Consider the following 109,452-nt stretch of genomic DNA (forward strand, 5'->3'; position numbering starts at 1 on the left):
AACTAAAATCCTCGTTTTTACTAAAATTGCAACGTTTTTTAAGCAGTGTTTCAGCGGTTTTACTGAATTCATGGCAACTGCCGTGAGGAATTCAACGTTTTTTTTACAAACCAATTAGCGAGATTGTGAGAACTGACTACTTGAACAAAGTGATCATTTCTCATAATTATGCCATGTGCAGCTACCATTAACTAGTAATCTAGAGTATGGTAACTTAATGATTCTTAACTTATCACATTACTCAGAGTTTGCGCTGGATACAGCCAAAGAAATTAAATATTTACGATCTCCAATACTATAAATATCAGAATTTTAACAATTTGACATAAGATTTCTCAGAAATCTTTTACCGGTGACATCAGACAGAATTAAGTAGGAGCGCAGGATCTGCACCCAAAAGCATAGCTGCCGTTACACTATGCTATCAAAAGGAAGAATTTTCTTCCTCATCTCCTGGATAGCTTGCAATGAAGACTGCTTCAGTGGCAGACTTGAGAAAGATAGTCCAAGGTAGTTTAATGACGGTATCAACAACGATTAACAAAGGCGATAACCTCCTCTATCAAAAGGTTCTCGGTTCACGTCGGTTTAGTAACTACTGGTGGGCAACTATTGTTACTATGGGAGCCAGTGGTTTTTTCTTAGCTGGTATCTCCAGCTATCTCAAAGTCAATTTACTCATTGTTACTGATCCAACACAACTGATATTTGTCCCTCAAGGATTGGTCATGGGATTGTACGGTACTGCTGGGTTGCTATTAGCCTCATATCTGTGGCTGGTGATTCTCTGGGACTTAGGCGGTGGCTATAATGAGTTTAATCAGGAAACTGGGAAATTAAAAATCTTTCGTTGGGGTTTTCCAGGCAAAAACCGTCGCATCGAAATTGACGGACGCATTCAAGATGTACAATCAGTAAGGATTGTAATTAAAGAAGGTCTTAATCCTCAACGTGCTTTGTATCTGCGGGTTAAAGGGAGACGGGATATTCCCCTCACCAGAGTAGGTCAACCTTTATCTTTGGCAGATTTAGAAAATCAGGGTGCGGAATTAGCTCGTTTTTTGGGAGTACCTTTAGAAGGACTCTAGGAATTTTGGATTTTAGATTTGTCATGTAGTGAACAAGAAGATCCCCGATTTCTTAGAGAAGTCGGGGATCTAAAGGTGAGTAGTTTTCACAAATCATATTAGTTATGAGCATTTTAAAATCCAAAATGCAACAACTGGCGAGATTGAAAGATAAAATATTCTGTTTGATGCAGTCACGAACAATGCGGTTAAAATTTCCCCAATTTTTTGTAGTTCTGTTGATGATTGGTGCTTTGACCTTGGGAGGATGTACGCAAAATACAGCATCTTCTGATACAGCCCCAACTGCAACAGCTACCTCTGAAACAACTACTAATAGTACAAAGACGGTATCAGAAACTATTAGTGAGAGTATTCCAGGAACGAAAGATTTACCACGCCTCGAAGGTAAAGCTACAGTGGTGATGACAGTTAATGGTTCACCAATTACGATTGAAGTAGATGGTACAAATGCGCCAATTACTGCGGGTAATTTTGTGGATTTGGTACAAAAGGGCGTTTATGACGGTTTAGTATTTCATCGTGTTGTCCGCGACCCTCAACCGTTTGTGGTTCAAGGTGGTGATCCTAAGAGTAAAGACCCCAAAACACCAGAACAATTATTAGGTACAGGTGGTTATATTGATGCTAAAACTGGGTCTGAACGCCGTATACCCTTAGAAATTAAGCCAAAAGGGGCGAATCAGCCTATTTATAGTAAGACAATTACTGAGAAGCCGGAGTTACAGCATAAGCAAGGAGCAGTAGCTATGGCGCGATCGCAAGCACCTGATTCTGCTTCTTCTCAATTTTACTTTGCTTTAGCAGATTTATCATTCTTGGATGGTAACTATGCTGTGTTTGGTAATGTTACTAAGGGTTTTGATGTAGTTAACAAAATTCAGCAAGGCGATCGCATTGAGTCTGCTAAAGTCACTCAAGGTGCAGAAAATCTGAAAATTGGTCAGTAGTTGTCTTAGGGGCGAAGCATTCGGGCGACCAATACTCAACGTTTGTCCAAGGCTATTTTCCGAATGCTTCGCCCGTACAGTTGTCAGTTGTCACAATGATTGATAATTTTCCGCTGATAACTGCCAAAATCTATAATCTAAATTCCAAAATTGGTTAGAGTTGTTGTTACTGGTATTGGTCTAGTTTCGGCTATAGGTCAAAACTTAGATGATAGTTGGCAAAATTTACTACATGGTAAAACTGGGATTAAATTACATCAACCATTTCCAGAATTGGGAGTGATTCCTCTAAGTTTAATTACGGAAAAACCATCTACATTAAGTAGCTTAACGGAAATAGTTGTTAACGCTGCTTTGCAAGATTCCCGATTAGTACCACCCTTGTCAGATTGTGCGGTGGTAGTGGGTTCTAGTCGTAGTTATCAAGCCTCTTGGGAGATGATGACCCGAAAAATATATGAGCAAAAATCCGGATTAAATATAGATAATTGGTTAAATAGTTTACCCCACATGAATGCGATCGCCGTAGCGCGACAAATTGGGGCAACAGGGGCTGTTTTAGCGCCAATGGCAGCTTGTGCAACGGGGATTTGGGCGATCGCTCAAGCGGTGATGTTAATTAAATCTGGACAGTACCAACGAGTAATTACAGGTGCAATAGAAGCGCCTATTACTCCCCTGACAATTGCCGGATTTAGGCAAATGGGGGCTTTAGCAAAAACTGGGGCTTATCCCTTTGATTTGCAGCGGGAAGGCTTGGTATTAGGTGAAGGGGGTGCTGTATTTATTCTCGAATCTGCGGAATTAGCAAGCCAACGACAAGCCAAAATTTATGGAGAAATCTTAGGTTTTAGCTTGACAGCAGACGCATATCATGGTAATACTCCAGAACCAGAAGGAAAAAGTGCGATCGCTGCAATTAAGCAATGTTTAGAACGTAGTCAAATAACACCTACAGAGATAGACTACATTCATACACATGGTACAGCCACCCAATTAAATGACCGAATTGAAAGCAAAATTATCCAACGCTTATTTCCCGCAAAATTAGCCATTATTTCCACTAAAGGTAGCACAGGTCACACATTAGGCGCATCGGGAGCTTTGGCTGTAGCATTCTCACTTATGGCTTTACAGCATCAAATTTTACCTCCCTGTGTAGGACTTCAGCAACCAGAGTTTGATTTAAACTTCATCACCTCAGCACAGAAAAGCAAAATTCAACGAATGCTTTGTTTTAGTTTTGGTTTTGGTGGACAAAATGCTGTGATAGCTTTGGGAAAAAGTGATCCACCGACTCAATTTTGAATTTTAACTTTCCTGACTATTTTGATGGTAAAGAAAAGTAAAAAGTTGCACCTTTATTCACTTCTCCTTTAGCCCAAACTTTGCCACCATGACGTTGAATTACCCTCCGTACTGTAGCTAAACCAATCCCATTTCCTTCAAAACATTCTTCAGAATGAAGACGTTGAAAAGGTTGAAACAGTTTTTGGGAATTAGCTGTTTCAAACCCTACCCCATTATCCCGAACAAAAAAAATAGCATCATTGGCTTGATATTCCATATTGATAGATAATGATAAATCTTGTATTTCTTGTTGAGTTAATTGCCCAAACTCAATAATTGTCTCTTGAGATATTTGAGTATATTTCCAAGCATTTTCTAATAAATTATCTAAAGCAATCCGGATTAATCTTTTATCACCACAAACTTGAATATTGGGATTTATTAATATTTTACTGGGGCGATTAATATGCACCAATTGAATTTGTTTAATTACATCTTCTGCCAAATTACTTAAATTAAAAACTTGCTTATTTAGCTTTGTATAACTAACTCGTGAAAGTTGCAGTAGGCTTTCAATTAATCCCTTTGTCTCTTGACTAATTTGATCTATTTGTTGTAACCATTCCTGGGATTGAGAACTAAGTTGTTGACAATCCTTATCTAGTAACTTCTGACTTAATAAACCAATTCGTCGCAGATAATTCCAAAGATCGTGGGAAAGAGAATAAGAGAAAATTTCTAACTCTTCAATTGTTTCCTCTAATTCAAGCGTTCTTTTCTGTAACGAATTGACTAAGTTTTTATGATTAGTAATATCTCGTAAAGAAATTAAAAAAGCTGGTTCATTTTCCCATTCAATTTTGACAATTTGCATTTCTGCAATTAGATTGTTACCATTAATTGATATTATACTGATCTCAGTTTTATCAGCGATCGCTACGGGGAAACCAAATGAATTTCCCATTAATTCTGACTGAGAACGGTTAAACATGGATTCTGCCGCAGGATTGACAAACCTAACTATACCAGCAATATCCACCACCATGATACCATCAGCATTTTGAGAAATTAGCATTTTAAATTGATCATCATCGTAAAGTTGAAAAGCAGAAGACATAACTCATTTTTGCTCAAACATACAAGATTATTTTCTGCGATATGAGAATATAAAAAATACTATTGATACTGAAAAATTCTCTGCAAAAAATAATATAATTACAGCAGAAATCACGCCTATATACTCCATTTAATTCCCGATGATTGCCAGTAATCCGGATATTTGAAAATTTCCAGCCAACTAGCAATATTTAAACATTTGTCAGCTACAAAAGTTTAGGGTGCGTCACAGCCTTACTGAAATTTTTGCAAAATTAAAATACCATTGTTATATAGAAATCAAGTATATCATGTTGATTATTGATACAATCTTACTTAATTGCGATCGCGTTTTAAGTTAAAAATCACTTTTTCTAAATACCAATTTTTGGATTTACCTGGATGTTTATTTTGTTCATATTTGAGTAGTCTTTCCGCAGTTACACTATCTGATTGTAATAAAGTTAATAGTTCTTTCCAAAGTCTTCTATCACCATTCCCAAAAGACATAGTAGTTTTAGATGATTTCCGGTGGGTATACTTTCTAGTCTTAGATATCCGTCGTTTTTGGCTACGAATTACAGACATTGCTAAAAACAATACTGCTATCATCAGGATTAGCCAAATAGATAAAACTAAGGTGTGCATATTTAAGTACGTTAGTATAATTATTAATTACACAATGCGGTAACTGCCAACTATACACAACAGTAAATATTCTGATTTAGTTTTTAATAAAGTTACATAATCAGCCATAAAGTTCCCCATTGCTGGAAATTAAGGATAAATCATGAAAGAACTAAAACTACTTCAAAATTTATATTCTCAAGACTTAGAAACTAGAAAAAATTGGTATTCTCACGTCGCCGAAGCTTATAATAGGTTAAGACCTGGTTATTCACCAGAAATTATTGATGGTGCTGTAAAAATAGCTCAACTTCCACCAAAAGCAACTATCCTAGAATTAGGATGTGGTCCAGGAAACGCAACTTTAGCCTTTGCTAAATTAGGTTTTTCTATGAAATGTCTAGAACCGAGTTTAGCAGCTTGTAATTTAGCAAAACAAAATTGTAAAATGTATCCATTGGTAGAAATTCAGCCAACTACCTTTGAAGAATGGGAATTAGAACCTGAAAAATTTGATGCTGTTTTAGCCGCAACTTCTTTTCATTGGATTAATCCTGAATTTGGTAATTTCAAAATTTCTCAAGCTTTACGGAATAATGGGTGTTTAATTCTACTTTGGAATATGACACCACAACCAGAATATGAAGTATATCTAAGTTTTCAGGAAGTTTATCAAAAGTATGCTCCATTTTTAGATAGATATGAGGATATCCAAACCCAAAAAGATATAGTTCAATCTTTAGGACAAAAAGCCATTGATTCAGGTAAATTTCAAGATTTAGTTTCACAACAAATTGTATGCAAAGTCAATTATTCTGTTGATGACTTTTTACTACTTTTAAGCACTTATACACCATACTTAAAATTAGAGATAAAAACTAGGAATAATTTATTTGCCGGGTTACGAGAAAAAATAGAAAATAACTATGGAGGAAATATTCAAATCACTTATGTCTCAGCTTTTCAAGTTGCTAGAAAATATGAAGCATAAATATTAATTATCTGTAGATAATCATTTCTAAATTTCATCTTTGTAATAAATATTTTTGAGGATAATTATGAAAAATCATGTTTTAATTCTTGGAGGTAGAGGAAGAATAGGTAGTAGTGTGGCTGAGGATATATTTAAAAATACCCAAGCAAAAATTACTATTACTGGACGTTCTCCACAAATCAAAAATTCTCCATTAGGAGAAAGAGTACATTTTTTATTATTAGATTTAGCTGATACTGATAATCTCAAAAAAGCCATATCTGAATCAGATTTAGTTATTCATTGTGCAGGACCATTTCATTATCGAGATACTCAAGTTTTAGAAATTTGTATTGATGAAGGTGTAAACTATCTTGATGTCAGTGATCATCGTTCCTATACACAAAAAGCATTAAATTTTCATAGAGAAGCTGTGAATTCTGGGGTGACAGCAATTATTAATACAGGGGTTTTTCCAGGTATTTCTAATAGCTTAGTTCGTCAGGGAATCGAAAAATTTGATGTACCAGAAAAAATCCATTTGAGTTATTTAGTTTCTGGTTCTGGTGGTGCAGGAATTACAGTCATGCGAACCACTTTTTTAGGTTTACAGCATTCTTTTGAAGCTTGGATAAATAATAAATGGCAAACAATTACTCCTTATACGGAACGTGAAAATATTGATTTTCCATATCCATATAGTAATAGTGGTGTTTATTGGTTTGATATGCCAGAATCTATCACATTACCAAAATCTTTTCCCAAAGTAAAAACTGTAATTACTAAGTTTGGTTCTTTTCCTGATTTTTATAATCATTTAACTTGGATAGCAGCCCATATTTTTCCTAAATCATTAATGCAAAAATATGAGATGATTGAATTTCTTGCCCATGTCAGTCACAAAATGACAGATATTACTAATATTTTTACTGGTATTGGTGTAGCTGTAAGGGCAGAAATCACTGGCAAGATTAATGATCAATCAGCAATTTATTGTGTAAATTTACTTCATGAAAATACAGCAATTGCGGCTGGTTTAGGTACTGGTAGTATTGCTGAATTATTACTCAATGGTAAACTTAGCAAACCGGGAGTTTCACCTGTAGAAACAGCATTATCCACAGATTTATTTACACAAATGATGACGAAGAGGAATGTGAATATTGAATCATCTTGGATGCAATAAAGAATACCACTTTCTCGGAATTAAACATTAATAATCTTCCTTCTTCCTTCGCGTTCTTTGCGTCCTACCCTTCGGGAACTGCTGAGTGCTATGCACCGCTACGCGAACGCAGAACGTGGTTCGTTTCTTCTTTATTCGTCAAAATGTATTTGACAGACTAGTAGGTATTCCCCACTCATTGATTCTGACTCCTGAATTCGGGCTTTGCTGTGTTAAGTCACGTCAAGTCTTAGTGTAACTTAGTATATTGTAATATATTTATTTGGTATTTCATTGACTTTATGCTTTAAATGTGTATCGTTTTAAAGAAATAAAGTTGAGATTTTTTTTCAAAATTAATGACAATATTTTGCAGCTAGTGTATTCTAAGAAAAGAAGCTAAACTCCCGGCGACTTGCAAATTTAACTTGTAAGTTGATGGTTTTACTGCAACTTTATGGCATTTTGAGGGCTATTCGCTTGAAATCTTCTAGCTCAGAAACAAACAGAAAGCACGTTATTGATATAAATTGGGCAGACCGTTGGCAGGTTTATCAACGCCTACGAGAGTTAGATATTCCCTGTCTCTGTAGCATGAACCAGCCTTTAACGGTAGAAATAACCAATCCCACAGCAGCTATACAACTTTGGAGTGTGATTCAACAATTGACTGCTTCCCGTCAAAACTTGATTAAGAATCTGGAAGGTTGTTGGCGCACTCGTTACCAAAAATTTTAGTCAGACAATAGGTTAAAAAAATGAGTATATCTACTAATTCAGAAGTAACAGAATTTTGTTTTGAAGGCAGATTCCTGGATTTTGTAATTAAAGATGGATATAAGTTGAAAGGCTTGTTATTAGGAACTGCTGACGGTGAATTTTATGTAAAATTGGCCAAGCATTTACGTAGTGTTTTTGATTTACGTTTACCTCAAGGTACTTGGCTGCAAGTTGTGGGGACAAAACAATATAACGCCAAAAAAGATCAAGTAACACTAATAGCGGAACGAATAATGGCCGCACGTTCTGATTTAGGGAAGGTTGAAGCGAAAAAACCAGCTAAAACACAAGTAATTCTCGTTTGTCAGAAGTCTGATTGCATGAAACGCGGTGGTAAGGCTTTATGTCAAACTTTGGAGTCGGAGTTAAAAAATAGTGGTTTAGAAGATAATGTAATTATTAAAGGTACTGGCTGTATGAAAAATTGTAAAGCTGGACCCAACTTAGTTATGCCAGATAAAACCCGTTATAGTAAAATTAAATCTGTTCAAGTTCCAACTTTAGTAAATAAGCATTTTTCTGGGGAAATTCAGAAAACATCAGTGGATATAGTAACCCAAGTTCCTAGTTATCTAGTTAAGGCTGGTAATGGGTAATTGGTAATAAGATATTAGCGATAAACGGCGTTGCTGATTGAATGTATGAATTAGCCTCACGCAAAGGCGCAAAGGCGCAAAGAATTAAGAGTTAAAGAAATCTAATTTTTAAATTTCATACTCTGATTCAGCAACGCCCGATAAACAATAGATATAGGATTGAAAATTAAATATGCGTTTTCCCTAACCTTTGTAGAGACGTTCCATGGAACATCTCTACATTATTTTTAAGCAAATATACTTGAGAAGGTCATAACTTGGGTTTTTACATCCATATATCCCCTTTAAGCAAAAGCTCAAATTGTGACCGTGCAAAGTATAACAACTTTTCGTAGTGATTAAGCATTTGTGAATTTTCCTATTTATTTACTTCTAATAACTGGGAATTCTCTAATCTTGACATCCATTTTTCTAAATAAACTTGATTGGCTGTTTTCTCAGATGAATTTTGAGTATCTAAGGGATAGGGTAAAAGTCCTAGAATTGCGGCTGTAGTTACACAAAACATTGACTTTTGGAAACTCATACAAATTTGTATTCGCAAATCATCTTCACCGCGACGACTGCGACGATAGATATCATGTAAATATTCTGGCAAATAATGGCGCATATCTTGCATTAACAATGTGGGAGGAATACCTGCACCACCAATGGGTAAAGGATCTGCGTATAATGCACCATATTGGAATCGAGATAAATCTGGGGGAACTTGATATGCTTGTGCATTTAAGGAAACTGTTCCTAAAAAGGGTGTACCTCTAAAAAATACAGCTTCTACATAAGGAACTGCGGTATCGGCGAGGAAGGTTAAACCAACTGATTTAGGAATAAGATCATAGACTTTATCGCCGATTTTAACACTGTATGTAATTGGTTTAACTGCGTTTGCTACTAAAGCCAGTTTAATATGTTCTACAACTTGAGGAATGGATTTAATTTCGCCTTTGTCATAGCGATCTGATAGATTCAGAAACATATCAGCCATAACTCGCCAAAATTGACCTAATCCAGTGTAATAAGCAGAGACTCGTAACTGTTCTATTAAGAATTCCGGAAAAAGTTCATTTATTCCCAACATGAGGGGATTATTTTTGAATTTAGCAGTAATAATAGCTTGCGCTCTTTCATGAAATTCTTTAGTATCTAAATATGCGTCTAAACCGCCACCACCATGCCACATCATGGTTTTCATGCAATATTCAGCATATTCAAAATTAATCCGATCATGCCATAAGTGACGGAGTAATTTAGCAAAAGAAATATCGCCATTAAAGTATTTAAAGAAGGGAAAAAATACTAAAAATTGATGTTCAGCGATGTAAATTAGATTGTGAGAATAGGCATCTAAAACTACACCATAGCTTTTAAGGATACCAACAACTTCTAAGACATTTTCTGGACTATCTTTCAGTAATGCTTCACCAGTTTGTAAGCGATGAACATACTCAGATAAGGGTTTATTCGCAGTTCTTTTTTCGGTAGTTGCCATTGCTAAGTCTCCTGCAATTCAATTAAAAATTAAAAATCAAAAAAATTAGTTAGGGGTTAATTTTTAATTTCTAATTCGTTATATTTTGTTGCCACTAGGTTATGAGATTTTACCATTGTGGTAATTGTGGCTTCAGTATAGTGAACTAACCAATTAGGTTGAATGCCTAAAATAACGATCATTGCGGCTAAAATAATAGCAGGTATGCGATCGCTCCAATAAACACGAGGTAAGTTACTAACTTCCGCTGATAACCGCCCAAAGAAGGCACGATTAAGAAGAATTAAGAAGTAAACCGCAGTTAAACCATTTCCTAACATTGCCAACAATGTTTGCACGGGGAAAACTTCAAAACTACCTCGAAAAACGATAAATTCGGAAATAAATCCTACCATTCCCGGTATACCTGCACTGGCCATGACTGCAACAATCATTAAGCTACCAATCACAGGTAAACCTCGTTCTGGGTTTAGCAGTCCCCGAATTACGTTTAAATCCCGACTACCAGCTTTCTTGTAGACTACCCCTACTAATAGGAATAACATAGCGGATATCAATCCGTGACTAATCATTTGCATAACTGCACCCAAGACGCTGAGGGGTGTGGATGCGGCTGCTGCTAATAAGACATAGCCCATGTGGCCGATAGAACTATAGGCTACCATTTTTTTCATATCTGTTTGAGCGATCGCACAAGATGCCCCAAACAAGACGCTAACTACTGCCCATGTCGCTAACCAAGGTGCTAAATAAGCCCAAGCATCTGGTAACAAATCCATGCCAAATCGCAGTAAGCCATAAGTTCCTAATTTCAATAATACCCCAGCCAATAAAACAGATATAGGTGTGGAGGCTTCGACGTGGGCATCTGGTAGCCACGTATGGAAGGGAACTAGGGGAATTTTGACACCAAAACCTACCAAAATTCCTGCTAATAGTAAAATTTGCGTTGCTAAGGGTAGAGATTGAGCATTTAATGTTGCTAGGCTAAAGTTGGGAGAACCACTCAACCAAACCATACCCAGGAAACTGGCTAAAATAACGATGCCGGAAAAAGCTGTATAAATCAGAAATTTCGTAGCTGCATAACCCCGTTTTGCACCTCCCCAAATCGCAATTAGCAGATATAGGGGGATTAATTCCAACTCATAAAACAGGAAGAATAATAATAAATCCTGTGCCAAAAATGCTCCTGTCACCCCAGCACTTAATAGCAGAATTAAGGAGTAGTAAAATCTCGGACGTTGTTGGGATTCATCACTACTATAAATAGCAATACAAGTTAACAGTCCATTGAGAATTAGCAACGGTAAGGATAAACCATCTACACCGAGATTGTAGTTTAAACCAATGGCATCTACCCAGGGTAGAGATTCAGCAAATTGTTGACCAATTTCTCCTGGATTAAATTGAATTGCTACGACAATACTCCATAAGAAAATAATAACGCTAAATACTAAGGACAAAATTCGGGCTAGTTTAGCAGAGATGCTAAAAGGATAGAAACCAAGGAAAGCCGCACCAATTAACGGCAGTAAAATCAATGTACTGAGCATAGAAGTTAGGGAGCAGGGGGGCAGGGGAGCAGGGGAGCAGGGGAGCAGAGGGGGCAGGGGAGGTAGGGGAAGAATATTGCCTATTACCAATCACCAATTACCTATTACCCATTACCAATCACCTATTACCTAAAAAGGCAATTTATCGAATAAACCTAATGACAAACTAATGAAGAAACCAAGGATGCTAATGACGACGAGGATTGTGAGCATATAGCCTTGGGATTGACCAGAAATACTGTATTTTAAACTTTGTCCACTAAAAATCGCAGCAAAGCCGATTAAGTTGACTAGACCATCTACCAAAAAGCGATCGCTCCACGCGGATATCCTCGATAACAGCGCCACAGCATTCACAATCGTTAACCGATAAATGCGGTCTATGTAAAAATCATAACCTAATAAGTCTTGTAAAAATCTCCAGATCAAAATCCTGGATCTTGACCAAGCTTTGTGAAGATAAATTGTACTGCCAATAGTTACACCAGCAATGGTGGAAGCTAATAAAGATGCAACTATATACCAATCTAGGCTTTCCCAGCTAGGTAATAAATACCATTGCTGTAGCATCAGGGGTAACAATAGTGTCAATATAGTTAAAGTCACCATTGGTAATGCCATTGGCCAGGCAACTTCTGGAGCGCGGCGGGTTTTTGGTTGGGGTTGTCCCCAGAAGACTAACCGGAATACCCTAGTTAAATTTAAAGCTGTTAGGCCATTAACTAAGATTAAAACTACAATTACCCACGGGCTAACTTTGACTAAGCCATCAGCCCATGCTAACATTGCCCAGAAACTGCCCAATGGTAGTAGTGTTACCATACCGGCTGAACCGACGATAAAAGCTGTAGTGGTGGCTGGCATTCTTGACCACAACCCCCCCATTTCTGTCAAGTCTTGAGTTTGGGTGGTGTAGATAACTGAACCAGAACTCATGAATAATAAGGCTTTGGCAATAGCATGACTCAGAAGTAACATTAATGCTACTCCACCTTGTTCTAGTCCTACTGCTAAAAACACCAATCCCATATAAGCACTGGTAGAATGGGAGAGCGATCGCTTAATATCAATTTGGGCTAAGGATACTAATGTAGCCCCAATCGCTGTCATTATCCCCACTACAACCAAAGTATTTAAGGCAATGGGGGACAAATATAATATTGGTTGAATTTTGTACAGTACATAAGCACCACCTCCTACTACCAGAGAGTTTCGCATCACTGAAGCTGGGTTCGGACCTTCCATAGCTTCATCTAACCATAGGTGTAGAGGAAACTGAGCGCATTTACCCGCAGGTCCGGCAATTAAACCTAGACAGAGTAAAGTTGATGTAACCGGGTTTAAATCAGCAGTTTGCGCCCATTCATACAAATCAGAAAAATTTAAGCTGCCGGCTAAAGTGGAAAGAGTGACTACAGCCATTAACAGCAATAAATCTCCTACTCGCTTGGTTAAAAAGGCATCTCTGGCTGCGGTAACTACCAACGGTTGAGCATACCAAAATCCTACAAGTAAATAAGTAGAAAGGGTAAGAACTTCCAGTAACGCATAGCTGAGAAATAAGGAATCACTAATCGCTAGACCACTGAGGGCTGCTTCAAAAAATCCCACCAGACCAAAAAAGCGGGCTAACGACCAATCTTTTTCCATGTAGCCTAGTGCATAAATTTGTGCCAATAAACTTAATCCAGTAATTAAAACTGTAGCGCCAATACTAACTACGGAAATTTCTAAAGCAAAAGATAATTGGAAATCGGCCGCTTGAAACCAAGTAATTACTAAATTCTCTTGCTCTCGGTTCCAGATATCTTTAAACACTAATAGACTATGAACAAAACCTAAAATAGTAGTCAATAAGTTAAAGTAGACAGCAGGTCTTGGACCCGTCCGTTGGATTATTCCTATGCCCCACGGCAAAGTTAAAATTGCGCCTAGTAAACTATAAAGAGGCACGAAGCAACTTGTTAAAAATAGAAACTCATTCATTTAATATTTCCCTTGACAACTCAGTCTCGATTCTCTTAAACAGCCTTTAAATAATCATTTGCTAAAAAAAAGAATTATTTGAGAAAATCTATTTTTTCTTAACTTTTTTAGCGAAATATGCTTAGGCACATTTACCTCAGATTAGCTTATTGTTGAGCAATTAAATATAATCTTACATTTTAGATATTCTATGAATTGTTGAACAACATTTTTTATTTTTCTGCTTTTTTAAAATTGCTTTTTTAAGTACATTAGTAAAATTTGCAGATTTTCACATAGTAGTTATGGAAATAGCAAACTGTAAGCAAGATATAACCCATAGTCCATCTATTCCATATATAGTGCCTACCGATCCTTCTTATCAAAGAATTAGCTTAGGCTACGAACTATAGTGATTCTAAATGTGATAAAGAAATTATAAAGCATAAGTTGTCACTCTAGGGATCAGTGAATTTTAATCCCTCAAAAGACCGTATGAACTTTTGTTAAGTTTTTTTAAACTGTTTTATTACAAACTATTATAGTAATTTATGTTGCCAGGGATGCCAAGGTTTCCTATGCTTAAATGTGGCAGTATTTTTAGCTCAAGATAAGTATCCCCGTCCAAAATTTCCACCCATAGTTCTGATTCGATTAATTTTTGAGGAGTTCTGCGATGCCAATTGCAGTTGGAATGATTGAAACAAAGGGCTTTCCCGCAGTAGTAGAAGCTGCTGACGCAATGGTGAAAGCAGCCCGTGTGACTTTAGTAGGATATGAAAAAATTGGTAGCGCTCGCGTTACAGTGATTGTGAGGGGAGATGTTTCTGAAGTGCAAGCTTCAGTAGCTGCTGGCATTGAAGCCGCCAGAAGAGTAAACGGTGGTGAAGTGGTATCTACTCACATCATTGCTCGTCCCCACGAAAACTTAGAATACGTTCTACCAATTAGGTATACAGAAGCAGTAGAACAGTTCCGTACTTAAACACTTAACTGTTTAAACAAAAATCATTAACGGGGCTGCTTGAGTTTAAATCTGGCAAAAGTAAAAATTTAATTTAAGGACAAGAACAAATGTCAATTGCTGTAGGAATGGTAGAAACTCTAGGCTTTCCAGCCGTAGTAGAAGCTGCTGATGCGATGGTAAAAGCTGCTCGTGTTACTTTGGTAGGCTATGAGAAAATTGGTAGTGGTCGGGTAACAGTAATCGTTCGTGGTGATGTTTCCGAAGTCCAAGCCTCAGTAGGTGCTGGCGTAGAGTCAGTGAAGCGCGTTAATGGTGGACAAGTGCTATCCACTCACATCATTGCCCGTCCTCACGAAAACTTGGAATACGTCCTCCCTATTCGTTATACCGAAGATGTAGAACAATTCCGGGAAGGTGTAAACGCAATTCGTCCTTTTGGTAGAAGACCATAATTAATAATGCAAATTGCCAGAGTTCGTGGCACAGTAACTAGCACCCAAAAAGATCCTAGTCTGCGGGGTGTCAAGCTACTAATGTTGCAATTAATAGATGAAAATGGCAACCTCCTGCCAATATACGAGGTAGCAGCCGATAACAGTGTGGGGGCAGGAGTGGATGAGTGGGTGCTTGTCAGTCGTGGCAGTGCTGCTCGTCAAATACTTGGTAATGAACAACGACCCTTAGACGCAGCAGTAGTGGCAATCATAGATACCATTCACGTTGAAGATCGTGTAATTTACAGCAAAAAAGACCAATATAGATAGTCAGGGAAAAGGTGACAGGTGACAGGTGACAGGTAACAGAGAAGAGGCAGGGAGCAGGGAGCAGGGAGCAGGGGAAAGAATTTCCTCATCACAACTGACAACTGACAACTGACTACTGACAACTGACCACTGACCACTGACCACTGACCACTGACAAAAAGCTTATTTCAGGAGGAATCTCGCAATGGTAGTCCGCAGCACGGCGGCACCCCCAACCCCGTGGTCAAGGAGTTTAGCAGAACCAAAAATTCATGCAACTGCATTTGTACACTCTTCTTGTAACCTCATTGGTGATGTCAATATAGGTGCAAATGTAATTGTTGCTCCGGGGACTGCGATTAGAGCAGATGAAGGTACACCTTTTTGTGTTGGTGAAAATACCAATATTCAAGATGGTGTGGTTATTCATGGGTTGGAGCAAGGCCGAGTCATTGGTGACGATGGCAAAGAATACTCGGTATGGATTGGCAAAAGTGCTTCCATTACCCACATGGCACTGATTCATGGACCTGCTTACGTTGGTGATAGTTGTTTTATTGGCTTTCGGTCTACGGTATTTAATGCCAAGGTGGGTGCAGGCTGCATTGTGATGATGCACGCCTTAATTCAGGATGTAGAAATTCCCCCTGGTAAATATGTAGCTTCTGGATCAATAATTACTACCCAGCAGCAAGCAGATAGATTGCCAGATGTCCAAGTGCAGGATCAAGAATTTGCTCACCATGTAGTAGGGATTAATCAGGCTTTGCGGGCTGGTTATCACTGTGCTGCGGATAGCAAGTGTATTGCACCCATTCGGGATGAACTTAATCTTGCTGGGGCTAAATCTTATACAAGTATTGAAATTGAAGAGTTAGAAAGGAGCAGTGAAGTGGCGAGCAATAACTTGGGTGCAGAAACAGTAGATCAATTACGTTATCTACTAGAACAAGGATTTAAAATTGGTACAGAACACGTAGACCAAAGACGTTTTCGTACAGGTTCTTGGCAAAGTTGTCAAGCAATTGCAACTCGGTCTTTAGGTGAAGCTGTTTCTGCTGTAGAATCTTGTTTGAGAGATCACAGCGGCGAATATGTGCGGTTATTTGGGATTGATAACGGCAGAAGAAGAGTATTGGAAACAATCATTCAACGCCCTGATGGTGTAGTGGCTGGTACATCTAACTTTAAAGCACCTGCGACTACATCGGCTGGTAGCTACAACGGTAATGGTAATGGCAACGGTAATGGTGTTGGTAGTGCCAAACTGAGTGCGGAAACTGTAGATCAAATCCGTCAACTTTTGGCTGGTGGTTACAAAATTGGTACAGAACACGTAGATGAACGTCGCTTCCGGACTGGTTCTTGGAACAGTTGTCAACCAATTGAATCTAATTCGGCTCAGGCAGTTGTGTCTGCTTTGGAAGAGTGTATAGAATCCCATCAAGGCGAGTATGTGCGTTTGATTGGTATTGATGCTAAAGCTAAACGCCGTGTATTGGAAGCAATTATCCAAAGACCAAACGGACAAGTCGCGTCTTCTGGTAGCACAAAATCATTTACTAGTACAAGTTCTGCAACGGCAACGGCTACAGTTAGTAGCACCCGGTTAAGTACGGAAATAGTAGATCAACTGCGCCAACTATTGTCCAGTGGCATGAAAATTGCGGTGGAACACGTAGATCAACGCCGTTTCCGCACAGGAACTTGGGCAGTTGCGGGTCAAATTCAGGCTATATCTGAAAGAGAAGCGATCGCTGCCTTAGAAGGATATATCTCTGAATATCCAGGCGAATATGTGCGTTTAGTTGGTACTGATCCCAAAGCCAAGCGCCGCGTATTAGAAGCAATTATTCAACGTCCATAGGTAAGAGGCAGGGGAAGCAGGGCGCAGGGCGCAGAGGAGAAAATTCTTTCTGACCACTAAACCACTAAACCACTGACCACTGACCACTAACCACTGACAATTTCTGGCTTCCGAGGTAATAAATTCCATGTCTGTGTCGCTACTACGCCTGGGCGATAGATTTGATTCTCATATTCATGGCGACGTGATTATTCATCCCAGTGCGGTACTAGCTCCGGGGATAATCCTCCAAGCATCTACCAACAGCAAAATTGTGATTGGTGCTGGGGTATGTCTTGGCATGGGGTCAATTCTCCAAATAAGTGAAGGTACTCTAGAAATAGAAACAGGAGCAAACCTGGGAGCCGGTTTCTTGATGGTTGGTGAAGGTAAAATTGGGGCTAATGCTTGTATTGGTTCAGCTACAACGGTTTTTAACTGTTCCGTAGCACCAGGACAAGTCGTTCCCTCTGGTTCAATTTTGGGAGATAGTAGTCGGCAAATTGTGGAAGCGTCAGCCAAACAACCAGAATCTACTCCTCCTCAAATAGAGGAACAAGAGAAACAACAGGAAGAAGAAAAAGTTATTTCCTCAACTCAAGTCTCCTGTGGGGCAGTTGAAGATTTAAAAGACCAATCTACGCCTATATCTCAACCTTCACCTACACCAAAAAGCCAGTCTCCTCCTGTTGAAGAAAAGGCCGTGGTTGGTAATTCTCCTTCTTCTGAAGAAACTACACTTCCAGAGTCTACAGAAACTAGCACTCAAGATTTAGAACCTAGTGAGTCTGATATTGAAACTCACAGTATTTTTGGCACGCAAATTTATGGACAAGGTAGCATAAATAGGCTTTTGACTACATTGTTTCCTCATCGACAATCTTTGAGTAACCAAGATTCCGACAATTCTTCAGGGTAAGTGTTAAGTATTAAGTATGAAGCATAGTTTGGCGTAAGCCATAGTGTGAACTTATAGCAGAAGTCAGAAATCAAGAGTCAGGAGTAAAATCTGCTGAATACTTGGTTGGCAATGAAAATTTTGTGATTCATTTACCTGCAATCTACTGACTGTAAGTCCATATTTAAATGCTATTTTTCATTGCTGTTTGATTGCAAATGGTACACGCACCTTATCCTGGAAAATGTAGATGGAAACATATAATCAAAGTGCTTTGAGTAATATTCATGCACCACGTTACCGTGATAGCCTCAAAGATACGGCTTTGGGTTTAGTCTCAACCCTGAGTTTCCCAGCTATAGTTGGCACGGCTGACATGATGTTAAAGTCGGCTGGAGTCCACTTAGTTGGCTATGAAAAAATAGGTAGTGGCCACTGTACGGCAATTGTCCGAGGTGGAATTGCTGATGTACGTTTGGCTGTAGAAGCTGGTGTACAAACCGCTGAACAATTTGGACAGTTGGTTTCTAGTTTGGTAATTCCCCGTCCTTATCCTAATTTAGATATAGTTCTCCCTATTAACCGTCTGACTAAATTTATGCAAGACGGTAGATATAGTCGTTTGAGTAATCAAGCAATTGGCTTGGTAGAAACTCGCGGATTTCCGGCCATGGTTGGCGCTTGTGATGCCATGCTTAAAGCTGCTGATGTTCAATTAGCATCTTATGAAAAGATTGGTGCTGGTTTGTGTACGGCGATTATTCGCGGTTCGGTTGCTAATGTGGCTGTAGCAGTAGAAGCGGGAATGTTTGAAGCTGAACGCATTGGTGAATTGAATGCAGTAATGGTGATTCCTCGGCCTTTAGATGAGTTGGAGGAAACTTTACCTGTAGCTAGTTGCTGGATGGAAGAACGTCAACCAATCAATATACCTATAAATATTAGAGATAAAATAACAGATGTAGAGGCAGTAGAGTTGCCTGATTTGGCGAAACTACCTGTGAGAGTTAAGGAAGAAATTTGGAATGATGAATAATATTGGTCATTCTACAAAACCAATGAAGCAATATTATGAAGGTCAGATTGCATCCCCATGCACAAGCACGATTAATTGAACGCGGTGCTACAGAAGAAGAAGTTATTGCTACAGTTGAAGGTGGTGCAAATTTTACAGCCCAATTTGATAGAACTGGATTTAAGCGTAATTTCTCTTTCAATGCTGAATGGAATGGCAAATTTTATGCTATGAAGAAAGTAGAAGTAATTGCTGTCTCAGAAGGGGAAGATTGGTTAGTTATTACTGTTATCGTTAAATATTTTTAAAGGTAAAATAGCCATGAAAATTTCCTACGATCCGAGATACAACATAGCTTATATCTATCTACAAGAAAAAACTGGACAGGTACAAACAATTCAAGTCAGTGAACAAATGAATGTAGATATTGCACAAGATGGCACAATCTACGGTATTGAACTCTTAAATGCTAATCAACAATTAGGAACTTATGAACAGGGTAAGTTGATTTTAGTTAATGAAGCATTAGGAGAATCTACAGAAGTTAAGTTGTTGATTTAATTTCAATAAAGATGACTTAACCGCACAATTTATTGCAAAAAATCAAAATCACAATTGAGTTTAAACGGCAAAAATATAATCAAATACAGTCAAATATTTCCATAGTATTTCAGGAGAAAACTTATGTCTTTGACAGTGAAAGAACTAGAAGAAATACAGATAGCATATCCTGACTATCGCATGGAATTAGTAGATGGGAGTATCATTATTATGAGTCCGTCAGGTTATGAATCGGAAGAAGTAGGAACTGAGTTTGCGCGAATTTTGGGTAACTGGGTAAGACCTCGTAAACTAGGGCGTGTAGTTGGTTCTAGTGCGGGGTTTAGATTGCCAAATTCTGATTTACGTGCGCCTGATGTGTCTTTTGTTTGTGCTGATAGACTCAAAAAATCAACGGAAGATTATGCAGAATTAGTTCCTGATTTAGTAGTTGAAGTGAAATCTAAAACTGATTCTATAGATAAACTCAGAAGAAAGATTCAAGATTTTATGAATTTAGGTTCACAGGTTGGCATTTTAATTAATCCTAAAACGAGAACTGTAGAGGTTTCTTGTAATGGAGAAACTGTGATTTTTAAAGATGGTGATATTTTAACTCTTCCTGATTTATTACCTGGTTGGGAAGTGGCAATTTCTGAAATTTGGTCGCCTGTTTTTGAGTAGTTTGGATGATAATTAAACTTCACAGATTATGTTTCTCCTTTAAATATTCCCATTTAGCTTGATCTGGATCAAAATCCGGTGGGGCTGGTTGGGTTTTTTCAAACCAGTTTTGCAAAGCTTTGATTTTAGTTCGTCTTCTAGGTGTTTCTGGGGCTGGTTCACTGGTTGGGGATGTTGTGTTATCAAGGGTATCTGTAGCTGTCCAGACTATTATTTCCACATTTACGGGGGGTAAATTCACTGGTTCGGTAATCAGCAAGTTACCAGATGGATCAATTTTTCCTTTGAGTTTGTATGCTTGCATGATGTTTTTTATAAGAGGATGTTTATATATTATCTCGCCTTAAGCAAAATTCAATCTCTAAACTTGGGTTTAAATTATGATAACTACACTCATTGAAAGAGAAGCAGAACCCATTTTAATTAGTGAACTAACCTGAAGATAATTTAATTTTCTGAAAATAAACTGTAAATAAAATTAAAATCTTATAGTCAACTCATCATACACTATATTAACAATTCTTTCTAAGAGAATTACAGACGGAGACAAAATTGCTTCTTGGATAGCATTAATTTCTTTTTTTCCATGAAATAGATTGCATCGAATATGATAAATAAACTCTAAAATACCTTCAACATAAATATCTGGTTCATCTTTTTGAGAAAATTTGTATTTTAAGTTGTTATCTCCCCTTTTTTCATATTTACCACTTGCATGGTAACAAATTCGTAAATCTCCGTATCTGTTTTTTCCAGTTATTATACCTTCTTCCATAATTTCTTCAATCCTTGTCATGCTTATACGAGCATCAGCATCTTCACTAATTTTTGAAAACAACTTTTCACCACGTTCTAAAAAAAACGAAATAACATTTTTAACCGCTTTTTTTTCCTCTAAAGATCCATTAGATCCATTATCTGTTGGAATTCCTGGGTCACGATCACGCTTACGTTCTTGAATTGCATTAACTTCATTATATAAAGCATTATAAACAACATATAACGTGAAAAATTTATCTATTAATGCTTCACATCTTTTTTTACAATCTGATGAAGTCTGAATGACTTCGTTATATTGTTCAGCTTTTTCTATCCAACGTTTACAAAGCTGTTGATACTGTTGATTAATTCCCATGTAATTAGTGTTTTTTATTGTTATTATCAGTTAGTAAAAAAATCCACCTTCTTAACGGGTGGATATTTATAGATTTTAAATGATAACTTATTATTCCGATATCCATTTCCAGAGTTTGTAAGCACCAAACCCAACTGCGGCCGCTGCTGCTGCTGGTGCGGCCACTGTAATAGCAACACCGGCAGCCATTCCACCTCCAACTGTTGCTCCAACTGCGGCTAGACCAGAAGTAATTCCAGCAGCACTCAAACCTGCAACACTTCCGGCGGCTGCAATTGTACCAACTGCTCCAGCAGTACCAGCTACTGCGCCTACAGTTGTCATAGTTCTACCAACAGCACGAGCTTCACGCTCATCATCAGGAAGACTCTCATCATCCTTTAAAACCTGATCCATAGCTACTTTTGTAATAGCAGCAGGAGCAGCACCAAGTGCGCCAATACCCGCAATTGCACCACCTCCAACAACTCCACCAACTGTAGCTAAACCTGACATAATACCAGCACCACTTAACCCAGCTGCCGCACCAGTAGCACTGACAACACCAAGACTACCCGCAACTGCGGCTCCACTTCCAGATGCTCCCGCTCCCACTGCTCCTGCATTTTTTACTTGTTCGCTGGCGTGTACACCTGTTTTACACCAAGTAGCAAAGTGTTCACAATTATTATCAAATAAGTGATAAGCATCTTCTCCTAATCTGCTTTCAGCACGCCAAACTACAATATCTGGTGTATCACACTGGCCGTACTTTCTTACAAAAACAGTGTTTCCAGATGCAAAGGAAGCCCAAGAAATACGAGAAATCTTTCCGTAGTTCTTTTTATAATGAATAACTGTACCATCACCGCAGTCTATACCATGATGGGTATAAACACCACAACTATAATAAACGTGATTTCCTTTCATATTCTTGTTACCTTTGATATGGAAATTTAATTTGTAGCAATCGGGTTAGAATCTGCATAATAACTTTATAATACTATTTCATGATAGATATCTACCGTATTTACACTGTCCGCACTACTAGATGGTAAAATTGGATTACCATAAATAGTGGAAAATTATTACAATGGAAATTACTAAACTATCAACTCAAGGTCAAATTACTATTCCCCAAGTTTTAAGAGATCAGTATCATTGGCAAGATGGTCAAGAATTAATAATAATTAATTTGGGTGATGGAATTTTATTAAAACCTAAAAAAACTTTTCCAGAAACAAAATTAGATGATGCTGCTGGTTGTTTGAATTATCAAGGAAAAGCCAAAACAATTGAAGAGATGGAACAAGCAGTAGCACAGGGAATAGAAGAATTAGGTCATCAATGATTGCTCTTGATACTAACATTATTATTAGAAATGAAAAATTTATTAAAAACTCTCAAAATTTTACTCTTCCGAACAACTTTTTAAAATGAAAACAGACAGCATATTTTACCGATTATTTCAAGAAATACCTAGCATATTTTTTGAACTGATTGGTAACTCTCCCCAACTAGCCGAACTTTATCAATTTTCATCAGTTGAAGTCAAACAAACAGCCTTGAGAATAGATGGAGTTTTCTTACCTAACCAAAATACGGATAACCCCATCTACTTTTTAGAAGTACAATTTCAATCAGACAAGGATCTCTACCATAGACTTTTTAGCGAAATATTTCTTTACATCCGCCAAAACAACCCCAAAAATCACTGGAGTGCTGTAGTTATCTATCCAACCCGCAGCATAGATACACAAGATATTCAGCATTATCAAGAATTTTTCACCAGTCAACGAGTGAGAGTTATTTATCTCGACGAATTAGCAGAAACAACATCTTTACCCATTGGGATTGCTACAATAAAACTAATCATCGCTAACCCAGATAATTCCATTACCCAAGCCAGAGAATTAATCACCAGAACTAAACAAGAGATAGATTCTCAACTGCAACAGCAACAAGTATTACAAATCATCGAGACAATTTTAATTTACAAGTTTCCAAGAATGAATAGGGAGGAAATAGAAGCTATGTTTGGATTAAGTGAGTTAAAACAAACCCGATTTTATCAAGAAGCAAAAGAAGAGGGAAAGGAAGAAGGAATAGAAGAAGGTGAACGCAAAGCTAAATTAGACGCAGTTCCTGGTTTGATAGCATTGGGTTTAACTAGAGAACAAATCGCACAAGTTTTAAATTTAAGTTTGGAAGAAATTAGCGAGATTATCCAACAACAAAATATCAACACAACGGACAAATAATAATGATTTAATCAGTTCCAGAAAATACTACTGTTGCAGAAAATGAGATTACTTAATCAGTAGAATTAAACAATAGATAAATTCTCAACTTCAACAGATTTTGTAGGTTGCATTATCAACGCACCGTTATAGATTAATTAAAATGGTGCGTTACGCTGTCGCTAATGCACCCTACAGGTTTTTTCTGTCAACTCTGAAGATACATTTTTATATATACTAAGGTTTAGAACTTTGTATGTATAACACTAAAAAATTTCTTAGTGTTAAGTGATACTATACTATATCTACAAATTGTTATCCGAGGAGAATCACCTTGAACCAAGCGACGTTGCACCAGTTGAAGGTGTTCGAGGCTGCGGCACGGCATGGTAGCTTTACCCGTGCGGCAGAAGAGTTGTTTCTGACCCAACCTACCATATCCATGCAAATCAAGCAGCTAACAAAATCGGTAGGGTTGCCTTTATTTGAGCAGGTCGGGAAGCGTTTATATTTGACACAGGCAGGTAGAGAATTATTTACTACTTGTCGGCAAATTTTTGAGACTATCAGCCAGTTTGAAATTACTGTTGCGGATTTAAAGGGATTAAAACAAGGGCAATTACGGCTGGCAGTAATTACGACAGCTAAGTATATTATTCCCAGATTGTTAGGTCCTTTTTGTCAGCTTTATCCTGGTATTGATATTTCTCTCCAAGTCACAAATCATGAACTGATTTTAGATCGGATGATGGGGAATTTGGATGACTTGTATATTATGAGTCAAATCCCTGATAACTTTGATGTCAATTTCGAGCCATTTTTAGAAAACCCCTTGGTAGTTTTTGCGCCGGCTAATCATCCTTTAGCTAAGGAAAAAAATATTCCTATTGAACGTTTGGCTGATGAACCGTTTATTATGCGAGAACCGGGTTCGGGGACTCGCAGTGCTGTGCAAGGCTTATTTGAAGAACATGGGGTAAAGGTGAAGGTGAAGTTGGAGTTGGGGAGTAATGAAGCGATTAAACAAGCGATCGCTGGAGGATTAGGTATTTCCGTATTATCCCATCATACTTTGTTAACCGACGCTGCGGAATTTAGCATTTTAGATGTTCAACACTTTCCCATTAAACGCACTTGGTATCTGGTTTATCCTGCTGGTAAGCAGTTATCTATTATTGCTCATACCTACTATCAGTATATTCTAGATGCAGCGAAAAAGATTACGGAACAAGGCGGTTTAATTCTCGATCATAGTTCAGTTAAAACCAATCTTTAGATCAAACAGTAGTTATCTGATTTGAGATTGGGAAATTTAGTTAATTATGTATCTAAAAGTTACCAATAGCTTGACGTAAATACAGGGAACAATTGAAAATTAATCAACAGAATCATTAAGTATGGGAGTAAACTGGCAGTGGTAAACCCAGAAACACCTTTTTGGCGGAAAACTGTAGAAAGCCAAATTGTAGCTGTGACAATTTATACTGATCAAGCTTTGGTGACAAGGCGAGCAGTGGTATCCTTGTCAGGAGAAGAACGGGAGTTAGTAGTTACCCCATTGCCAGTAACTCTAGAAGCTGATTCTATTAGGGTGAGTGGTGTTGGTACAGCAGAGGTAAAGTTACTGGGAGTGAGTAGCGATCGCATTCAAACCACTGAAGCCATCGGGGAAAAAGTCGCCCAGTTAACAAGACAAATTCAACAAATCGAAACCCAAAAAAGGCATTTGCAAGCTCAAATAGATGCCTTATCTCTCCAGTCTAATTTTATTGCTGGATTACGGGAAAACACGGAAGAACCATTTTCCCAAAGTTTAGCGAGAAAAAATCTTAGCTTGAGTGAAACACTCGATTTTCTCAACTTTCTGGGTAGTCAATATTGCGAATATGCGATCGCTGCTGGGGAATGCAAAGCGCAACTTCCAGAATTAGAGAAGCAACTACAAACTCTCCGTACTGCTTTACAGAAAATCCAAACACCCCAACCAAAAGAACATCTCAATGTAATTGTGGCTGTAGAAGTTACGCAACCAGGAGAATTCGAGCTAGAAATAGCTTATATGACTCCTAATGCCAATTGGCAGCCCCTTTATGATCTACGGGTTAATAGTGCCAATGATGGACTCAATTTAACCTATCTGGCAGAAATTACCCAAAGCACAGGGGAAGATTGGTTAGGAGTGGAACTAACATTATCTACGGCTAAACCAGGTCATAATACATTACCACCACAATTAAAACCCTGGTATCTTGATGTACCAGTGGCACACATAGCAGAGATAGCACAGCGATCTATGCCTTATCCACCAGCAATGGCCTTACCGATGCCTGTATTTAGGAGTCCATCAAAGCTAATTAAGCCAGAAATTGAAGCAGAAATTGTTAGTGAAACGGTACTAACTCACCATCCTCATCTGGGAAGTGTCGTGACATTAAAGTTTCCTGGTGAAGGTAAAATTCCTAGTGATGGTACACCTCATAAAATCACGATTTATCAACAAGATTATCCTTGTCGCTTTGAATATGTAGCTATACCTAGCGTAGTCAGTTTTGCTTATTTACAAGTTCATGTCAAAAATAGCTTGGATAGTGTAACTTTATTACCAGGAACAGCTAATATTTTCCGCAATCATATTTTTATAGGAACAACCCAATTAGAAAATATCTTACCTGGAGAAGAATTTAAACTTAACTTAGGTATTGATGAAGGTTTGAAAATTGAACGGGATTTAGTAGAACTTGAGGTAGATAAAAAATTAATTAATAACCAACGTCGAGTTACTTATGCTTATCGGTTAATAATTACTAACTTGTTGAATCAATGTGCAAATTTACAATTAACTGAACAATTGCCAGTTAGTCGTAGTGAACATATTCAAGTATATTTAATGGAGAGTAATCCAGAAATTCAACAGAGTAAAACAGGGATTTTATCTTGGTTGTTAACTATTCTCCCCCAGGAACAACAGGAGATATATTATCAGTTTACTGTGGAACATCCGTCAGAATTAACTGTGGTAGGTTTGGATATTTGAAATAGGGATTTGTGAGCCAGTTTTTACTACTTATTGTGCAGATAAATTAACAAAACATTTGCAAAAACTTCTTCAAATCATTCAATGTAGGATGTTCAAAGTCCCAAATCCAAGCTTTTTCAATCATCGCAGACTCAAAACTACATTTACGCTCGGCTTGCTTTTTTTCTTTTTTCGAGCAAGTGTCAAATCGTAGATATAGAGAAACCCAAAATTTATTAAATTCCTTAACAGTTATAGATTTATCATGATTGTTCACGCAATCTTTCCAAGTCTCTAAACAATCAGCATAATCAGAATTTTGGCTCTTAATCATTTTTAAGACTGTTTCCAGTTCTCCTTGTCCATTAAAATTCGTAAAGTAACAAGCTAGTTCGATATTGCAACCATCAAAACTTATATCTATGAATTCCTTAACTTTTTCGAGTAATTGTGATTCGGAAAAAACTTCTTGAATACATTGATTAACAAAATTAATTCTCTCTATTTCTAGCTGATCATCAATATCAATAACAATTCCTACCCTTTCAATCTCGCCCTTTTGTATATCCGCTTTTAAATCCTTGAGAGCATCCTTTAGCTTTGTTGGATTTAATCCATTCATCGCCCTATAATCATCCTCTGAAATAATAATCGGAGGTGCAACTTCTATATTGAAATTAAGGTAACGAATAATTGCTTGTAGAAAATATTTATCATTTTTACTTTCTACAATTAAAATATTACTACTCACCTCTCACCTCCTTATCATGACTTATCCCATATTCTAAAGTATCTAAATCTCGCTTAATGGCGATTATTTTTCCTGTTTTTAGATGTTTTGTTAGCTCAAAATGAGCAGCCATGTTTTCATGATCCGCACCAGCTTTTATGAAAGCTTTAATCATTTCTAAGCTGTGGGTTGTCGCAAATATTTGGACATTTAACTCCTTAGCTAATCTATAAATAATACCCCAAAAAGCAGCGTGGTTAGAGTGGTGAATACCATTTTCTATTTCATCAATTAGCAAAATACTGTTTTCGTTATTGACAATTCTTAAAATAATATCAGCAATACGATTAATGCCATCACCAAACAAGGACAAAGGCAACCTTTTTTTTCCTTCTCTTTTAACCCAAAGATTCCCTTCACCGATACTCAAGCTTTCTACACCAATAATGGAAGAATCAATAACTTGAAAGGCTCTTAGAAGCTCATTGTCTTTCTCTTTTAAACGAGCTTTGTCAAACTCTTCTGCCAATTCTCTACTAGCAACTCTTAAAAATGAGGGGATGAAGAAAGCGTTTTTTATGTCAGGAACTTTGATATCTCTAGCTATGATACCCTTAGCACTAGAAATGATTAATGTTTCAAAAGTCTCTCCATCATTAATTTTTGTTTTTAGGTGCATTACAGATTTTACAGATTCGCTTCCTGAAAAAAGACTCATGAGTTTTTCATTATCATCATCACCATTATCCTGTTCATAGGTATCTTCTAAATTCTGCACAGATTCATCAACAAATACTTCAATTTTTTTGGAAGAAGCATTTTCAAGAGTAGCGTCAATCTTTAGCGCACTATTCTTGTCTTCCTCAAAAAAGAAGTAAGTCCATGTGTTTTCAGGTAAAGCTTTTCTAAACTTTGACGATTCCCTTCTTATTTGCCGCAACAAAAAAATAGTATCTGGTCTGGGGACAGTATTTAGAAATAATGCCTCCAATAATGCAGTTTTACCAACATTATTTTTTCCACTAATTAAATTAATTTTCTCAAAACTGGACACTTTTAAATGCTCGAAACATCTAAAATTTTGAACTTCAATGTTCTTGATCACGCTAACCTCCAGATAAAAATATGCTCATCTGCATTACCGAATAAAAACTTATTTATACCTCTTCCTTCAAAACATTCTGCAACCTTGAAAAGTTAGCAAGAAGGTATATAATTGAATATTACAGCTAGAACCGAATTTTTGCAAAAAATAGAAAAGTAATATTCTCATTAAGGTAAAAATTAATTATGAAAATTCCAGGAATCGCTATCTCTTTAGTTTTGGGTCTTGCTTTACCCATAGTTGCAGATATTTCTGTTCAGAATCAAGCTGTAGCTAATCTCGCTTTTCCAGAGGGAGAATTTTTTGATGTAGAGGGACAACCGCGTATTTGGAACTTAACTCTTTGGCAAAATAAAGGTCAGTATTACTACAAAAACTTAAACCTCAAAACAGGTAAAAAACTTTGTTTAATTGGTGCTAAAGCATCTGGAACTAAAGCCCGTCCTGTTTTTACTTGGACTAATGCTAAATATAAATATCGAGTTTCTTGGCAAATTGTCCAAACTGACTTGGTAAGATTAGAGGTAATAAATCCTTCAGGTAAGGTGATTTTAAATCAATTGCTTGTTCGTCAACCGGGGGAATTTGAAGATCCAAACGCCACTAAATGTTAAAATAATCTTTTTTAACTGCGATCAAATTTACTACCATGATGATTTTCTACAGATTCTATCCGCGTTTTGAGTAAATCTATTTGCAAATAAACATAATCTCTGAGAACTGGTATTTTCTCAATATGAGATTCTAATTTTTTCTGATTTTCCTCAGCATAGGATAACTGTAATTTTAAATCATCCAATTCTTTAGACATTTCTACTATGTAAAACTCTGAATTTTTTCGGAGTTCATGAGAACGATTTAACTCTAATCTTAAATCATCTAATTGCTGATAAATGTTCTGAATTTCTACATGAGTATCTTCTTTGGGTTCTTGAAAATCAGGAAGTTCAAATTTAATCTGAGAAAAAGGATCACTAAATTCTAGACTACCTTTTTCTTCTAGTTTCCATTCTTTTCCATTCGGTAAACTGGATACTCTTGCAGGTTTAGTTAATATAAAATGGGTATCTAATAAAGAAGTATCACCATGAAAATCAAATAATTTTTCTATAGTTCTTATTTTATGGATATGTAATTTAATATTAATGCTAGGTACAAGCCAAATATTATCTTGATTACATACAATAATCCAATATTTACCATTTTCGTCATTTTCTAAAAATACTGGTTCAGTTGGTTTATTTTCTCGATAACTTTTAGTTGTTAATTCCGCAATAATCGAATTTCTCAATAAAACCTTGGGAACATCATTATAAACTTGTACTAATTCAGATTCAGATATATTCAGAGATGTGATTTGTTCTGTTTGTAAATTACCAGTGACAATGACTGAACCATCTTGAATTCTATCAGTTAGCGTGGATAAATAATTTTCTATATTAGTTATTCTCGGTGCAAAATGTTGATAGCACAGTTGTTTTAATTCTTCAACTTTACGAAAAAGATTATCAAAGTTAGTCATTTCCTATTCCAATCCTTAGCTAGAATTTTTATCAATAATTTTATATGACTCTATTCAAATTCAATAATTCCCCGTTCAGTTAGTTGCCAAGTTTGTGAATTACCTATCATAACTACCTTAGCAGGTTTGAGTAATTTAAACTTACTTGTTGCTTTACTTCCTTTACATTCAAATAAAATTCTAATACTTTCTACCGTTGCACGATTTATATTTAGATGTTTTCTAGGCATAACATATAATTGTTCCCTACCAATTAACCAGTAGTAACCTTGTGCTTGCTTTTCTAAAACTATAGCTTCAATATTACCTTGAATACGCTTTTCAATGCTGGTATTTGTTTCTGCAACTTGCTTTGCTTGTTGGGAAATAATAACAGGATTAGAATTATAAGCTTCTACAATTCGCAATTCTTGAGCATTTAAATTTACACTACTGGATGTATTTATTAACTTTTCTTGTTGAGACGTTGTTTTTTCGGGAAGAGTAGCTATCTGATGATTGGGAAAATTATTTTCTAATTTAGTTTCTAAACTACCATAATTTTCATTAATTCTTTCTATTTCTCCTTGCAATCTTTGTTGAATTTCTATTAATTGTTGAACTTGAGATTTTAATTGAATAATCTCTTTTTGAGATTCAAGTATATACTCATTAAATTCTTCTCGTGACACCTGTGTAATTAAATTTTGCTGTTCATTGTTTTGATTCACTTTTAATGTAGGTATGTTTTCTGAACTTTTATTATTAGCATTTATAATTTCTAAAAAAGATGAATTATTAAAATCAATAATTCCCTGTTTATCTAAAATCCACCCTTCTCCACTGCTAGAAGGAGATACTTGAGCAGGTTTTTTGAGAATAACTTCACGGGAATCCGAATTTTCGTAATTATAAAATTCAAAAAGTTTGTTTAAGACCTCTTTTTTAGGAGTATTAATTCTACTTTTTAATTTAGTATTGGGAAATAACCAATAAATATTATTATCACTGGCAATTATCCAATAGTCTCCTTTGGGATTTTCTGTAAGTGATATTTCTTGATTACCACTGGTATAATAGTGGGCAGATATGTTTACTAATATTGCATATTTTTCAATTAATCTGGGAATATAGTTATATAAAATTAAGCATTCCCATTCTGAATAATCTACTTTGTTACTACTATCATTTTGCATTTTATTTAATTTTCAACTTAAAATTGCAGTTGACCAATTTCTATTAATTGCCACTTTTCTCCAATTGAAGCTACTTTTGCTGGTTTAACTAGAGTAAAATTATTTTGTGAATTTTGACTATATCCTAAGCATTCAAAAAAGGTAGAAATTGTCCGATAGTTATGTTCATTGATTTTTATACTACCTTTAGGAACAATATACTCTTGATTACCTTCTTTAATAATCCAATAATTACCTCGATTATTAGATTCTAGAATAGGTGCAACATCACGTCCAAGATGACGTTGTTCTGCTGTATACTCACTTTCAGAAACAGTTATTGCTTGATGAGATAGGGAACGAGAATTGATATTATATGTTGATACTAATTGATTATTTGAATTGGATATATTAACTGATGAAGATGCAGGAATAATTACTGATTTTGGTGAATAAACTACATCTTTGTTAGGTTGTATGTTCGGGATATGATGAGGTGGAGATGAATAATTTTGTAAGTTATGATTTTGATTACTTTTTTCTAGTTGCTTTAACCTTTCATCAAAAAGCTTCAAGTTTTTATAAATTTCATTCATTTCTATTTGAAAATTATCAATATCAACATTTTTTTTATTATTTTTAGCCAAAGCAATAATTTTACGTTGCTCTTCAACAAGAGTGATAATTCTGTAAATACAAAATATTAATGCAATCAATAAAATAAATCCCCCAATAGTAGTAGTTAGACTTAATCTATTTAGGTGATTTTTAAGTTCTCTAATTTCTAATTCTGAGTTGGAATTATTTACTTGATTACTATTGACAATTTGAGAAGTTTTCTCAATGAAAGGTTGCTGATTAATAAGTTGCTGAAGAGATAAAATTTGTTTGTCTAATTCTTGAATTTTCTTAGTAGTAAATAGTTCTATTTCTTCCTGCGTTGTTACTCCCAAATTACCATAAAATGTATCAGCTATTTTTCTTCTGCTAAAAAATCCTAAATCTTTTTGTACTTGACTTACTCCATTTTCTGTTAATCCTTTTTCTAGGGGGGTAATGATTTCATTAATCTCAGTGATTATTAAAACTATATTTTCAACTGTAGTAACTATTTGATTATTGTTCGATATTGATAAATCTTGAATTAATAAATTCAGTTCTTTTTGGAGGGAAGTTATTTTTTCTTGAATATTTTTAGAAGTAACTTCGTTACGGTTTTTACTCGTCTTGACGACTAATTTTACTTCGTTATTAAAAGACGTAATTGACTCTTTTAATTCTTTGACTAATTGACTAATCTTGGGATATTTATTAATTGATTTCTGATTGTTGTTTTTTTGAAAATTACTATTTTGGGCAATATTATTACTACCTACAGCAGAATATCCCAGGAGTAAGTTAAACGACAATATAAAAACTGGAATCAAGCGGTAAATTTTATTTTTCATATTTTTAAACCTCTAATAATCATGAAAACTCTATAATTCCTTTTGCTTCTAACCGCCATTTTTCTTCGCTATTGATTACAGATACTTTAGCAGGTTTGATTAATGTAATATTGTCTGTTGAGTTTTTATCATAGTTTCGACAGTCAAATAATGTTACTAAAGTAGTTTTATAACTATTTTCATTGATTTTGTGTTTAGGTTTAGGTACTAAATATTTATTATCAATAATCCAATATTCTCCTCTACCTCTAGCATTGCGCTCGAAAACTGCTGGTGCTTGACTACCCGTCCAACGCTGTGATTTACTGACTTCTGTTTCTGAAACTTCGATTTTGTCTGTATAATCTAATTGGTTTTGTTTATAATTTTCTAACAAATCAGTAAATTCTTGATTATCATTTATACTGCTAATTTCTTCATCTGTTACGATATTATTTATTGGATTAACTGCATCTTCTAACGCTGTATCACTTTGATCTTGTATATTTCCTTGGATTGATTCGTAAACAGGGTAAGAATCCTTAGAAGTTAATTTCTCATTAATTTGCTCAATGTTAGAAAGTATATCCGGTAATACCTGCAAATATTTTTCTAATGATGAATAATTTGGTACAGATTGATTTTTATGATTAATTGCGTCTAACTGCTGTTTAACTTCGGAATATCTACGATATGCACGTTTATAATCATCCCAAAGTTGTTGGTATGATTGTAATCGTTGTTTTTCTATTTTTTGGACTTCTGGATGTTCTACTAAATCTTCTGAGTAAGGAGTCAATAACCAATGACATTTTGAGCAGAATTCAACTGAACCCTCAATATATTCGTGACCACATACTGGACATTTTGATTGTGTCATCATTAACCTTCAAAGTTTTCATTCTAGAACTAATGTATGAGATAAAATAAGCGATTTAAATCGCCTATTTTTAGTAACCAAGTAATCAGGGCAAAGTTCAAAAAATATCTTATTTTCCTGCCCACTCTTTACCTAAAACTCTGAGTAATGCCTTTAAGCCAATGATAAAAGGTGGTTCTTCTCGGATATCTTCAATATTGCCTTTAATGGCATTTAAAGAATTTCTGAGTTCTCGTTCTGTAGCCCGCCATAGCTTTTCATTATAATCTGGGTCAGGATCATCTGGATATTCTTTTAATTCATAACCATCTAAAGGTTTGATACCATCAATTCCTAACTCATCTAAACTAGCATGGAAAGCATTTAGAAATAACTTCAACTGAGTTAATTCAGGAATTTCATATTTACTAATACTTTTGCCTTTAAACTCTAAACGTTCTTGCCAACCAAAATTTTCTCCACTGATTTTACAATCTTCTCCAGCGATGACAGGATCTTTTTCTTTTTTTCCTAATCCTTGTAGTTTTCGATCTTTTAAAACCAATCCACAAGCGGCTTCATCTTTGGGGTTTTGACTAAGACGGGTGAGTTCTTCTGTATCAGGAAAACCAGAAGCAATACTCATCATGTGACTGAGTAAACTATTAATTTCTGAATTACGGTCAAATTCACCCCCTTCTGCCAGCCAATGTAACAGACGAGAAGCATTTCCACCGATATACACGGGAGTAATTTGATTTTGAGAATATTTATCCTCTTTGTGCAGAACCGAGAGGATTTGGCCTACATAGAAATACAAGCCAGATATGCCAATTGCCATCAAACGAATTAGCCCTTGAAAATCTTTATCTTCCTCAAATCTATCTCGTTTTGTCTCTAACCAATTTCCAGCTTCAAGACGCATCCAAACATCGAGTTTGGCGTTGAAAGCGGGACCTTTAAGTTTTGTCCAATCCTTCGTATCATTAATGTTAGGATCTAATTTTTTCAGGAAATTAGGATTCATCTCTATAAATTGAGAAAAAAGATGACTACCTGCTAATAAAACTGAACATTGATGCAGTAATTGATCATCTTGCCAAATAGAAATATCTGATGTTCCACCACCCATATCTATACAAGTAGTGCTGACGAGATCATATCCCTCCTGCTCTGCAAAATACTGAGCAACTGCTAAACTTTCAGTGCGGAAATAGGTAGGATCATCCTTAGCTGGACTATTGTGTATGATTCCTGTTTTTGATGCTAATTCTTTAGTTAATCTTTGCCAATTTATGGCGTAATTTTGTTGTTCCTTAGGAGAAAATGCTGAAGGGAATGATAAAGACCATTGAATAGTTGATACACCATTTTTAGCAGCGATCGCTGCAATATGTAGTGCTAGATGTTTTAGAAAAAGTTGATTATCTGTAGGATTGTTAGTTGACCATTTTAAGTTAGTTTTAATCCATGTTTCTTGAGGAGCAAATCTTTGGAGATTAGGAACATAAAGACGACCATCGAAAATAGGATTTATTTGATCATCTTTGGACTTAGTTGCTCCTCGATTTGTTAATACTGTAGACATGGGAAAAGGTTTATCAATGGGAATAAAACTTTCGGGAATAAAGAATTCAAACAAAACTGGAAATCGCGTATCAATAGAAACATCTGTTACTTTGCAGTGTAGATTTTCTAGACTGAGACGTTCTATCAATCGGTCATTTTTATTAACATAAACATTAGTAAATGAAGTACCAAAATCAATACCAACTACCCACTCTCCGGTTAATCTTATTTCTTCAGGACTAGGTAGCAGAATTAAACCAATAGTGTTTGTATAAATATCTTTACACTCAATTAAAGCTGGAAATTCTTCTAAGCGAACTACCTGATAAGCACCTTGTCCTTCTTTAAAGGTATGAGTATTTTTAGCTGTGGGGAAACTGATTTGAAATGTTTCTTCCCCATATTCAGCATCATAGTAAAAGCCGTAATATTCTTGCCAACCTTCAGCTTTAAAATTCGGCCATATTTCTAAAACAGGCACTTCATAAATGATATTTTCTTCTAATAAAGGATAATCTTTAACTAAAAAGAAATTTTGCGGCGCTTTACCACCTTTAACACCATAAAGAGGTAAAGTTAAAGTTAACCGAACTTGTGACCCTCCAGCACCATTATTAACCAGTTGTAGTTTAACTTTTTTAGTTAAATCTTCTGGGGTAAAGTAGTTCAACAAAATCGGATTTAGAGGAATTAAAGGAGTAATATTCCTATTTTTGAATACTAAGGATTGCGTACCTTCAGGAAGTAAAGCGCCTGGTAAAATTCCCTCTTGATCAATAAATTTCAAATCGGGTAAAAATAAATCTTTCGATTCCAGACAAATTACTTTTCTGCTCTTATTCCATGTTTCTATATCTTCAGTCCGAAAAGCTGCTAAATTTTTACCTTCATAAACACAAATGTTCTGCGGTGGTTCATTCCAAGCAGTGGCAATATTTGGATCAATTATTAGTAATGGGGGAACATTTTGTTTACTTAAACTAGGAACAATCCTCACATTAGATTCTCTCGATTCAACCTTAACAGGCAAATTAAGAGCAGTTAAAGCCCCTCGATTGATTTCTACTTCAAAATAGGCAGGATTCTCACTAAATTGAAAATTAGCTGTAGATGTCACACCTAAACTATTAATAAAGCCATTCAATAAACCAACAATTCTGTCAATAGCTTTACTATCACCGTTATATCTTCTAATTTCTCGGCTGAGGTTATTTAACCAAAATGCCAGTTGAGATTTTTCGGTATCATTAAGATAATTATGGGGAGATTGTAACTGTAATGTATTGGCATTCCACCAAGGTAAACCTTCCCAATTTCCTTGTTCTGAAGATACAACCAATGTACTAGGAGAAGTCATACCTACAGGTTGATTATTCCAAGTAAATATATAGAGGTCTTCCCAAGGATGTTTATTATTATTGAATGTGAAAAGGGTGTTACCTGGATCAGGTAAAAGTTCATAAAGAGAACGGGCAAAAACATGAGCGTCTTTTTTTGTTCCCAGTTCTAAAAGTTGGGCTTTAATAGGGAAATTGCGGACTTCTGCTAGTGCTAAAGCTGCTAACATTCCTTGCCATTGAATAATCATTTGTTCCCGAATGGGATAGGCATCATTATGTAATGCCATTTCCACTGACAAAGGACGCGCCCACACTGTCGGAACTGAACTAACGCTTTTTACTTCGCCGGGTGCTTTGTAATCTAAACTAGAAGCAACTTGATTAAAAGTAGTTATTCCTTGAGAATTCCAACTACCAGAATTACCTGATTTAACATCACAATCATCTTTGAGTTTTGGCAATAATAAACTTGTCATGTTTAATTTTCCTCCTATAAGCGACAAACAAGATATAAAGCTTTAGCAAGTCCAAGTATCCCTTGCTTTGGTAAACTCACAGCTTCAGGATTCAAGCGTTTTTTGAGTTCTTGAACTGTGTCTCTAGATTTTTGATTTTGATCTCGGCTGTCACCTAGTCCAGCAATCAAATCTGATAAATTTTGATGATTCAGGTTACTATTACTAAAATGATTAACATTAAATAATTGAATTGTTTCACCAACACATTGATGAATTTGTGAAAGCCAACGTAAATAATCTTGACACCAAATAGTAATTGTTTCTATGGCATTCTGTTGCTCTGGATCATTAAAATCTATTTCTTGCTTGGAATTATTGCCAAAAACAGCGCGGTTAGGAAAGAATTTAACAAACCAAAATCCCTGGGGACTTTTTTGAAACTCCTTCACACCAATTCTTTTTGCTTCTGCTAATGCTGGGGCAATATGCGATAACCAAACAAAAGCAAACCGAGTTGCATTTACAAACTCTGCATTAACTTCTTTTTGATCAGGAATATCTTTCCAAATTAATGTTTTTAAGTTTTCTCGATTCATCAACACCACTGTTTTTTCTCCAGGAGGTGTTTTGAGTAAAAATTGTCTTGCAGCTAATGCGGCATATAATTCAATAAAATGGGGATCATTACGTTGGGTATTTTTGCCCACACTAAATTTTTTAACTGGTGATAATTGCTGATTTCCTAGCAAATATACTGTATCAAAGCTCTCTTGCGCTTGACCACCATAATAACGCAATGCGGCTTCTGTATTCAATAAAAACTGTTCAGAACGAGCATAGACTGTTTCTACATTTTCCCCCATTGTAGGGTTAAAGCCGAAATAAGGTAACATAAATAAGCAACCTAAATCAACTTTATCTCTAATTCTCAAAGTTTCTAATTTATTATGAATTAATCTACCAATTGTTGGTAATCCTGAAGCACCTGTTCCACCAAATATTGATCCACATAAAAATACTTTAGGTCGTTTTCCTCCACCAGTATCTTTTTGAATTTGGCTCACTAGTATACCCCAAGAGTCAGAGTCTAAAGCATCTAGTTTTACCTGACTCATTACAGCCGCACCAATGGCAGGTCTACCACGAAAACCTACATCTAAGTTAGCATCTCTTTCTTCTGAAGTATATAAAACATCAAATAAATTTCCTAATGCTGGTTCTTCATCTTTCAAAATGTTGTATTCAAAGAAAGAACCAAGATTTTTATTGATACTATTATTAGCAAAAGGCGACCATAGAGAGAAGGATTCAATTTTTGTTTGCATCCAAGAATTTTTATCATGCAAACCTAATTTATAGCATTTTTGATAGGTATCTAAACTTGTTAAAGCTCTACTTAAATTGCCATTTGTTTCATCAGCATCTACAAATAATAAATGCAGGGTTTCTTCGCTAAAAAGTCCTATGGATGCTAGTTGGATAATAGCTTCAATGCACTTAGCACCAGTTCCACCAATTCCAATTACATAAATTGACATTTCTTAATCTCCCATCAGTTTATGACGTATAAAAAAAGCTCCTGGCGGAATATATTTGATTGCTTCAGGAGAACTGGTAACTGTACTTAACCAATACAGCCAGATAGTATCTAAAAGGAAAAATCCCATTAAAGAAAACTGGGCTTCATCACTGCGGTTAATATAAAAGACGGTAAAGCCTATAGTGGCTATGGGGAATAGTCCTAACAACCACCAAATTAACATCCATTGGCCTATACTGCTGCCAGTAGACTTACTGGTTGCGCCTAATACGCACCAAAGAATTGTTGAGAACATACAAACAGCGAACATAATCAGTGAGGCTGTGGTATAGTCAGTGCCGAGCCAGGTATCAAGGGGGACTTTTTGAATGGGGATGATTTGATTTTCATATATTAACCGCTGCCCTAAAAACATGATTGCAGCCCCAATGACGCTAAAAACGATAATTCTGATGATTTCCCACGGTTTCATTAGTCCTCCTTACGACTTGTAGTTTTTTAGAACAGTGCAGTCTAGTTTAAACGTAGCACAAGTATTCTTTGATATAGTCTCATATTGATGCTATTATGGCAATAAAAAATACCGTAAAATTACTTAATATTTATTAGTAATAGTACACATATCAACAAAAAAGTATTAGCGGAGAAATAATAAAATGATGGGTTCTAGATGGGTAATTTTAGTATTTATGGCGTTTTTGCTGACAGCTTGTAATACAAAAGAAGAATTAAAATGTGAAATTCCTAATGTTAATTCTACTAATAGTCAAACTGCTAATAAATCAGATAATCTCAATGTGGCTATTTATGTAGATGGTAGTGGTTCAATGTTAGGATATGTAAAAAATGGAGAAACAAATTATATCAAAGCTTTAAAATCTCTGAGAAATGTATTTGAATTAACAGGTAAACTGCCAGTTGAATATTATCGGATTGGTACTCCAATTCAGAAAATAACAGGTAGTGATTATTATAGTTATGGAGGTAGTCCAGTTTTTTATGATGGTAGTAATGCTAAATTTAAGGCTGTGTCTAGTCCCATAGATGCGGCTATTGTTCCGGCTGAAAAAGATCAGCAGAAAATGACGGTTATTATTACAGATTTGGAACAAAATAGTGGTGATGTTACCAAATTAAATAAAAGAATTCAAGATACTTATTTTAATTCCCAAAAAAAAGATTATGCTGTGGGTGTTTGGGCAGTTAAAAGTGAATTTAATGATAAGGTTTATATTCAGGAAGCTAATAGTATTAAAACTTTTGCCTATAATTCAGGTAAGCAAGCAGATAAATTTCGTCCGTTCTATGTGTTATTCATCGGACCTCATCAAGATATTAAACATTATTTTGAGCAATTGCAAAAATATGATGCTAATCAATTATTAGCTAATAGTAAGTTAATGATTTTTCATCCTGATCATATTGTTGATCAAATATCCAGTTTAGGAACGCCGCCAATATCTATACCTAAAGGTATTACGAGACCTCTTTCTTTAGTTAAAGATGGAGTTGCTCTTAGTAAAGGCAATTATGAAATATTGCAAATAGATTCACGTCAACAGGAAAATTTAACGATTAATTATAGTGTGCCTTTTTCACCATCACAATATAGTTTATTTGTAGATACTAATTCTCTTAACGCAAAAGTTAAAATCGAGAAATTTGATAAATTTGCTAAAAAGTTTATAGTTGTGGATGCAAATTCAGAAATTAGTAGTGCTATGAAATTGCAAGATTGGCAAATTATTCCTCAAGAAAATAAGTTAAATTTTTCAGCCATTATCCAACCGAATAAATTTCCTGAACCTGGTATTTATAAATTACAGTTTGATATTCTCAGTCAGACTTTAGAAGTTCCTAGTTGGTGGAAAGAATGGGATTGGCAAACTAAAGCTAATGAACAAGATGGTTCAAAAACGCATAATTTGGAAGAATTTTTCATGGCACTGAAAAACAGAACAGAAACCATGAAAGCTGAACAATCACAAAATAGTGAGGATAATAATTGGTTAGTTGGTCGTTTCTGCTATGGAATTCAAAAAAATTAAAATTAGTTGAGCGGGTATTATTTAAAGGTGATGTTTTGCTGGATATGTTAGCATAGCATCAACCTGTTCATCCTAATTTCGTGTAATTAAGGATCTTCGGGAAATACCCATTTTGGGGGTTCTGTCATTTTTTTCCGCAATCTTTCTTCAGCCATTTCTAGCATTTTATCTAGGGAAGTTTCTTCGATAAACTTAGAGGTTGCTTCTCTAAATTCAATATTGGGACATTTATCCCCTAAAACGCATCCATTTACACAGGCTTCAGCACAGTTTATTTTTTGTTCCATAGTCAATTCCCTATCTATATTCAGGTGTTTTATCTTGTAAATGAATTTCACTATTATTAGTGATGAATTATTAACTGATCGCTATTCTTGAACTATTGTACTGTAGGGGTTGAGAATTTTTCTTGTTCCCTAATCCTGAATTTTTGCAAAACCGCTCATGTCTGAACTGTTGGCTAATACTGGAACTATTGCGGCGATCGCTACTGCTGTTGTCCCTCAACAAGGTAGTGTAGGTATTGTACGGGTTTCTGGTGATCATGCCATGGCGATCGCTCAAACTCTATTTTATGCCCCAGGGCGACAAGTTTGGGAAAGTCACCGTATTCTCTATGGTTATATTCGCCAACCCCAAACAAAGCAAATTATTGACGAAGCTTTGTTAATGATTATGAAAACACCCCGTTCTTTTACCCGTGAAGATGTGGTAGAGTTCCATTGCCATGGGGGGATTATGGCAGTACAACAAGTATTGCAACTATGTTTAGAAAATGGCGCAAGATTAGCCCAACCGGGAGAATTTACATTAAGAGCGTTTTTAAATGGCAGAGTAGATTTAACCCAAGCGGAAAGTATAGCAGATTTGGTGGGAGCAAAATCACCTCAAGCCGCTCAAACTGCTTTAGCTGGGTTGCAAGGTAAATTAGCTCATCCTATCCGCAAATTACGCGCTAATTGTTTGGATATTTTGGCAGAAATTGAAGCCAGAATTGATTTTGAGGAAGATTTACCACCTTTAGATGAGCAAAGAATTATTACCGAAATTGATCAAGTGACTGCGGAAATTAGCAAATTATTAGCAACAAAAGACAAAGGTGAATTATTAAGAACTGGCTTAAAAGTAGCGATAGTTGGCAGGCCAAATGTCGGAAAATCTAGTTTATTAAATGCTTGGAGTCAGAGCGATCGCGCCATTGTTACGGACCTACCAGGAACAACCCGCGATGTGGTAGAATCTCAGTTAGTTGTGGGGGGAATTCCTGTACAGGTACTAGATACAGCCGGGATTCGGGAAACAGTTGATCAGGTAGAAAAGATTGGTGTAGAGCGATCGCATCGTGCTGCTAGTGCTGCTGATTTGGTATTATTTACTATTGATGCTGCCGCAGGTTGGACTCCAGCAGATCAAGAAATTTATGCCCAAGTCAAACACCGTCCGCTAATTTTAGTTATTAATAAAATTGATCTCATTTCAACAGCAGAAAAAGAAACTCTACAATCAAAAATCCCCAATCTAAAATCTCAAATATTCACAGCCGCAGCCATAAATCAAGGAATTGATAGTTTAGAAACAGCGATTTTAGAAATAGTCCAAGGTGGAAAAGTCCAAGCCGCTGATATAGATTTAGCAATTAATCAAAGGCAAGCAGCAGCATTAACAAAAGCTAAAATATCTTTGGAACAAGTGCAAGTCACAATTATAGATAAATTACCTTTAGATTTTTGGACAATTGATTTACGAGGGGCAATTCAAGCATTAGGAGAAATCACTGGTGAAGAAGTCACAGAATCAGTATTAGATCGAATTTTTAGTAGGTTCTGTATCGGTAAATAAACCAGCTTCTTTCCTTCCCGGTTGGACTTTAACCCTGAATCAAAAAAAATCAGAGATTTATTTTCACAAACCTCTTGACTTAACTCCTATGATATGTGTTATAATAACAAAGTTAAGATTTTTTGGGGTTATAGCTCAATTGGTAGAGCGCTTCAATGGCATTGAAGAGGTCAGCGGTTCGATTCCGCTTAACTCCATACTTTGAATAAATATAGCAATATAAATGAATTGTGAGCAATCGCTCTTTCAACTACTATATTAGGAAGTTCACTATTAAGCAGGACTTACGCACAAGTCACGAAAGAACGAACCACGAAGGAACGAAGGACACGAAGAAAAGAAGGTTTCAGAGCTATTTGCGTAAGTCCTATTAAGATTAAAGCAGGCGGAAAGTTTATTATGGGAAGGAAAAGTTGATGAAACATTAGGTGATCTTGTTTGAACTATTTCTTAAAGCTGCGATAATTTCCCCATTGGCTTCTGGAAAAGTAAAATTATCCAATTCATCTAAACTCACCCAGCGAATTTCATCACATTCTATGGCTTGGGGAACACCTGCTAAATGTTGAGAATGATGTACAGTCAAAGTCACCCGCAAATGAGTATAGGTGTGATCAATAGTAATGAGATGTTCTCCAACTATAATTTCTATTCCCAACTCTTCAGAAATTTCTCGTTTAATACATTCTTGAATAGTTTCACCAACTTCAATTTTACCCCCCGGAAATTCCCATAAACCGCCCATTGCACCTGTAGGAAGCCGACGATCAATTAAAATCTGTTTTTGGTCATTCCAAATAACAGCGACACCAATAATTTTATGAGGAATAGAAAAACTGCTTTCTTTCATATCATTACCAATAAATAACAAAAAAACTCGGTAGACTGATTATATCTCTACCGAGTTAATATTTGATTTTGAGAATTTTCCAAAAATAATCTTATTCAACTTCGCTATTATTAGCTTCTGTTCCTTGTAAAACCATATCAAAACCCATTCTTTGTTCTGCATTCCGCAGAAAGTACCCACTAATCATAGCTGATGCCAATAAGCGACCTAAGCTTTCTCTGCTAGTGGAAATAGTAATACCAAACTGTTCTGAAGGTAAATTTCCTAAAAGTCCGATAATATTGCGTTCCATTACCTGCAACACTTCAGTAGAAGTAGGTTTAGATAATTGGGTAACTGTATCTGGACTTAATGATTTAACGTATTGCCATAATAAATTACTGGTTTCCGAATCACTATTAAAAAATTCCGATACTCGGTTGGATTGGTTACTCACGTTTGACCTCCTATAGTGCCACTACTAACGATAGTGTTTGTGACTGGAATAACTGATAGTTATTGTCTATTCGATTTAGGTGACTATTATATATTCATGTCCACTAATCTAACAGTTTATTCCTTTCGAGAGAGTCGGTTTAACCGTACCCGAAATGGTGGTGTTTTTCACCTATTAGTGAGTAAGGGTGGAGTTTCCCCACCCATAACGCCGAAAACAACTAATAACAACTGACTAACTTGCAAGATACTCATTCATAGTGGCTTTAGATTTGCGAAGTTTGTTGAGAGCTTCCCGTTCAATTTGTCGGACTCTTTCTCGGCTAATATTCAGGATTTCACCAATTTTAGCCAAAGTTAAAGATTGTCCATCAGTTAAGCCAAAACGGAGGGTAATTACTTCTTTCTGTTGGGGAGTGAGTTCCGACATCATTCGCTCTAAGTCATAAGAGAGGGAAGTTTGCATGACAAAATCTTCCGGTGTTGCTCCTGTGTCTTCTAGCATTTCCCCCAGTTCCGTGTCATAATTATCTCCTAGACGCAAATCTAGAGATAATGGCAGACGGGCTTTTTCTAGGTACTCGCGCACCTGTTTAGGTGTTAGGTCTAATTCTTGGGATAATTCAGCTACAGTGGGCGCACGTCCTAGTCCTTGAGAGAGTTGACGCTGGGCTTTTTTAATTTTGTTGAGTTTTTCGGTAATATGAATAGGCAAGCGAATAGTCCGGGCTTTTTCGGCGATCGCACGGGTAATGGCTTGACGTATCCACCAATAAGCATAAGTAGAAAATCTATAGCCTTTGGTCGGGTCAAATTTTTCTACACCCCGTTGCATTCCAATGCTGCCTTCTTGAATCAAGTCAAGTAAATCAACATTGCGCTTAATGTACTTTTTGGCAACAGAAACGACTAAGCGGAGATTGGCTTCTACCATTTTCCGCTTCGCTATTTCACCAACGGCGATCGCCTCATTTAATTCTAATACTTCTAAATCAGATGCTGCTGCCCATTCTTCTAAACTTGGTTCATGACCTAACTGGGTAGCAAGACCTTCACGGATCTCATGCAAGGCAGTAGATCGTTGCACCTGTTTACCATAAAAAATCTCTTCTTCGTGAGTGAGGAGTGGCACACGGCCAATCTCACGCAGGTAAGTCCGCACGAGGTCGGTGGCTGATTGAGCGGTCTTCATGTCGCTACTCTTTGGTAATGGTGGGCTACACTATCGTGTAAGGTGTGCTGATAGGGTCGTTAACGGAATAATGTTTAAGGGTAGTGCTACCTAATTGGGTTGATAACCCATTTTATGGTTTGCAACTTCAGCACCCGATCAACTCCATTTGCTCATATTTTGGTAAATTAGGTACTTCACTGCTAAAGGTTACAGCTATCTCCTTGTTTTCACAAGTATCTATAGTTAGATACAAGGTAGCAAGTCAAACATTTTTTGTGTTTTCTAGGAATATTAATAATTGTAACATTTATGAGAAAAATTTGACTACCGAGAAACCCGCACTTTACGAGCGGATCAATATCACTCCATCCTCTACAATTACTGAACATCATATATTTACAGGGGTGGAGCTAAATTCTTGAGTCAAGAAATAGCTTCCTCATATTTGTTAAAATATCTCAATGATAACCATAATGATTCTCTTGTAATAATTGCTTAATGTTTTAGGGAATGGTCAGTGGTGATTGGTGATTGGTCATTGGGAAGGGAAAACAACTGACAACGAACAACTGACCACTGACCACTGACCACTGACCACTGACAATTATTAACTCATTGGACAGTATTCTTGGATTACCTTGACATCCAAAGTCGTATTTTGCATAGAACGGATAGCTGCGGCTGTGGCTCTAGCACCTGCAATAGTGGTAATGATGGGGATTTTGTAACCCAAAGCGGTGCGGCGAATTAACTTAGAATCGGCATGAGCTTCTTCTCCAGAAGGTGTATTGATGATCAGTTGAATGTTTCCATTTTTAATGGCATCAAGGACATGGGGACGACCTTCATGGAGTTTCAGGACTGATTTCACTTCTAACCCTTGTTCCTGAAGGACTTGGCGTGTACCTTGAGTAGCCATAATTGTAAAGCCTAACTTAATAAACTCCTTAACTACATCTGCCGCTAGAGGTTTGTCTCTATCACTCATGGATACAAATACAGTCCCCTGAAGAGGTAACATTTCCCCAGCTCCTAATTCTGCTTTAGCAAAGGCGCGGCCAAAATCGCTGTCAATGCCCATAACTTCGCCTGTGGAGCGCATTTCAGGACCCAAAATGGTATCTGTACCGGGGAACTTACTAAAAGGTAAAACGGCTTCTTTCACAGCAATATGAGAAGGAATGACTTCTTTTGTAAAGTTTAGTTCCTCTAAAGTTTTCCCTGACATAATTAAGGATGCCAGTTTGGCTAATTGTACGCCTGTGGCTTTAGATACAAAGGGAACTGTCCGTGATGCTCTGGGGTTCGCTTCCAAAATATACACTTGGGGAGAGTAACCGTTTGCACCAACTACGGCAAACTGAATATTCATTAACCCGACTACAGATAGAGCTTGTGCTAGTTGGACTGTCCATAAGCGAATTTGGTTGAGGACTGCTGGAGATAGAGAAATGGAAGGTAAGGTACAAGCTGAATCACCGGAGTGAATACCCGCTTGTTCAATATGTTCCATGATGCCACCGATGACAACATTACCAGTATGATCGGCGATCGCATCTACATCCACTTCAATGGCGTTTTCTAAGAACTTATCAATTAAAATGGGGTGATCTGGTTCTACCTGGACTGCAAAGGTCATGTAGCGTTCTAATTCAGTATCAGAATAGACGATTTCCATCGCCCTTCCCCCCAATACATAACTAGGACGCACCACCACAGGATAACCAATCCGTTTAGCGACTATTAACGCATCTTCGTAACTTCTCGCCATACCATTAGGCGGTTGAGCGATATTTAATTCTTGGAGAATCTTTTCAAACCGTTCTCGGTTTTCCGCCATATCTATAGAATCAGGTGATGTTCCCCAAATCTTGGTAATACTGTTAGACTTTTGTAAATACTCTTGCAGGGGAACGGCTAATTTTAATGGTGTTTGTCCACCGAATTGGACGATAATTCCGACGGGGTTTTCAGCTTCGATGATATTGAGAACGTCTTCTTTAGTTAATGGTTCAAAATACAGGCGATCGCTGGTATCGTAATCTGTAGAAACTGTTTCTGGGTTAGAATTTACCATAATTGTTTCATACCCAGCATCATGTAGAGAATACGCAGCATGACAACAACAATAATCAAACTCAATTCCTTGGCCAATGCGGTTAGGACCACCACCCAAAATCATCACCTTGGGTTTATCTGTCGGTAATACTTCTGTTTCTTCTTCGTAGGTAGAATAGTAATATGGGGTGAGGGCTTCAAATTCCGCCGCACAGGTATCAACAGTTTTATAAACAGGGATAACTTCTAGCTGTTTGCGATAGGTGCGAACTTCGTCTTCTTTGGTTTTTGTAGCATAAGCTATTTGGCGATCGCTAAAACCATTCCGCTTGACATCATACATTTGCTGTTTTGTCAACTGCTTTAATGGCGTGCGTTTGAGAAATTTTTCTATTTCTAGCAGTTCTTGTAATTTATCTAAAAACCAAGGGTCAATAGCCGTCAGTTCATAGATTTCCTCATTAGTCATTCCTAGCTGCATAGCATGACGCACAGAAAAGATGCGTTCTGGGTTTGGTGTCCGCAACTGGGCGCGAATTTGTTCACCACTAGGCAATTTTTCGGCTTTATCACAACCCCAACCAGCGCGACCGGTTTCTAGAGAACGTAAGGCTTTTTGGAAGGATTCGTTAAATGTCCGGCCAATAGCCATTGCTTCCCCTACAGACTTCATTTGTGTAGTTAAAACTGCTTCTGAACCAGGGAATTTTTCAAACGCAAACCGAGGAATTTTGGTGACAACATAATCAATTGTCGGTTCAAAGGAAGCGGGGGTTTTTTTAGTGATATCGTTTTGCAGTTCATTCAAAGTGTAACCCACAGCTAACTTAGCCGCGATTTTGGCAATGGGAAAACCTGTGGCTTTGGAAGATAAAGCCGAACTGCGGGAGACACGGGGGTTCATTTCAATTACCACCACGTCACCATTAACGGGATTTACGGCAAACTGGATATTAGAACCGCCGGTTTCAACACCAATTTCCCGAATGATTTTAATCGCCATATCCCGTAACCGTTGATATTCTTTATCAGTTAGGGTTTGGGCGGGGGCGACGGTGATAGAATCCCCTGTATGAATCCCCATAGGGTCGAGATTTTCGATAGAACAGATAATCACGACGTTATCGGCTAAATCTCGCATGACTTCTAATTCATACTCTTTCCAACCCAGTAAAGATTGGTCAATGAGAATTTGAGAAACGGGACTAGCGTCAATCCCTACTTGCGCCATTTCTTCAAATTCTTCTTGATTATAGGCGATACCCCCACCAGTCCCCCCCATTGTAAAGGCTGGGCGGATAATTAAGGGATATGTACCAATTTGGTGAGCGATCGCTTTTGATTCTTCTAAAGTTGAGGCTGTACCACTGGGACATACTGCAACCCCAATCTTAGCCATGGCTTCATTAAACAGTTTTCTGTCTTCGGCTTTTTCAATTGCTGGTAATTTCGCACCAATTAACTCAACGTTGTATTTCTCTAAAACGCCATTTTTCGCCAAAGCCACAGCCAAATTAAGAGCGGTTTGTCCTCCCATTGTTGGCAATAAGGCATCTGGACGTTCTTTGGCGATAACTTTTTCAACTATTTCCGGTGTCAGCGGTTCAATATAGGTGCGGTCGGCTGTTTCCGGGTCGGTCATAATTGTAGCTGGGTTGGAGTTTACCAACACCACTTCATAGCCTTCTTCTCGTAAGGCTTTACAGGCTTGAGTTCCAGAGTAGTCAAATTCACAGGCTTGGCCAATCACAATTGGACCTGAACCTAACAGGAGAATTTTTTTGAGGTCTTGACGACGGGGCATAGTTTTTACCTTAGATTACAAAAATACAAATCCTGACTATTTTAAGGGTCTTTACCACCTAATCATGCTATTCATTAGCAAGTTTTCCGGGTTTTGATGGCGGAAAAGGAATTAAATAATGGAAATAAGAGATTCTATTACTGGGTTTTACGTAAATTAAAGTTTACTTAATTGTCATAGGTTATCACAATAAATCTACTGCTAAATATTTTTATTTATTGAATTGAAGTTACTGAAATATGTTTTCAATAAGCTGCTCTTGTTAATCTGCAAATGTAGGTAAATCTATATTTAATTTTAACAGGTAAATGCGAGGATTTATCTTTAGTGAAATGTTCAAAATTCGCAGGTTATCCAAATATATTTAATTGGCTAAAATAAAAAATGGCAGAAAGGATAATTTACACCTTTCTGCCAAAAATATGAATTTTGGAAAATTCTCAATTCCTAAAATTTACTTTTTTTGTACTTTGGTTAAATTGAGATTATGAAAACTTTAATTCTGAGCAGGTTGTACAAAACCTAAAGTTAAACTATCCTTAGCCAAGAAGTGACCTAAGTGATAAGCTCTTTCTTCAGTTTTCAAAAGAATTTTTTCGTACAAATAGCGTGTGCCTCTATCGCCCAAACTTTCAGCTTGAGCGGCTTGACGGCGAATTACACCAATTAATGCTTGTTCCGCAACCAGGTCATTTTCTACCATTGTCCGAGAAGAAAATGCGCCATCTGCTTCTGGTTCAAAACAGCATAATTCAGCTAATTTGCTAAAACTAGCTGCTGGTATACCACCCAAACCATTTAAACGTTCGCCAATTTCATGGATGTGATCTTGGACTTCGTTGTAGCTGTCGTTAAAGAAGTCGTGCAGTGAATTGAACTCTGCCCCTTCAACTACAAAATGATGTTTTTGATATTGCAAGTACAATGCCTGAAAACTAGCCAATACAACATTAAATCCTTCGACAACGGGCGCGGTGACACTGTGATCTAGCAATACAGGATTGTCATAAACCTGACCAAAGTTGTGTAATATAGTTTGCGTATCAGACATGGTTCTCCTCTTTGTTTTTAACAGTTATGATTTTTAACTGCCCATGATTAACATATTAGCATTTTTAAAATAAATGCCAGTCTACTAAATCTTTTCAATCTGGCCTTTTTTGTGGCTATAAAGTAGCAATTTCATAACTTTTTAATGTTAGAAGATATTTGAAAAGGCGACTAGAAGTCGCGGCTCTACAGACAAAACCCACACTATGGCTAACGCCACGCTACGCTATCGACAAGCTCAGTGACAGCCTGCGTGGGTTCTTAGTCCGCGGAGACGGACTTTGTTTGTGTAGTAGTGATTTATAATCGCCAGAAACTTTTCTTGTGTTCAATCTCCCTCTTACCCAGTAGCCAAGACTAGCCAAATTTCGCTACATTAGGGAAATGTACACTTATAGGAATTTTCAATGTCAGCACAACTGTTACTGGTAGATGACGAACCAGGATTGAGGGAAGCCGTCAAAGAATATTTACAAGAAAGCGGTTTTAGGGTTCAAACTGCCAGTAATGCCCGTGAAGGTTGGGATTGGATGCAAGAGAACACCGCTGATTTAGTGATTTCTGATATTATGATGCCCCAGGTAGATGGCTATCAGTTTCTCAAACAACTGCGAGATGATCCTCGCTTTCAAGCATTACCAGTGGTATTTTTGACCGCCAAAGGCATGACAGGCGATCGCATTCAAGGCTACCATGCAGGTGTTGACGCTTATCTACCCAAACCATTTGATCCTGATGAATTAGTTGCCATAGTTGAAAATTTACTCGCTCGTCGTAGCGCCCAAACCCCTACTACCGGGGAAGATAGCGAAACTCCAAATCTTGCCGAATTGGCTAATCAAATCGCTCAAATTAGAATACTATTAACTCATCGAAGTGCCATATCCCAATCCCCAGCCCCATTTAAAATTGATTTGACTCCTAGAGAACAAAGTGTTTTAAATCTGGTAGCAGAAGGATTAATGAATAAAGAAATTGCCCGTCGTTTAGAAACAAGCGTTCGCAATGTGGAAAAATATGTCAGTCGTTTATTTAGTAAAACTGGTACTAATAGCCGTACAGAGTTAGTTCGTTTTGCGCTAGAACATGGTCTAGCTAAGTAAACTACCCGCACTGCTAATTAAGATTTATTGGTAGAAAACGGTAAAATGCACCTGGCTAAATTTTGCTGTCAAAATAGTAACTTACGTTACAAATTGTGATTTGTAATTTTCCTAGTTTGCCAGCATGGAGACACCAATGCTGTAGACGTAATTTTACGTTTACAAGCAAAGTCATAGTTAAAAAAACAGGTAGAAGCAGACCTTCAAAACTTAATTATCGCAATTCTCAAATAGATTTGCTATGATACGAAATTACACCGATGCCTATTGGATAGTATCAGCGAAATTCCGTAAACGCATGAGTTGACGACGCATCTGTGGAGAAGCTTTAAACTCCGAAATCTCCTGAGCTTTCACTGATGCCTGTAAGGTTTCTAAAAAGTCATCAGATCCTTCAGTTAAAGCTTCTAGTAATACTTGTAACAGTTGATCGCGATCGCTTAACAGACTTTTTTCTTCAATCAGGCGGAATTTGAGGTGGATTTCACACTCATAAACACCTACTTCGGGATTATTTATTTGACGTGGTAATGCTTTGGAGTTCATAGTTTTGAGGATTCCTTTACTTTAGTGGTCATACGGGTGAGAGACTAAATCTTCAGAAAAATTCCTTATACTTTTGTTATACTTTTGTGAATCCAAAGTTTTTGAAGATAAGAATTTTTCCTCATCCATAAAACTGGCATTCTATTTTACTCCCCCTGTATTTATTTCAGTTAGATTTTACTGTTTTTTGATGTTTCTTTACCAGTTATGGCATATCCAAGCCCTAAACTATTATTCAGTTTTTGAGGTGTCATACCATGAAGTTTCTGTAAAAAAATGATTAGGCCTTGTTAAAGGTTTTTACATCAACTTCTCCAAAACGTCAAGAAATATTATTTTTTTTACTTTCATACGTGATAATACTTAATGGGTTACACTGAATCCACTCCTTTAATAAATGCAATTTATAGTTATAGAAAAATTCACTAAATGGAGAAAAATTCAGTAAAGTTACTACGATACAAGTATATTTACATTAATAAAAATCAGAATCAGTACAAAATCCGCAAAATTTTCAAGAATAATCATATACATGAAGATAAATTAATTCCGGAATCTAAATTCCTGTATGCTTAGGTCATGGATTTCCTGCTATATTTATCGGTCTTAGAGTCCACGCTGCAAATTTTAGACTTTAACCTTCTTTTCTGCTATAAGCTCAAACATAGCAGTTAAAATAATTGCAGTGTAATTCAGCTAAACTCTTACACCCACACTTATGGATAACCCGATGCTGCTTAAGTCCACAACCCGCCATATTCGCATTTTTGCGGCGGAAATGGACAAGGATGAACTGATTCCGAGTAATCAGGTTTTGACATTAGATATTGATCCAGACAACGAATTCAACTGGAATGAAGATGCTCTGCAAAAAGTTTATCGCCAGTTTGATCAACTTGTAGAAGCATCTAGTGGCGCGGATCTAACCGACTACAACTTACGCCGCATTGGTTCAGACTTAGAGCATTATCTGCGATCGCTTCTCCAAAAAGGCGAAATTAGCTACAATCTCTCCAGTCGCGTTACTAACTACAGCATGGGATTACCTCAAGTTGCAGCTAAAGACAATCAATAAATTTGGTAAATATAGCAGGTGACAGGTGACAGGTGACAGGTGACAGGTGACAGGTGACAGGTGACAGGTGACAGGTGACAGGTGACAGGTGATAGGTGATAGTTAAAAGAAAGCAATATGCAAGGCAATATGTAAGAAATATTTCCCTGCTCCCTGCTCCTCTGCTCCCCTGCTCCTCTGCTCCCCTGCTCCCCTGCTCCCTGCCCCCGGCCTGGTTTGTCAAGGTTTAATGACAGGTTAAAATTTAGTTCTGCTATGGATACATATTCCCACAGCAATAAAAGTTATGATGGGCTGTGGGTTAAGAAAAATATAAGCGGTATCAACTGCCGTAATAAAATACTGTTGAAAAAAATGCCAATTGCTGATCGGTGGGAAAACTATGGAAAATGATGCGGTAACGCTCTACTGCCCAAATGAATACTGTCAATTTGCTAATCCCCTTACCCACAAATTTTGCCAGCAGTGTTCCACACCCTTACCTAAGCGTTATCTCTGGGCTGTGGGAGAAGATATCAGCCCAAATCATCCTGGCGCTATTTTAGGCGATCGCTATTTAGTCATTAGTAAATCCATTCTTTTAGATATCAAACCTGGGTTATTACCCCAAATTCCTGAATTAGATAATTTAGAGAAAATTAAACCTTATCTCAAACTAATTCCCTATCGTATCAATATACCACAAGTATATGGAGTTCTGAATTTAGCTAATAACCAGACCCAAACAGAAATATTACTTTTAGAAAAACCACCATTATTAACTGATGCAACTTTCACTCAAGTCAACCTGTGTAGTAGTTTAGATACTGTTTGGCCAGAAGCATCATCAATCCGCCAAATCCATTGGTTGTGGCAATTAGCCAATTTGTGGCAACCCCTCGCTGTAGAAGGAGTCGCATCTAGTCTACTAGATCCACATTTATTAAGGGTAGAAGGGGTATTAATTCGTTTACTAGAATTGCGTTTTGATGGAGAAAATATACCGTCATTATCTCAATTGGGAGAATTTTGGTGGCAATTACTCAAAAATGCCAAACCAAATATTGCCCCATTTATTCAACAAGTATGTGAAGCTCTAATTCAGGGAGAAATTAACTCATCTGAGCAATTAATTAAAGTTTTAGATCGAGGATTAATTCAATTAGAAAGATTCCAAACAACTACTATTAAAATCTATACCAAAACAGACTCTGGACCAATTCGCCCACGCAATGAAGATGCCTGCTTTCCTCCTCAAAACACCTTAATAGCTAAACCACCACATCATAGCGCCTTAGCAATTGTCTGTGACGGTATTGGTGGACATGAAGGCGGTAATGTAGCCTCCAATTTAGCAATTGAAACCATTCAACAACAACTCCAAGGATTGAGTTCAGTTCCCTACGAAAATATAGATCCTGCACTTTTGCTATCCGATTTAGAACGAGCAGTAGCAACCGTTAACGATAAAATTAGCCAGCGCAACGATAGCGAACATCGTCAAGGGCGACAACGCATGGGAACAACCATCGTTATGGCTTTACCAGTTGCCCATGAAATATATATCACCCATGTTGGTGATAGTCGTGCTTACTGGATTACTCGTCATAGTTGTCATCAAATCACCTTAGATGATGATGTGGCTTCTCGTGAAGTCCGTTTAGGTTATGCTCTCTACCGGGAAGCATTGCAACATAGCGGTTCTGGCTCTTTAGTTCAAGCATTGGGGATGAGTAAAAGTACCTCGCTACATCCCACTTCTCAACGTTTTATTATTGACGAAGATGCAGTTTTCTTACTCACATCTGATGGTTTGAGTGATTTTGATCGCATAGAAGAATCTTGGGAAACAGAAATGTTACCTATACTTTCGGGAAAAATAAGTATAGAAAATGCTGCTGAAAGATTAATAGAAATTGCCAATACTAAAAACGGACATGATAATGTCACCATTGCTTTAGTACATTATGAGGTTAAATATTCTGAACCAGAGACAAGTATTACAGTAGATTTTGCTAATTTTTTAGCTAGTACACCATTAGATAGTATAGATGATACAGTCAATGGTGAAAATTTAAGTTCTGATCAAAAAACTCAAGTAATTACTAAAGACAAGACTATTAATTTTCCTTCCATTCCATTACAGTTGATCGTGATTTTAGGATTGATGTTAATATCTGGTTTTTTGGGATATTGGTTTAAATTGCAATTCAAATTACCAACAACAATTTCATCTCCTTCGCCAATTTCTAGCCAACCGCCAATTTCGCCTACCACACCAATAACTTTAGACGATATCTCTAATACATTGGTGATTAAAGCTAATAGTTCGATCACTGTAAATAGCCAACCTTTTCCGGCTCAAAGTTTTTTCCAAGTCATTGATAAAATAACTAATCCTAATGCTGTGGATAATCCAGTAGTGCGTTTGCGCTTCTGTCAAACATCTGACTCCGTATCAGAAACTCCCAAAACAGTCCAGCTTAATTTTTCTGAACTGCAAGATTTGGATATCTCTATTTTACAATCAGATCAATCTAGTCCCTGTGATCTAGTAGGTGATAGGTAATATTGTTGAAACCGAAGAATGTTATACTTGTGAAGCATTATTCCTAGCCTAGACAATGATTTTCTACCTACATTACCGAATCAGTAGAGGCGTTTGGATATCGCCGTTAAGACTATTTATTTGGTTTTAAGAATCCCCATCTCTTGAGAGCGGGGAATGTCAATTGTCAAAAGCTCTGCTTGAAAGGAGAAAAAAGCCAAAAAATTCTTCTTTCTCAATCCTCGCACTTCCAGGGCTAGGTAATTATCAATTGTCAATTGTCCATTGTCAATTGTTGAACTGTATATCTGTGTTTTGAACGTTTAGTTTTCACTAATCCATGTCCTGCCTAAATTTGGCGATCGCCCGTCTAGTAAATACTGGAACTGATAATTTCGCCATTTGGGTAGTCAAAGCACCCTATCCTAGTGGCTATGTTCTCCGTGATTGTGTTTTGGATGCTGAACTTAATCAAGTTTGGCAAGAATGGCAGCAAATGTTTGCTGGTCATGCTTCTTTAGATATTAGTTCTTTTCCCACTTCTCCATCAGTTAATACCATACCCTTAACTTTAATTTCATCTCCTGGAGGGCAAAGTACCAGCCCTTACAGTAGTCGTCTAATGCAATCCTTGGGGATCAATTTATGGCGATGGGTGTTTGATGGGGCGATTCTTGGTAGTTGGGAACGCAGTCGTGGTATGGCTATGGGTCAACATCGGCCATTACGCTTCCGGTTGGAAATTCGTGATCCTGATCTGATTGCTTTACCTTGGGAAATTATGCAGCCAGAAGCTGGACAATCAGCTATATCTCTATCCCAAGATATTTTATTTAGTCGCACCACCAGCGAAGTAGAACCTTTACCAGAATTACGAACTGATCAGACATTAAATATCTTACTGGTGTTGGGACATGACCATAAATTACAATTAGATCAAGAAGCATCCTTACTGAAAAAAATATTGTTAGAAGGTCGTCCTGTGGGCAAAACAACCCCAGTATATGCACCTTGTACAGTCAAAATATTAGTGCAACCTACAGCAAAAGAGTTAATTCAGGAGTTAGAAACTAAAGCTTATAATGTTTTCTTTTATGCCGGACACGGATTACCAGATCCTGACGGAGGCTCATTATTTTTAGGAACTGGATTCAAGATTAATGGGATAGAATTAGCTCAAGTTTTAACTCGCACAGGGATAAAACTTGGAGTTTTTAATGCCTGTTGGGGGGCGCAACCAGCAGCCATTGATCACCAGGCTATACCTGCAAGTAGTTTGGCAGAAGTGCTGATTCGTCATGGTGTGCCGGCTGTATTAGGGATGCGTGATGAAATTGCTGATGCTGAAAGTCATAGTTTTATTCAAAGTTTTGCGGAGGCATTGCGATCGCGCAAACCAATTGATGAAGCAGTCGCAGCAGCTAGACAAGAATTATTAACACTGTATAAATTCAATCAACCGGCTTGGACATTACCAGTCCTTTATCTCCATCCTGATTTTGATGGAGAATTGATTAAAAGCGTTGATGAAGGAATTACAGAACTACCAGATACAGCAATTTCCGGTCTATCTACTCCTATAAATACAGCATATTTGCGATCGCTTGCGCCGGGCGGTAAAGCTTGGTTATTACGTTCTGGAGTCACTAGGATCGGTCGCACGAAAGATAATGATATTGTGATTCCCGAAATTTATATTTCTAAACGCCACGCAGAAATTTTATGTCGGAATACTCTCAATGGCACTACATCCACAGCAACTTATTACCTGCAAGATTTTTCTACCTATGGAACTACCTGGTATTTAAGCCCCAACGGTTGGCAACAGATCCTCCGGGAAGAAGTACCTTTAAAATCGGGAATGCAGTTAATGTTTGGGAGTTCTAAAGGTGAAATTTGGGAATTTATTTGGGAAGAATACAGTAGGGGTTAGGAATGAATGAAGATAGTGGATGCAATTATTTTACGGAAATCTAATTTTTCAGGTTGTAGCTGTCAACAAGACCAAATGAATTAATAGTGAGATGAAAATGAAAAATTCAATCGCCAACTTAAATACTTTACATCTTGTCCCATCGCTAGCTGATTTAGAACTACTAGAAGCACTACTAGAACCTGAAGATGGGACTTATCCCTGGAATGTATCGGACGCTGCTTCAGAAGCTTATTTCCATCATCTAGAACAACAGTTTGATTTGCAGAATTTCTCAGAAGGAGAACTGAATACAAGTGCTGATAATTTTTATCAAAACCTAGATATAATTTGGGATCAATTTCCGGCTATTGAAGAGGATAATCTGCGGGAAAATACAGTCCATTATCTTCAGAAAGCTTTGCAAAATGCTTTTTTGGTTATCCCTGAAGTTTTACTCACTGCTATTTGCTCAAAAGCTTCAGAGGTCTTGATTCTTGAACAATCAGCCAGTGAGAAACTAGTGGAATGTGTACAAGCTTTACTACCTAGTTGGGAAATAGATGATTTATTAGTTTTAGCTCGTCCTTTTGCTTATGCGATGCGAAGTAGTGAACAACACACATTGACAACCGTAATCGGTGATGGTGAACAGTCCTGTGGTCATTTACGAGATTGGGAAAATTTATCAGCAATAGAACAGGCAAAAATTAGTTTAGCGATCGCTGATTATGCCCTTAAATATCTTTCTAAATGTGACTCTCAAACCTAATTTTTACTTTTTCCTGCCTCTACTGATATTTTATTTTGGTTCGAGAAAGCGGGTAGCGAAGTTTTGCGATCGCGTTGGTGACAATACCCGTGCTTTGAGAATGGCTGCCATCAAAAAGGCATAAGATAAAACACCAACTACCACCAATAAAAAAGCATTTATAGAACCTGTCGCATTCCATAAAGCGTGAAGTGCCGAAGCACTCAAATAACCCACCGAAAGAATTTGTTTTCCTTTCGTCGGTTTCAAGACAGCCAAACCAATAAAATAGCCTAAGTATCCACTGTAAGCCATGTGTCCAGCCACAGAACCTAAAATTCGAGGAATGAGTAGCTGTAAACCGACTAATTGACCAGCATCTTGGGAAATTAAGGGTACATATTGACCAAGAGTTTCCAGTAAAGTAAAACCCACAGCCGAAGCTGTTCCTAGCAGAATACCATCTAGAGGTTCCCAAACCCCTATCCGTTCTCGCCAAGGTGACGGTAAAGAATTCCCAATTAGATACGCTCCTAATACTGGTAATATTTTCAGCAACTCCTCCATTAACCCAGCACCGAAAAACATCCGCACTAATAATTCGGTAAAGGTAATGCCATCTTGAGATGCACTGTCTAAACTTCCTGGTAAAATATCCCGGAATACGGTGATAAACACATCTAAGAGAGGACTGAGCAATATTAACATTGTACTCAGTGCCGCAGCTAGAAGTACCCACCAGGGCTTAGGTTTTCCACACAATTGATAAACGAAATAGTAAGCTGCAAAAGCGATATAAGACCCAACAATTACTTGATTGGCTTGGGGATGACCGACTGTTGCAAACATTAATACTACAAAAACTACCGTCAGGATTCCTGGTATCAGGTAAGCTTTGCGAGTTAGATCCTTACCCGTAGAAATAATCGGAAATAATTGTGTAAAGCTGACAGAATCTTGTTTTAAGGATGATTGATAGTTATTGACAGATGATAATACTGTAGCTTTATTAACATTCATCATTGTGGGTTGAGCAATAACTTCATACCCGAAAATAAATTGTGGTCCATCAGCACCAAGGGAAATGCGATCGCCTAAATGTAATTCTTGACATCCTTGTAAGTGTTCTCCATTTAAAAAAGTGCCATTAGCACTATTCAAATCACAAATTACCCAACTGTAACTGCTATCTGGAGATAAAGAAAGGGGACGAACCACCGCATGACGACGAGATACCATCCGGTATATCATGGCATCCAAGACAATTTGGCAGCTAGGGTCACGTCCAATTACCATTTCTTTACCAGGAAGCAACGAGTAGCGAGATGCTGACTCCGAAACTTCGACCTTACTAGACACCAGTCGCAGAAATGCATTCCGTCTTGCGTTTTTGCCTGTCATCGAGTTAGTGAGTGTGTCTAAACAAATTCTATGGCTTTAGGGCAGCGTGGCGTTAGCCATACGTCACGCTATCAAATGTAGTGGTAGTAGACTTAACCTTAGCCATATTAACAGCCGCACCATGACTAAATACACTATAGCTTTACTAACCTGCCGTTTGCTCCCATTCAAAATACAAAATTAACTAATAATTTACAAATCATCCGAAATTTCCAAAAGCAGTTATATAAATTATAGGTATAAGCACTATAATACTCAACTTTCTTTTAAATCTGAACTCCTTCTTTAATTTTCGTGTCTAGAATTACTCATCCGAATGATCAAATAACTAATTGATAAAGCCAGAATAGCAATACCTAGTCCTATAATTTCTATACCTTCGGTGACTTTCAAATCAAGAATAATAATTTTCCGGGCGATCGCAATTAAAGAAGTAATAATAACTAATTCAACTTGGACAACGTGCTTTTTGAGATAGCCAGTAATATTTTCTAAAATTTCTAAAGCAATTAATACATTTAAAAATAATCCAAAAGTCTGGAATAATGTCTGACTAAAACGACCTTCTTCTGGTGAAAGTATTTCCCTGAAGATAAATATTGCTAAATCGCCAAGTGTCGCAAAAATTACAACAATCATCAGTAAAGAGAGAATTTTTGAAACCATCACCTCGACAATTTCAATTAGGTGGATGAAACTTTTGTCACTGGTAATTTCTAAAAATCTTTTGATCAGTTTCCTCATCTAAAACTCCTTGCTTGAAATTTGCTGGCTAATTACGTAGATAAAACAAAAATCCTCTAGAATTGTCTATAGGATAAAAAATGATATATTTTCCAATTTCACAAACTTCACAGATCGAGAAAATGTAATTTTCACCATCTGGGATCTAAATTATTTGGATAATAAAATTAATAATCTCATACTTAAGCAATTTCAGTATTTGATTAGTCCTATAGCGGTATGCACTCTTTGTGAGATACAGTCAGTCAATCGCAAACCCTGTAGGGGCGCAGGGTCTGCGCCCTCGATTGTATTGCTACCGATAACCGCTATATACTGTTCAAAGTTTACCATTGTGAAGACAGAAGCTGATAATTTTGAACAGAAGTTTCTACAGGAATGGGGACAAGCTGCACAGCACAAGCTTTTAATTCTGGTTGAAGGGAATCAGGACAAGCTTCTGAATGGGTGAGATTATTTGCTTCAGCATCATCAGCCCATAGCTTACCCCAGTGCATAGGCACAAAGACAGTACCAGGAGAAATAGCTTTTGTGACTTTAGCCGGAAACTTAGTTTTACCACGACGCGATCGCACTTCTAACCACTGATTATCAATAATACCCAAAGCCGCAGCATCACGGGGGTGAATTTCTATAAAAGGTTCTGGGTGCATTTTGCGAATTTTATCAATTCTCCCTGTGCGTGTCTGTGTGTGCCAATGCCCGTACAATCTTCCAGTAGTTAATATAAAAGGATAATTAGGATCAGGTGGTTCTGCTAAACCTTTAGAATAATATGCACCGAAAATAGCGCGTCCATCTGAAGTATGAAAACGTAAATCTGTATATAAACGTTTAGTTTCTGAATTACTATCCTGTGAATAAGGCCAATGAGTGGGATCATTTGCTATTAAAAACTCATGACTTAAACCCGACATATCACAAGGACGCTGACGAGTTAATTGAACAAACTCTTGATAAACTTCCGCAGAATTATTAAAAGCAAACTTATCCTTAAAACCTAATCTTCTTCCCACTTGGGCAAAAATTTCCCAATCTGGTTTTGCTTCCCCTGGTGGTTTACGAAAAGCCGAACATAGCGTTACCATTCTTTCAGAATTAGTCATTATCCCAGTTTTTTCACCCCACTGTGCCGCAGGTAACAAAACATGAGCATAAGCTGATGTTTCCGTAGGATAATAAGCATCTTGATAGATAGTAAAAGGCGATTTTAACAACGCTTTTTTAGTTCTTTCTAAATCTGGCATACTCACAGCGGGATTAGTTGCAGCAATCCACAATAAACCCACATTTCCCGATTCCAAACCAGTGATCATATCCCAAGCAGTTAAACCAGGAACATGAGAAATTTGACCTTTTTTCAAACCCCAAAAATCTTCTATTTCCGTTCGATGTTGCTCATTTTTAACCGACCGATAACCCGGTAACAACTGCGCTAAACCGCCCGCTTCTCTTCCTCCCATTGCATTAGGTTGACCAGTCAAAGAAAAAGGACCAGCACCAGGTTTTCCGACTTGTCCTGTCATCAAATGTAAATTAATAATAGTTCTAACTTTAGCTGTACCTTCCGTAGATTGATTAACACCCATTGACCATAAAGAAAGTACAGATTTTGCTTGTCCCCAATATTTTGCAGCAGTTTCTAAATCTTCAATACTAATACCACATTGACGGGAAACAACATCAGGAGCATAATGACGAATTACTTCTGCATAAGCTGGAAAATTGCTAGTACAATCATCAATAAAAGCTTTATCTATATAATTCCATTTTATTAATAAATAGGCGATACCATTTAACAAATCAATATCAGTACCGGGACGAATAGCTAAATGTAAATCTGCGGCTTCTGCGGTAGGAGTGCGACGCGGATCAACAACAACCATTTTAACATGAGGATTTTTCTTATGATATTTTGCTAATCTATTAAAAACAATCGGGTGACATTCTGCTGTATTCGTACCAATTAAAAAAGCACAATCAGTTAATTCTAAATCATCGTAACAGCAAGGAGGACCATCAGCGCCAAAACTTTGAATGTACCCAGATACCGCACTAGACATACACAACCGGGAATTAGCATCAAAATTATTAGTTCCTAAACAACCTTTGAGTAATTTTTGAGCAATATAATAATCTTCTGTTTGAAATTGTCCAGAACCATACATACAGATAGAATCTGTGGCATTATTTAACCGTAATGTTTGAATACGTTGGGTAATAATATTAAAAGCTTCATCCCAACTAATACGGCGAAATTCTTGATCTAAAGAATCACGCATCATTGGATAATGCAATCTATTTTTATCTAAAGATTCGGTAATAGTTGCACCTTTAACACATACCATTCCTTGACTTGAAGGATGAGATTTATCACCTCTAACTCGCCAAGGTTGATGTTCTTTTTGTGCTGGAGGGGAGACTTCTAAACCGCAACCAACTCCACAATAAGGACAAAGGGTTTTTGTAATTTCTGTCATAATATTTGGATTTTTTTTCACGCAGAGACGCAGAGAGATTTTTGTATTTTCTTACTTTGCGTCTTTGCGCCTTTGCGTGAGATAATTATTCTTCTTCAATATGAGCGCAACGACGAAAGAGGAAGTCTAGGGCGTAGTTTCTCAAGTGATAATATTCTGGATTTTCCATGATGCGGCGACGGTTGCGAGGACGGGAGAAGGGTATTTCTAATACTTCGCCAATATTTGCTGCTGGTCCGTTTGTCATCATTACTAATTTGTCTGCTAGGAAAAGTGCTTCATCAATGTCATGGGTAATCATTAAAACGGTGACTTGATGATCTGACCAAATTTGTAGTAATTCTTCTTGTAATTCTTCTTTGGTGATAGCATCTAAAGCGCCGAAGGGTTCATCTAAAATGAGGAGTTGGGGACGGATGGCTAAAGCACGAGCGATCGCTACTCTTTGTTTCATTCCTCCAGATATTTGTCCGGGTTTCTTTTGGGCTGCTTCTGTTAGTCCTACCATTGCTAAATGTTCTTTGACTATTGCCCGTTTTTCGGCTTGGCTTTTGTTGGGAAATACGGAATCAACGCCTAAATAAACATTATCAAAAACATTTAACCAAGGTAGTAAACAATAGTTTTGAAATACCATCATTCTGTCTGGTCCTGGTTCGGTGATGGGTTGACCTTGCAACCAGACGACACCGTTGGTAGGTTTATTAAATCCAGAAACCATGTTCAGGAGTGTTGATTTTCCACAGCCAGAATGTCCAATCAAACAAATAAATTCACCTTCACGAACTTTGAGGTTGATGTCATCTAGAACTGTATAAGGTCCTTCGGCTGTGGGATAAACTTTGTTGACACCATCAATTACTAAAAAGTCTTCTTTTCTCTGGGTTTGTAATTGTTGGCTTTTGTTATTATAGTTTACTGTTGTCATGATATTTTTGGTAATAGGGAATGGGTAATCGGTAATAACAATTGACAACTGAGAATTGACAACTGAGAATTGACAACTGACAACTGACAACTGACAACTGACTAAATAAATACTTCTTCAACGCGAAGTTGACATTTAATTTCCAACCTTTTTAAATATTCGATTGGTTCGGAAGGATTAAAGACTTTACCATCAAATAATTTAATTGGTTCTTCTCTACCAATATCTAAAATGCCTTTTTCTCTTGCGGCTGCACCAAACACATCTGGACGACAAACTCTGTCAATTACTTCTACCCAATTTTTGGGGAAAGCTACTAAACCCCAACGGGCTAGTTGTGTTAAAATCCATAACATTTCATGACGATCTGGATAGTTGGCTTTGTTGAAATAAAACTGATGAGAAGTTTGGGTTTTTTGGAAATCATACTGCTTGTAAGTATCTATTAAAGCTGGACGAAGATTAAGGAAATTACTTCCAATATAATTAGGTTGAGAAATTAATTTGAGAACTTCTTCCCGGTTGCGAATATCATCACAATATTCACAAGCTGCTAATAGGGCTTTAACTAAAGCTAGATGTGTTTGAGGATTTTCTTGCGCCCAATCTTCTCTGACTCCTAATATTTTATCTGGATGTCCATTCCAAATTTCTGAAGTGATAGCGATGATAAAACCCAGGTTTTGATCAACTGCATGAGTGTTCCAAGGTTCACCTACACAGTAACCATCAATTTTTCGATCTTCGAGGGAATTCACCATTTCTTGTGATGGAATTACCATCAAACTGACATCTACATCAGGTTGAATTCCACCGGCTGCTAACCAATAGCGTAATAATAGGTTTTGCATGGATGCAGAATGGACAATTCCCAAGGTGTGAGTTTTGTCTAAATCAGTGTTAATGGTGGCTTGAAAATCTGCTAAATTGCTAACTCCATTGTTGAATAATTCTTTGCTGAAAGTGATGGCGCTACCGTTGCGGGAAAGGGTCATAGCTGTTACCATTGACACTGGAGTTTTACCTCCTGCACCTAAAGTCATCGCTAGGGGCATTCCTGCTACCATTTGGGCTGCATCAAGCCTACGAGTTGCTACACCTTTGGCGATGTCTTTCCAGCTAGTTTCGCTGTTCAGATTGACTTCTAAACCGTATTGGGCAAAGAAACCTTTTTCTTTGGCAACTATTAAAGGTGCGGCTTGAGTGAGGGGAATATAGCCAATTTCTAAATGAACTTTTTCTAAGTTTTTGTTAGAAATAATCGCAGGGGCAATAACTTGTTTTTGGCGTTTTTTCGCTTGTTTTTGTTGGTTGAGAAAGTAAATTATTTCGTTTCGCAAGTTGTAGTAACAGGGATTATTAACTACTTCCAAACGTTGACGAGGACGGGGAATAGGTACTTCAAGAATTTGCCCAATGTGTGCTTCTGGTCCATTGGTTAACATGACAATGCGATCGCTCAATAATAAAGCTTCATCAACATCATGTGTCACCATCACACAGGTAATTCTGTGTTCATTACAGATAGTCATTAATTGTGCTTGTAAATTCCCCCTTGTCAACGCATCCAAAGCGCCAAAAGGCTCATCTAATAATAATAACTTGGGACGGGTAGCCAAAGCACGAGCGATCGCAACTCGCTGTTTCATTCCCCCCGATAATTCACTAGGACGTTTGTTAATAGCACGTCGCAAACCCACCATATCAATATGTTCTTCTATTATTCCCCGACGTTCTCCTTTCGGTAGATTTTGATGAACTTCATCCACAGCCAAAGCGATATTTTCCCGTACAGTTAACCAAGGAAGTAAAGAGTAATTTTGAAAAACCACCATCCTATCAGGACCAGGTTCTCTTACTTCCCGATCTTCCAAAGTTACACCACCAATACTAGCGCGATCTAACCCAGCAATAATATTAAGTAAAGTGGACTTACCACAACCAGAATGTCCAATTAAAGAAACAAATTCACCTTCAGCAATCTTCAATTCAATATTTTTCAAAGCAATATATTTACCACCATTGGGGAGGTTAAATATTTTGTCTACGTGATCAATTTCTAAAAAAGTCTTCATTATGAATGGTAATGGGTAATGTAAAAAATTACAAACTAAGACAAGACTTACGCAAAATATCTCTGAAACCCTCTTTTCTTCGTGTCCTTCGTTCCTTCGTGGTTCGTTCCTTCATGGTATGTCTTCGACACGCTTTGCGAACGTTCTTTCGTGACTTGTGCGTAAGTCCTATAAGAATTATTTTTGTTCTGTAGTTACAACCTTTTGAGCAACAAAAGCCACCATTCTATCTAGAATTAATCCCACCAAACCGACATATACCAAAGCGATAATAATCTCACTCATATTCGTGTCTGTAGTCGTATTATAGGCATCCCAAATAAACGAACCAATACCTACACCACCAACCAACATTTCCGCCGCGACAATAGCCAACCAAGATAAACCAATACCAATTCTTAAACCCGTAAAAATATAAGGAACAGTTGCCGGAAACACAATCTTCAAGAAATAATTTCCCTTCCGCAAACGCAAAACACGAGCCACATTTACATAATCTTGGGGAATATTTTGTACACCCACAGTTGTATTAATTACAATCGGCCAAATCGAAGTAATGAAAATCACGAAAATTGCCGAAGGATTAGCTTGTTGAAAAGCTGCTAAAGAAATTGGCAACCAAGCCAAAGGCGGAATAGTTCTTAATACCTGAAAAATCGGATCTACAGCATTATACAAAAAAGTATTAGAACCAATTAATATTCCTAAAATTACTCCTACAACTGCTGCCAAAGAAAACCCTAAAGCAACCCGTCCTAAACTGGTCAATATTTGCCAACCTAAACCCTTATCACTGCCACCATTATCAAAGAAAGGATGAAGAATAAAAGGATCAAAAGTTTCCCGAATTGTTTCTATTGGACCAGGTAATTCAAAACTAGGAATTAAACAAATTAATTCCCACAACACCAGAAAAACAACCAATCCAAACAGCGGCGGTAGAACCTTATTGATCAAAAACTTATTAATAACCTTCCGTTGTTTACTACCAACCCTACGACTTCCAGCAATAGCAGCCATTGATTTCTCCTATTTCCTTCTTTTCTTTGCTTTGCGTCTCTGCGCCTCTGCGTGAGACTTAAAAATCTAATTAATCTAGTAGACTATGTTGGGTTGCACTTTCAACCCAACTGACAATTACACCTTCTTAATTTGCAAACTCTTTAAATATTCCTCTGGTTTTTCAGGATCAAACTTCACACCATCAAAAAATGTTTCCACACCACGAGAAGAACTAGCTGGAATTTCCGCAGCAGCTACACCCAAAGCCTTAGCAGCTTGTTTCCATAAATCTTCTCTATTTACCTGATCAACAATTTCCTTCACCTTCGTATCTTTAGGTAAATAACCCCAACGAATTTCTTCAGTTAAAAACCAAGTATCATGACTCTTATAGGGATAAGAAGCATTATCTTCCCAAAACTTCATACGATATGGGAAATTTTGTTCCTTGCGTCCATCACCATAATCAATATTACCTTTAGCCCGTTCTAAAATGTCAGCTACAGCAACATTAAAGTATTTTCTATCAGCGCAGATTTTACACATTTCTTCTTTATTTTCTGGCTGATCACACCATTGTTGTGCTTCCATAATTGCCATTAACAAAGCTTGTGTAGAATTGGGATTTTTATCAACCCAATCTTTCCGCATCGCAAAGGCTTTTTCTGGATGGTTATTCCATAATTCACCTGTAGTTAAAGCTGTATAACCTAATTTTTGGCTGACTAATTGAGCATTCCAAGGTTCTCCCACACAAAAAGCATCAACAGTTCCAACTTTCATATTTGCCACCATTTGTGCAGGTGGTACAGCTTCCAAAATTACATCTTGATCAGGATTAATACCACCAGCCGCTAACCAATAACGCATCCATAAATCATGAGTACCACCGGGTAAAGTCATGGCAACTTTCATGGATTTTTTATCAGCTTTAGCTTTATTTACAGTTTCTTTAAGAGATTTACTTTGTAAACCTACTTTCAAATCTTTGAATTTTTCAGCAACTGAAATGGCTTGACCATTTATATTTAATCGTGCCAAAAGATACATTGGTACTTTATCATTTATGGTGAGAAGATAGGGCATGGGGGTAAGAATATGTGCGCCATCAATACCACCACCAGATGAGCCAATTTTCAAGTTATCACGAGTGACTGGCCAGGATTTTTGTTTGCTGACTTCAACATCAGTCATCCCATATTTAGCAAAGAAACCTTTTTCCTTAGCAATAATTAAAGGTGCAGCATCGGTAAGGGCAATAAATCCAAATTTGGCTTTGGTTGTTTCAACTTTAGGGGCATTACTAACTGTGGAATTGTTAGCAAGTTTGGTATTTGAAGAAGCAGAACTATCTGTTGTTGCCGAATTAGAGTTACTAGAGGAACAACCGTGTACTAAGATAGAAGTTGCTGCTGCAACACTGGAGGTAATAATAAATTTTCTGCGGGAAATATTGCTCATAAGAAACTCTTAGTCTTTCGATTTTAGATTTTGGATTTTGGATTTTGGATTGATTCCAATAAGGAATATTGCCCAGGTTTTATTTGGATTTTCAGAGATGTTTCTATTTAGCGATTGATTTAATGAGAAATTAAGGCTTCTTCCCTAAGTTTTGCGCCAAAGTTCTGAATAAGTAAATCTCGTAATATTGGTTGCAAGTCTTCACAAGCAATGCTTTTTTGGACACAAGTTCCTAAATGTGCATCTTTCCCAACTTTACCACCCATGTAAATGTCAACTCCTTCTAAGGTTTTGCCATTTTTTCTAACTTTTGTTCCCATTAAGCCAATATCTGCTACTTGGGGTTGTCCACAGGAATTAGGGCAACCTGTCCAATGAATTCGCACAGAACACGATAAAATTAATTCAGATTCCAATGATTTAATCATTGCTAAGGCGCGGTTTTTGGTTTCTATTAATGCAAAGTTGCAAAATTGTGCGCCTGTACAGGATACTAAGCTTCGCATTAATAAACCAGGATTAACTCCAAATCTTTCTAACAATGGTTCTGTTGAAAATGTTGTTAATGCTGAATCAGGAATATTAGGAATAATGGCATTTTGTTCTACAGTAAACCGAATTTCTCCACTTCCGTAAACTTCGGCTACTCGCGCAATTTCAAACATATCACCAGCATACAATCGTCCGACGGGAATATTTAAACCTGCGTAATTAAAACCAGGTTGTTTTTGTTGATATATCCCTACATGATCCCGTTTTTTCCAGTCAATTTCATCCTTCGCTGCTGCTGGTAATAATGATTTACCAAACCGCTTTTCTACTTCAGCCCGAAACTTTTCTATCCCCCATTCATCAAGTAGCCACATTAACCGGGCTTTTTGTCTATTCGCGCGTAAGCCATGATTTCGGAAAATCTCAACAATGACCTTACATAATAATACAACTTCTGCGGGGGATACCCAGACATTTAGAGGAATAGCAGCTTCACAACGTTTTGCAGAAAATAAGCCGCCAACAATGACGTTAAAACCAAATATTGGTAATTGATCTTGATTTGCCCAAAAAGCGGGAATAAAGGCTAAATCGTTAATTTCTGCGTGAACTGAGTTATCTCTTCCTCCCGTAATTGCAATATTAAATTTACGGGGAAGATTGCTAAATTCTGGATTACCTTCACCGCTATTAGTGAGCATATCTTGAATTTGCTGCACCAATTCTCTGGTATCATAAAACTCATCTGCATCCAAACCTGCTACAGGATCACCTGTAATATTACGGACGTTATCCATCCCGGATTGGATAGTAGTCAATCCCACTTTGTGAAATTTGTTAAAGATATCTGGGATATCTTCAATTTTGATCCCGCGTAGTTGTATATTCTGTCTGGTGGTAATATCGGCGCTGCCATTTTCACCGTAACGCTGTACCACTTCTGCTAAAGCAGACATTTGATTGCTGGTGAGGATACCGTTAGGTAAACGCATCCGCATCATGAATTTACCGGGAGTGACTGGACGGAAGAATACACCTAACCATTTTAGGCGATGGTTGAGGTCGTTTTCGTCCATTGCTTCCCAACCTATTTGGGCAAAGTTTTCTATTTCGTTTTTAACTGCAAGTCCGTCTTTTTCAGCTTTGAATTTCTCGAATTTATTAAGTTTTTCGGTGGTAGTTGCTGCTTCTGTCATGGGCTTTTTTTAGGGAACAGGACTTAATTAACTGTGTATCCTTGTTCTTATCGGTTCTGTACTTGCCCCTTTGAGGAAACAACTGTTAGTAGTTTCCTGGTTGGTGGTTGTAACAATTTCGATGTTGTTACATTAGGTTGATTTTTTATAATAATTCGTATAGTAGGTTACGGAATTTAAGTGATTATGCAAAAAACGGATATAAATTTTGCGTTCTTTGCATACTTGATGAGTTTTTATCTGTGTAAGTGAGGATAAACAGTAATCTTTAAGAATTTGATAGAATATGAATAAATGATTGTTTGAATGGAGGAAATATTATGTTATTAACTGAAAATCAACAAGAATCAATGAAAAGAAGAATCGAGAAAATAGTAAATATTTTGATGGAAGAACGTCCTTTATTTAAAGAAGAACTGAATGCAAAGGAAATAATTCAGCATTTATGTAATGTCGTTCAGCGCAATTTAACTAATGAACAGTTTAATAAATTATCCGATGAAAAATTAAAAGAACATTCTAGCTTTGTAATGTCAACACAAATGTTATCAGGTTTGTTAGATGATTTGACACCTGAACAAATCGCTATTTTTGATGAAGCTGTGAAAAGGAAATGAGCTATTTATTAGATACAAACATTGTTTCTTTTGCAATGAAGAAAAATTTACAGATTATGCAAAAGTTAGAAGCAATGAAATTTCAGGATGCGTCAATTTATATTAGCTGTATGACATATTTTGAAATCAAGAGAGGTTTATTTGCTGTTAAGTCTCCTAAACAAAGAGAAGAATTTAATAAAATCTGTCAAGATTATCAAATCATTTTTTTGGATGATTTAGCAATTGTGGAAAAAGCAGCAGAAATTCATGCTAATCTCAGGTTACGAGGTTTACCGATTCAAACGGAAGATATTTTAATTGCTGCTACTGCTATTATTAAAGGTTTTACTGTGGTTTCTAATGATAGTGATTTATTGAGAGTTGAGGGTTTAAAGGTTGAGAATTGGTGAGAAGAATAAAGCATTTTGATATAGGTTGAGCATTGTTGAATGATGTAAAATAATTGATATTCAAACACCAGCCAGGGAATTTATTCCCTGTCTTAAAACTGAAGTCGGTTTTAACCGACTATTTATTTACAATGTATTTATTGTATTTTTTAAATAAAATTTAGATTGAAGTTCTTGTTTTTAATATTGCCTATTTTTAGGGAATATGTGAAAAATTATCATCAAAATTAACTGTTATAATTAAGTGATGAAGAATTCAATATAAAATTATAGAAGTTTAAAACATCCTCTAATCATTCAGCCGTTAGCAAAAAAAGATCCCCGACTTCTCTAAAAATCAGAACTTATTAAGTAACAGCAAACTCAGTCAACTTCCGAGTTTCTGGATCATAAAAAGCTAAAACAATATCTTCTTTCGGTACACCTTCTCTTAATAAATCTGTAGCTATTCCCTCTTCAGTCCAATCTTCCTCAATGTAAATTTTCTCATTTTTAATGCGAATGTAAACAGAAATTGTTTTTACTCGTTTATCATTTTTACAACCAATATTAAACCAAAGATATTGACTTCTTTGATCATCAAACATTAACACCTCATCTATATCAGGATCAATTACTTGTGATGAAATTTTCTCATATTCAGTTAAAATTTGTTTGATTAAGTTTTGATAATGAGTTAGCTTGTCCATTTGATAACCACCTCTTGATTAATATCAATAACTAATAGTGAAACTTGATATTTTTGTAAAATTAGTTGAATAGCAACTTGTTCAAAAAACTTTTAACTTCAATAAGTAAGTGGGCAAAATTAATTAAACATTTTAAAAATACCTAAACCAATAAATGACGTAGGGGCAAACCCCCTGTGGTTGCCCTAAACATGGGGTAGGCACGGGGGCGCTACCCCTACATCAAATCGCTACAATGTACGACACCAGACAATTTAGATAATACAGCATTTTAGAGAGTCATTTGCTATAATTGCACTTAATAATGGTTATTTGAGGTAAGTTACTATGATTACAAAACAAATGATTCACGAGAAACTAAAACATTTAACAGAAGAACAACTTCATCAAGTTTATGGAATTATTGAACAGTTAAAAAGTGCAGAAAAGGCTGTTAAAAAACCTAGTCTAATGTCTAAATTACGCAAACTTAAAACCTCAAAAATGGAAATAGGCAAAAGGATGTAATCACCAATTACCCATTACCAACCCTTCGGCTACGCTCAGGGCAAGTCGCCAATCAACGATTATCCCATTGCTGTGCAGCATCTTCCACAGCTTTATCTACAGTTTTTTGTCCTAACATTGCAGCTTGTAAATTTTCATAAATTGATTTTTGCAAAAATTTAAAATCTTTGAGTTTAGGGGTTAATACCTCTGCTTGTTGTAATTGTGTCGCACTAATTACCCGCCCTTTTTCTGCTGTTGTAGCATTAGCAGGAACTTCCTTAAAGTATGTATCAGCCAAAGCCTTAACTGTAGAAGGTAGAACATTTGCAGCTTTAGCAAAGGTTAATTGATTTTCGTCATTAGTAACAAATAAAGCAAACTTAACGGCTTGATCAGGATATTTACTATCACGAGGAATAACGATATTCATGACAGCGACATTTTTCTTACCTGTATCACCTGTAATTTGTGGGGCAATAGCCGAAGCTTGGGCAACCTTGGGGGCATTATTAGCAATAGTTTTCAGAAATTCAGGACCAGAAGCTAAAAAAGCCGTTTCTCCAGATTGGTATAAATCTATCGCATGACGATGCCCTTGGGTTAAAGATTCTTTTGGCAACAAACCTTTTTTATACAAATCTACCCAATATTGAAAAGCGGCTTTTCCTTGAGGAGTATTAAATCCCGCTTTACCTTCAGCATTAACTAGAGTGACACCCATTTGTACCAAGGATTCCAGCACTTCACCAGAATCTTGAGGAACAAAAGTAGCGAAGAAAGCATACTTACCTGTCTTGTCTTTAATTTGTTGTGCCATTTCCCCTAATTCTGCGTAAGTGGCAGGAGGTTTTGTAATACCCGCTTGTTTTAACAAATCGGTGTTATAAATAGTTAGTCGTGTGGTGAGATACCAAGGAATCCCAAAACTCTTACCATTGAGGCTACTTGCTTGCCAAATATTTGGTAAATAAGAAGAACGGACTGGACTGGGAACGTTAGCATCTAAATCTAACCAAGCATTTTTTCCTGCTAGTTGGGAAGCAAAGTCTGGATTGAGGTTGACAACATCTGGTGGCGTTTTTGCGGAGATAGATGTTAAAATTTTGTTCTCCATCGCTGACCAAGGCACATCTACCCATTTTACTTTTATACTGGGGTTTTGTGATTCAAAGGTCGTAATCAGGCTTTGGAAGTAGTTGGTAAATTGAGGTTGGAGTTGCATTGTCCAAAACTCAATTGTGGCTACACCAGCAGCAGGTTTGGGATTATTACTCACATTACTTGTGCTGCAACTAACTATCCAACTAGTAAATAAGCCTAGTAATGCCCAACAAACCAGTTGTTTAAATTTCTGCAATCGAATCATCGTATTAGGTGGTAGTATTTTTAGAATTAATCTGGGTAAGAAAAAAGGATAGAGAATTGTGGAGACTATAGGATATATCAATTATGGTAATCGGTAATCGGTAATCGCTAATTGGTAAAAGTTCTTGTCTGACAACCGACTTAGTATTTTTCTTTAGTAATCTAGCAGGTAAAACTGTGGTGAAAGCCTTCACTAGTTTTTTCAGTAAATCCAATAAAGGTATTGGAATTGAACTAGCACCCGAACGGGTGAACGTAGTACAACTACGTAAACAACGCCAAAGCTTAAAAATCGAATCTTTGACTACAGTACCAGTACCAGAAGGTATAATTATTGATGGTCAAATTGCTGATCCTCCAGGAATGGCAGAAATTATTCAGCAAGCGATCGCTCAAAGTAAAACTAAAGCTACTCATGTTGCTACTTGTATACCAGGACGAGATGCGATCGTCCGTTTAATTCCTGTCCCATCGGAGTTAGATGACAAGGAGTTACGGGACATGGTACTCAACCATGAAGCTTCTTTATATTTACCCTATCCCCGGGAAGAAGCTGATGTTGATTATCAAAAGCTTGGTTACTTTGTAGATGAAGATGGCATCGAAAAAGTCCAAGTTTTGTTAGTTGCTACTCGTAAAGATGTAACACAAACCTACTTGAATACTTTTGAACAGGCAGGATTAACTGTTGATATCTTAGAAATTAATAGTTTTGCCTTAATTCGCACCGTTCGTGATCAACTGCGGCTATTTGGACCAGAAGAAGCAGCAGTATTAGTTGATATTGAGTTTGATAGTACAGAAATTGCCATCATTATTAATGGTGTGCCACAATTTTCTAGAACAGTTCCCATCGGAACGTATCAACTCCAAACGGCACTGTCAAGGGCAATGAACTTACCAGCATCACGAGATATGGATATGTTGGAGAGTATGACCATTCCTACAACTTCAACTGATTCAGTCAATACAGGAGTGACAGGTAGTAATCCTGGTATGGCTTCTATGTTGAGAGTGCTAGGAGAACTATCCGATGAACTGCGACGATCTATTGATTTTTACCTCAATCAAAGTGAAAATCTGGAAGTTGCACAGATTTTTTTAGCAGGACCTGGAGGAGGACTACCACAAATTGATGAGTTTTTTACTCAAAGATTGAGTCTACCAACTACTCAAATAGATCCAATTACTTCTTTGTCTTTGGAGGTAGATACGGAAAGTTATCCATTAATTAAACGTCCTGGATTGGGTATTGTTTTAGGTCTAGGAATGCGGGGAGTATAATACAATGTACAGTCTAGATATTAACTTTCTTAAAGACCGTCCAGAATATCAGAAAAAAAGTGAAACTAAAGCTAAAAGACAACCTCTCCAATTAGGAAATTTGACTCCTGTTTATATCGGAGTTGGAGTAGGTTTAGTATTACCAGGTTTAGTGTTTGCTGGTTTCTCGTTTTTGGAGGGTAAAACTGCGGAATTAACGCAGGAAATAGGCAAACTAGAAGAGGAAGGAAAAGGTTTAGATGGAAGAATAGCCAACCTCAATAAACTAAAAGCTGAAGCAACCAATATTAATAACCAAACTAGGGCTTTAGTGACAGTGTTTGATCAAATACGTCCTTGGTCAGCAATGTTAAAGGATTTGAGCGATCGCATTCCTAATCAAGTGCAGATTGAAGATATCAAGCAAATCGCGGCTTCCCTCCCTGGTAAAGGTGCTGTAACTGCAACTCCTAGCAATACCGCTGGATCATTAGAAATTTCTGGTTTTGCTCGTTCCTATGCTTTAGTAAACGATTTTGCTCTGAGTTTAGGACAATCTCAATTTTTGAATGCGGAGGAAACTAGAATCATTACAGCAGAGTTAATAGACGCACCAGAAATTACTGGTTTTGTCCCCCCAGAAACTGACAGGTCTGAGTCCATAATTAAACCACCCCAAGTGGTTAAATACACCATTAAAACAGGTCTGAGTACCGTTCCCGCATCTGATTTAATTCAGGAATTAGAGAAGAAAGGCACACTCGGATTAGTAGATAGACTTCGTAATATCAAAAAAGTAGGAGTCATCCCTCAATGACACTTAGTGATGAACTAAATTTTCCAGAAAGAGGCACGGAGATTCAAGGGTCTTCCCCCGTCCTCTTTGGTATCACCCTCACAACACCTATTATTGGCGGTATAGTCGGCGTTTTAGGTTTTTTAGGTGCGGGATATATGCTGCTGAATATGGCAATGCCCGCTTGGGATACCTATCAACAACAGCAAACCAAACGTGATCAACTACAAACAGAAGTTGAGCAAAAGAAAAGCCAAGCCAAACAAATTGGCAAAATCGAAGCAGATTTAACAGCAGCTAAACAACAACAAAAACAAGTTTTAGCTTTATTTGCCGATGAAAGAAGTTTAGACACCTTGTTGCTAGATACCAGTCGGTTAATAGATGCTAGTAATGGTCAAATTTTTGGGAATGCAGTTAGAGCAAAATTAAAAAAATTTGTTCCTGTTTCTGAAAAACCGCAATTAATAGAAGATGGCTCTCTTGGGGCAGAAGTTAATAATAAACTCAAACGCAGCATTATCAATGTAGAAATTGAGGGAAATTTTGATCAAACCCAATCAATTATGCGAAAAATCGAACAATTACAGCCTTTATTATTAGTCAAAAACTATAACTCCAAATTGGCTGCACCAGAGGTATCAGGAGATAAAGAAAATGCCGTGCGAATTGGTGTTGGTAAACTGACAACAACTTTTGAATTAGAAGCTTTAATGCCACTAACCTCAGAAGAAACAGCAGAATTAGCCGCAAAAACAGCAGCAGCTAACGCACCCAAAAAATAATCAAATTTGATGTAAAAGTCAAAAATAGATTGATTTATGTATCAGGAGGTTGTGCAAATGTTCCCCAAGATGACTATATAGACAATCAGTAACTGCGAATTCTCAATTTGCGGTTAAAAAAATAGAGATAAGCGACAATTTAGACTTTTATTTTATGTGAGGAATGAACTGTGAAACAGTTTCATAATAATGTTTTTGTATCAAGTGCTGCCGCTTGTGTAATCTTAGCAGCCCAACCAGTTTTAGCACAAGTAACACAAATTACTGATGTTAAACTCAATCCCATTGAAGGGGGAGTTAGTGTAATTTTACAAACTGCGGCAGGCGATCGCCCCCAAGTATTCACAACGAAAAAAGATAAATCCTTAGTTGCAGATGTCATTAATGCTCAACTACGTTTACCCCAGGGTAATAACTTCCGTCAAGAAAACCCCGCACCAGGAATTGCGGCGATCGAAGTTAAACAATTAGATACTAATAGCATTCGGGTGACAGTCATAGGTATTGATGATGCACCAAGCAGTCAGCCTGTCATGCGAAAAGATAATAATCTCACCCTTGGCTTTACCACTACCACAAATACAACAGCATCTAACCCCACAAAGCCGACAGAAAGGGTTCTAGCAGCCCCAGCGACGACATCTGAATATAGACCAGATGAACCAGGTAAACGGCCAGATATTCTAGTACCTAACCCAGAAGTCACCATTGACGGTAAAATTGCCCAAGCCGCAGGACCAAATCAACCTTATAACCAAGCGCCGCCTTTTTTACCCAGAGCCGTTGCTCCACCAGTAGGAGATATTACTCAATCTAACATTGATACATCCCCTACAAGTATAGATTTAGGTACTCAAGAACGAGTTCCCCGTTTGGTGTTGCGTGATGCACCTGTGAGAGAAGTTTTATCACTGTTAGCGCGGGCTGCTAATTTAAACTTAGTTTATAGCGGTGGTGAAGGAGCAGCACCAGGCGGTGCTGCGGGTGCAACTAAGGCATCTGAAACAATTTCCCTAGATATAGAAAACGAACCTGTGCAAGATGTCTTTAACTACGTTTTGCGCTTGAGTGGTTTAGAAGCTAACCGCACGGGACGGACGATTTTTGTCGGAGCTAAATTACCTAACTCCACCCGTGATAATGTCATGCGGAGTTTGCGACTAAATCAGGTAACAGTGGATGTTGCGTTAAACTTCTTAGTGGGTTTGGGTGCAGAAAGTGCCGTCAGCAGGGAAAGACAAGTTACTAGCGTTAATGCTGTAGCAGTTGGGACTGGAGTAGCTCCCATTACCCAAACTCAAACTACCACAGAAACAAAAATAGAAGTGCAGCGAGTCAAATATGAAGATTCAACACCTTTACTGAGAGGATTACAGGCATTAGGAGACGAGCGCACAAATTCTATTACTTTGATTGGTAATCCTAAAATAGTTGAGATGGCAACCACTCAACTAACTCAACTTGATATACGCCGTCGTCAAGTTGTGGTGAATGTCAAAATTATTGATGTTAACCTATCGGGAGAGCAACTTTATAACACTAGCTTTTCCTTTGGGGTTGGTAATAATTACTTCTCTGTTGATGGTGGTGCAGCTAGTCTGAATTTTGGTGGATCGAGGCCAGCCAATAGCTCTGAAGCAAGAAACATTGTGAATGATACACCTGTTACCCCTAATCCACTTGGGAGTGCCAATATTTTTCTTGACCGAAGAGATCCCAATACAGGGACTCCCACTGCTGGTGTAAGTTCTAATCCAACAGCATCAGGTATTACAGAAATTACTCCAGGAACGCCAGGAACAAGTACTACTTCGATTGTACCGACTGCTATTGACCCTGTTACTGGTCAGCCTACTCAGTTTGGTTTTCAAACTACAACAACACCTGATACTCCAACTGAAATTACATATGAACTACCAACTTTATACCAATTCCCCAAACGTCTTCTTGCTAGTTTGCAAGCTCAGGTTATCAGCGGCAATGCCAAGATCCTTACTGATCCAAGTTTAATTGTCCAAGAAGGTCAAACAGCTAGTGTTAAACTTACTCAAGAAGTGGTAGGAAACATTAAGAGCGAAACAACTCGCGGTGAAGGTACTTCCATACAAACGGTAACAGCAGAAAAAACAGATGTAGGTTTAACTTTAGGCGTAAAAGTTGATCGCATTGACGATAATGGTTTTGTTTCCCTCTCAGTTGCACCTGTCGTTAAAGCACCTCAATCTTCAGCTGTTCTTAATATTTCAGGTAATAACCAAACAATATTTTTGGTATCTGAACGTTCTTTACAATCTGGTTTAGTTCGTTTGAGAGATGGTCAAACACTAATTCTCTCCGGTATTATTCAAGACCAGGACAGAACAACTGTAACCAAGATTCCTATTTTGGGTGATATTCCTCTCATAGGCTCGCTGTTCAGAAGCACAAATAGACAGAATGAACGCAGAGAGGTGATTGTATTGCTGACACCTCAAATTATGGATGACTCAGAGCGTTCTGCTTATGGTTATAACTACACACCTAGTCCCCAGGTACGGCAAGTCCTGGAACGTCGTGGTTTAAAGGTTCAGCCCCGGTAGTTGGTTATTGGTCATTGTTTTTTACAATACCCGATTTATGGGAAAAGTCGGGTATTTAAGATATAGTAGAGACTTTGATTGGGATAAAGACAAATTTATGACAAAGAAAATTGTCCCAAGAGTCAAAACGGATGAAGAAATAGAAGCACTGTTAGAAAATGATTTATCAGATTATCTTTATCCTAGAAATTTTCAACCTGTAACCTTTGAATTTACGCCTAAAGATAAAAGTGTCAATGTCTTAACATCTGAATAAATTTTAGAAGTTGTTAAGAAGGTTTCACAAAAACAGGACTTACGCAAAACAGAACGAAAGTAGGGGTAATTCATGAATTACCCCTACGCAAGAATAAGCTTTGCAGTTACATTTTGCGTAAGTCCTAATAAAGATCATTGAGTGTTGAATAATTTGTGTATTTCATACAGCATCAATGAGTAGCAAATTCTGTAAATTCGCGCATATCAGGCGCATGGAAACCTAACACTATATCTTCTTTAGGTACACCTTTTTCAAGTAGTAATGTAGCAATTCCAGCTTCAGTGCCATCATGCTGTATCCAGATTTTGCCGTCTTTGATATCAATATGTATACTGCATCCATGAGTACGATTATTGCCACGCCAACCAGTATGTAGTAGAAGATAGTGGTCATGGTTAGCATCTATAACCGCTTGAGCTTCAATTTCTTCTGGAGAAAATCGCCTTTGCGCTTTTTCTAGAATTAAATTTTGAACAATTTGACGATACTCTTCTACTGCCATTGGACAATTATCTCCTGTTTTGGCTGATAAATGAGTAAGTTGATTTGATTTCTAGTAATTACTGCTTTGGTAAAACGACGTTGAAAGAATGAGTTATAAACTGATTCGGGTATTGCCAGATATAATCTTCGTTGCGGATCAAATTCTTCCAGAGCAAATTGGTAATTCAGAAATTGTCCAAGAGCGGTATGAAATTCGGAAACATTTGAACCACCAATAAAGCTTTTGATTTCAACAGCAATTTTTTCTCCTGCTCGTTCGGCTGCTAACATCTCTGCTGCTAAGTCAATTTCAAAGTCTACATCTCCAACGCTTACCTGATAAGGATCAGCCGTGATTATCCATCCTTCTTTCTCCAAGGCAGTTCTCACTGCATTGTGAAAACGATCTTTTGCCATGTAACATTTCCTGACTTCTAGCCTCAAAATATTACTACCATTTTAATTCTAAGGAAAAAAATAAGTTTTATCAGTAATACCTTAGCCAAATTGAAAAAAGCCTTGATTCGTAGGTTGGGTTTTGGGTTGTTCGCGTCAGCATTGCGGAGCAATGGCACGAAACCCAACCTTATATCTTAGAGAATGCCCGCAGGAGAAGAAATTTTTGGGTATTTGTTAAATTGGCAGTTCCTGAAAATTAACCTGTCGTACTTTCAAAAGGTGGTAATTCCTTCAGGATTGTAAACCGGATATGATTGATAGCCAAGTCACCAAGGGCAACTTCTTCCTTCGTTAAACGAACTCCATTACTGGTTAAAGTTTCAAAAGATATACCTTTGCCGATTTCGATATGATACCAACATAAACCCATGAAGAACCTTGTGGGATATGGTCCACCTTCCTCAATATCATCAGGGTTAGATTCCATTGGCAACCAACCAATACCGGGAATATAGAACTCTAACCAAACATGATTAAAATCGGGTTGGAGAGGAACTCCTTGATGTTCGGCATAAATTGGAGATTTGTATCTACCAACAGTACGACAAGGAATACCATTAAGGCGACAAAGTGCTAGTAATACACCGACATATTCTCCACAAGAACCAGTACCCCGATCTAAAACTATATCTGGTGAATCAATATGAGGTTTAATACCATAAGCTAATTGATCGTAAACGTAGTTACGGATACTATACATTTTCCGTAATATATTAGTTTCCGAACTCACTGCTGTACGGGCTGCACGGATAACAATATCAGTATTCATTGCCAAGTCATCATCATCCACCAGATAGCGAGTTTTTAATTCTGGTGATGGTTCTGTGACATTTTCCACATCGTTGGGAGTAATACGATATTTAATACCGCGGACTTCTACAAGTGCCTTCCAACCAAATATATGCCGTTCACCGGGGGCGAGGGTATCAAATTTAAACAGGGCTACTCTTTGTCCGTCAATGATTTCTTCAGTGAAAGGTAAACCTATTGCTTCAACTTGTTTGACCTTTTGCCGTTCTGTTTCCGAGGGTAAGGCAATTCGCCATTCTATATCGGCTAAATAAACTTCATCAAGGGGGGCAATTTCCTCCACATAAGACATTTCTAATAGATAACCATTAGAGAGGGCGTAGCGTTTATCTGGGTCGTAATGATAGTATAGGGGATGAATAAATGTGCGATCGCGGTACGTTAATTCATGACAGGGATCAGCATTAGGATTATCCCGAATATAAGGTTCTTCGCTGGAATATGCCACATAAAGACAATCTTTGCCTGTGTCATCTTGTCCATGAACGGCGATACCTGTAGGAGAATCAAAAGGAGTCAAAACACTAAAACGAACTTCTCCAGTTGCCCTATCCATAGAGTAAACTGTTTGTTCCGTGCGATCGCATACCCAGAGAGTTTCCTTCGTCACCGCCAAATTTTCTATACCTACACCAGGGGCATAAAATCTAGTAATTTCCTTGCGGGTATCACGGTCAAAAATCAAAATATAGCCAAGTCTTTGGCAACTAACATAAACGGTAGAATCCCAAACTGCAACGCCATCCGCAGGATAAGGTAAAGTAATAAAATGCTCTAAACCCAAGGATGCGACTTTGCATAAATAAACACCATTACCACGAGTCACCCAGAGATCATCCTCCCAAACAGCTAAACCGGTAACTTCTTGAAATTCTCGAACTTGGTGGGGATTGATAATCTTGCTGTTATCGGTGAGGGGGTCAATTTCCAACAAATGGCCTTTTACCGTATCAATAGCAATAAGTCGATCTTTAATGAAAGCAATCCCGTAGAGGGTAGCAGCAGTAAGTGGTCTAATTATTTTTTGCCCGAACATCTGGCTCACTGTCAAACTGGATAATGGAAGACTCATATTATTAAGCATATTATCTGTGAATCATTAGTTATTAACTTATTAGGGAACAGGGAGTAGGAAGAAGGGAGCAGGGAGCAGGGAACAGGGAAAACTTCTTAACAACCGACAACTGACAACTGACAACTGACAACTGACAACTGACAACTGACAACTGACAACTGACAACTGACAACTGACAACTAACCAATTCCACATTTTCGGTCATCACTAAATTATGATCGAGTTCTGTAACCATTCCTTGTAAATTACACGATGTCTGCTCATTCTTTACCTGAAACTACCAACCTCTGGCACGGTTTAGAAGTTGATAAAGCCCTAGAAATGTTAGACAGTGACGCAAACAGCGGCTTAACTTCCCAAGAAGTTGAACAGCGTCGTCAAAAATATGGACTCAATGAACTAGAAGAAAATGGCGGTCGTAGTCCGTGGGAAATTCTGCTTGATCAGTTCACTAATATCATGTTATTGATGCTGATTGCAGTTGCCCTCATTTCTGGCTTTTTGGATTTGCTGGCTTTAACTGGGGGGACATTAAAAGACGGTGAAGTGCCATTTAAAGATACGATCGCAATTATGGCGATAGTTATCCTCAATGGTATTCTTGGCTATGTGCAAGAAAGCCGTGCCGAAAAAGCCCTAGCAGCTTTGAAAAAACTATCTTCTCCCTTAGTGCGCGTGATTCGTAACGGTAATTTGGGGGAAATAGCAGCCAAAGACCTAGTACCAGGGGATGTCATGCTGCTGGAAGCAGGTGTGCAAGTAGCTGCTGACGGTCGCTTAATAGAACAGTCGAATTTGCAAGTGCGGGAATCGGCTCTCACCGGTGAAGCCGCATCTGTCAATAAGCAAGCCATTCTCACATTACCAGAAGATACGTCATTAGGCGATCGCCTCAACTCAGTTTTTCAAGGAACGGAAGTTGTCCAAGGTCGAGCTAAGGTCCTTGTTACCGACACAGGTATGCGAACGGAACTCGGCAAAATCGCCACGATGTTGCAGTCTGTGGAGAGTGAACCAACACCTTTACAGCAGCGCATGACCCAACTGGGTAACGTTCTCGTCACTGGTTCATTAGTTCTTGTTGCCATAGTTGTGGGCGGCGGACTTATTCATGATCTAATTAAGGGAATAGGCTGGAAGAACTTACAAGAACTAGTAGAAGTTTCTTTAAGTATGGCAGTTGCGGTAGTTCCTGAAGGTTTACCCGCCGTAATTACTGTCACCCTTGCCTTGGGAACTCAGCGCATGGTACAACATCATGCCTTAATTCGCAAACTCCCAGCGGTAGAAACTCTTGGTTCTGTAACTACTATTTGTTCTGATAAAACCGGAACACTGACTCAAAATAAAATGGTGGTGCAGTCGGTATACACCAATAATTCTACCTTTCGGGTAACAGGAGAAGGTTATACCCCCATTGGCGATTTTCAGTTAAATGGTGAAAAAGCTAATTTAGATGAATATCCAGAAATTTCGGCTTTAATTGTTCCTTGTGCAGTTTGTAATGATGCTGTATTGCAACAAAAACAAGGAGAATGGGCAATTTTAGGCGACCCCACAGAAGGGGCTTTAGTCACCTTGGCTGGGAAGGGAGGAATTGAACAAGACCAATGGAATAGTAAATTACCTCGTGTCGCAGAATTTCCCTTTTCCTCAGAACGCAAGCGTATGAGTGTGATTTGTCAACTAGAAGCAGTTGCGACTGGAGAATCTTCCATAACGGCTATTGACCCAGCCATTGCTGGTTTTGTGGAATCTGAACAATACCTAATGTTCACCAAAGGTTCACCAGAGTTAACTTTAGAAAGATGTACAAAAATCCATTTAGGTAATCATGCAGTTCCTATTAATGAGGAACAACGCAGCCAAATTCTAGTAGCTAATGACCAAATGGCAAGTAAAGGCTTGCGGGTATTAGGTTTTGCCTATAAACCACTGACTGAAGTTCCCCCAGATGCTTCAGAAGATACATCTGAAGTTGATTTAGTCTGGTTGGGATTGGTGGGAATGCTGGACGCACCACGCCCAGAAGTAAGAGCATCTGTGCAAGAATGTCGCCAAGCCGGAATCCGCCCAATTATGATTACAGGCGACCATCAATTAACTGCTCAGGCGATCGCCATTGATTTGGGAATTGCCCAAGAAGGTGATAGAGTCCTGACTGGTCAACAATTACAGCGGCTGAGTGACCAGGAATTAGAGGAACAGGTAGACTTAGTAAGTATTTATGCTAGAGTTTCCCCAGAACACAAATTAAGGATTGTCCAAGCATTGCAACGTCGTGGACGATTTGTGGCTATGACAGGCGATGGGGTTAATGATGCTCCTGCCCTCAAACAAGCTGATATAGGCATTGCCATGGGCATCACAGGCACAGATGTGAGCAAAGAAGCCAGCGACATGATCCTCCTGGATGACAACTTTGCTACGATAGTCGCAGCCACTAAAGAAGGTAGAGTTGTTTACACCAATATTCGCCGATTTATTAAATACATCTTGGGTAGTAATATTGGTGAAGTTCTTACCATTGCCGCTTCACCATTGTTGGGTTTAGGAGGCGTTCCTCTGACTCCTTTGCAAATTCTCTGGATGAATTTGGTAACAGACGGTTTACCAGCTTTAGCTTTAGCTGTAGAACCACCAGAACCAGATGTTATGCAGCGTCCCCCTTTTAGTCCCCGTGAAAGTATTTTTGATAGGGGATTAGGTTCTTACATGATTCGCATTGGGATTGTTTTTGCCATTATTACAATAATCCTCATGAAATGGGCTTTTGATCATACCCATGCAGCCGGGTATCCTGGAAATCCAGATACTTGGAAAACAATGGTATTTACTTCTCTATGTTTGGCGCAAATGGGTCATGCAATTTCTATTCGTTCTAATAATAGACTTGCCATTGAAATGAATCCTTTTTCTAATCCCTTTGTTTTAGGATCTGTAGTTGTCACCACAATTTTGCAGTTGATGTTAGTTTATGTTCCACCCCTGCGAAGTTTCTTTGGTACTCATGAACTCACTCTTTCAGAATTGGGGATTTGTATAGCTTTCAGTTCTTTGCTGTTTGTCTGGATTGAATGTGAAAAGTTATTTTTCCGTTTTATAGGCAAAAAAACAGTTTAATGGGTAAATTGTCTGAATCAGGATTTACAGGATTTGAAGATTAACAGGATTTAATTTGATGATCTTTGTATTTTTTCATCCTGTTCATCCTTTAATCCTGGACATCCTGATATGGCTTGCGCCACGCTACGCTATCAGACATTTATTAATCAATATGTACCTGAAAACTTTACACCTCAAACAATTTCGTAATTACCAAAATCAAAAAATTGAGTTTACTGCTGCTAAAACTATTTTGGTGGGGAATAATGCTCAGGGAAAATCGAATTTGTTGGAGGCTGTGGAATTATTAGCAACATTGCGATCGCACCGCATGGCACGCGATCGTGATTTAATTAAGGAAGGTGAATCTATAGCCCAAATTCATGCTACTTTAGAACGAATTCATAGCCATAGTGATTTAACTCTCACACTCCGTCGTCAAGCGCGTCGTACCGTGGCTATAAATGGGCAAATAGTCCCTCGACAAATGGACTTTCTCGGTGTTCTCAATGCGGTGGAGTTTTCTAGCTTGGATTTAGAACTAGTGCGCGGTAGTCCAGAAGGTCGTCGCAACTGGCTAGATACACTCTTAATTCAACTAGAACCAGTTTATGCTCATATTCTGCACCAATATCACCAGGTTTTACGCCAACGCAATGCTTTTTTAAAACGTTACATTCATACACAAGAAAAATCTCTACAATCAGAATTAGCTATCTGGGATGCCCAATTAGTTACTGCTGGTATTCGGGTGATTATGAGAAGGGATAGAGCTATTAAAAGATTAGCTCCCATAGCCTCTGCATGGCACGCTAGTATTAGTGGAGCATCTGAAGCACTGCAAATCAACTACGCTGCTAATGTACCTCTCAAAAACACCTCTACTCAAGAACTGCAAGCAGCTTTTTTTGCTAAACTTCAACAAAGAGCGATCGCTGAACTACATAGAGGCATAACTCTAGTTGGTCCCCACCGCGATGAAGTAGAATTAGTTATTAATCAAACCCCTGCCCGTCAATATGGATCTCAAGGACAACAAAGAACTTTAGTTTTAGCCTTAAAATTAGCAGAATTACAATTAATTGAAGAAGTTATTAATGAACCACCATTACTATTATTAGATGATGTTTTAGCCGAATTAGATCCATCTCGCCAAAATCAATTACTTGATGCTATTCAAGACCGTTTTCAAACCTTAATTACGACTACTCATTTAGGTGCTTTTGATTCTCAGTGGTTAAAATCTTCTCAGGTTTTATATGTGAATAATGGGAAATTGACAATTGACAATTATTAATTGATCATTGGTACGGGTTTCTAACTGCTTTTTTCTTTCTTTATTTTTTCTAAATCCTGACTCTTGCTAAATATGAATCATATAAATTATATATTAAGTAAAAATGAAATTGCATCATTAGGTGCATCATTAAGGGCAATTGCACCAAAATTACTCAAACAAAGTCCACAAGAAGGGACAATGAGAGTCTGGTTTCAAGGAGGAGAACCTTATTTTGATCTCTTTTTTGAATTAAATAATGGTGAAATAACTTGGTTTCAATTTACATTGCGGGGAAAATCCCTATCTTGGTGTATTCATAAACCCCTATTAAAAACTGGTATTACTAATGAATTAAATATTGATGATGTTAGTTTTTATGCAGCTAGTAAAACTGTGGAAAATGATAATAATTCAGATGGAGAATTTATTGATTTAGTAAAATCAATTCTCCAAACTCGACCAGAAGAAGAAATTTTTGTGAAAGCACTGGTCCTATTTAATGTTTATTCATCACCAACTAACACCTGACAACTGACTAATAAAATTTCTCTAATCTTTTAAATATGTGTAGAATAATAACAGTTAAAATAGCACCCATGAATCCTAATTGCCATAAACCACACCCAGCAGCAATTCCCAAAGCAGCAGCTACCCAAATCGCAGCAGCGGAAGTTAACCCATGAATTTCCGGTGATTTTGATGATTGGGAAGATTCACGTAAAATTTCTCCAGCCCCCAAAAAACCTACTCCCGCGGCAATACCTTGAATTACACGACTAAGAGAATCAGCACTAAGTTGTGTTCCACCTATTTGAATAGTAATGAGAGTAAACACCGCTGAACCCAAACTTACCAGCATATGAGTTCTTAACCCAGCCGGTTTGTTTTTAAGTTGTCTTTCCAAGCCAATCATAGCTCCAATCAACAACGCGAAGCACAGACGGAGAAAGGTATTTAACCAATCATTGCTGGCGATATAGTAAGGATTTATCAACTTCTGTTAGTGTTAAATAGCTTGAAAGCAGAATTTAGGCAGTTAGAAATAAAAAAACAGAGTATTTTGTTCATACTAATTGGTAATATAGTAACAAAAAGTATGTAATAAATCATATTTAATAATTAGGTCAAAATAAATACCGGGAGTAATAGCATTTAACGAAATTCAGGAAACATACAGCAGGAGTCAGAAGTTGTAGGGGCGAAGCATTCAGAAAACAGCCTTAAAAAAAATGGATAATTGATTGCCCGAATGCTTCGCCCTGACTAAGTAGGTGAGCAGAAAAATTTAAAGGTATGTGAAGAAAAGTCAAATCGCCCAAAACTCTCTTCCTGTTCCCTGTTCCCTGTTCCCTTGCCCCAACGACAATTTTTAACGCCAGCCTACTTAGTACACAACGACTGCCGTCAAGCAACCATTAAAAATCTGCGAAAAGCTGGTTTCATGGCTTTTTTAATGATTAATTGTTAATTCCGCCCGTGGTACTAGTGACTCCCCTATTGGCCATATTTATAAACCTTAAGGTGCAATGGAACTACTAACTGAAAACTGACACCTGATGAATTGAGTGGATAAACTCTATTGGCTTGATCAAATTAAACTACAAGACCGCGCCAAAGTTGGCGTTCAGGCGTTTTACTTAAGCAAAATTCAACAACGGGGCTATCCTGTTGTTCCTGGTTTTGTGGTATCGGCTGATGTTTTGCGACAATTTCTGGAAACTCTCAATAGTTCAGAGTCTTTAATTGCTGATTTACCCCATTCTTCCCTACATTTAGATGTAGATAATTGGCGACAACTTCAACAGGTAGCTGGCCGCTTGCGTCAGGAAATTATTGCGGCTAGTATTCCCAGCCATTGGGTAAGTACAATTTTTCAAGCTGCCAGACATTGGCAAAAAAGCAGTTTAATTTTGCGGCCGAGTTTGGCAATATCAACTAACCAAGAGATTAGAAATGTTTCTGGGTTATTAGAGTCGGTATTTTGTCCTTGTGGAGAAGAGGAGATAGGCATTGCTTTAAAGCAGCTTTGGAGTCAGTTATTCCGGGCGAGAAGTTTACTATATTGGCGGAGTGCAGGTATTAGTATGCCCAAAATTAATTTAGGGGTATTAGTGCAACCAGTTGATGATGCGATCGCCTCCGGTATACTTAATACTAAATTGTCAGGATGGGAGATTGAAGCTACCTGGGGCTTAGGATTGGCTATTACCAATGGTGAGGTATTGCCAGATATTTACTACATAGAACCAAAAACTGGGGCAGTCATAGAACGGCAATTAGGTAATAAAATGTTGGCGTATCGTCTCCATAATGGCGTATTACCTACTGACAATTTGCAACTGACACCTGATCATGATTATCTTCTGGCTTATCTCCTGGCCGAATCTCAACAACAGGAATATGCTTTACCTGAAGAATATCTACAAGAATTAATTGCTGTGGGGAATCAATTAGTTAGTGAACTGGGTGGAACTTTAACAATGAAGTGGACAGTTACTCCAGAATCTCCGGCTCATGACGATGCTGAATTATCAACTCCTAAACTCTATATTACAGAAGTTAGTGTTCCCCAAGCGGTAACATCCAGTGTCCATTTTATTCAAGGTATCGGGGCGGCCCGGGGCAGAATTATTGGTAATGCTCATGTAATTTTTAGTTCATCACAAAAACCAGTCCAAGTTCCCCAGGGAGTAATTCTCATTGCACCCGTTGTCACTCCTGATTGGTTTCCTTTATTACACGGAGTTACTGGCATTATTACAGAACAAGGGGGATTAACCAGCCATGCGGCGATTTTAGCGAGAGAGTTAGGTATTCCGGCTGTTGTTAGTGCTACTGGGGCAACAACTATCTTACAAGCAGGGGAAAGATTGCTATTGGATGGGGATAGGGGAGAAGTCTATCGTCTCACAGGAGATGGGGAAAAGTTTCCTAGTGGAGAAATGGAAAGATTGATGGATGAGGAGAAAGTTGTTCATTACCAATCTACTAATTTACCTATTATTGCGACTCAATTACTTGTAAATTTGAGTCAACCCCGATTAATTGAACAGGTGCAACGTTTACCTGTAGATGGGGTGGGATTATTACGTTCAGAATTGATGATGTTAAATATTTTGAAGGGAAAACATCCTCAAAAATGGTTGCTAGAAGGAAGAAAGGTGGAGTTGTTGGAGATATTGTCTGAACAAATTATGCAATTTGCTCGCGCTTTTTCTCCTCGACCTATTTTTTACCGATCTTTAGATTGGCGTTACTCTGAGCAAACGGAGCGAGATTCACTATCTTTAAGTGACAATTATTCAATATCACCATCATCAATTCTCGGTGAACGGGGTGTTTTTAACTATGTCCAAAATCCGGCGGTTTTTGAATTGGAATTACAAGCTTTAGCTACTGTGCAAGCATCTGGTTATAAAAATATAAATTTATTATTACCATTTGTCCGCACTGTTGAAGAATTTGTATTTTGTCGTCATAAAGTTGAGGAAGCTGGATTAATGCAAATATCCCAGTTTCAATTATGGATGATGGCAGAAGTTCCCAGTGTTTTATTTCTTTTACCTGAATATATTAAAGCTGGTGTGGCAGGTATTTCTATCGGCACAAATGATTTAACTCAATTACTATTAGGAGTAGACCGAGAACAGGGAAAATTAGGGAAAATATTAGATGAAAGTCATCCAGCAGTAATGGCTGCGATCGCTCAATTAATTAAAATGTCTCAAGATGGGGGTATTCCCTGTTCTATTTGTGGTCAAGCTCCGGTGCTTTATCCAGAAATAATTGATCAGTTGGTAGCATGGGGGATTACTTCTATTTCTGTCGAACCGGAAGCTGTGGAAAGGACTTATCAAGCGATCGCTCGTGCCGAACAACGATTAATTTTAGCATCAGCACGGCGACAACTTAGTGACTCAAAAAATTAATATCGCAGAATAGCCGCTACCTGAGCTTCATTCGGCATTGCTGCTGATTCTAGGGTATACACTTTCCCCCCATTTAATATTGTGTGAATCACTGATAAATCTAACATATCTTCATCATCTGGTTCTGGATCTGGATGCAATTCAACTGTGGCACTTTGTGAATCAAATTTACCCCATATATGTTGTTCTAAAGGCACAAACAAGGTATCAACTCTTTGATAATATGCAGCGGGAATAATTGCCTTAATATCATGGGCAATTTTCCCACTTTCTTCTCCAGCTAATTGCTGATAAACAGCTATTGATTCTTGATATTCTTCTTGAAATAAAGGGGCAACAATTTCCCACGCTGCCTGATTTAATTCTTCTGTTTTCAGAGTTTCTGCATTGCCAGTAATTCCTGTTTCTAGTAAATATGGATAAGTATTAGCCTCTCGATAAATAGGTAATAAATATTCTACTCCTGCTAATACTAAAGGTGCTTTTTCTTCTTTTAATTTTTCATGTAATGCACCATCAACAAGGTAGCAAAATTGTAAAATATCTACTTGATGTTGATCTCGATCAGGACTTCCTTGCCCATGAAATGAACCAGGTTGTTGAAAAGCATTAGCAGTTCCTCCTTTAGATATAGCAATTCGGTGCTGTACCCCCTTTTGAATATTCTCTTCTAAGAGAGCCTCTTCTAAATTCTGTGGCATATTTTCTACTTCAATTTCATTGAGTTGATAGCGCGTTCCTGCAAAAAATTTCACATTTTTTTGACTCAAAGCTAAGAGGTAGAATTTTCCGTCATTATTAATCAAATCTAGCAAAGGTTTGATGTGAAAATTATTGCCAACAACCACTAATTCTGGACATTCAATTGGTAAACAATAGTAACGAAATAGATTTGGGGAAATAAAAATTACTAATCCCTGATTTTGATTTTCCCAGAAATCAGTGTTGTCTAATTCCATCGCTGGTTGCAGCAAATTTACCGTGTCAGTAGAGCGTAATCCGATTGTATTTAAACGTTCCTCTGCTTCCCGAAGTAAATTTTTAAAGCGAATTGGATTTTGTCTTACCTCTGCTCCTGCTATTTGCATCGGTATATAGAGAGATACGCATGGATACTGAGGATTTTGAACTAAACTTTTGAGTTCATCAAGAGAAAATATAGTCATAGATTTTATCCACGTTGAGGATAATTACAGAATCTAGATTCAATTCAACTCTTGATATGGCAACTCTGCATCTTTCTTTTGACAAGAAATTACCCACTTTATCTTCCTTTCTATAGATAGAAAAATAAAGGGGTATAGGAATAGATACGAAAAATTTTCGGTAATCAAAAAAAAGCGGAATTTGTAATTTTAAAACTCTGAATTATTGAGTTTTCAGCACCGTGGGAATTGTTTCTAGGATACGTGCAGCAATTTGGGCTGGTGTTTCGGTGCTGTTAATAGTAATGCGTAAGTCAGCTTGGGAGTATAATGGTTGACGTTGTTCCAAGAGCGATCGCAATTTAGCTTCGGAAATGGTTACACTACTCAAGCTATCAGGATCTTGTAAAAGTGGTCTTGTATTATCTTCTGCTAACCTGGACAATAGTATTGGTATTGGTACATCTAACCAAACTATCAAACCATGATGGAGATAACTCCAATTATGCTGCTGCATCACAATACCCCCACCCGTGGCTACAATCAATTTAGTATAAGCACAAACTTGAGCTAAGACATTACTCTCCAATTGACGAAACTCCGCTTCACCATTTTCAGCAAATATTTCGTTAATAGACTTACCTGCGGCTTTGACTATAATTTCATCTGTATCTACAAATCTATAACCAATTTCCTCTGCTAGTAACTTTCCTACTGTTGTCTTACCAACTCCCATCATCCCAATTAAGTAGAGGTTAACTCCTCTTAATAAATTACTCACTCGTATTTTTCTCCTTGAGAATTATAAATTATTATGACTTTTTTTGATTAATTTTAGCAATTATGATAACGATACGTACCTGAGCAAAATGAATCCAACTTTTTGGAACAAACAAAAATCTCTGTATTACTGATCTGTTCCCTCTCCCAAATATACATAAGTAGGTGAACAGAAAAAATTAAAGGTATGTGAAGAAAAGTAAAATCGCTCAAAACTCTCTTACTGTTCCCTGTTCCCTTGCCCCAACGACAATTTTTAACGCCCACCTACTTATTATGTCTTTGATTAAACAATCCCCATTCATGAAAAAGCCGGGAGTATGAAGTTAATATAAACTTTATATAAAGTTCTTGAAACTTTTAAAAAGTATAATCCGTCAATGATAGAACTAGCCATTTTTGAATAAGAGATAATTCTAGTCACTTAGTATCAAAAAATATTCTATTAGCGGACATGATAGATACAGATAAAATTCTCAAAATATTCCAAGCTACTATCTACTCACTATTACACAACCCCATGCTTCAAATCTCGATTTGTGTAACCCATCTATCTTCAGTATAAGTAATTACGTTCACTTTAAATAAACACTAATCAACTAATATGGTATGAATGAGGTTTCAGCTATGACTCGCATTCGAGATATTGTGAAAATAGCTTTAAGAACTGGCTATTTAACGATAGAAGCGGAAAATCAACTCAGACAATTATTAACTAACCAGTATGAATTAGAGGATTTTAATGCTTTTATGGCATTACAGAGTGCTGCTATGAGTGGTGAAGTCAAGCAGGAATCACGGTTACAGAAACACTTGGTAAGCCTGAAACTCAGTAATTTGAGAGCGGAGATATAAGTAGGGCTTGCTAATAGCGAAAATTAGCGTTTTTGAGGCTGATTTTCGTCATCATCCTCAAATTCATCATCTTCAAAAAAATCCCAATCATCATCATCTGTTGCTTGATTTTGGCTTGATTCTTGGTAAGGAGGAATAATTACCCGATAATCAGCATCATAAATAGATTCAGTTTTACCCACAGCAGTATTTTTCGGTTCTTGGGAAGAATAGGAATAAACAGAATTAGAGCGGGAATTTTTTGGAGAACTTTGTTGACTTTCAGAAGTTTTTGGTAATGGTTGCGAATTTTCTCCAAAATCCCAATTATCTGCATCTCCATTTGTATCCCAATCATCAAATTCATCATCAGTTGGAGTAACTGGTGGTGGGGGACTGCTGGGGCGCGGCGTATCTTTTTTGACTCTAGGTGAATTAGGAATTGATTTGGGAATAGGTTGTTGTGCTTGTAGACTTAAATAAATAGCAAATCTGAATAAACTAGTAATTATTAAAAATGTGGCCACACCAGCAGCTATGCTCAATAAAATCCACAGTGCTAATGGTAATGGTTGAGTCCGCATTCCCAAAAACACCAGGGGGAGTGAGGGTGAGAAGTTCTGGGTAACTAATAATATTAGTCCCACCACTACTGTAACTAATATAATTAAACGAATTACAGCCATAAACAGTTGAGAATGCTTCTTTTAGAAGAGCTACGCTAACAAAATTCAAAAGTGAAACAGTAGTTGAGAACGCGGTAGGGAAAAACTGCGGAAACTACTAAGTAGTCGGATAAAATTAACAATTAAAGACTTAGTTCTTTAATTTTAAATTTTTAATTGTTAATTTTTAATTTTCAGAGATGACCTTGCCATCGCTGAATAGGTATACAGTCAATATCGAGTTGATCTAGAGCGCGAGCAACAACAAAATCAACTAAATCCTCAATAGTTTGAGGATTATGATACCAGGCAGGAATAGCTGGGACAATTCTCACTCCAGTTTCTGCTAAAGTCGTTAAGTTACGCAGGTGAATTAAGCTAAAAGGGGTTTCTCTGGGAACAATTACCAATTTGCGTCCTTCTTTAATTTGCACGTCTGCTGCTCTTTCTAGTAAGTCGGAACTCAGTCCCCCTGCGAGTTTTGCGACTGTACTCATACTACAAGGCATGATAATCATCCCTAGAGTACGGAAAGAACCGCTGGCAATATTAGCACCAACGTCACTCCAAGGATGGCAACGGAGTTTTCCCAATAAGGGAACGTCTGCTTGTTCTCGCCAAAATTGTTCTTGTTTATCTGGTTCTCCTGGCATTCGGATTTCCTGTTCGGCTTGCCAAACCGTGTAAGTTGATTTAGAGGCTACCAATTCAATTTGATATTCTGCTGCCAAGAGAAATTTAAGAGCGCGAACGGCGTAAATCAGTCCAGATGCACCTGTTACGCCGAGAATTAAAGGTTTTGTGTTATTGGTCATTGGTCATTGGTTAGTGGTCAGTGGTCAGTGGTCATTGGTGATTGGTAAAATTTTTATCTAACAACGAACAACTGACAACGGACAACGGACAAGGAACAACGAACAACTGACTATTCCTGATCATAGGGTTCTATGTCAAAAGATTCGGTTTCTCCATGCAAGCTATCGGTTTTATTCGGTGGATAAATGTCTCCTGGCTCACCATTAGCAGGATTTGCACCCATGCCTTTGGGTAAACCATCACTACCAACGGTAACTAGATCAATTTGTTGCCGATAATAATCTACACTCTTAACTTGTACAGAACAACTATCGCCTAGTCGGTAGGAAGCACGATTTTTCCGACCAAATAAAGCTTGTTGTCTAGCCCGATATTCATACCAGTCGTCTTTGAGGGAACTGACATGGACTAGTCCTTCTACCCGTAAGGTATTGGCTAGATTGCCTTCTGTGGGCGCTTCGACGGGAACTTCAATTTCGACAAAAAAGCCGTAGGATTGAACACCAGTAATTACGCCTGGGAATACTTCGCCAATGCGTTGTTTCATCAGGGAGGCTTTTTGTAGTCCGGCTAAATCAGCTTCAGCTTCTTGGACTTCTTTTTCGCGATCGTTAATCTGCACAATTACTCTAGTTAAGTCACTTTGGAGTTCTTGTTGGAGTTCTGGGGGAAGAACGTTCCAATTGATTTCTTCGTGACAGGAGGAATGACGCAGGTTAATCCGTTCTTTAACACGGGTATTCCGGCGATCGCGTCCGTATTCCAAGAGGTTATGATACACCCGTTGTAGGAGGATATCTGGATAACGCCGTAAGGGGGCGGTAACGTGGACATATTGGGACAAAGCCAGTCCGAAGTGAGAACCCTTGGTGGTGCTATATACAGAAGGTTTGAGAGTGTCCTGTAACAAGTATGTGAGAACTTGTTCCGATGGTGAGTCGGCGAAAGCCCCAGTTAAGTGTTGATAATCTAGGGGTTGGATCTCTAATTCTGGATCAAGTCCTAATTCCACACCTAAATTAACTGCCAGTTTGAGCATTTCCTGAACATCTTCGGGATCAGGTGTACCTTGGACTCGCCATACGCTGGGAACGCCAAGGGCGCTGAGGTGATCAGCCATGAGTTGATTAACTAAGATTACCAACTCGGTGATGAGCGATCGCCCAGGTAAGTCATTAACTACTACAGATCCAAAAGCCCCTTCGTCATAGTAGGGATTTTGGGTAGGGGGGAGATTCAACTGTAAGCTGCCACGATGAAGGCGTACCCGTTTTATCGCCATTGCCAAAGTCTGCAAATCTTGTAATTTTTCTTGGACTTCGGGGGCTAATTTGTCGGTTTCACCGGCGAGGATGGCTTCTGTTTCTACTTGACTAACAGCTATATCAACGTTAATGATACTGGGTTGAATTTCCCATTCTACTACTTCTCCCGATTGGGGGTTAATGGTGATGACAAAAGAGAGAGTCAAGCGATCGCTTTCCGGGATTAAAGAACAACGTTCTGTTACTACTGCTGGCAACATTGGCAGTAATAATTCTCCCAGATATACGGACTTACCCCGTTTGAGTGCTTCTCTATCTAGGGCTTCATCTGGTTGGATATAGTGGGAAACATCCGTAATGTGAAATAGTAATCGCCAATTATCAACGGTGGTTTTTTCCACACTGAAGGCATTTTCTACCACGGACTCATCACTGTTGACGCTCTTGATCGTGAAGGTAAAAACATCACGCAAATCTAGCCGATTTTTCAGGTCTGCCTTCAGGAGTCTCTTGGGTAACTTGGCCGCTGCATCGAGGATATGATCGGGGAAAGTTCGGGATAAGTCATGTTTACAAGTTACCAAATCTATATCGGCTGCGGCTTCGGCATCACTACCCAGGATTTGTACAACTCTACCCAAGGGGGGATATTGTGCCAGGGGATAACGGAGGATTTCTACATGGGCTAAGTGGTCAATTGCTTCTTCCAACTTCATGCTGTTGAGTTGTAGTTTCAGTTCAAACAGCAATCTGTCATCTAAGGGAACAGCCCGAAAACCGCCATCTACTTGCTTAATTCTGGCTAGTAAGGTGTGATTGGATCGCTCCATAATCAACTTTACTTCACCTTCAGGCGATCGCCTGCGACTACCTTCCTTGAGGACTCTGACTAACACGCGATCGCCATTCCAGGCATTACTCAAATGACTTTCGCGGATGTAAATATCCTCTGAGCCTTCGCTATCTTGAATCGCAAAACAAAAGCCCTTACTGGAACAACGCAGTTTAGCCTCAATTAATCCCTCTTCTGTGATCCGACGGTATTTCCCCCGTTCCTTCACCAAAATCCCAATTTTTTCCAGCACCTCCAAAGTAATTTGCAGTTTTTCTAAACTTTCTTCATCCTCACAACCCAGTTTTTTTTCTAGAACTTTACGAGCCACCAATTTATCATCAGTGAAATTGGCCAGAAGTGTAGCGATTGAAAATTCCATGCAGTGAACCGACCTTTGGTCAAAACATTATTTTTTGTCGAATCTGGTTCTTCGCTGTTATACCTTCACAGTCTAGAGACACCTACTGCTGTACGAATTTCGCATTTGCGTAGTGTTTCGGAACAAAGGCTATGCCGGCGATCGGGCAGTGTGGCCTTAGCCATACTTGCGATTACAGTAGCAGTAGGAGAAAGCCCCTGCTCCGACTTCTCACTGCACAACAATCTCAGAGTTTGCTTGCGTTTTACTTTCATCTAAATAATCCTTATAATGCACTCCTGATACTCAATGATTAACCTCTAGATAACTAGGTAATGGGTTTGTAAGAAAGTTGATTTGGAGAACTCTCCAAACCACCCAGAAGCTATAAGCCGGGCTAATCAGAGGTGTTTGATTGTTTAGATCGAAAGTAATTTCACGCCATCAGCATCTGATAGCATAGCGTGGCGTTAGCCATGTCTTTACTAGGAAAAACTGCCGATAAACCCAATTTTCCCATAATGTAGAATCGGTAACAATCAGGTAAGCAGTAAAACACAAGCAGTGAAGGCGAACCTTATCTTTATTATTGTAGATTTAGAGCGCACTTCTTTAAAAATACTTCTAGATATCTAATTGGGTAAATATTATAGCATTTAAAGTTAAACAATAATTCGCTATAAACAACTGTTAGTATCAAGATACATTCCAATACTGCTCGGTTTGTGAACCTGCAAGTTGTAAATTGGTTTGGGAAAAAGACAAAGAATCAAGGATCAAGGCTTTTTCTTGCCCCTTTTCCCATTTAACCGATAAGTATTGGGATACATTCAATGTGTTGAGTTCTAAGTAAGACTTTATATTGAAAGATGGGGTTTTGTCTAGAGGATAGGAAATTGGTAAGGGGTGATTGATGTTTGATGATTGGTAATTACTTCCTGTTTCCTATTCTCTGTTCCGTAGGCATTTCTCACTAGTAACTTACATTAATAAACAAATAAAAATGGTTGAAAGTATTATGTTGGCGCAATTCCATAACTTGTACCCCAACGGCAGTATTATCTCAGAACTAATAGAAATTTTTCAAGGGAAATATATCGTCCGTGTGAGTGTACAACTTGAAGGCATCACTCGGTCAACGGGAATGTCAGGAGCAGAAACAGTTGAAGCTGCCGAAGATCAAGCTAGAAATCGGGCTTTAACGGTTTTAGGGATCAAAAATACACCTGAAGAAGTAACAAAATCCACCTCACCACCCGTTGCTCCAGCCGCAATCCAGCCTATCTTCAATGAATCAAAACCTACGCCTTCTGTCAGTAATACACAGACACCATCCTTATTAACAGAGCGAACCGATACCAAAATTGTCACCCCAGAGATATTTCCTCATCAAGAACCAGAATATCAACCCTCAACAGCAGTGTCTCCTAGTAATGTCACACCATTCACTCCTCGTAGCTATACCCCCTATGAAGACGTTGATGTACAATCAGCCGTCAGCAAGAAAAAGAGACATAACGAACCAATCAATTTATCTGATGTGATTGCCCAAACAGATGTAGAAATCGAGCGATTAGGCTGGACACCAGAACAAGGAAAAGATTATCTAGTTAAAACCTACGGTAAACGAGGCCGTTCTCTACTCAGCGAAGAAGAATTAAGGAATTTCCTTACTTATCTCAAATCTCAACCAGATCCAATTGCTGGATTTTAAATTAGTTGGTCAGTTGTCAGTGGTCAGTTGTCAGTGGTCAGTGGTCAGTTGTTAAACAAAAATTTAACCAATCACCAATCACCAACCCTTCGGCTACGCTCAGGGCAAGTCACCAATCACCACTGACCACTGACCAATAACTAAACTAAAGCAATAGGACGACTACCTATAGCATGACGGTCAATTACTTGGTCAATCAAACCATATTCCTTAGCTTCGGCTGGAGACATAAAGAAATCACGTTCGGTATCTTCAGAAATCCGTTCAAATGGTTGACCAGTATGTTCAGAGAGATACTCATTCAGCCGCTGCTTGTGATACAAAATTTCACGGGCTTGAATTGCAATATCAGTCGCCTGTCCTTGAGCGCCACCTAAAGGTTGATGAATCATAATTCGTGAATGAGGTAAACTCATTCGCTTACCTTTAGTACCAGCACTGAGCAGGAACGCTCCCATACTTGCTGCCAATCCAGTACAAATTGTACAAACATCGGGACGGATATGTTTCATCGTGTCAAAAATGCCCATTCCCGCTGTTACTGAACCACCAGGAGAATTAATGTACATATATATGTCCTTCTCTTGGTCTTCAGAATCTAAAAACAGCAGTTGGGCAACAATCAAGTTAGCCAGATTGCTATCAACCTGTTCTCCCAAAAAAATAATCCGCTCACGCAACAGCCGTGAATAGATATCAAAGGCGCGTTCGCCGCGACCCGATTGTTCAATAACGATAGGAATCATTTAGCGTGTTTTTAGCTATTTTCCATTCATTCTATCGGTGACAACGGCTGATTGTGTTGAATTTGCCAACTAACATCACAGGAAAGAACAATGAAGAGAGCAGGTAGAACCTCAGATAAAGAAATATAGTTTACAGAAAAAATAAGTAATATTACTGATTTATATCTTAAATAACTAGGCTAAAAAGTTGGATATTTTTATACACCTGAAAGGAAATTTATATTTTTAGGACACTTTTTGAGAACCAAAAACGTCGTCTTTACTAGGTAAATGTAAATAGAGAGCTAGATCACATTTTTCTTGATCTTTCTGAGATATTCTCAAATTATATTTATCTCATCCGATAAACCCAAAATACAAAATGTATTTAGAATAACAAATTCCGATGGAAATCCCATCCATCTATATAGATAAAGAGAGGTTATATGCTAGAAAGACTTGTGCAAGCAGCCTTTATTACATTTTTATTGCAAATAATAGCAGTATTGAGTAATACTACTCCCATTCAACCCAAAGCCGTTTCACCTATTTCTCAAATACCAGCACCAATAATTAGTTCTTCTTGGCAGATATCAAAGTAGAAAGTAGGTAGATTCAATTCCATATCTAGGTTACGTTACTGAAAGCTTTGAGGGGTGATAGAAGGGAATAGGCAAGGGTTTTACTCCTGGAGAATAACCAAATTGTTGACCTTTTCCCTGCTTCTCCAATCAGAACTTTGATTTTAATCGTGTTTATCAGTGAAATGATCCGTCTATGTTTTGTCTATATATGCTAATTTCTATAGCAATAGATGATGCTTATACTGGTTATGAGAAAATGCAGAATTAATGATTTTCTCACGCAAAGGCGCTCCAGCCGCAAAGAAAAGAATGAGAAAATACATAGAATAAATTCTTTTTTACAATTCTATAGTGAAAGACTGAGTATCAGAATTAATATTTTAGTATTTTTTAGTAAGTAGTAGGTTGGGTTGAGGTAAGGAAACCCAACATTTATTTTTTTCTGATTAGTATTTTTTATTGTTTATCCATCCTTCTAAATTAGATATTTTACTAAAATAATTAATTCCCAAATTAGCTAATACCTGTTGAATATTAGTATTACCAAATTCCTTAGTATTTTCACTAAAAAATACTTTGGTAATTGATAAATTATTTTCAGCATGAGCTAAAATAACCTGTAAAATAAAATCGTCTCTTCTTTGATTTTTTCCAGGTAGTAAAGGATTATTTAAAGTGGCTTCCAACATTTCAATGTTTGGTTCAATCAGTTCTCCATGATTTTTTAAATATTCAAGAATATTCAAAAAACGGTTTCTAAAATCCCGTAATACTTTTCCATAATCAATCAAACAAAGTTCTAAATAATTGGTAAAAGATTGAGAGTTATTTAATTCTTTATTCCGTTTACCTTCATTCATTTCTATTTGAATAGTTTGAGAAAAAGATTGACTACGTTTTTCTTCTCTTTCTATTGCTACTAGGGTTTCCATTAAACAAATGCTGGGAATGACAAATTTTAAATTCTCTGAAGAATGATAGACAAAATCTTCTAACTCCTTGTTTCTGCCTTTCGCAATTGCTATAATTGAATTAGTTTCTAAATAAATAATAATCATAATAATTCTAACTCCTCTGTAGTGCCATCAAACAAAAGAGTAAATAAGCCAATTTCTTTCATTTCCTCAATGTAAGGGGGAGTTGCACTTTTCCAATGATAAGCTAAATCTCTTAACCAAGATTGAGTTAAAGTTATTAAGGTAGATTGATAGATAATTCCTTCAATACTTTCTGGATCATAATATCCTAAAATCTTTTTTGTGTCAAATCTTGCTACTTCTGTAAAAGTTGGACTCTTAAAGATTCTCATGACATGAGAATTAACAAACATTAAAAAAGGAATATGCTGATATTGTTCCATTTTTAAGATATGCAGATCCGGGGAAGAATACATACCTGAAAATCTGACATCTATCATTAAAATAGGTTGTTCATCCTGATCTTTAGCAACAATTGATGGATGAAAATCAATTGCGGTTGGTGGTTGTATTTTCAACATGGTATTTTACCTCTTAATTTAACCGGAGTTTATATTTTTCTCATTATAACTAAACTTTTAAACTTATGGTTTTTGAGAAGTAAGCCGTTCCCATCAAACCGATATATGTTTAATTTTGTAAAAACCGTGAAATGCCATATTCATAATAATACCTTAGCCAAATTCAAAAAAGCCTTGATTCGTAAGTTGGGTTTCGTTCCTCAACCTAACAAATGCGTTAAATTCGTTGGGTTTTGCTCCGCTCAACCCAACCTACAAAAAATGGCGAAGGTATTATCATAAGGAAATATTTTGTAATCTTTTTGTTCTCAATGATATTTAATCATTACAAAAAATATAGTGATTTTCTGACATGAAACACAGATATGCTCATTTTTATGAATTTTTCAGTAATAATTAACTTAAATTAAAAAAAATTAATATAGATTACAAATAATAACTAACATCATATTTTATTAATTTTATCAGGCAAAATTAGCAGTATGCTTAATGATAGGCAACCTAGTTGTAACTTCACGTAATTAGGCGTAAAGAAACTTAATATTCATCACTTTTTTGCTTGTTGGTATTAGTTTTACTGCTAATCAGTTAATTTATGCCTAAATACTTAACTGGGTTGTTCAACACATCAGAAAAAGCATTCTGATAGCTGGCGTGGTGAAGCCATGGCTCAATACTAGCAGCAAAAACCACAGAAACCTTCACGACAAAGACGTAAAAATGATACAAAAAATTTTGCTGGCTGTCTCTGGTTTGGGACACGCGGAAGAAATGCTCAAGAACTTAAAAGAAATGCCTTCATTTCGTGGTGCGAAAGTCACTGTTCTCCACGTTGTTACTCCACAAAGCACTTCTGCTGTAATGACGGATAAATGGGAAGAGGGTGGCAAAATTCTCGCTAAGGCTATTCAGTATTTAAATTTAGATCCTAGCCAAGTTTCTTCGATTTTACGTCAAGGTGATCCCAAGGATGTAGTCTGTCAAGTAGCTGATGAAATGGATGCTGACTTGATTATTATGGGTTCGCGCGGACTAAAGCGGCTACAATCAATTTTATCAAATTCTGTTAGTCAGTACGTTTTCCAACTGTCTTCCCGTCCCATGTTGCTGGTGAAAGATGACATTTATGTCAAAAACATTAAGCGCGTTATGGTGGCAATGGATAATTCTGAATCTGCTAAAAACTGCTTAAATTTAGCTTTGTTCTTACTTCGTGGTGTTAACGGTGGACAATTAATTTTAGCTAATGTCAATACGGATTTAGGTGGCAAATTATCGGGTATTACTGATCTTAAACCAGATAGAAGTTCTGTATTAGGTATGGCTGTAGCAGAGGCGGAAAAACAGTCTGTGGCGGTGCGTTGTGTGACCAGCAGTGGTAAAACTGGTGAAGAAATTTGTCGTTTGGCTAATGAGTTGAATATAGATTTATTATTGATTGGTTCTCCAGACCGTCGTCCATCTATTGCTAAGAGTTTTGTTGATTTAGATAGACTGGTAGGGTCATCTTTATCTGATTATGTTCGGGTTAATGCTACTTGTCCAGTTTTGTTGGCAAGAACGATTGGATAATCTCATAAATAAAAACCCCTGCACTATATAGTTTAGGGGGTTTTTATTTTATAGCCCAATTATTAACTATCTTTTCCACCTTCGCGGCTGGCGGTTTGGATGTAAAGAATGATTAAAAACACGGCGGGTACTAGTACGAACAAAATGCTCGCTACGAAACCCAGTTCATTAACTTGCATAGCAAGATAGCCTTTTGTGTAATTTCCAGTCAACTATTTTAGAATAGCATCATAGATGACAGAGTTAATCCAAATTTTTTAGTTGATAAATCCTCATCTGGATTTCAACTCAAAATTTAAGGTTTGGTGACGACGCTAACGGGACCGTTCACTAGGGTTTGACAGGCTAAACGGTAGTTATCAGGCTTGTTTTTGAATTTTTTATTTTCCACATCTGTGCGCGGAGAGAGGTTTTCCAGTCCTTCGGTAATTTGCACAATACAAGTAGCGCATTGTCCAGCGCCACCGCAATTGGTCATTTTGCCGATAAATTTATAAATATCAATGCCATTTTCTATGGCTTTGAGTCGGAGATTAGCGCCATTTGCGGCGACTATTTCTTTATTCTCTTTGACAAATTTAATGTTTCCCATAGTAGATTCCTGGTAATTGAGGATGTGACTGAATTAATTATATGGATTTATTGCAAAATATTAAGAAATATTAATGATCAAAAAAATAGGACAGGTATGTGTAGCCTGTCCAAAAAATCGGAGATGGGTAGTTTATCTGAAACCGACTGCTGCTTGCCAAACAAATGCAAGTAACAAGAAGAAGACGGGGATAACTGGTAAAACATCTACCAAGGGGTCGAAGATTTGGTAAGCTTCAGGGAGTTTTGCTAGTAATAGTGCTGCTTCCATGTTTGTTTAAATCCACCTAATATTCCAATCTAGCTTTTATATGTGAGACGTATTTTATCATGTTTCGGTCTACGATCAGTTGTCTGTTTTTTCGAGATCAATTTCTGATGGTTTGAGCCAATGACCAAAATCTGTCACAAAACGATCGCTCAATATTGATTCCCGAATCTTTTGGGTAAAGCGAATCAATTCGGTGATGTTATGAATAGTCAACAAAGTATAAGCTAATATTTCCTGCGATCGCACTAAATGAGCTAAATAAGCTCGACTGAAATTTTTACAGGTGTAACAAGGGCAAGTTGCATCCAATGGTGTAAAATCTTCACGAAACTTAGCATTTTTGATATTCCAGCGTTCACCGGCAACAATGGCTGTTCCATGTCTAGCCCAGCGGGTGGGAATCACGCAATCAAATAAATCTACACCAGAAGCGATCGCGATCGCCATTTCTCGATAAGTCCCCACACCCATCAAATAACGGGGTTTATTCACCGGTAACAGCGGCGCTGTAGTTTGGACAATTTGCGCCATTAAATCCGTTGGTTCACCGACACTGACACCACCAATGGCATATCCGGGCATATCCAACTGCGCCAATTCTTGAGCAGCACGGGCGCGTAAATCTAAATATACTCCCCCCTGGACAATGGGAAACAATGCCTGATCCTGGCGTTGATGGGCTGATATAGAGCGTTTTAGCCAGCGGTAAGTGCGATCAGTTGCGGCTTCTACTTCCTGACGGGTAGCAGGATAGGGAGGACATTCATCAAAAGCCATAATTACATCCGCTCCTAAAATATTCTGAATTTCAATAGAGCGTTCTGGCGTTAATTTAATGATTTGCCCATCGTGAGGTGAGCGGAAAGTCACACCTTCTTCAGTAATTTTCCGCATTTCGCTCAGGCTAAAAACCTGAAATCCACCGGAATCTGTGAGCATGGGACCATGCCAACCCATGAATTTATGTAGCCCACCACCACCAGCAACAATGGCTTCTCCCGGTTGGAGATGTAAATGATAGGTATTAGCTAAAACCATCTGCGCTCCTGTTGCTCCCAATTGGGCAGGGGTGATAGTTTTGACATTAGCCAATGTACCCACAGGCATAAATCGGGGCGTTTCTACAATTCCGTGGGGAGTAGAAAATATTCCGGCTCTGGCTTTAGTCTGGCTACAGGTAGCGAGACTTTCAAAGGAAAAATTGGCACTCAAGGCAAAAATACTATTTCACTAAATTTATCCACCAACTTAACATTTTCGCTGCTGTTTAACGCAGGAGCTTGGTTTTTTGGCTTGTGAGGGTGAGACCCTACAATCTACTATTAGCCAAGAGGATGTATGATTTTTTAGTTAGAAAGAATCACAACAGTCGTCATCAATTTCTGCATCCCATCTAGCTGCTAAGATTTGATCCATCATTGCTTCTATAGCAGTGCAATTAAATTGGCGATTTCTGCGAAGTTCGCTATCGCGTCTTTCTTGCAAGGTTGTAGAAAGAGGAATCAAACGCAAACACATCTGCTCCTGCATCAAATCGAAGTAGGTTTCTTGCTGTGGAGATTGTTTTAATTCCAGATAATCAAAACTAGCCACATTCAGATATAGTGCATTGTTAGCGACTAGGGTAGACCTAGATGGATTAGTAAATACTTCCATCACATCACCGTCACCCTCACTCAATAGCTTATTATCTTGGGTGTAGATGTAGTGGACTCTACCTAAATCATTCAGCAATCGTCGGATATCGAGTTTGTTGACAATAATGCCGGTGTTGACTATGCACGGTGCTGGTATTTTAGTGTCGGGTAGATGATGACTCATAGAGAAATAGCGGGTTATGGAAGGTAAGTGACAACGCAGCCAAACAGTCAATGAGATAGATTGTTAATTCCCTATAGTTCCAAAATATCAAGTTTAGGAAGCGATCGTCTGATCATCTGAGGTAAATTGTCAGTCGGGACATCATTTATGGCGTTTTCTGTGATGAGAACACTTATATTCATGAATACTCGAAGTATTTTGGCTAATTAAACTCTATCTAAAGTATGGCTAACGTTTTGCGCTGGTGGCAACAGCAATTCTTACATTTAGTTGCGGCTGTGATTTTCTATACTGCCATACCCTTACCATATCTCCAAAATTTGGATTTCCAAAAGGTAGCTTGTTTTGCGCCGGTGATTGGGTTGATCATTGGTGGTATTTTGGGTGGATTAGATACAGGGTTGCATTATTTGGGTGTCCCAGTGCTAACTCGTAACGCTTTGGTTGTGGGTGTGTGGATAGGAATCACGGGAGGATTGCATTTAGATGGTGCAATGGATACTGCTGATGGTTTAGCCGTGGGTGATCCTCAACGCAGGTTACAGGTGATGATGGATAGTGCTACTGGTGCGTTTGGGGCAATGGTGGCTATTATAATTATTATTTTGAAAACTACTGCTTTAACAGAGATAGGTGAAAATCATTATTTGGTATTAATGGCTGCTTGTGGGTGGGGACGTTGGGGACAACAAATAGCGATCGCCTGTTATCCTTATCTTAAACCTACTGGTAAAGGTGCGTTTCATAAACAAGCGATTCGTTCTTATTTAGATTTATTACCAAGCTTCTTTTTGCTGCTGGGTTTGAGTGTTGTTGTTTGGTTAATTAATCCCCAGAAGTTAGTTTTATCTGTGGGGATGGTTTTGGCTGGGTGTGTGATTTCTGTTGTTACCGCAGCTTGGTTTAATTATAAATTAGGTGGACATACTGGGGATACTTATGGGGCTGTGGTGGAGTGGACTGAAGCTTTATTTCTGTGTGTGATTAGCAGTATTTATGCTTAGGTGGCAGTATGAAAAAAATCAGGTTTTTGCGTAGATTTTATGGAGAATCCAGTTCAACATTATTGAAAGCTTTATTGTGTAAGCATTTCATGGAAACTATGGGTATAATTGTTTATAAACCTTGTCCTGTAAAGTTTTTATTTTAATGAATCCTTAATCACCATAAAAGAGACGCAAAAGCCAAAATTCAATAATAAAAGTGTTCTATTTTAACTACAGTCAATCAACTTTTGTCCCAATTATTTGGTTTCTATCTTAGATTTTCTGCTGATTAGTATAGCTTTTATGTTTTCAGTCAACCATATACCATCAGGCTCATCAAAAGGAATATTAAATACTTGTGTTTCTCTTTTAGGAATTGGGTAAGATGCGTCTAAATTGTGTTCTGTCCAAATAACTTGTACTATATTTGTTTCTGTATTCCAGGAATAGTAGTATTCATCCTTCGTATTTTCAGAATTTTTCTGAGTTTGGTAGTCAATAATCATTTTTTATTTATTTTCCTTTCAAGAACTAGCAAATAATGTAATAGTGTTATGGAAAAAGAATATCTTTACCAGTTTGTCTCGTACTTTTTTTCTTTTGCGAAATGTTTTAATGTAGCTCTTGTCACACTTTTTTGATTAGAAATAACCCATTGATGATATTCGGTATGGACATCTTCACAAAGAGGTAAAAGATTCTTTACATCAGTTGCGAGATCCGGTCGTTCACTAACTCCTTCAATATGATGGATATGGCATTTAATACCTTTTTGAAAACGTTTTAGAGTTAGGGTGCAATGTTTAGAATTTTTCTTAACATATTGCATGGCTTGAATTTGTTCTTTATCTAATTCTATACCTCGCAACATCGAATCTTTAAATACATCAGAATTATTTGCTAAAAATGCCGATATATATGCTCTTGCAGCTAAATATTGAATTTTTTTCTTTGGATTTTCTTCTCCAAGTGTATCTAAAAGTACATCTATGCCAATATGTTTAATATATAAACTATCATCTATATTTAAAACGTATTGTTGAATAAATTTTAAGTGAGATTGAATTATATTAATTGCATTTTGTTTACTTTGAGTTAATAAAACACCATGCATTTCACTAGTAGGAAAATAAGTTTTACCATTTATTAACTTCATCAAAGTAAATAATTTTTTAAATTTACTAAGTTGAGTTCGAGATAAATCAGTTTCTATTTCTATGATAGACATAAATTTTATTTTTTATTATTTTCCTAAACCTTCATTGCTGTTAACAAAAGTTCTAGCAATTTCATAGGCATTTGTAAGATTATTCATCTGTTCTTTAGTGCCGTGATTATCGGGATGATAGTGTTTTGCTAATCTATAATAGCGACGCTTTAATACTGACTCAAAATAAGCCCAATCATCTCTTCCTGTTCCTTCAGGTTCATCCTTCATTACTTCTTGTGACTCAAATATTTCATCTGCACCAACCCCACGTTTATAGACGATATCCATCAGCATTAGGTCTAGATCGCTTTTTGCTGAGGATTTAGCTAACTGTGCCTGCAAACTTGCAACTTTACCTTCAAGTTCTTTAATAAGGGCATCTTTTAGAAATTCACCATTTAGCTTTTCACATAACTTCTGCCAACTAGCAGCTTTGACTCCAAAATGCTCTTTAGCTGCCTTAAATTTTTTGTATTGGTTTTTTAGTTGTTCAAGAGTATACATTTTATTGCTATGGAGTAGTTAAGCCATGATAAATTGGAGTAGGAACAATGAGTAAGCTTAATTGTCCTATTCTATGGTGTAGTTATACGTTATTTAATAAGAATACAAAGTATCCACCAGCGCGTATACAGTAATTATACGTAAATATACGATTTAATTAGTAAAAACTTAAAGATATTGAATACTCAGTCAATGTTTATCAAGAAATTAGTGGGATTTCAATTTATTTTATCAAATATCCGTGCCTGAACTCTGTCCGTACATTTTATCTGAATGCAACAGAAACTGGGCAGGTGATCAATTTAGGACTGTTTTACTCAGATATAAGCAGGCGATCGCAATAATGGTAATAATAAGGGATTTCTTGTGGCACAATTAATAGTAATGATGATCACCCAATTTATAGAGGTTAATCCATGCTAAAAACTGTTCAGGGAATTTATAAAGATGGACAAATCCAACTTGCTGAAATACCAAATGGCATTCACGAAAGCACTGTATTAGTTACATTTCTAGAAAACAAAACTAGAACTTGGTCAAATATAATTTTGCAACATCAAGGTTTTGCAGACAGTATTACCCTTGAGTCTTATCGAGATGAATTACTGCCACCTGATGAAACCATATTTTCAGTTTAATATTTTTAATTGAATTTATGCAATATTTACTTGACACTTGTGTAGTAAGTGATTTTGTCAAAGGTGATCCAAATACATTACAACGACTAAAGCTGATTTCCCCTGACGATATTTCTATTTCGGCAGTAACATCAATGGAATTGAAGTATGGATTAGCAATAAATCCCCAACGAGCTATCAAAATTCAACCACTGATTATATCGTTTCTTAATTCTGTTACAGTTTTACCTTTTGCAGAAGCAGAAGCAGAGCAAACTGCTCAAATCAGGAGCTTTCTAAAACAGGCAGGAACTCCGATAGGTGCTTACGATGTACTCATTGCCGCAACTGCAATAACCCATGAACTAATTCTTGTAACTGCTAATGTTCGGGAGTTTGAAAGAATCCCAAACCTGCAAATTGAGAACTGGCGAGATTAACAAGGGATTTCTTGTAGCATAATTGATAGTAATAATGATCGCCCAATCATTTGAGATTAATCCATACCAAAAAATATTCAGAGTATTATAGACATGAATACAATCAGAAGCAAAGTAGTGCAACATTTGGAAGTTATCCCTGATAATAAATTGCCAGAAGTTCTTAGCTTTTTAAATTATCTAGTGTGGCAAAGTGAAAATCCTCAAACTCAAGAAGATACAGACTGGCTAGAAAGTGACTTATCAAGTTTAGAAAAATATGAACCCTATGAATGGCAAGAGGGAGAATTAGAAGAGGGAATACCTGTTAAATTTATCCCTGAAACAGGAGAAATTAAAATAGGTGTATGACAGAGTGTATTTTACAAATTGGCGATGTCGTAACTGCTAAATTTCCTAGTCAGCTTCCCAGTGGAAGAGAACAAGAAGGTTTCAGACCGGCAATTATTATAGGGTTGCCAAGTCGTTTAGGAAAACTACGCTTTCCTCTTGTTTTCGTTGTACCAATGACAACAGATAGAGGGCAAGAATGGGCTGTGAACTCTCCTGATTTAT

General features: G+C 37.5%; 104 protein-coding genes and 1 tRNA gene. 51 read left to right on the top strand and 54 right to left on the bottom strand.

Going from position 1 to position 109,452, the window contains the following annotated elements; genetic code table 11:
• Window positions 1–518: 518 nt before the first annotated feature.
• The 3 genes from FJR04_RS16350 (at window position 519) to FJR04_RS16360 (ending at window position 3,346) form a co-directional block, all read left to right on the top strand.
• Window positions 519–1,088: a photosystem I assembly protein Ycf4 gene (locus tag FJR04_RS16350; protein WP_168496832.1), complete on the top strand. Its 570-nt coding sequence runs from the start codon at window positions 519–521 to the stop codon at window positions 1,086–1,088.
• Window positions 1,089–1,270: 182 nt separating this feature from the next.
• Window positions 1,271–2,038 (top strand): peptidylprolyl isomerase, encoded by a 768-nt coding sequence (locus tag FJR04_RS16355; protein WP_168496834.1) that lies wholly within the window; start codon window positions 1,271–1,273, stop codon window positions 2,036–2,038.
• Between the two features lie 150 nt (window positions 2,039–2,188).
• Complete coding sequence (locus FJR04_RS16360; RefSeq protein ID WP_168496640.1) at window positions 2,189–3,346, top strand: beta-ketoacyl-ACP synthase; 1,158 nt, start codon at window positions 2,189–2,191, stop codon at window positions 3,344–3,346.
• Window positions 3,347–3,362: 16 nt separating this feature from the next.
• Here the strand turns inward: FJR04_RS16360 and FJR04_RS16365 are convergent, their stop codons facing one another.
• A complete protein-coding gene (locus tag FJR04_RS16365) occupies window positions 3,363–4,445 on the bottom strand; it encodes an ATP-binding protein (protein ID WP_168496642.1) in 1,083 nt (360 codons plus the stop codon).
• Between the two features lie 314 nt (window positions 4,446–4,759).
• Entirely contained in the window at window positions 4,760–5,071 is a 312-nt protein-coding gene (locus FJR04_RS16370) for a hypothetical protein (protein WP_168496644.1), read from the bottom strand.
• Window positions 5,072–5,213: 142 nt separating this feature from the next.
• Here FJR04_RS16370 and FJR04_RS16375 point away from each other — a divergent pair, with 142 nt between their 5' ends.
• From FJR04_RS16375 to FJR04_RS16390, 4 genes are all read left to right on the top strand, one after another.
• Entirely contained in the window at window positions 5,214–6,041 is an 828-nt protein-coding gene (locus FJR04_RS16375) for a class I SAM-dependent methyltransferase (protein WP_168496646.1), read from the top strand.
• 67 nt (window positions 6,042–6,108) lie between these two features.
• Window positions 6,109–7,209, top strand: coding sequence for a saccharopine dehydrogenase family protein (locus tag FJR04_RS16380; RefSeq protein WP_168496654.1), 1,101 nt, complete (start codon window positions 6,109–6,111; stop codon window positions 7,207–7,209).
• A 459-nt stretch (window positions 7,210–7,668) separates the two neighbouring features.
• On the top strand, window positions 7,669–7,926 hold the full coding sequence (locus FJR04_RS16385) for an Asr1405/Asl0597 family protein (protein ID WP_168496836.1): 258 nt from the start codon (window positions 7,669–7,671) through the stop codon (window positions 7,924–7,926).
• A gap of 20 nt (window positions 7,927–7,946) precedes the next feature.
• Complete coding sequence (locus tag FJR04_RS16390; protein WP_168496656.1) at window positions 7,947–8,564, top strand: (2Fe-2S) ferredoxin domain-containing protein; 618 nt, start codon at window positions 7,947–7,949, stop codon at window positions 8,562–8,564.
• 358 nt (window positions 8,565–8,922) lie between these two features.
• Here the strand turns inward: FJR04_RS16390 and FJR04_RS16395 are convergent, their stop codons facing one another.
• From FJR04_RS16395 to FJR04_RS16410, 3 genes are all read right to left on the bottom strand, one after another.
• Complete coding sequence (locus tag FJR04_RS16395; protein WP_168496657.1) at window positions 8,923–10,053, bottom strand: CO2 hydration protein; 1,131 nt, start codon at window positions 10,051–10,053, stop codon at window positions 8,923–8,925.
• A gap of 56 nt (window positions 10,054–10,109) precedes the next feature.
• Window positions 10,110–11,609, bottom strand: a complete 1,500-nt coding sequence (locus FJR04_RS16400) for an NADH-quinone oxidoreductase subunit M (RefSeq protein WP_168496659.1) — start codon at window positions 11,607–11,609, stop codon at window positions 10,110–10,112.
• A gap of 129 nt (window positions 11,610–11,738) precedes the next feature.
• A complete protein-coding gene (locus FJR04_RS16410) occupies window positions 11,739–13,595 on the bottom strand; it encodes an NAD(P)H-quinone oxidoreductase subunit F (protein ID WP_168496661.1) in 1,857 nt (618 codons plus the stop codon).
• Window positions 13,596–14,250: 655 nt separating this feature from the next.
• On the opposite strand from FJR04_RS16410, the gene FJR04_RS16415 reads away from it, so the two are divergent.
• From FJR04_RS16415 to FJR04_RS16455, 9 genes are all read left to right on the top strand, one after another.
• Window positions 14,251–14,559: a carbon dioxide-concentrating mechanism protein CcmK gene (locus tag FJR04_RS16415; protein ID WP_010995042.1), complete on the top strand. Its 309-nt coding sequence runs from the start codon at window positions 14,251–14,253 to the stop codon at window positions 14,557–14,559.
• Window positions 14,560–14,648: 89 nt separating this feature from the next.
• The gene (locus FJR04_RS16420) at window positions 14,649–14,993 is read left to right on the top strand and encodes a carbon dioxide-concentrating mechanism protein CcmK (RefSeq protein ID WP_168496664.1); all 345 of its coding nucleotides are present in this window, start codon (window positions 14,649–14,651) and stop codon (window positions 14,991–14,993) included.
• A 6-nt stretch (window positions 14,994–14,999) separates the two neighbouring features.
• On the top strand, window positions 15,000–15,305 hold the full coding sequence (locus tag FJR04_RS16425; protein ID WP_168496666.1) for a EutN/CcmL family microcompartment protein: 306 nt from the start codon (window positions 15,000–15,002) through the stop codon (window positions 15,303–15,305).
• Between the two features lie 184 nt (window positions 15,306–15,489).
• Window positions 15,490–17,151 carry a ribulose bisphosphate carboxylase small subunit gene (locus tag FJR04_RS16430; RefSeq protein ID WP_168496668.1) on the top strand — a complete coding sequence of 554 codons (1,662 nt, stop codon included), beginning with the start codon at window positions 15,490–15,492 and terminating at the stop codon, window positions 17,149–17,151.
• A gap of 127 nt (window positions 17,152–17,278) precedes the next feature.
• Window positions 17,279–18,049 carry a transferase gene (locus tag FJR04_RS16435; RefSeq protein WP_168496670.1) on the top strand — a complete coding sequence of 257 codons (771 nt, stop codon included), beginning with the start codon at window positions 17,279–17,281 and terminating at the stop codon, window positions 18,047–18,049.
• Window positions 18,050–18,278: 229 nt separating this feature from the next.
• Entirely contained in the window at window positions 18,279–19,064 is a 786-nt protein-coding gene (locus FJR04_RS16440) for a BMC domain-containing protein (RefSeq protein ID WP_168496672.1), read from the top strand.
• 35 nt (window positions 19,065–19,099) lie between these two features.
• A complete protein-coding gene (locus FJR04_RS16445) occupies window positions 19,100–19,351 on the top strand; it encodes a DUF4258 domain-containing protein (protein WP_168496674.1) in 252 nt (83 codons plus the stop codon).
• A 13-nt stretch (window positions 19,352–19,364) separates the two neighbouring features.
• Window positions 19,365–19,604, top strand: coding sequence for a DUF2283 domain-containing protein (locus FJR04_RS16450; RefSeq protein WP_168496677.1), 240 nt, complete (start codon window positions 19,365–19,367; stop codon window positions 19,602–19,604).
• Between the two features lie 123 nt (window positions 19,605–19,727).
• Window positions 19,728–20,267 carry a Uma2 family endonuclease gene (locus FJR04_RS16455; protein ID WP_168496679.1) on the top strand — a complete coding sequence of 180 codons (540 nt, stop codon included), beginning with the start codon at window positions 19,728–19,730 and terminating at the stop codon, window positions 20,265–20,267.
• A gap of 19 nt (window positions 20,268–20,286) precedes the next feature.
• Here the strand turns inward: FJR04_RS16455 and FJR04_RS16460 are convergent, their stop codons facing one another.
• From FJR04_RS16460 to FJR04_RS25930, 3 genes are all read right to left on the bottom strand, one after another.
• Window positions 20,287–20,571: a hypothetical protein gene (locus FJR04_RS16460; protein ID WP_168496681.1), complete on the bottom strand. Its 285-nt coding sequence runs from the start codon at window positions 20,569–20,571 to the stop codon at window positions 20,287–20,289.
• A 174-nt stretch (window positions 20,572–20,745) separates the two neighbouring features.
• Entirely contained in the window at window positions 20,746–21,402 is a 657-nt protein-coding gene (locus FJR04_RS16465; RefSeq protein WP_168496683.1) for a hypothetical protein, read from the bottom strand.
• Between the two features lie 90 nt (window positions 21,403–21,492).
• Window positions 21,493–22,311 carry a lecithin retinol acyltransferase family protein gene (locus tag FJR04_RS25930; protein ID WP_217359393.1) on the bottom strand — a complete coding sequence of 273 codons (819 nt, stop codon included), beginning with the start codon at window positions 22,309–22,311 and terminating at the stop codon, window positions 21,493–21,495.
• Between the two features lie 163 nt (window positions 22,312–22,474).
• On the opposite strand from FJR04_RS25930, the gene FJR04_RS16480 reads away from it, so the two are divergent.
• The 4 genes from FJR04_RS16480 (at window position 22,475) to FJR04_RS16495 (ending at window position 26,655) form a co-directional block, all read left to right on the top strand.
• Window positions 22,475–22,732: an AbrB/MazE/SpoVT family DNA-binding domain-containing protein gene (locus FJR04_RS16480; RefSeq protein ID WP_168496685.1), complete on the top strand. Its 258-nt coding sequence runs from the start codon at window positions 22,475–22,477 to the stop codon at window positions 22,730–22,732.
• Window positions 22,733–22,817: 85 nt separating this feature from the next.
• The gene (locus tag FJR04_RS16485; protein ID WP_168496687.1) at window positions 22,818–23,642 is read left to right on the top strand and encodes an Rpn family recombination-promoting nuclease/putative transposase; all 825 of its coding nucleotides are present in this window, start codon (window positions 22,818–22,820) and stop codon (window positions 23,640–23,642) included.
• Window positions 23,643–23,955: 313 nt separating this feature from the next.
• Window positions 23,956–24,897 carry a LysR family transcriptional regulator gene (locus FJR04_RS16490; RefSeq protein ID WP_168496689.1) on the top strand — a complete coding sequence of 314 codons (942 nt, stop codon included), beginning with the start codon at window positions 23,956–23,958 and terminating at the stop codon, window positions 24,895–24,897.
• A gap of 138 nt (window positions 24,898–25,035) precedes the next feature.
• Window positions 25,036–26,655 carry a mucoidy inhibitor MuiA family protein gene (locus FJR04_RS16495; protein WP_168496691.1) on the top strand — a complete coding sequence of 540 codons (1,620 nt, stop codon included), beginning with the start codon at window positions 25,036–25,038 and terminating at the stop codon, window positions 26,653–26,655.
• Window positions 26,656–26,701: 46 nt separating this feature from the next.
• Here the strand turns inward: FJR04_RS16495 and FJR04_RS16500 are convergent, their stop codons facing one another.
• A complete protein-coding gene (locus tag FJR04_RS16500; RefSeq protein WP_168496693.1) occupies window positions 26,702–27,388 on the bottom strand; it encodes a DUF3226 domain-containing protein in 687 nt (228 codons plus the stop codon).
• The gene (locus FJR04_RS16505) at window positions 27,381–28,472 is read right to left on the bottom strand and encodes an AAA family ATPase (protein ID WP_168496695.1); all 1,092 of its coding nucleotides are present in this window, start codon (window positions 28,470–28,472) and stop codon (window positions 27,381–27,383) included. Before FJR04_RS16505 ends, FJR04_RS16500 begins: the two co-directional genes overlap by 8 nt.
• A 185-nt stretch (window positions 28,473–28,657) precedes the next feature.
• Between FJR04_RS16505 and FJR04_RS16510 the strand changes: the two genes are divergently transcribed.
• Window positions 28,658–29,086 (top strand): hypothetical protein, encoded by a 429-nt coding sequence (locus FJR04_RS16510; RefSeq protein ID WP_168496697.1) that lies wholly within the window; start codon window positions 28,658–28,660, stop codon window positions 29,084–29,086.
• Window positions 29,087–29,097: 11 nt separating this feature from the next.
• Here FJR04_RS16510 and FJR04_RS16515 read toward each other — a convergent pair whose 3' ends face one another.
• From FJR04_RS16515 to FJR04_RS16545, 7 genes are all read right to left on the bottom strand, one after another.
• Entirely contained in the window at window positions 29,098–29,994 is an 897-nt protein-coding gene (locus tag FJR04_RS16515; RefSeq protein WP_168496699.1) for a hypothetical protein, read from the bottom strand.
• A 50-nt stretch (window positions 29,995–30,044) separates the two neighbouring features.
• Complete coding sequence (locus FJR04_RS16520) at window positions 30,045–31,169, bottom strand: hypothetical protein (protein ID WP_168496701.1); 1,125 nt, start codon at window positions 31,167–31,169, stop codon at window positions 30,045–30,047.
• A gap of 17 nt (window positions 31,170–31,186) precedes the next feature.
• Window positions 31,187–32,596: a hypothetical protein gene (locus FJR04_RS16525; protein ID WP_168496704.1), complete on the bottom strand. Its 1,410-nt coding sequence runs from the start codon at window positions 32,594–32,596 to the stop codon at window positions 31,187–31,189.
• A gap of 19 nt (window positions 32,597–32,615) precedes the next feature.
• Window positions 32,616–33,455 (bottom strand): zinc ribbon domain-containing protein, encoded by an 840-nt coding sequence (locus tag FJR04_RS16530; protein WP_168496706.1) that lies wholly within the window; start codon window positions 33,453–33,455, stop codon window positions 32,616–32,618.
• Window positions 33,456–33,564: 109 nt separating this feature from the next.
• The gene (locus tag FJR04_RS16535) at window positions 33,565–36,819 is read right to left on the bottom strand and encodes a cell division protein FtsA (protein WP_168496708.1); all 3,255 of its coding nucleotides are present in this window, start codon (window positions 36,817–36,819) and stop codon (window positions 33,565–33,567) included.
• A 14-nt stretch (window positions 36,820–36,833) separates the two neighbouring features.
• On the bottom strand, window positions 36,834–38,339 hold the full coding sequence (locus FJR04_RS26225; protein WP_168496710.1) for a hypothetical protein: 1,506 nt from the start codon (window positions 38,337–38,339) through the stop codon (window positions 36,834–36,836).
• Between the two features lie 3 nt (window positions 38,340–38,342).
• Window positions 38,343–38,813 carry a hypothetical protein gene (locus tag FJR04_RS16545; RefSeq protein ID WP_168496712.1) on the bottom strand — a complete coding sequence of 157 codons (471 nt, stop codon included), beginning with the start codon at window positions 38,811–38,813 and terminating at the stop codon, window positions 38,343–38,345.
• Window positions 38,814–38,997: 184 nt separating this feature from the next.
• On the opposite strand from FJR04_RS16545, the gene FJR04_RS16550 reads away from it, so the two are divergent.
• Window positions 38,998–40,389 carry a hypothetical protein gene (locus tag FJR04_RS16550; protein WP_168496713.1) on the top strand — a complete coding sequence of 464 codons (1,392 nt, stop codon included), beginning with the start codon at window positions 38,998–39,000 and terminating at the stop codon, window positions 40,387–40,389.
• Window positions 40,390–40,475: 86 nt separating this feature from the next.
• On the opposite strand, the gene FJR04_RS16555 is transcribed toward FJR04_RS16550, so the two are convergent.
• Entirely contained in the window at window positions 40,476–40,676 is a 201-nt protein-coding gene (locus FJR04_RS16555; protein WP_168496715.1) for a hypothetical protein, read from the bottom strand.
• A 157-nt stretch (window positions 40,677–40,833) separates the two neighbouring features.
• Between FJR04_RS16555 and mnmE the strand changes: the two genes are divergently transcribed.
• Both mnmE and FJR04_RS16565 read left to right on the top strand, forming a co-directional pair.
• Window positions 40,834–42,228 (top strand): tRNA uridine-5-carboxymethylaminomethyl(34) synthesis GTPase MnmE, encoded by a 1,395-nt coding sequence (gene mnmE, locus FJR04_RS16560; RefSeq protein ID WP_168496717.1) that lies wholly within the window; start codon window positions 40,834–40,836, stop codon window positions 42,226–42,228.
• Between the two features lie 124 nt (window positions 42,229–42,352).
• A tRNA-Ala gene (locus tag FJR04_RS16565) sits at window positions 42,353–42,425 on the top strand.
• Between the two features lie 227 nt (window positions 42,426–42,652).
• On the opposite strand, the gene mutT is transcribed toward FJR04_RS16565, so the two are convergent.
• Together mutT and FJR04_RS16575 are read right to left on the bottom strand one after the other, a co-directional pair.
• Window positions 42,653–43,078, bottom strand: coding sequence for an 8-oxo-dGTP diphosphatase MutT (gene mutT / locus FJR04_RS16570; RefSeq protein WP_168496719.1), 426 nt, complete (start codon window positions 43,076–43,078; stop codon window positions 42,653–42,655).
• A gap of 91 nt (window positions 43,079–43,169) precedes the next feature.
• Window positions 43,170–43,514 (bottom strand): DUF760 domain-containing protein, encoded by a 345-nt coding sequence (locus FJR04_RS16575; protein ID WP_168496721.1) that lies wholly within the window; start codon window positions 43,512–43,514, stop codon window positions 43,170–43,172.
• Window positions 43,515–43,610: 96 nt separating this feature from the next.
• Here FJR04_RS16575 and FJR04_RS16580 point away from each other — a divergent pair, with 96 nt between their 5' ends.
• Entirely contained in the window at window positions 43,611–43,748 is a 138-nt protein-coding gene (locus FJR04_RS16580; RefSeq protein WP_168496723.1) for a hypothetical protein, read from the top strand.
• Here FJR04_RS16580 and FJR04_RS16585 read toward each other — a convergent pair whose 3' ends face one another.
• The 3 genes from FJR04_RS16585 to FJR04_RS16595 all read right to left on the bottom strand — a co-directional run bounded on the left by FJR04_RS16585 (window position 43,749) and on the right by FJR04_RS16595 (window position 49,600).
• Window positions 43,749–44,705, bottom strand: coding sequence for an RNA polymerase sigma factor, RpoD/SigA family (locus tag FJR04_RS16585; RefSeq protein WP_168496725.1), 957 nt, complete (start codon window positions 44,703–44,705; stop codon window positions 43,749–43,751). It lies immediately after the preceding gene.
• 589 nt (window positions 44,706–45,294) lie between these two features.
• Complete coding sequence (carB, locus tag FJR04_RS16590; RefSeq protein WP_168496727.1) at window positions 45,295–48,549, bottom strand: carbamoyl-phosphate synthase large subunit; 3,255 nt, start codon at window positions 48,547–48,549, stop codon at window positions 45,295–45,297.
• Between the two features lie 496 nt (window positions 48,550–49,045).
• Window positions 49,046–49,600 carry a Dps family protein gene (locus FJR04_RS16595; RefSeq protein ID WP_168496729.1) on the bottom strand — a complete coding sequence of 185 codons (555 nt, stop codon included), beginning with the start codon at window positions 49,598–49,600 and terminating at the stop codon, window positions 49,046–49,048.
• Between the two features lie 406 nt (window positions 49,601–50,006).
• Here FJR04_RS16595 and FJR04_RS16600 point away from each other — a divergent pair, with 406 nt between their 5' ends.
• Entirely contained in the window at window positions 50,007–50,702 is a 696-nt protein-coding gene (locus tag FJR04_RS16600) for a response regulator transcription factor (RefSeq protein WP_168496731.1), read from the top strand.
• A gap of 264 nt (window positions 50,703–50,966) precedes the next feature.
• Here the strand turns inward: FJR04_RS16600 and FJR04_RS16605 are convergent, their stop codons facing one another.
• Window positions 50,967–51,248: an Npun_R1517 family heterocyst differentiation transcriptional regulator gene (locus FJR04_RS16605; protein WP_168496733.1), complete on the bottom strand. Its 282-nt coding sequence runs from the start codon at window positions 51,246–51,248 to the stop codon at window positions 50,967–50,969.
• 718 nt (window positions 51,249–51,966) lie between these two features.
• On the opposite strand from FJR04_RS16605, the gene FJR04_RS16610 reads away from it, so the two are divergent.
• The 4 genes from FJR04_RS16610 to FJR04_RS16625 all read left to right on the top strand — a co-directional run bounded on the left by FJR04_RS16610 (window position 51,967) and on the right by FJR04_RS16625 (window position 57,534).
• Window positions 51,967–52,323: an NAD(P)H-quinone oxidoreductase subunit M gene (locus tag FJR04_RS16610; protein WP_168496735.1), complete on the top strand. Its 357-nt coding sequence runs from the start codon at window positions 51,967–51,969 to the stop codon at window positions 52,321–52,323.
• A gap of 382 nt (window positions 52,324–52,705) precedes the next feature.
• Window positions 52,706–54,871 (top strand): PP2C family serine/threonine-protein phosphatase, encoded by a 2,166-nt coding sequence (locus FJR04_RS16615; RefSeq protein WP_168496737.1) that lies wholly within the window; start codon window positions 52,706–52,708, stop codon window positions 54,869–54,871.
• Window positions 54,872–55,190: 319 nt separating this feature from the next.
• The gene (locus tag FJR04_RS16620; protein WP_168496739.1) at window positions 55,191–56,783 is read left to right on the top strand and encodes a CHAT domain-containing protein; all 1,593 of its coding nucleotides are present in this window, start codon (window positions 55,191–55,193) and stop codon (window positions 56,781–56,783) included.
• A 97-nt stretch (window positions 56,784–56,880) separates the two neighbouring features.
• The gene (locus FJR04_RS16625) at window positions 56,881–57,534 is read left to right on the top strand and encodes a hypothetical protein (protein WP_168496741.1); all 654 of its coding nucleotides are present in this window, start codon (window positions 56,881–56,883) and stop codon (window positions 57,532–57,534) included.
• A 30-nt stretch (window positions 57,535–57,564) separates the two neighbouring features.
• Here FJR04_RS16625 and FJR04_RS16630 read toward each other — a convergent pair whose 3' ends face one another.
• The 8 genes from FJR04_RS16630 to FJR04_RS16665 form a co-directional block, all read right to left on the bottom strand.
• Entirely contained in the window at window positions 57,565–58,914 is a 1,350-nt protein-coding gene (locus FJR04_RS16630) for a PrsW family glutamic-type intramembrane protease (protein WP_168496743.1), read from the bottom strand.
• A 285-nt stretch (window positions 58,915–59,199) separates the two neighbouring features.
• Complete coding sequence (locus FJR04_RS16635; RefSeq protein WP_168496745.1) at window positions 59,200–59,658, bottom strand: phosphate-starvation-inducible PsiE family protein; 459 nt, start codon at window positions 59,656–59,658, stop codon at window positions 59,200–59,202.
• Window positions 59,659–59,984: 326 nt separating this feature from the next.
• On the bottom strand, window positions 59,985–62,138 hold the full coding sequence (locus FJR04_RS16640) for a molybdopterin oxidoreductase family protein (RefSeq protein ID WP_168496747.1): 2,154 nt from the start codon (window positions 62,136–62,138) through the stop codon (window positions 59,985–59,987).
• Between the two features lie 85 nt (window positions 62,139–62,223).
• A complete protein-coding gene (locus tag FJR04_RS16645) occupies window positions 62,224–63,066 on the bottom strand; it encodes a nitrate ABC transporter ATP-binding protein (protein ID WP_168496749.1) in 843 nt (280 codons plus the stop codon).
• Window positions 63,067–63,167: 101 nt separating this feature from the next.
• Window positions 63,168–65,141 carry a nitrate ABC transporter ATP-binding protein gene (locus FJR04_RS16650; protein WP_168496751.1) on the bottom strand — a complete coding sequence of 658 codons (1,974 nt, stop codon included), beginning with the start codon at window positions 65,139–65,141 and terminating at the stop codon, window positions 63,168–63,170.
• A gap of 177 nt (window positions 65,142–65,318) precedes the next feature.
• A complete protein-coding gene (gene ntrB, locus FJR04_RS16655; RefSeq protein WP_168496753.1) occupies window positions 65,319–66,161 on the bottom strand; it encodes a nitrate ABC transporter permease in 843 nt (280 codons plus the stop codon).
• Between the two features lie 117 nt (window positions 66,162–66,278).
• Window positions 66,279–67,604 carry a CmpA/NrtA family ABC transporter substrate-binding protein gene (locus FJR04_RS16660; RefSeq protein ID WP_168496755.1) on the bottom strand — a complete coding sequence of 442 codons (1,326 nt, stop codon included), beginning with the start codon at window positions 67,602–67,604 and terminating at the stop codon, window positions 66,279–66,281.
• A gap of 119 nt (window positions 67,605–67,723) precedes the next feature.
• Entirely contained in the window at window positions 67,724–69,292 is a 1,569-nt protein-coding gene (locus FJR04_RS16665; RefSeq protein ID WP_168496757.1) for a ferredoxin--nitrite reductase, read from the bottom strand.
• Between the two features lie 320 nt (window positions 69,293–69,612).
• Here FJR04_RS16665 and FJR04_RS16670 point away from each other — a divergent pair, with 320 nt between their 5' ends.
• Together FJR04_RS16670 and FJR04_RS16675 are read left to right on the top strand one after the other, a co-directional pair.
• Complete coding sequence (locus tag FJR04_RS16670; RefSeq protein WP_168496759.1) at window positions 69,613–69,909, top strand: hypothetical protein; 297 nt, start codon at window positions 69,613–69,615, stop codon at window positions 69,907–69,909.
• Window positions 69,906–70,301: a type II toxin-antitoxin system VapC family toxin gene (locus tag FJR04_RS16675; protein WP_168496761.1), complete on the top strand. Its 396-nt coding sequence runs from the start codon at window positions 69,906–69,908 to the stop codon at window positions 70,299–70,301. Before FJR04_RS16670 ends, FJR04_RS16675 begins: the two co-directional genes overlap by 4 nt.
• A 347-nt stretch (window positions 70,302–70,648) precedes the next feature.
• Here FJR04_RS16675 and FJR04_RS16680 read toward each other — a convergent pair whose 3' ends face one another.
• A complete protein-coding gene (locus tag FJR04_RS16680; RefSeq protein ID WP_168496763.1) occupies window positions 70,649–70,990 on the bottom strand; it encodes a XisI protein in 342 nt (113 codons plus the stop codon).
• 327 nt (window positions 70,991–71,317) lie between these two features.
• On the opposite strand from FJR04_RS16680, the gene FJR04_RS16685 reads away from it, so the two are divergent.
• The gene (locus FJR04_RS16685) at window positions 71,318–71,497 is read left to right on the top strand and encodes a hypothetical protein (RefSeq protein WP_168496765.1); all 180 of its coding nucleotides are present in this window, start codon (window positions 71,318–71,320) and stop codon (window positions 71,495–71,497) included.
• Window positions 71,498–71,549: 52 nt separating this feature from the next.
• On the opposite strand, the gene FJR04_RS16690 is transcribed toward FJR04_RS16685, so the two are convergent.
• Window positions 71,550–72,845, bottom strand: a complete 1,296-nt coding sequence (locus tag FJR04_RS16690; protein ID WP_168496767.1) for a sugar ABC transporter substrate-binding protein — start codon at window positions 72,843–72,845, stop codon at window positions 71,550–71,552.
• A gap of 176 nt (window positions 72,846–73,021) precedes the next feature.
• Here FJR04_RS16690 and pilM point away from each other — a divergent pair, with 176 nt between their 5' ends.
• The 5 genes from pilM (at window position 73,022) to FJR04_RS16715 (ending at window position 78,523) form a co-directional block, all read left to right on the top strand.
• Window positions 73,022–74,128: a type IV pilus biogenesis protein PilM gene (pilM, locus tag FJR04_RS16695; RefSeq protein ID WP_168496769.1), complete on the top strand. Its 1,107-nt coding sequence runs from the start codon at window positions 73,022–73,024 to the stop codon at window positions 74,126–74,128.
• A gap of 4 nt (window positions 74,129–74,132) precedes the next feature.
• Entirely contained in the window at window positions 74,133–74,924 is a 792-nt protein-coding gene (locus FJR04_RS16700; protein WP_168496771.1) for a PilN domain-containing protein, read from the top strand.
• On the top strand, window positions 74,921–75,688 hold the full coding sequence (locus FJR04_RS16705) for a pilus assembly protein PilO (protein WP_168496773.1): 768 nt from the start codon (window positions 74,921–74,923) through the stop codon (window positions 75,686–75,688). The genes FJR04_RS16700 and FJR04_RS16705 overlap by 4 nt, the downstream gene beginning before the upstream one ends.
• A gap of 170 nt (window positions 75,689–75,858) precedes the next feature.
• A complete protein-coding gene (locus tag FJR04_RS16710; RefSeq protein ID WP_168496775.1) occupies window positions 75,859–78,267 on the top strand; it encodes a type IV pilus secretin family protein in 2,409 nt (802 codons plus the stop codon).
• A 37-nt stretch (window positions 78,268–78,304) separates the two neighbouring features.
• Entirely contained in the window at window positions 78,305–78,523 is a 219-nt protein-coding gene (locus FJR04_RS16715) for a CopG family antitoxin (protein WP_254445306.1), read from the top strand.
• 172 nt (window positions 78,524–78,695) lie between these two features.
• On the opposite strand, the gene FJR04_RS16720 is transcribed toward FJR04_RS16715, so the two are convergent.
• The 3 genes from FJR04_RS16720 to FJR04_RS16730 form a co-directional block, all read right to left on the bottom strand.
• The gene (locus FJR04_RS16720; protein WP_168496779.1) at window positions 78,696–79,028 is read right to left on the bottom strand and encodes a XisI protein; all 333 of its coding nucleotides are present in this window, start codon (window positions 79,026–79,028) and stop codon (window positions 78,696–78,698) included.
• Complete coding sequence (locus FJR04_RS16725) at window positions 79,019–79,426, bottom strand: XisH family protein (RefSeq protein WP_168496781.1); 408 nt, start codon at window positions 79,424–79,426, stop codon at window positions 79,019–79,021. The genes FJR04_RS16720 and FJR04_RS16725 overlap by 10 nt, the downstream gene beginning before the upstream one ends.
• 238 nt (window positions 79,427–79,664) lie before the next feature.
• Complete coding sequence (locus FJR04_RS16730) at window positions 79,665–81,350, bottom strand: transglutaminase domain-containing protein (protein WP_168496840.1); 1,686 nt, start codon at window positions 81,348–81,350, stop codon at window positions 79,665–79,667.
• A gap of 255 nt (window positions 81,351–81,605) precedes the next feature.
• On the opposite strand from FJR04_RS16730, the gene FJR04_RS16735 reads away from it, so the two are divergent.
• The 3 genes from FJR04_RS16735 (at window position 81,606) to FJR04_RS16745 (ending at window position 86,265) form a co-directional block, all read left to right on the top strand.
• Window positions 81,606–84,476, top strand: coding sequence for a cation-translocating P-type ATPase (locus FJR04_RS16735; protein ID WP_168496783.1), 2,871 nt, complete (start codon window positions 81,606–81,608; stop codon window positions 84,474–84,476).
• 154 nt (window positions 84,477–84,630) lie between these two features.
• Window positions 84,631–85,755 carry a DNA replication/repair protein RecF gene (gene recF, locus FJR04_RS16740; protein WP_168496785.1) on the top strand — a complete coding sequence of 375 codons (1,125 nt, stop codon included), beginning with the start codon at window positions 84,631–84,633 and terminating at the stop codon, window positions 85,753–85,755.
• Window positions 85,756–85,827: 72 nt separating this feature from the next.
• Complete coding sequence (locus FJR04_RS16745) at window positions 85,828–86,265, top strand: hypothetical protein (RefSeq protein WP_168496787.1); 438 nt, start codon at window positions 85,828–85,830, stop codon at window positions 86,263–86,265.
• Between the two features lie 7 nt (window positions 86,266–86,272).
• On the opposite strand, the gene FJR04_RS16750 is transcribed toward FJR04_RS16745, so the two are convergent.
• Complete coding sequence (locus FJR04_RS16750) at window positions 86,273–86,731, bottom strand: MgtC/SapB family protein (RefSeq protein ID WP_168496789.1); 459 nt, start codon at window positions 86,729–86,731, stop codon at window positions 86,273–86,275.
• A gap of 571 nt (window positions 86,732–87,302) precedes the next feature.
• On the opposite strand from FJR04_RS16750, the gene FJR04_RS16755 reads away from it, so the two are divergent.
• Window positions 87,303–89,666: a putative PEP-binding protein gene (locus FJR04_RS16755; RefSeq protein ID WP_168496791.1), complete on the top strand. Its 2,364-nt coding sequence runs from the start codon at window positions 87,303–87,305 to the stop codon at window positions 89,664–89,666.
• Here FJR04_RS16755 and FJR04_RS16760 read toward each other — a convergent pair.
• Both FJR04_RS16760 and FJR04_RS16765 read right to left on the bottom strand, forming a co-directional pair.
• Window positions 89,663–90,832 (bottom strand): hypothetical protein, encoded by a 1,170-nt coding sequence (locus FJR04_RS16760; protein ID WP_168496793.1) that lies wholly within the window; start codon window positions 90,830–90,832, stop codon window positions 89,663–89,665. The genes FJR04_RS16755 and FJR04_RS16760 overlap by 4 nt on opposite strands.
• 202 nt (window positions 90,833–91,034) lie before the next feature.
• Complete coding sequence (locus FJR04_RS16765; RefSeq protein ID WP_168496795.1) at window positions 91,035–91,592, bottom strand: shikimate kinase; 558 nt, start codon at window positions 91,590–91,592, stop codon at window positions 91,035–91,037.
• A 626-nt stretch (window positions 91,593–92,218) separates the two neighbouring features.
• On the opposite strand from FJR04_RS16765, the gene FJR04_RS16770 reads away from it, so the two are divergent.
• The gene (locus FJR04_RS16770) at window positions 92,219–92,446 is read left to right on the top strand and encodes a hypothetical protein (RefSeq protein ID WP_168496842.1); all 228 of its coding nucleotides are present in this window, start codon (window positions 92,219–92,221) and stop codon (window positions 92,444–92,446) included.
• A gap of 23 nt (window positions 92,447–92,469) precedes the next feature.
• Here the strand turns inward: FJR04_RS16770 and FJR04_RS16775 are convergent, their stop codons facing one another.
• The 3 genes from FJR04_RS16775 to FJR04_RS16785 form a co-directional block, all read right to left on the bottom strand.
• Window positions 92,470–93,111: a LapA family protein gene (locus FJR04_RS16775; protein ID WP_168496797.1), complete on the bottom strand. Its 642-nt coding sequence runs from the start codon at window positions 93,109–93,111 to the stop codon at window positions 92,470–92,472.
• Between the two features lie 173 nt (window positions 93,112–93,284).
• Window positions 93,285–93,905: a flavin prenyltransferase UbiX gene (locus tag FJR04_RS16780; protein ID WP_168496798.1), complete on the bottom strand. Its 621-nt coding sequence runs from the start codon at window positions 93,903–93,905 to the stop codon at window positions 93,285–93,287.
• Between the two features lie 110 nt (window positions 93,906–94,015).
• On the bottom strand, window positions 94,016–96,385 hold the full coding sequence (locus FJR04_RS16785) for a ribonuclease R family protein (RefSeq protein WP_168496800.1): 2,370 nt from the start codon (window positions 96,383–96,385) through the stop codon (window positions 94,016–94,018).
• 997 nt (window positions 96,386–97,382) lie between these two features.
• On the opposite strand from FJR04_RS16785, the gene FJR04_RS16790 reads away from it, so the two are divergent.
• Window positions 97,383–98,078, top strand: a complete 696-nt coding sequence (locus FJR04_RS16790) for a hypothetical protein (protein WP_168496844.1) — start codon at window positions 97,383–97,385, stop codon at window positions 98,076–98,078.
• Window positions 98,079–98,218: 140 nt separating this feature from the next.
• Here FJR04_RS16790 and clpP read toward each other — a convergent pair whose 3' ends face one another.
• Window positions 98,219–98,824 carry an ATP-dependent Clp endopeptidase proteolytic subunit ClpP gene (clpP, locus tag FJR04_RS16795; RefSeq protein ID WP_168496802.1) on the bottom strand — a complete coding sequence of 202 codons (606 nt, stop codon included), beginning with the start codon at window positions 98,822–98,824 and terminating at the stop codon, window positions 98,219–98,221.
• Window positions 98,825–99,249: 425 nt separating this feature from the next.
• Here clpP and FJR04_RS16800 point away from each other — a divergent pair, with 425 nt between their 5' ends.
• Window positions 99,250–99,405, top strand: a complete 156-nt coding sequence (locus FJR04_RS16800) for a hypothetical protein (protein WP_168496804.1) — start codon at window positions 99,250–99,252, stop codon at window positions 99,403–99,405.
• 428 nt (window positions 99,406–99,833) lie between these two features.
• Here FJR04_RS16800 and FJR04_RS16805 read toward each other — a convergent pair whose 3' ends face one another.
• Together FJR04_RS16805 and FJR04_RS16810 are read right to left on the bottom strand one after the other, a co-directional pair.
• Entirely contained in the window at window positions 99,834–100,445 is a 612-nt protein-coding gene (locus tag FJR04_RS16805; RefSeq protein WP_168496806.1) for a PIN domain-containing protein, read from the bottom strand.
• Window positions 100,442–100,885 (bottom strand): hypothetical protein, encoded by a 444-nt coding sequence (locus tag FJR04_RS16810; protein ID WP_168496808.1) that lies wholly within the window; start codon window positions 100,883–100,885, stop codon window positions 100,442–100,444. The genes FJR04_RS16805 and FJR04_RS16810 overlap by 4 nt, the downstream gene beginning before the upstream one ends.
• Before the next feature lie 720 nt (window positions 100,886–101,605).
• Between FJR04_RS16810 and FJR04_RS16815 the strand changes: the two genes are divergently transcribed.
• The gene (locus FJR04_RS16815) at window positions 101,606–102,457 is read left to right on the top strand and encodes a universal stress protein (protein ID WP_168496810.1); all 852 of its coding nucleotides are present in this window, start codon (window positions 101,606–101,608) and stop codon (window positions 102,455–102,457) included.
• Between the two features lie 62 nt (window positions 102,458–102,519).
• On the opposite strand, the gene psbM is transcribed toward FJR04_RS16815, so the two are convergent.
• From psbM to FJR04_RS16840, 5 genes are all read right to left on the bottom strand, one after another.
• The gene (psbM, locus tag FJR04_RS16820; protein ID WP_083389570.1) at window positions 102,520–102,636 is read right to left on the bottom strand and encodes a photosystem II reaction center protein PsbM; all 117 of its coding nucleotides are present in this window, start codon (window positions 102,634–102,636) and stop codon (window positions 102,520–102,522) included.
• A 116-nt stretch (window positions 102,637–102,752) separates the two neighbouring features.
• Complete coding sequence (locus FJR04_RS16825) at window positions 102,753–103,049, bottom strand: 2Fe-2S iron-sulfur cluster-binding protein (protein WP_168496812.1); 297 nt, start codon at window positions 103,047–103,049, stop codon at window positions 102,753–102,755.
• A 132-nt stretch (window positions 103,050–103,181) separates the two neighbouring features.
• The gene (locus FJR04_RS16830; protein ID WP_006195022.1) at window positions 103,182–103,319 is read right to left on the bottom strand and encodes a photosystem II reaction center protein K; all 138 of its coding nucleotides are present in this window, start codon (window positions 103,317–103,319) and stop codon (window positions 103,182–103,184) included.
• 75 nt (window positions 103,320–103,394) lie between these two features.
• Window positions 103,395–104,531 (bottom strand): tRNA guanosine(34) transglycosylase Tgt, encoded by a 1,137-nt coding sequence (gene tgt / locus FJR04_RS16835; protein ID WP_168496814.1) that lies wholly within the window; start codon window positions 104,529–104,531, stop codon window positions 103,395–103,397.
• Between the two features lie 138 nt (window positions 104,532–104,669).
• Window positions 104,670–105,140 (bottom strand): hypothetical protein, encoded by a 471-nt coding sequence (locus FJR04_RS16840; RefSeq protein WP_168496816.1) that lies wholly within the window; start codon window positions 105,138–105,140, stop codon window positions 104,670–104,672.
• Between the two features lie 224 nt (window positions 105,141–105,364).
• Between FJR04_RS16840 and cobS the strand changes: the two genes are divergently transcribed.
• Window positions 105,365–106,144, top strand: a complete 780-nt coding sequence (gene cobS / locus FJR04_RS16845; RefSeq protein WP_168496818.1) for an adenosylcobinamide-GDP ribazoletransferase — start codon at window positions 105,365–105,367, stop codon at window positions 106,142–106,144.
• A gap of 239 nt (window positions 106,145–106,383) precedes the next feature.
• Here cobS and FJR04_RS16850 read toward each other — a convergent pair whose 3' ends face one another.
• From FJR04_RS16850 to FJR04_RS16860, 3 genes are all read right to left on the bottom strand, one after another.
• A complete protein-coding gene (locus FJR04_RS16850) occupies window positions 106,384–106,632 on the bottom strand; it encodes a hypothetical protein (RefSeq protein ID WP_168496820.1) in 249 nt (82 codons plus the stop codon).
• A gap of 65 nt (window positions 106,633–106,697) precedes the next feature.
• Window positions 106,698–107,354: a hypothetical protein gene (locus tag FJR04_RS16855; protein ID WP_168496822.1), complete on the bottom strand. Its 657-nt coding sequence runs from the start codon at window positions 107,352–107,354 to the stop codon at window positions 106,698–106,700.
• Window positions 107,355–107,369: 15 nt separating this feature from the next.
• Window positions 107,370–107,840 (bottom strand): J domain-containing protein, encoded by a 471-nt coding sequence (locus tag FJR04_RS16860; protein WP_168496824.1) that lies wholly within the window; start codon window positions 107,838–107,840, stop codon window positions 107,370–107,372.
• Window positions 107,841–108,256: 416 nt separating this feature from the next.
• Here FJR04_RS16860 and FJR04_RS16865 point away from each other — a divergent pair, with 416 nt between their 5' ends.
• From FJR04_RS16865 to FJR04_RS16880, 4 genes are all read left to right on the top strand, one after another.
• Window positions 108,257–108,478: a hypothetical protein gene (locus FJR04_RS16865; protein ID WP_168496825.1), complete on the top strand. Its 222-nt coding sequence runs from the start codon at window positions 108,257–108,259 to the stop codon at window positions 108,476–108,478.
• 17 nt (window positions 108,479–108,495) lie between these two features.
• The gene (locus FJR04_RS16870) at window positions 108,496–108,897 is read left to right on the top strand and encodes a type II toxin-antitoxin system VapC family toxin (protein ID WP_168496827.1); all 402 of its coding nucleotides are present in this window, start codon (window positions 108,496–108,498) and stop codon (window positions 108,895–108,897) included.
• Between the two features lie 93 nt (window positions 108,898–108,990).
• Entirely contained in the window at window positions 108,991–109,248 is a 258-nt protein-coding gene (locus tag FJR04_RS16875) for a hypothetical protein (RefSeq protein ID WP_168496829.1), read from the top strand.
• Window positions 109,245–109,452: type II toxin-antitoxin system PemK/MazF family toxin (locus tag FJR04_RS16880; protein ID WP_168496831.1), on the top strand; the 208-nt coding region annotated here is incomplete at its 3' end. The genes FJR04_RS16875 and FJR04_RS16880, both read left to right, overlap by 4 nt.

Source organism: Anabaena sp. UHCC 0204, assembly GCF_009711975.1.
GTDB lineage: Bacteria > Cyanobacteriota > Cyanobacteriia > Cyanobacteriales > Nostocaceae > Dolichospermum.

Coding starts and splice junctions, on each gene's coding strand:
- FJR04_RS16350 (WP_168496832.1), top strand. CDS start 519: ATGACGGTATCAACAACGATTAACAAAGGCGATAACCTCCTCTATCAA.
- FJR04_RS16355 (WP_168496834.1), top strand. CDS start 1,271: ATGCGGTTAAAATTTCCCCAATTTTTTGTAGTTCTGTTGATGATTGGT.
- FJR04_RS16365 (WP_168496642.1), bottom strand. CDS start 4,445: ATGTCTTCTGCTTTTCAACTTTACGATGATGATCAATTTAAAATGCTA.
- FJR04_RS16370 (WP_168496644.1), bottom strand. CDS start 5,071: ATGCACACCTTAGTTTTATCTATTTGGCTAATCCTGATGATAGCAGTA.
- FJR04_RS16375 (WP_168496646.1), top strand. CDS start 5,214: ATGAAAGAACTAAAACTACTTCAAAATTTATATTCTCAAGACTTAGAA.
- FJR04_RS16380 (WP_168496654.1), top strand. CDS start 6,109: ATGAAAAATCATGTTTTAATTCTTGGAGGTAGAGGAAGAATAGGTAGT.
- FJR04_RS16390 (WP_168496656.1), top strand. CDS start 7,947: ATGAGTATATCTACTAATTCAGAAGTAACAGAATTTTGTTTTGAAGGC.
- FJR04_RS16395 (WP_168496657.1), bottom strand. CDS start 10,053: ATGGCAACTACCGAAAAAAGAACTGCGAATAAACCCTTATCTGAGTAT.
- FJR04_RS16400 (WP_168496659.1), bottom strand. CDS start 11,609: ATGCTCAGTACATTGATTTTACTGCCGTTAATTGGTGCGGCTTTCCTT.
- FJR04_RS16410 (WP_168496661.1), bottom strand. CDS start 13,595: ATGAATGAGTTTCTATTTTTAACAAGTTGCTTCGTGCCTCTTTATAGT.
- FJR04_RS16415 (WP_010995042.1), top strand. CDS start 14,251: ATGCCAATTGCAGTTGGAATGATTGAAACAAAGGGCTTTCCCGCAGTA.
- FJR04_RS16420 (WP_168496664.1), top strand. CDS start 14,649: ATGTCAATTGCTGTAGGAATGGTAGAAACTCTAGGCTTTCCAGCCGTA.
- FJR04_RS16425 (WP_168496666.1), top strand. CDS start 15,000: ATGCAAATTGCCAGAGTTCGTGGCACAGTAACTAGCACCCAAAAAGAT.
- FJR04_RS16430 (WP_168496668.1), top strand. CDS start 15,490: ATGGTAGTCCGCAGCACGGCGGCACCCCCAACCCCGTGGTCAAGGAGT.
- FJR04_RS16435 (WP_168496670.1), top strand. CDS start 17,279: ATGTCTGTGTCGCTACTACGCCTGGGCGATAGATTTGATTCTCATATT.
- FJR04_RS16440 (WP_168496672.1), top strand. CDS start 18,279: ATGGAAACATATAATCAAAGTGCTTTGAGTAATATTCATGCACCACGT.
- FJR04_RS16445 (WP_168496674.1), top strand. CDS start 19,100: ATGAAGGTCAGATTGCATCCCCATGCACAAGCACGATTAATTGAACGC.
- FJR04_RS16450 (WP_168496677.1), top strand. CDS start 19,365: ATGAAAATTTCCTACGATCCGAGATACAACATAGCTTATATCTATCTA.
- FJR04_RS16455 (WP_168496679.1), top strand. CDS start 19,728: ATGTCTTTGACAGTGAAAGAACTAGAAGAAATACAGATAGCATATCCT.
- FJR04_RS16460 (WP_168496681.1), bottom strand. CDS start 20,571: ATGCAAGCATACAAACTCAAAGGAAAAATTGATCCATCTGGTAACTTG.
- FJR04_RS16465 (WP_168496683.1), bottom strand. CDS start 21,402: ATGGGAATTAATCAACAGTATCAACAGCTTTGTAAACGTTGGATAGAA.
- FJR04_RS25930 (WP_217359393.1), bottom strand. CDS start 22,311: ATGAAAGGAAATCACGTTTATTATAGTTGTGGTGTTTATACCCATCAT.
- FJR04_RS16480 (WP_168496685.1), top strand. CDS start 22,475: ATGGAAATTACTAAACTATCAACTCAAGGTCAAATTACTATTCCCCAA.
- FJR04_RS16485 (WP_168496687.1), top strand. CDS start 22,818: ATGAAAACAGACAGCATATTTTACCGATTATTTCAAGAAATACCTAGC.
- FJR04_RS16510 (WP_168496697.1), top strand. CDS start 28,658: ATGAAAATTCCAGGAATCGCTATCTCTTTAGTTTTGGGTCTTGCTTTA.
- FJR04_RS16515 (WP_168496699.1), bottom strand. CDS start 29,994: ATGACTAACTTTGATAATCTTTTTCGTAAAGTTGAAGAATTAAAACAA.
- FJR04_RS16520 (WP_168496701.1), bottom strand. CDS start 31,169: ATGCAAAATGATAGTAGTAACAAAGTAGATTATTCAGAATGGGAATGC.
- FJR04_RS16525 (WP_168496704.1), bottom strand. CDS start 32,596: ATGAAAAATAAAATTTACCGCTTGATTCCAGTTTTTATATTGTCGTTT.
- FJR04_RS16530 (WP_168496706.1), bottom strand. CDS start 33,455: ATGACACAATCAAAATGTCCAGTATGTGGTCACGAATATATTGAGGGT.
- FJR04_RS16535 (WP_168496708.1), bottom strand. CDS start 36,819: ATGACAAGTTTATTATTGCCAAAACTCAAAGATGATTGTGATGTTAAA.
- FJR04_RS26225 (WP_168496710.1), bottom strand. CDS start 38,339: ATGTCAATTTATGTAATTGGAATTGGTGGAACTGGTGCTAAGTGCATT.
- FJR04_RS16545 (WP_168496712.1), bottom strand. CDS start 38,813: ATGAAACCGTGGGAAATCATCAGAATTATCGTTTTTAGCGTCATTGGG.
- FJR04_RS16550 (WP_168496713.1), top strand. CDS start 38,998: ATGATGGGTTCTAGATGGGTAATTTTAGTATTTATGGCGTTTTTGCTG.
- FJR04_RS16555 (WP_168496715.1), bottom strand. CDS start 40,676: ATGGAACAAAAAATAAACTGTGCTGAAGCCTGTGTAAATGGATGCGTT.
- mnmE (WP_168496717.1), top strand. CDS start 40,834: ATGTCTGAACTGTTGGCTAATACTGGAACTATTGCGGCGATCGCTACT.
- mutT (WP_168496719.1), bottom strand. CDS start 43,078: ATGAAAGAAAGCAGTTTTTCTATTCCTCATAAAATTATTGGTGTCGCT.
- FJR04_RS16580 (WP_168496723.1), top strand. CDS start 43,611: ATGTCCACTAATCTAACAGTTTATTCCTTTCGAGAGAGTCGGTTTAAC.
- FJR04_RS16585 (WP_168496725.1), bottom strand. CDS start 44,705: ATGAAGACCGCTCAATCAGCCACCGACCTCGTGCGGACTTACCTGCGT.
- carB (WP_168496727.1), bottom strand. CDS start 48,549: ATGCCCCGTCGTCAAGACCTCAAAAAAATTCTCCTGTTAGGTTCAGGT.
- FJR04_RS16595 (WP_168496729.1), bottom strand. CDS start 49,600: ATGTCTGATACGCAAACTATATTACACAACTTTGGTCAGGTTTATGAC.
- FJR04_RS16600 (WP_168496731.1), top strand. CDS start 50,007: ATGTCAGCACAACTGTTACTGGTAGATGACGAACCAGGATTGAGGGAA.
- FJR04_RS16605 (WP_168496733.1), bottom strand. CDS start 51,248: ATGAACTCCAAAGCATTACCACGTCAAATAAATAATCCCGAAGTAGGT.
- FJR04_RS16610 (WP_168496735.1), top strand. CDS start 51,967: ATGGATAACCCGATGCTGCTTAAGTCCACAACCCGCCATATTCGCATT.
- FJR04_RS16615 (WP_168496737.1), top strand. CDS start 52,706: ATGGAAAATGATGCGGTAACGCTCTACTGCCCAAATGAATACTGTCAA.
- FJR04_RS16620 (WP_168496739.1), top strand. CDS start 55,191: ATGTCCTGCCTAAATTTGGCGATCGCCCGTCTAGTAAATACTGGAACT.
- FJR04_RS16625 (WP_168496741.1), top strand. CDS start 56,881: ATGAAAAATTCAATCGCCAACTTAAATACTTTACATCTTGTCCCATCG.
- FJR04_RS16630 (WP_168496743.1), bottom strand. CDS start 58,914: ATGACAGGCAAAAACGCAAGACGGAATGCATTTCTGCGACTGGTGTCT.
- FJR04_RS16635 (WP_168496745.1), bottom strand. CDS start 59,658: ATGAGGAAACTGATCAAAAGATTTTTAGAAATTACCAGTGACAAAAGT.
- FJR04_RS16640 (WP_168496747.1), bottom strand. CDS start 62,138: ATGACAGAAATTACAAAAACCCTTTGTCCTTATTGTGGAGTTGGTTGC.
- FJR04_RS16645 (WP_168496749.1), bottom strand. CDS start 63,066: ATGACAACAGTAAACTATAATAACAAAAGCCAACAATTACAAACCCAG.
- FJR04_RS16650 (WP_168496751.1), bottom strand. CDS start 65,141: ATGAAGACTTTTTTAGAAATTGATCACGTAGACAAAATATTTAACCTC.
- ntrB (WP_168496753.1), bottom strand. CDS start 66,161: ATGGCTGCTATTGCTGGAAGTCGTAGGGTTGGTAGTAAACAACGGAAG.
- FJR04_RS16660 (WP_168496755.1), bottom strand. CDS start 67,604: ATGAGCAATATTTCCCGCAGAAAATTTATTATTACCTCCAGTGTTGCA.
- FJR04_RS16665 (WP_168496757.1), bottom strand. CDS start 69,292: ATGACAGAAGCAGCAACTACCACCGAAAAACTTAATAAATTCGAGAAA.
- FJR04_RS16670 (WP_168496759.1), top strand. CDS start 69,613: ATGTTATTAACTGAAAATCAACAAGAATCAATGAAAAGAAGAATCGAG.
- FJR04_RS16675 (WP_168496761.1), top strand. CDS start 69,906: ATGAGCTATTTATTAGATACAAACATTGTTTCTTTTGCAATGAAGAAA.
- FJR04_RS16680 (WP_168496763.1), bottom strand. CDS start 70,990: ATGGACAAGCTAACTCATTATCAAAACTTAATCAAACAAATTTTAACT.
- FJR04_RS16685 (WP_168496765.1), top strand. CDS start 71,318: ATGATTACAAAACAAATGATTCACGAGAAACTAAAACATTTAACAGAA.
- FJR04_RS16690 (WP_168496767.1), bottom strand. CDS start 72,845: ATGATTCGATTGCAGAAATTTAAACAACTGGTTTGTTGGGCATTACTA.
- FJR04_RS16700 (WP_168496771.1), top strand. CDS start 74,133: ATGTACAGTCTAGATATTAACTTTCTTAAAGACCGTCCAGAATATCAG.
- FJR04_RS16705 (WP_168496773.1), top strand. CDS start 74,921: ATGACACTTAGTGATGAACTAAATTTTCCAGAAAGAGGCACGGAGATT.
- FJR04_RS16715 (WP_254445306.1), top strand. CDS start 78,305: ATGGGAAAAGTCGGGTATTTAAGATATAGTAGAGACTTTGATTGGGAT.
- FJR04_RS16720 (WP_168496779.1), bottom strand. CDS start 79,028: ATGGCAGTAGAAGAGTATCGTCAAATTGTTCAAAATTTAATTCTAGAA.
- FJR04_RS16725 (WP_168496781.1), bottom strand. CDS start 79,426: ATGGCAAAAGATCGTTTTCACAATGCAGTGAGAACTGCCTTGGAGAAA.
- FJR04_RS16730 (WP_168496840.1), bottom strand. CDS start 81,350: ATGAGTCTTCCATTATCCAGTTTGACAGTGAGCCAGATGTTCGGGCAA.
- FJR04_RS16735 (WP_168496783.1), top strand. CDS start 81,606: ATGTCTGCTCATTCTTTACCTGAAACTACCAACCTCTGGCACGGTTTA.
- recF (WP_168496785.1), top strand. CDS start 84,631: ATGTACCTGAAAACTTTACACCTCAAACAATTTCGTAATTACCAAAAT.
- FJR04_RS16745 (WP_168496787.1), top strand. CDS start 85,828: ATGAATCATATAAATTATATATTAAGTAAAAATGAAATTGCATCATTA.
- FJR04_RS16760 (WP_168496793.1), bottom strand. CDS start 90,832: ATGACTATATTTTCTCTTGATGAACTCAAAAGTTTAGTTCAAAATCCT.
- FJR04_RS16770 (WP_168496842.1), top strand. CDS start 92,219: ATGACTCGCATTCGAGATATTGTGAAAATAGCTTTAAGAACTGGCTAT.
- FJR04_RS16775 (WP_168496797.1), bottom strand. CDS start 93,111: ATGGCTGTAATTCGTTTAATTATATTAGTTACAGTAGTGGTGGGACTA.
- FJR04_RS16780 (WP_168496798.1), bottom strand. CDS start 93,905: ATGACCAATAACACAAAACCTTTAATTCTCGGCGTAACAGGTGCATCT.
- FJR04_RS16785 (WP_168496800.1), bottom strand. CDS start 96,385: ATGGAATTTTCAATCGCTACACTTCTGGCCAATTTCACTGATGATAAA.
- FJR04_RS16790 (WP_168496844.1), top strand. CDS start 97,383: ATGTTGGCGCAATTCCATAACTTGTACCCCAACGGCAGTATTATCTCA.
- clpP (WP_168496802.1), bottom strand. CDS start 98,824: ATGATTCCTATCGTTATTGAACAATCGGGTCGCGGCGAACGCGCCTTT.
- FJR04_RS16800 (WP_168496804.1), top strand. CDS start 99,250: ATGCTAGAAAGACTTGTGCAAGCAGCCTTTATTACATTTTTATTGCAA.
- FJR04_RS16805 (WP_168496806.1), bottom strand. CDS start 100,445: ATGATTATTATTTATTTAGAAACTAATTCAATTATAGCAATTGCGAAA.
- FJR04_RS16810 (WP_168496808.1), bottom strand. CDS start 100,885: ATGTTGAAAATACAACCACCAACCGCAATTGATTTTCATCCATCAATT.
- FJR04_RS16815 (WP_168496810.1), top strand. CDS start 101,606: ATGATACAAAAAATTTTGCTGGCTGTCTCTGGTTTGGGACACGCGGAA.
- psbM (WP_083389570.1), bottom strand. CDS start 102,636: ATGCAAGTTAATGAACTGGGTTTCGTAGCGAGCATTTTGTTCGTACTA.
- FJR04_RS16825 (WP_168496812.1), bottom strand. CDS start 103,049: ATGGGAAACATTAAATTTGTCAAAGAGAATAAAGAAATAGTCGCCGCA.
- FJR04_RS16830 (WP_006195022.1), bottom strand. CDS start 103,319: ATGGAAGCAGCACTATTACTAGCAAAACTCCCTGAAGCTTACCAAATC.
- FJR04_RS16840 (WP_168496816.1), bottom strand. CDS start 105,140: ATGAGTCATCATCTACCCGACACTAAAATACCAGCACCGTGCATAGTC.
- cobS (WP_168496818.1), top strand. CDS start 105,365: ATGGCTAACGTTTTGCGCTGGTGGCAACAGCAATTCTTACATTTAGTT.
- FJR04_RS16850 (WP_168496820.1), bottom strand. CDS start 106,632: ATGATTATTGACTACCAAACTCAGAAAAATTCTGAAAATACGAAGGAT.
- FJR04_RS16855 (WP_168496822.1), bottom strand. CDS start 107,354: ATGTCTATCATAGAAATAGAAACTGATTTATCTCGAACTCAACTTAGT.
- FJR04_RS16860 (WP_168496824.1), bottom strand. CDS start 107,840: ATGTATACTCTTGAACAACTAAAAAACCAATACAAAAAATTTAAGGCA.
- FJR04_RS16865 (WP_168496825.1), top strand. CDS start 108,257: ATGCTAAAAACTGTTCAGGGAATTTATAAAGATGGACAAATCCAACTT.
- FJR04_RS16870 (WP_168496827.1), top strand. CDS start 108,496: ATGCAATATTTACTTGACACTTGTGTAGTAAGTGATTTTGTCAAAGGT.
- FJR04_RS16875 (WP_168496829.1), top strand. CDS start 108,991: ATGAATACAATCAGAAGCAAAGTAGTGCAACATTTGGAAGTTATCCCT.